The following is a 112,456-nucleotide window of genomic DNA, read 5'->3' on the forward strand; positions in this document are numbered from 1 at the left end:
GATTTCGATGTTTGTCCACAACAGACTCAAGATCACGCGGTGGCCGCCCTGTTCCCGCCGGCCTCAGCCATGATCACGAACGGCGGCTGCCGTACTAGTCGAGCGGTGAGCGGTCCGGGGCGGAGCCGGGGTCGCGCTGGTGTGGGATGGCCGGCTCGGTCAGCTCGGTCGGCGGGCGGACCAGGGTCAGGGTCGCGTGTCCCTCGGCCAGCAGCGCCAGGTCCGTGCCGGCGGCCGGCTGCTGGGCGGTCTGCAGGAAGTCGGTGTGGACGTACCCGTCGCCCGATTCGAGGATCTGGATCTGTACGCGGCCGAAGGCGGCCAGGGTGGCGGGCCGCACCGAGGTGACCGACGGGCGGTTGGGCACGTTGAGGTTGAGGGCGACGCCGGGCGGGGCGGCCGCGGCTCGGTCCAGCAGCGATCGGGCGGTGGCGGCGGCCGTCTGCCAGTGCCGGGTCGCGCCGTGCTCCGCCAGGTAGTCCAGGGACACCGCCATCCCGTGCAGGCCGCGTGCCACGGCGGTCAGGGCCGCGCCCACCGTTCCCGAGTGCAGGACGGCCCGGCCCGCGTTGGCCCCCGGGTTGATGCCCGAGAGCACCAGGTCGGGCGCCGGGCCGAAGGCGCCCAGGGTCGCCAGGATCACGATGTACGCCGGGGCCGCGGGCACGGCGTACCCGAAACCGGTTTGCTTTATCAAGACGCGGCCCTGGGTGGTGACCGCGGCGAGGGCGGCGCTCATGCCGCTGTACTCGGTCGCGGGCGCCGCCACCACCACCTCGTGCCCGGCCTCGCGCGCCGCCGAAGCCAGGGCGGCGAGGCCCGGCGACTCGATGCCGTCGTCGTTGGTGACCAGAATGCGCATTATGCGCCTCGACAAGAGGGGGTGACCAGGATGCGCATCAGGCCGCTCGCCAGGTGAGCGTGGCGGCCTCGATCGGCGGCGCCGGGCGGCCGAAGTGGTAACCCTGCAGCACGTCGAACCCCGCGTCGCGCAGGATGTCCGCCGTCTGCTGGTCCTCCACGCCCTCGGCCACCAGGGTCAGCCGCAGGCCGCGGGCCATCGCCGCGACCGCCTCGACGATCGCCCGCTCGCGTGGGTCGTGGATGCGGTGCACGAACGAACGGTCCAGCTTGAGCTCGTCCAGCGGCAGCTGGGTGAGCAGCGCCAGCGACGTGTAGCCGGTGCCGAAGTCGTCCATCGCGATGCGGACGCCCAGCTCGCGGATCGCCCGCAAGCGGTCGGCGCTGCGCTCGGGGCGGGTCATCACCGCACTCTCGGTGATCTCCACCTTGAGCGAGCCGGCGGGCAGGTCGTACTCGGCGAGCAGGCCGGCGATCACCTCGACGATCCGGTCCTGGGCGAGCACCGGCGCCGGCAGGTTCACCGCCACCGGCACCCGCCAGCCGTCGCGGTGCCAGCGGGCGGTCTGCCGGACGGCGTCGGCCAGGATCCGGTCGGTCATCGCCGTGATCACCTCGGAGCGCTCGGCCTCGGCCAGGAACGCGGCCGGCGTGAGCATCCCGTGCCGCGGATGGTCCCAGCGGACCAGGGCCTCGAGCGAGGCGACCTGGCCGGTACGGGCGTCGACCAGCGGCTGGTAGTAGAGCACCAGCTCGCCCTTCTCGATCGCGGTGCGCAGTTCGGCCAGCAGGCGCAGGTCGGTCGCGCTCTCCGCGGCCAGCTCGGGGCGCCACAGCTCGACGGCCGTGCGGTGCCGTTTGGCCGCGTACATCGCCGTGTCCGCGCCGGCCAGCAGGTCGCCCAGGTCGCGGCGGTCGGGCCGGGTGCAGGCGATGCCGACCGAGGCTTCCACCGTGATCGGCACGCCGGCCACGGTGAACGGCCCCCGGATGTCGCGGAGCAGGCCGCGGCCGAGCGCCTCCAGGTCCTCGCCGGGCTCGGCGAGCAGCACCACGAACTCGTCGCCGCCCAGCCGGTACACCGCGGCCGGGAACGCCTCGGCCAGCACCGTGGCGACCTGGCGCAGCAGCTCGTCGCCGCGGGAGTGGCCGAGCTCGTCGTTGATCTCCTTGAACCGGTCGAGGTCGACCAGCGCCAGCGCGATCGGACGGTCGTCGCGGGCGAGCAGGTCGCCGGCCACCTCGGCGAGCCGGAGGCGGTTGCCCAGGCCGGTGAGCACGTCGTCCTGGGCGAGGCTTTCGTAGCGACGGCTCAGGTGCTCGACCAGCGGGCCGACCGAGGCGATGCCGAGCCGGCCGTCGTCGAAGCTGACCACGACCGGCAGCGACTTGCTGCCGGACGGGCGGTTGAGCACCGCGCGGGCCGCGTCGTCCCAGGCCGTGGCGGCGGGCAGGACCAGCGCCGGGCCGCGCAGGATGGAGCGGGCCGGGCGGCGGAACATCAGCGCGCGGCCGTAGCCGAGCCGTCCGGCGAGGACATTGTCCAGGTACGGCCGGTCCAGCACGTACGGGGTGCCGTCGTCGACCGCGACCAGTCCCAGCGCCTCGGGGTCGGCGCGGATCAACGCCTCGATCTCGCCGACGCCGAGATCCGCATCGATCACGGTCACCGGGGTGGCGAGGTCGCCGAGCACAGGCGCGTGCTGCATTGCGCGGGCACCACCCTCCCCCGTCCGGCGCGGCCCAAGATTCAGCACAGGCCAGTTGGTGCGCAAGAGTACGTCAGGTACCTGGATGATCTCGACGAGCACAGGAAGAATTCACGAACCTGCGACCCGGCCGAGGCCCGTACACCCTGGACCGGTCCATTGCGGACGGCCGGCCCTCGGGCGACGACCAGGCCATGTACGCCCCGACTCGACCGGGGCCCGCCCCCGGGAGATCCGATCCGATCACCTAGAGTCCGGTCATGGCCACACTCCACCAGGCGACGCTCACTCCCACGAAGCTCGAGTTGCTCACGGCCTGGCTCCCGGGCCGCCACTGGTACCCGGAGGAGGCGGTCGCCGGCCTCGAACGGGTGGCCGGCTGCCGCTTCGACGACCCGGAGGGCGAGGTGGGCGTGGAGCTGCTGGTGGTGCGCGCCGGGGAGGACGGGCCCGTGGTGCACGTGCCGATGACCTACCGCGGCGCGCCCCTGGAGGAGGCCGACTTCTTCCTGATCGGCACGATGGAGCACTCGGTGCTGGGCCGCCGCTGGGTCTACGACGCGGTCGGCGACCCGGTCTTCGTCGAGGCGCTGACCGCGGTCATCCGCACCGGCGGGCACCAGGCCGACGAGTTCCTGGAGACCGCCGACGGGCCGCAGCGGCGGGAGCCGTCGCTGACCGTACGAGGGACCGGCACCGCCGACTCGTCGGAACCGGCCGGGCGGCTGGTGCGGGTCGAGGACGGTGACCCGGCCGTGGTGGTGGCCGAGGCGGCCCGGCTGGACGTGCGGCGGGTGCTCAATCCGGTGCCGGCCGAGGGGCCGTTGGCGCTGATCGGGGCCTGGGAGGGGCAGACGCCGACGGTCCTCGCGGATCTCTATTGAGCGAACCTCTGTCGAGCGGACCTCTATTGCGCGGTCGCTTATCTGGCGAGCCCGACCGTGTGGCCGATCGTCTCCGGCCGGCTCAGGCAGGCCAGCATCTGGTCGGCGACGTCGGCGCGGGAGACCGCGAAGCCGCCGCGGACGTTGCGGTCGATCGCCGTACGGTAATGCCTGGTCAGCGGCCCGTCGGTGAGCTTGGGCGGGCGGCTGATCGTCCACTCCAGGCCGCTGCCGCGGACCACGTCCTCCATCCGGGCCAGGTCCTCGTAGTGGGCGTGGAACATGGTCTTGGCGAACGGCGCGCCGAGATGCCGCATGAAGAAGCCGTCGCCCGGGTCGTGCTTGGGCGGCCGCGGGCGCTCGGGCGACGGGAAGGTGCCCATCGGGGCCGCGCTGACCACGATCAGGCGGCGGGTCTTCGTCTCCCAGGCCGCCTGGACCAGGGCTTCCGTGCCGCGCCAGGCGACGCCGGACTCGGCCTTCGTGCGCGCGCCGAGCGCCGACAGGATCGCGTCGGCGTCCCCGATCGCCTCGGTCAGGGCCGGCACGTCGGGGTGGGCGAGGTCCGCGTGGGCGGTGCGGACCGGTTCGGTGATCTTCTCGGGGCTGCGGGCGATCGCGGTCACGTCGTGTCCCGCGTCGAGGGCCTGTCGCAGCAGGTGGCGCCCGATGCCGCCGGTGGCCGCGACGATGATGAGCCGCATGACGTCCTCCCCAGGGTCCGTCGGTCAGTTAATATGGAAACCATATCATCTCCTTTTGAGGTTCGTACCATATGAGTTTCAAATCAACGGTGCAGCGGCGGCTCGCCAACCGGGTCAAGGACGCGCTGCGCGACGTCTCGCTGCAGCTCGCGCTGCTCAACCACCAGGTCGGCGCGCGGCTCAAGCTGCGCGACGTCGACTTCGACTGCCTGAATCTGCTCAACCAGCACGGGCCGCTCGGGCCGGGAGCGCTGGCCAAGCTGGCCGGCCTGCACCCGGCGACGATGACCGGGGTGCTCGACCGGCTGGAGAAGGCCGGGTGGGCCACCCGCGACCGTGACCGGGAGGACCGGCGCGCGGTGGTGGTGCGGGCGGCGCCCGAGCGGGGGCGGGAGATCTTCGAGCTGTACGCGGGGATGAACGGCTCGATGGACGACATCTGCGCCGACTACACGGTCGAGCAGCTCGAGATCATCGAGGAGTTCCTGCGCCGCACCGCCGCCGCCGGCCACGACTCAACCGTGAAGCTGACCGATTAGCTCCCGCTCGCAGAAGGTCAGGAAGCCGTCCGGGTCGGGGCCGGCGTTCATCAGGGCGATGTGGTCGAACCCGGCCTTCTCGTACTTCCCGATCGCGTCCCGGTAGCGCTGCGGGTCCGGGCCGGTGACCAGCTGATCCCGTACGTCGTCGGGACGGACCGTCGCCGACGCGGCCTCGAAGTTGGCCGGGTTGGGCAGCTCGGACATCACCTTCCAGCCCAGCACCGACCAGCGGCTCGTCTCGTGCGCCGCGCGGACCGCGTCCGCCTCGTCCGGCGCCCAAGCGACGGCGAGTTCGGCGTACTTCGGGCCCTTGCCGCCGGCCTCGGTGAACGTCTCGACCAAGTCCGGGCGCGGCTCGGTGGCGAACAGGCCGCTGCCGTGCGTCGCGGCCAGCTCGGCAGCGTTCTTCCCGCCGGCCGCCACCGCGATCGCCGGTAGCTTGTCCGGCAGGTCGAACACCCGGGCGTCCTCCAGCGTCAGATAGGTCCCCTGGTAGGACTGGTAACCCCCGCGCCAGAGCAGCGCGATGATCTCCAGCGCCTCGGCCAGAAGAGCCTGCCGATCCCGTACGCCCGGAAAACCCGCACCCACCACGTGCTCGTTCAATCGCTCGCCGGACCCGACGCCCAGGGTGAACCGATCATCGGAGATGATCGCCAGGGTCGCCGCGGCCTGCGCGATGATCGCCGGGTGGTAGCGCACGGTCGGGCAGGTGACGCCGGTCGCGAGACCCAGGCGGGTGGTGCGGGCCGCGATCGCGCCGAGCACCGACCAGGCAAAAGGCGAATGCCCCTGTACGTCGAGCCACGGGTGGTAGTGGTCGCTGATCTCCACGAAGTCGAAGCCGCACTCCTCGGCGCGGACCGCCTGCCGGATCAGTTCCTTCGGGCCGAACGCCTCCGCGGCCAGTTTGTATCCGATTTCCATGTCTTCCGCGTTCCCCCGGCCGATCCCGCCAAACCGGCCCAGGACCGGCTGTTACCCTCGCGAACCGTGGACCAGGAGCACAGCGTGCGAAAGATCGGCAACCGGAGTTTCGACTTCGCACGGCAGGTCGCGGTGATGGCGATCGTCAACCGGACACCCGACTCGTTCCACGACAAGGGCAGCACGTTCGCGCTCGAGCAGGCGGTGGCGGCGGTCGAGCGGGCGGCCGCGGCCGGGGCCGACTGGATCGACATCGGCGGGGTGCCGTTCGCGCCCGGGCCGGAGGTGAGCGCGGCCGAGGAGCTCGACCGGGTGCTGCCGGTCGTGACGAAGGCCCGCGACCTGGCGGTCGTCTCGGTCGACACGTTCCGGCCCTCGGTCGCCGCCGAGGTGATCAAGGCGGGCGCCGGGGTGATCAACGACACGTCGGGCCTGCGCGACCCGGAGATGGCCGACGCGGTGGCCGGCACCGACGCCCAGCTGGTGCTCACCCACAGCCTGGCGCCGCCGCGGACGGCGTGGCCTCGCCCGCACTACGACGACGTGACTCTCGAGGTCGCCGGGTTCCTGCGGGAACGGGTGAAGGTGGCGCTCGACCGCGGCGTACGGCCGAATCAGATCATCATCGATCCGGGGCACGACCTGAACAAGAACACGCTGCACTCGCTCGAGCTGACCCGCCGGTTGGACGAGATCGCGGCGGTCGGCTATCCGATGCTGGCGGCGGTGAGCAACAAGGACTTCATCGGCGAGACGCTGGACGCGGCGCAGCAGTCGCGGTTGTCCGGGACGCTGGCGACGGTGGTGTTCTGCATCCTGCACGGTGCCCGGATCGTCCGGGTGCACGACGTGCCGGCCACGGTCGACGCGGTCCGGATGACGGAGGCGATCCTGGGGTGGCGGGCGCCGGCCTACACCCGCCACAACATCTAGCGGGTCTTGCGGGCCGGATCCTCCATCGCGTCCTCGCGGTTGGCGTGCAGTTTGTTGATGCCCCGGTTGCTGCTGCCGCTGGCCGGGGTCTTCGAGGTGGGCGGCTCGTCCGTGAGGAAGGTGCCCTCCTCCTCGAGCCCGCTGATGTGCTGATCGGTGCTGCCGCCGGCGACGGTCTGCTCATCCCTGGTCATACGGGCGGGATACCCTCTGCGGCCCGTACGACTCATCCGATGTCATCAAAGGTGCTCAGCAGGTCGGCCATCCACGGCTCGCGGGGCACCGGTTCCGGCCCGAGCACCCGCATCGCGCCCAGGCAGGTGAGCAGCATGCCCATCGCGATGAAGTTGCGGGCCTCCTCGGCGCTCACCCCGGCCAGCTCGCGGACCACCGAGTAGATCCGGCCGAAACAGTCCCGCACCGGCGCGCCGATCGCCGGGTCCGCGCTGGCCGTGAAGCCGTGCAGCAGCAGCGTGATCAGCTCGCGCTCGACCAACAGGTCCTTGTACGCCTCGCCGAGGCTGGCCAGCGACGGCTCCTCGGCGGCCGCCGCCCGGAACCGCTGCTCGATCCGGTCCCCGGCCCGGTTGATCGCCGCGATGAACAGCTCCTGCTTGGTCCGGAAAATCCTGATCACGTACGGCTGGGAGACGCCGGCCAGGCGCGCGACCTGGTCGGTGGTGGTCCCGGCGTATCCGCCCAGGCTGAACGCGGTGACGGCAGCGGTGACGAGCTGCTCGTGCCGCTCCTCGGCGGTGAGGCGGGTGCGAGTGGCGGGGGTCATGGTTGACAGATTATCAGTCGATAACTACCGTCGTCCGCAGAAGTTATCAGTCGATAACAACTTCCTTTGGGGGAAGCAATGACCACCATCGCCGAGCGCCCGGCCCCGCAGACTCAGCGCCGCCGCGCCTCCCGACCCTTGGCCGCCGTGCTGGCCGCGGTCGGGATACCCACGTTCATGGTCACGCTGGACAACCTGGTGGTGAGCACGGCCCTGCCGGTGATCCGCAACGACCTGCACGCGTCGCTGACCCAGTTGCAGTGGTTCGTGAACGCGTACACGCTGCCGTTCGCCGCGTTCCTGCTCACGGCCTCGGCGCTCGGCGACCGGATCGGCCGCCGCCGGATGTTCCTGGCCGGCATCGTCGTCTTCACGCTGGCGTCGGCCGCGGCCGGCATGGCCACCGAGTCGTGGCAGCTCACCGCGGCCCGCGCGATCCAGGGCCTGGGCGGCGCGGCGGTCGCCCCGCTGGCCCTGACCTTGCTGGCCCAGGCGGTCCCCGACAACATGCGCACCCTGGCGGTCGGCGTCTGGGGCGGCTTCAGCGGCCTCGGCGTAGCGGTCGGCCCGGTCGTCGGCGGCGCCGTGGTCGACGGCCTCGACTGGCACTGGATCTTCTGGCTGAACGTCCCCGTCGGCGTCGTGGCGGTGATCCTGGCCGCAACGGTCCTCGACGAGTCCCGCGGCGGCGCCCGCCGGCTCGATCCTCTGGGCCTCGTACTGTCCGCATCGGGAATGTTGCTGCTCATCTGGGGCGTCGTGGACGGACCCGACCACGGCTGGTCCTCGGCCCGCGTGCTCACCATGCTGATCTCCGGCGCCGCCCTGATCGCCGCCTTCATCACCTGGCAGGCCCGCAACAAGCACCCGATGCTGCCCCTGTCGCTGTTCCGCTCCCGCGGCTTCAGCCTGGTCAACGTGGTCACGCTGACCTTCTCGGCCGGCACCTTCGGCGCGGTCTTCCTGCTGGCCCAGTTTTTCCAGGTGGTGCAGGGCGCCAGCCCGCTCGACTCGGGCCTGCGCACCCTCCCCTGGACCATGGCCCCGATGGTGGTCGCCCCGCTGGCCGGCATCTTCGGCGACCGCATCGGCCAGCGCAACCTCATCTTCGCCGGCCAGGTGCTGCTGGCGGGCGCGATCCTCTGGATGGGCCTGACCACCAGCGCGACGGTCAGCTACTCCCACCTGGTAGCCGCCTTCGCCATGGCCGGCGTGGGCATGGGCCTGACCTTCGCCCCGATCAGCACCATGGCCCTGGCCAGCGTGACGGAACAGCAGCGCGGCGTGGCCTCCGGCGCCAACAACACCATCCGCGAACTGGGCGTCGCCGTCGGCGTCGCCGCCCTGGCCTCCATCTTCAGCTCGTACGGCAGCTACCTCACCCACGGCTCCTTCGTAGACGGCCTACGCCCCGCAGTACTGGCCGGCGCCGCCATCGTCGCCGCGGGCGCGGTGGTGGCCCTGTGGCTGCCCCGCCCCAGCCGCTGACCACGCCAAATGGTCAAGGCCCACCGCCCGGGCACCCGGCCGCCGACCCAACTTCCAACCGCCGACCCAGCACTTGGCTCCCGAGCCCGCGGCCGGCTCTCAACCGCAGCCAGCCCAGCCAGCCCGCCCGCAGCCAGCCCGCAGCCCGCCAGCAGCCAGCCCACCAGCAGCCAGCCCACCAGCAGCCAGCCCGCAGCCCGCAGCCCCCAGCCCACCAGCAGCCAGCCCGCAGCCCGCCAGCAGCCAGCCCGCCAGCCAGCCCGCAGCCAGCCCGCCCGCAGCCAGCCCGCCAACCCGCAGCCGAGACGCGACCCAGCGCCCCGATCGCAAGCCAGTAACCTGCCCGCTTCCCTCGCGAGCCCGCGACCAGCACCCGACACAAGCCCGCACCCAGCCTGCGACCCGACTCCCGGCCCGTCGACGACTTCGGCGGGCCGGTTCCTTTCCCGGCGCCTTCGATTGTTCTCGCGCGGTCCGGCTCACGCATCGCACCACGGTCCATAAATCCGCGGCCGATGTTCAGACCGTGGTCCGATGTGCCCGGGGCCTGCCTCTGGCAACCTCGACGGCAGCGGTTCAGAGCCGGAGCTCACCGGGCCGCTTGCCACCACAGGTAGGCAGCCAGGCCCAAGGCGGCCACGGCTATCGCCGCGCGGAGGGGGCGTTCGGGGGTTCGACGAACCAAGGCCGGCCCCAGCCAACTGCCCAGCAGGACGCCGGCGCCCAGGAGGGCGGCTGCGGGCCAGTTGACCGGGGCCACGACGGCATAGATGACGGCGGCGGTCAGGTTGGCGGCGCCCAGCGCGATGCTCTTGACCGCGTTGGTGACGGCATGGGCCTCCGTGGCGGCAACCGAGAGGACGGCCAGCATGAGGACACCTGCGGCGGCGCCGAAATAGCCGCCGTAGATGCCGATCAGGAAGACGGTGCCATGGAGAACGGGAGGTGATGGAGAACGGTGGCCGGCCCAACGGCGGATCGGGTCACGTAGCAGAAGCAGGGCCGCGCCCAGAGCGATCAGGGCGGGGACGATCAGTTCGAACGCCTTCGACGGGGTAGCGAGCAACAGGACGGCGCCCGCCAGACCGCCGGCCGCCGCCACCGCGGAGAGGCGGATCAGGCGGCTCCGATGGCCGCGCAGTTCCTGGCGAGCGCCGGCCGCGGTGCCCGCAGTACTGGAGAGGAGGGCCACGGTGTTGGTGACATTCGCGGCGATCGGAGGGATGCCCACGGCCAGCAGAGCCGGATAGCTGACCAGCGAGGCCAGCCCGGCCATGGAACCGGTCAGCCCGGCCCCGAACCCGCCGACCGCAAGCATGACGGCGTTGCCTGGCTGCACCCGCCCACCCTATCGACGGCGCCCCGACGACCCGCCCGCCGCCAACCACCGGTCCACATCTCGAAACGCCGCGACGGCGTCCGCGCGAGCCGCCAGCGTGCAAGCCGGCGCGAACTCGCGGGTGCCTAGCGGCCGCGATGCGGAGAGCGAGGGCGAAGCTAGGCGGTTGGTGGACGGCGTCAACTGCAGGGCGCGGGGGCACCGCGCCGGAGGACTCGTGGCCGCCGGTCATCACGTGATTGACAGGGGTGAATCTTCCGGTGGATTTCGACGAAAACAGAAACCCGCCAGAACACTGCGCGCGCCCGCAGCAGTGAGGCTGGAAGCGCCGCCCTCGAGGTGACGAGGATGCCGACGGCCGGATGCCAGCGCAGGTCCGCAAGCTGCCCACCCGCCGCCACCGTGCCTGCACCAGGGGTCGAACCTGGGCCTCCGCCATGTGGGGGCCGCGCTCTTCCGCTGAGCTATGCGGGCGTGCCCGGGGCGCGATTCGAACGCGCACTGTCGCCGTCCTGAGCGGCGTGCCTCTTCCTGTTGGGCTACCTGGGCGAGGGTAAGCCGGAGGCGGGACTCGAACCCGCAGCCTGCCGATTACGAGTCGGCTGCATGTGCCATTCGTGCTGCACCGGCGCCGTGCCCTCGGCGCGATTTGAACGCGCACTCGCGACGCTCTCGACGTCGTGCCTCTGCCGTTGGGCTACGAGGGCATGGGTAAAGAAAATACGATGGCAGGGGTAAAGAAAAGAGGGGCAGGGGTAAAGAAAAACCGCCGGTCCCGGGTGGGAGGGCGGCGCGCTTTGCCAGTTTTCTGGACTAGCAGCTCCACCGATCGAGCAGATGCAGAGCCGTAAGCGTGGTCATCGTGATCTCTCCTGCTCCCAGTGAATCGGTGGTGATTTCCAAGATACGGGCCGGTCCGGCGGCCAGCAACGGATTAATGGACGAGAGCCGCTCAGCCCGGCGGTCGCGCCGCGGGCGCGACGGTGCAACCGGCTCGCGCTGCGCGGCGGGGGCGGGCGGTCGTGCGGTTGGGTACGGCCCTCGCCTCGTACGGGCAAAAGCTTTTGAAAGGACCGATGAGAATGGGCGGGCCGCGTCGTACACCCTCCGGAGCGCGCCACCGTGGCGTGCGAACGAGGAGATCGGGATGGACGAGGGTACGCTGCGGGACGCCGTCGTGGCGGAGCGCAGGGAACTGGCCGCGATGCTCGCCGAGCTGACGCCGGAGCAATGGGGCGCGCCGTCGTTGTGCACCGGGTGGCGGGTGCGGGAAGTGCTGGCGCACATGACGATGCCGTTCCGGATGTCGGCCGCGCAATTCGGGCTGGAGATGGCCAAGGCGCGCGGGAATTTCGACCGGATGGCGGATCGGATGGCCCGGCGGGACACCGCGCGGCTGAGCGACACCGAACTGCTGAAGAGTCTCGCCGACAATGTCGAGCATCCCTGGCGGCCGCCGGGCGGCGGAACGGGCGGAGCGCTCTCCCACGACGTCATTCACGGGCTGGACATCTCGGTGGCGCTCGGGCTGGAAAGGCGACCACCGGTGCAGCGGATCGGGCTGATTCTGGGGTCGATGCGGGACAAGAACGTGCGCTATTTCGGGACGGATCTGTCCGGCGTACGGCTCGAGGCGACCGATCTGGATTGGAGCCTCGGCGACGGTGCGCCGCTGCGCGGGAGCGCCCAGGATCTGCTGCTGGTGATCTGCGGGCGGCGCATTCCCCAGCATCTGTTGACCGGTACGCCGGCGTCGCGATACGCGGGCCGAGATGCGGGAGGTGGCCACTTCTCCTAGCGTCGAGGAGGTGCCCGACCAGAAGCCCACCGGCCGCGCGCCCCAGCCACCCCGGGGACGCGCGTCCGTGGGGCGCGCGGTCGCGCTACCGGTGGAGCTACGGCACCATGCAGGCCCTGTGGAAGCACCGCCACGGCCACTTCGGCCGGACCAGGATCACCTTCATCGCCCTCTTCAGCGTGCTGCTCCCGCTGCTCGCCCCGCTGATCGACCTGATGCCGTCTACGGCCTGTTCTTCCTGGACCGGCAGATCACGATCGTCGGCTGGCTGGCGATGCTGCTCGTGCAGACGGTCACCGCGATCCTCGCCTTCCGCCTGGACCGGGAGAGCCTGCGCCCGCTCTGGACCCTCCCCCCGCAGCAGGTCGTCTACCGCCAGGTGATGTACGCCGTGCTGCTCGCCTCCGCCCTCGCCGCGCTGACCGGCCGCAGGCTGGGCTGGCAGAAGATACGCCGGACCGGAGATTTCAGGGCCGCACCGATTGGGTAGAGACCACCGTATGCCCCTCCCTGGACAGGTTCTCGGTGATCGATATCGGCTGGACGACCGGATCGCAGCCGGCGGCATGGGCGAGGTCTGGCGGGCCACCGACACGGTGCTCGGCCGGGACGTCGCCGTGAAGACGCTGCACGCCGGGCGGGCCGAGGACCCGGGCTTCCAGACCCGGTTCCGGCACGAGGCGCGCACGATGGCGGTGCTGCATCATCCGGGCGTCGCCGACGTGTACGACTACGGGCAGAGCGGGCCGGACGCATACATCGTGATGGCCCGCGTCGAGGGCCAGCCGCTGAACGAGCGGATCGCCGAGCGCGGCCGGCTGACCCCGGACGAGACGATGTCGATCGTGGCGCAGGCCGGGCGGGCGCTCGAGGCCGCGCACCAGGCCGGCATCGTGCACCGGGACGTCAAGCCGGGCAACCTGATCATCAAGCCGGACGGGACCGTGGTGCTGGTCGACTTCGGGGTGGCGCGCTCGGCCGAGTCGGCCGCGCTGACCGGGGCGAAGGAGGTCGTGGGCACGGCGCTGTACATCGCACCGGAGCAGGTCTCGAAGGACAAGACCGGGCCTTCGGCTGATGTGTACGCGCTGGGCTGCGTCGCCTATCACTGCCTGACCGGCCACCCCCCGTTCATGGCGGACAGCCCGATCGCGGTCGCCATGCAGCACCTGAGGGAGGAGCCGCCCCCGCTGCCGGGGGACGTGCCGGCACCGGTGCGGGCCGTGGTGGAGACGGCGATGGCGAAGGACCCGGCCCACCGCTTCTCGTCGGCGGCGGCGATGGCGGACGCCGCGGAGCTGGCCTCGGCGGGCCCGGCCACGACGGCGATCCTGGCGGCCACCGCGACGACCCGGCCCGCCTACCCGGCGGGCGCGGCAGGCGCAGGCGTGGGCGGCTCCGGCACGGCCATCCTCCCGGTAGTTACCCCGTCAGGCGATATGCCGGAAAAATCGGGCGGGGCGAAGGGCATGCGCACCCTCCTGCTCACCGCCGCCGCCCTCCTCGTACTGGGCACGGTCGCCACCGTGCTCGCCCTGGCCAATCCCGGCCTCCTCCCCGGATCGAAGACCCCGCCGGCGCCCAGCACGAGCGTTGCCCCGTCCGCCCCGGCCGGCGCCGTACAGCCGACGAAGAAGAAGACCACCAGGCCGACCCAGCAGAACGCCACGACGGCCGGCAACAACGGCGGCGCGACCGGTACCCCCACCCCGAGCCGCCAGCCGACCACGAAGACCACCACCCCGGCACAGACCAAGCCGACGACCCCGGCCACCACCGCGCCGGAGCAGACCACCGCCACCACGAGCGCCGCGGCGAACGGCGGCGGTGGTGGCGGCGACGGCGACAGCCAGGGCGGCCAAGGCGGCCAGGGCTAAAGGCCGATAGAGACCGGAAAATCAGCCGATGTGGATCCAGATGTCGTCCACGCTCCCGTGGAACTGGTCGTTGTCGGCGCCCACACCCTTACCGCCCACACTGAACGGCAGCGACGACGAGACCGCCAGATCGGCCGGCACCGCGACATTCGCCTGCACCTGACCGTCGACCAGGATCGCCAGCGTCGGCCCGGTCCGCCGGCACTCCACCGAGTGCCACGACCCGTCCGCGATCGACTGCCGGCTCCGCGCCAGGTGCAGCCCCTTCTCATTCGCCCCGCTCATCCCGCAGCTGGGCTTGCCGGACACCCCGTCCACCTGCAACTTGTACTGCCCGCCCTTGGTCGAGTACCCCTTCTGCAGCACGTTCTCACCGCTCGACGTCTCGGCCGCGGCGAGGAGCACGTTCGCCCCGTACCGCAACGGTTTGGTTCCGGGGTTGAGGTCCGGGGTGTCCGCCGCCTGCAACACCAGCCGCGCGCAGCCGGCCCCGGTGCACTTGGGCGGGAAGGTCAGCGCCTGCCCGGTCGCGTGCGGCGTCAGCGTGATCTTGCCGCCGTTGCGCATCACCGCGCGCAGCAGGTGCCCGTGCCCCGAGCCGTCGTCGAAGGTGCCGTCCGCGATCGTCGTGTCGAAGTTGTACGACGCCACGTAGTCGCCGGCCACCGTGTCCTTCTCCGGCAGCGTGCTGGGCCCGTCGAACTGCGCGTACCGCTTGCGGCTCAGCCCGCCGACGACGGTGAAGTCACCGACCGCGCTGACCGCGTCCAGGGCCGGGCTGACCGCCAGCGCCCGGGTGCCGGCCACCCCGTTGGCCTGCGGCGACCAGTCGAGCAGGTTGCCCTGGTTGTCGACCGCGGCGAGCTTGCCGCGCGGCACCGAGCCGTCCGTGCAGACGCCCTTGATCCCGTTGTTCGACGTGGTGCACGCCTTGTCGAAGTGCCCGCCGACGTAGGTGGTGCCGTCCAGCTCCGCGATCGCCTGCGCGTCGCCGTCGAAGACCCGGGTCCAGCGGGTGGCGCCGGCCTTCGTGTAGGCGACGGCCCGCCCGCCGAGGCCGCCGAGGGCGGCGTAAACCCCGGAGTCGTCCGCGGCCAGCGCGAACACCTGCGACACCGGCTTGGGCAGAAAACCCTTGTCGGGTACGCCGGAGGCCGGGTCGACCGCGCTCAGCCGCAGCGTCGAGCTCACCCCGTTGATCTTGTGGAAGCGCCCGCCGACGTACACCCGGTCGCCGCTGAACGCCAGCGCGTTGACCGTGTCGTCCGCGGTCGGCGCCCACGCGGTATCGAGCGCGCCGGTGGCCAGCGAGAACGCCGCCAGGTTCGAGCGCGGCGTGCCGTCGACCGAGGTGATCCGGCCGGCCAGGTAGAGGCGGCCGGCGCCGGTGACGATCGCGTCGGGCTGGCCGAGGACGGTGTGCCGCATCGGGGTGGCCTGGCCGCTGGTCGCGTCGATGCCGGCCAGCGCGTCCCGGGTGTCCCCGTTGATCGTCTTGAAATCTCCGGCCGCGTAGACCGTGCCGCCGTCCACGGCGAGCGCCCGCACGTTCGCGTCGGCGTTCGGGGCCCAGGGCAGCAGCGCGCCGGTCTTCGCGTCGAAGGCGGCCAGCCGGGACCGCGCGACGTTCTTGCCCCCGTCGTTGGCGCTGGTGAAGTTGCCGCCGACGTAGACGGCGCCGCCGCGGTACGCGACCGCGTAGATCGGGCCGTTGAACGACGGCGAGGTGACCGGGTGGGGCGAGACCACCTCGGCGAGGGCCACGCCGCCGGCCGCGACCAACACGGTGGAGATGCCGACCATCAGCCCTCGGCGTACGACGGCTCGCCGACTGTCCAGTTTACCGCTTATTGGCATGTTGAGCACATTGCACGTCAACGCCGGCAAAGCCGGGAAAGATGTGTCGCCGAACGGGTGGCAAATCCGACCGAACGTGCTAACTCGGGCAATTGCATCGGGGAGGTTCAATATCACGAGCGCGGGGAAACTATGCTTGCCCGACGCGTACGCCGGAAGCAGAGGGAGAAACGCCGTGCCGCAAAGCCGCCTCGCCGCCCTGCCCCTCGCCCTGCTGGCGACGGCGGCGCTCGCCGCCGGCTGTGCGATCGAGATCTCGCCGGGGTCGAACATTCCGGTGCCGTTCAGCGTGGCGCCGACCCCGTCCGCCTCGGCCGGCGTGCCGAAATACGTGTGCACGGCGGCCTACAAGATCCTCACCGACGGCGCGGTGCAGCTGGCCGAGGGGCTGACCGCCTCCGGCGACCGGCAGCGCCAGCGGCTGCACGACTCGCTCACCGACATGGCCACCAAGCTCAACAAGGAGGCGGCCGGCACCAGCGACGCGCCGCTGCGCGAGGCGCTCAACGACGTGGCGACCGACCTGACCACCGGCGCGCAGCAGGCCGATCCGAAGGCGTATGTGAACGGCGGTTTCCAGACGGTCGGCCAGAAACTGGACCCCACCTGCAAGTTCTGAGCGTGGCCAAGTTCTGAGCGTGATCAGACCACGAGGCTCAGCAGGAAGACGCATATCCCGCCGACCACCGAGATGATCGTCTCCATCACCGACCAGGTCTTGATCGTTTGACCGACGGTCATCCCGAAGTACTCCTTGACCAGCCAGAACCCCGCGTCGTTCACGTGCGAGAAGAAGAGCGACCCGCAGCCGATCGCCAGCGCCAGCAGCGAGACCGTCGGCTTGTCGAGCGTCGTCGCGAGCGGCGCCACGATCCCCGCCGCCGTGATCGTGGCCACGGTCGCCGAGCCGGTGGCCACCCGGATGCCGACCGCGACCAGCCAGCCGAGCAGCAGCGCGTTGAGGTGCGCGTCCTTGGCCGCCTCGGCGACCACGTTGCCCACCCCGGCGTCGACCAGCACCTGCTTGAAGCCGCCGCCCGCGGCCACGATCAGCAGGATGCCGGCGATCGGCGGCAGCGACCCGCCGAGCACGGCGTTGGTCTCCCGGCGGTCCATGCCGGCCCGCTTGCCGAGCGTCCACATCGCCACCAGCACGCCGATCAGCAGCGCCACCGGCGGGTTGCCCAGCACGTCGAGGGCGTTGCGCAGGTGGTTGCCCTTGTCCAGGGTCAGCTCGCCGATGGCCCGGGCCAGCATGAGCACGATCGGCAGCAGCACGGTGAGCACCGCGGGCCAGAACCCCGGAGTCCCCCGATGGGCCTCCGCCTCGGCCCGCTCGCGCCGGCCCGGCGACTCGTAGTCCTCGTCGCCCGGAACCGGAACATCGGCGCCGGGGCGCGCGCCGGGGGCCGCGCCGGGGCCCGCGCCGCCACCTCCGGAGACGGTCGCCGGCTCCAGGAACGCCGGCACCGCCACCGGCACCCGCTTCGCGATGAAGTTCCCGAAGACCGGCCCGGCCACGATCACCGTCGGGATCGCGCAGATCAGGCCGAACAGCAGCGTCAGCCCGAGATCCGCGTTCAGGCTGGAGATGGCGACCAGCGGCCCCGGGTGCGGCGGCACCAGGCCGTGCAGCACCGAGAGGCCGGCCAGCGCCGGGATGCCGATCCGCAACAGGCCGATGTCCGTACGCCGGGCGACCAGCAGCACGATCGGCACCAGCAGCACGACGCCGACCTCGAAGAACAGCGGCAGCCCGACCAGCGCCGCCACCCCGGCCATGGCCCACGGAAGGGCCGACCCGGAGACCCGCTCGACGATCCGGTTGACGATCCCGTCGGCCCCGCCGGACTGGGCCAGCAGCGCGCCGATCATCGAGCCGAGCGCGATCAGCAGGCCGATGCTTCCGGTCGTACTCCCCAGGCCGTTGGTGAACGAGGTGACCGTGGCACCCGGCGAGGCCCCGGCGACCAGGCCGAGCACTCCGGAGCCGATGATCAGGGCGAGGAACGGATGGAACTTCGCCCATGCGATGAGCACGACGACGGCCGCGATGCCGAGCACCGCGGCCAGCACGAGTTGACTTTTCCCGGCATGCGTTATGGCCTCGGCGGCAAAGGGAATCATGCGTGCGCGTTACCCCCTGCGCCGGTCTTTCAATCTAGGGCGCCGCATACGCCCGCCGGACCGCGTCGGCCACCTGGTTGAGGAGCGCCACCAGCGACCACACCCGATCCGCCCCGAGCACCGGCACGTCGACCGGCCAGGAGAACGACTGCGCCGCCTCCCCCGGCGGGGGCTGCCGGATCAGCCGGATCCGCGAGCTCTCCATCCGGAAGACGAGTTCGGCCAGATTGCCGTACGCGATCCGGAAGTCCTCGATCCCGGCGGCGCGCTGCTCGACGCCCGCCGACACGTGCAGCCCCCACGAGCTGAACCCGACCACGATCAGGTCGGCCGGCCCGCCGTGCAGGGTCATCAGCCACAGTGGCCGCTCCCCCGCGACGAGACTCAGCCGCCCGGCCCACTCGGTGCTCGGCTCCCCGGCGACCGCCCCGGGCAGCACCCCGTCGCCGAGCCGCCGGTACAGCTCGTCGACCGCCGCCGCCCGGGCCATCTCCGCCGGGTCGTCCGACCACGCGTTCCACAGCGCCACCCCGCGCGGCGAATCGTGCAGCGGCCGGGCGATCTCGAACCGCCGGGCGTGGTCGTGCACGTCCAGCCGCACCTCACGGACCAGCCGGAGCGCGGCCGCGGTGCTCCCGTCGTAGTCGAGCTCGCGCACCAGGCCCGCCACCACGTCGGCCGGGTGCCGCCGGAGGAAGCAGCGCAGGTACCGGTCGACCAGGTCGGGCCGCCGCCCGCCGGCGCCGCCCGGCTCGGGCGCGACGTGCGAGAGCCGGCCGATCCAGCGGACCGCCCGGGACGGCCGGGCCGCGATCGCGTCCAGGACGGCGGTCACGTGCCGGGCCGCGCCGTCGGTGGCGACCAGCCGGGTCAGCACGGCGACGACGATCCCGGCCGGCTCGCTCATCAGCCGGCCGGCGAGCAGCCGCGGCTCGACGAGCTGCTCCCACGCGGCGAGCGCCCGCCCGGCGTCGCGCGGCCGGCCGGCGTCGGCGAGCGCGCGCCGGGCCCGGGCGAGCAGGGTCATCCGGCCGCGCTCGGCCAGCGCCTCCAGCAACGGGATCGCCGCCGGACCGGGCCGCCGGGCGTTCGCCCGCAGCACCCGGTCGACGTCCTCGGCGGCGCCCTCGGCGTCCAGCGCCTCGACCACCCCGGCCACCTCGGGCGCGGCCCGCCCGCCGCCGATCGCGTCGAGCAGCGCCGCCGCCACGTTCCGGCCGCCGTCCGCCCGCATCTGCGCGACCCGCCTCAGCACCGCACCCGGCGCCAGCCCGGCCGAGGCCTCGCCACCAGGGACATCCACCCGCATGAGGCGATAGATACACGTCCGGGGGACGCGGATGTCACCCTGCGAGTGCGGCCTTCACCTGCCGGGTGAGGTCGTCCGCCAGAATCTCCGGCTCGCCGGCCGCGACCCCGTCCAGCGCGAGCGCCGCCACGATCGCCGGGTCGGTCTTCTGATCGGCCGGCACCGACGCCGCCATGTCGGTGTCCATGTAGGCCACGTGCAGCGCGGACACCTGGATGCCGCGCGGCGAGAGCTCATCGCGTACGGCGTTGGACAGCGCCCAGCCCGCCGCCTTCGACGCGTTGTACGCCCCGAACGCGGCCTGGTGGAACCAGGACAGCACGGACAGCACGTTGAGGATCGCCCCGCCGCCGTTCGCCTCGATGACCGGGACGAACGCCCGGGTCGGCAGCAACGTGCCGTAGAAGTTGGTCTCCATCTCGGCCCGGATCAGGTCGAGGTCGCCGCCGACCAGCGCCTGCCCCGACGCGACACCGGCGTTGTTGATCAGCAGGGTGACGTCGGGGGCGTCCTTGGCGGCGCGCTCGATCGAGGCCGGGTCGGTGACGTCGAACCGCAGCGGGATCGCGCCGGGCAGGTCGACCGTGTCCGGGTTGCGGGCGCCGGCGTACACCTTGGCGCCGCGCTCGAGCAGGTTGGCGGCGAAGGCACGGCCGAGGCCGCGGTTCGCGCCGGTGACGAGGGCTACCGAGTTCATAAGGTCCATGTCGCTTAGATTACGTCGATCATCTAATGCCGGACAAGGGTTAGATGACACACACCATCTATACTCGTACGCATGGGACGGGTGTCGCAGGCGCAGGCGCAACAGAACCGCAAGCGGATCGTCGAGACGGCGGCCCGGCTGTTCCGCGAGCGGGGCGTGGCCGGGGTCAGCGTGGCCGACGTGATGGCCGAGGTGGGGCTCACCCACGGCGGCTTCTACAAGCAGTTCGCCAGCAAGGAGGCGCTGGTCGCGGAGGCGGTCGGGCAGGCCTTCGCGGAGCTCTCGGAAAGGCTTCAAGATCAAGACCGAGACGATTTCGTACGGGGATACCTCTCCCCGGCGCACCGCGACAACCCCGGCCCCGGCTGCCCGGCGGCCGGCTTCGCCGGCGACCTCGCCCACGAGCAGAGCGCCCGGGCCCGCGAGCAGGGCGATCCCGCCCGCGGGCAGAGCGCCCAGGCCCGCGCGCAAGGCGATCCCGCCCACGAGCAGAGCGCCCAGGCCCGCGCGCAGGGCGATCCCGCCCACGAGCAGAGCGCCCAGGCCCGCGCGCAAGGCGATCCCGCCCACGAGCAGAGCGCCCAGGCCCGCGCGCAGCGCGATCCCGCCCACGAGCAAGGCGCCCGGGCGCACGGGCAGGACGCCCACGCGGACCATGCGGCGGGTGCCGCGCTCGGCGCGTACGCGCAAGGAATTGGACTTTATGCTTCTCAGCTGGGCAGCCTCGCGGATGTCGCGACGCTGGTCGGCGCCATGATTCTGGCTCGCGCGACGGCCGGCACCGAGCTTTCCGACCGGATCCTCGACGAGGCACGGGCCAGGCTGGTCAGCGCAGTTTGAACTCGTCCTCCAGCATGTCCAGCGCCTCCTCGACCTCGGAGAAGTCGGCCGGGTCGAACTCGCGGCCGCCCGGCGGGACGATGGCCAGCACCACGCCGACCAGTGCCCCGGCGATCACCCGGGATTTCCGGTCGTCGGGCGGCCGGCCCTCGCGCTCGGCCAGCGCCGCCGCCAGCAGTTCGATCGCGCTGACCGTCTGGTTCATCGCCGCGGCCCGCAACTCGGGGACGCTCTGGTAGATCCGCTGGCGCCGGCGCTCGCTCTCCCACTCCTCGGGCGTGAGGTTGTGGAAGACCTCGCGCATGGCGTTGGCCAGGGCGCGGACCGGCGGCGTGCCGGGTGGCTGCGCCTTGATCGCCGCGACGATCATCGGGTCGTAGTCGTCGGTGAGGATCACGTCTTCCTTGGTCGGGAAGTACCGGAAGAACGTGCTCGGCGAGACCTCGGCCGCCTCCGCGATCTGCTCCACGGTGGTCGCCGCCCACCCCTGCTCCTCGAACAGGCGCATCGCGTGGTCGCGGATGGCGGCCCGGGTCTTCGCCTTCTTACGCTCCCGGAGGCCGGCCGGCAGGGACGAGGTCATAGGCCCGATTCTGCCAGCACCTGGCGTTCTCCCTCCACCGGCGCGGCCGGGGCGCGGCCCGGCAGCAGGAACACCGCGAGGATCGCCCCGGCCCCGGCGATCGCGGCCCCGACCAGCAGGGACACGTCCATGCCGTGGGCGAAGGCCGCCTGCACCGCGTGCAGCAGGCCCGGGTCGTGCGCGGCCGCCGCGACACCGGTCGCCGCGCTCTCCCGCGCCACCGGCGGAGCCGCCGAGGGCAGGTCGTCCCGGTACGCGCCGCTGAGCACCGTGCCCAGCACCGCGACGCCGATCGCGCCGCCGACCTGCCGCATCGCCTGCAGCAGGCCGTTGCCGACGCCGCTGCGCTCCGGGTCGAGCGCGCCGAGCGCCACGTCCATCGACGGCGGCATGGTGAAGCCGAGCCCGATGCCGGCCGCCGTGATCCAGGCGGCGACGAAGCCGTAGCCGCTGTCCGCGCCGGTCCAGGCACCGACGATCATGGCGGCGGTCATCAGGGCGAGGCCGCCGGCCACCACCGGCCGATGGCCGAACCGGGCGGCCAGCCGCGCGGCGGTGCGGGCGCCGACCAGCAGGCCGCCGATCACCGGGAGCAGGCGCAGGCCGGAGCCGAACGCGTCCTGCCCGCCGACCGCGGAGTAGTACTGCGGGAGGGCGAACAGCAGGCCGAGCATCGCGAAGCTGGCCAGGGTGGCGAGCACCGCGCCGCCGGTGAACGCCTTCGACCGGAACAGGTCGAGGTCGACCAGCGGGGTCCGGTTGCGGCGCTGCCAGGCGACGAACGCGATCAGCAGGACCGCGCCGCCGATCATCGTGCTCAGCGAGCGGGCGTCGCCCCAGCCGCGGCCGCCGGCCTCGATGATCCCGTACGTGACGGCGACCAGGCCGGCCGCCGAGAGCAGCACGCCGAGCGGGTCGAAGCGGCGGGTGCGGTCGCCGTGCGACTCGGGCACCCAGAGCGCGACGGCGAGCAGGGCGGCGCCGATCATCGGGACGTTGATCAGGAAGACCGAGCCCCACCAGAAGTTGTCCAGCAGCCAGCCGCCCAGCAGCGGGCCGAGCGGAATGCCGAGCGCGCTCGCGGTGAGCCAGACCGAGAGCGCCTTCGACCGGTCCCGATCGTCGAAGAGCACGGTGAGCACGGCGCCGGAGAGCGGCATGATCACCGCCGCGCCCAGGCCGAGAACCGCGCGAGCGGCGATCAGTTGGCCGGTGTTGTCCGCCCAGGCGCAGGCGGCCGAGGCGGCGCCGAACACGAACAGGGCGCCGAGCAGCAGCTTCTTGCGGCCGTAGCGGTCGCCGAGCATGCCGGCCGGGAGCAGGACGGCGGCGAGGACCAGCAGGTAGGCGTTCGTGAACCACTGCAGGTCGCCGGTGGAGGCGTGCAGGTCCCGGCTCAGCGTGGGCAGGGCGACGCTGAGGATCGTGGTGTCCAGCCCGATGGCGAGGGTGGACAGGGCCAGGGCGGCCAGCGCGTACCAGCGCGATGTGAAAGTAGCCATGTTTTGACAGTAGCTCTCACTTAGTAGCCGCTGTCAAGTTCTATAGTTGACGGATGATCGAGGATCTCTTCGACGTGCACACGCACTTCCTGCCGCCCCGGATGGAGCGGCGGGTCTGGGCGTATTTCGACGCGGCCGGGCCGCTGATCGGCCGCGAGTGGCCGATCCGGTACCGGAAATCGGCCGCCGAGCGCGTCGAGATCCTGCGCGGGCTCGGCGTCCGGCACTTCAGCGCCCTCGCGTACGCCCACAAACCCGGCATGGCCGCCGACCTGAACCGATGGACGCTGGATTTCGCCGCGTCGACGCCCGGCTGCCTGCGCAGCGCGACGTTCTTCCCCGAGCCCAGCGCCGCCAGGGACACCCGGGAGGCGCTCGATGCCGGCGCCCAGATCTTCAAGCTGCACCTGCAGGTCGGCGGCTTCGACCCGGGCACCGCCGAGCTCGACGAGGCGTGGGGGCTGCTCGAGGACGCCGGCACGCCGGTCGTCGTGCATGCCGGATCGGGACCGGTCGCGAACGGCCACACCGGCCCCGGCCCGATCGGCCGGGTTCTCGCCCGTCACCCCCGCCTCGCGATCGTCATCGCGCACCTCGGCGCGCCCGAGTACGAGGGTTTTTTCGCGCTGGCCGAACGCCATCCGAACGTGCGGCTCGACACGACGATGGCGTTCACCGACTTCTTCGAACAGATGGCGCCCTTCCCGCCGCACCTGCGGGCGCGGCTGCGCGACCTCGGGCTGGGCGGAAAGGTCCTGCTGGGGAGTGATTTCCCGACCATCCCGTACGCGTACGAGCATCAGCTCGAGTCGCTGGCGCGGCTGGACCTGGGCGAGCCGTGGTTACGCGCCGTGTGCTGGGGGAATGGTCGTGACCTGTTCGGTATGACGCCGCGCGGGTGAAGCTGCGGTGAGCGCGTGCGCCGACATGCCACGATCATGTAAGCAACGTGACCGGGTCGCGGAAGGGGGCCGGCATGAAGAAGGCAATCGGCTGGATCCTGCTCATCCTCGTCATCTTCTACATCGGCACCAGCCCCGGGCCGGCGGCGGACATCGCCCACAGCATCGGGAACGGGATCGGGCAGGCGTTCCGCGGCGTCGGGACGTTCTTCCACGATCTCGCCACATGACCCGGATCGTCTGCGCCGGACTGGCCACGGTGGATCTGGTCTATCGGGTCGACCGGATTCCCGGAGTGGACGAGAAGGCGCAGGCGACGGGATTCGCCGTGGCCGCGGGCGGGCCGGCCACCAATGCCGCCGTCACGGCCGCCGCGCTGGGCGCGGAGGTCACTCTGGTCACGGCGGTGGGCCGGCATCCGCTCGGGTCGCTGATCCGGGCGGATCTCACCTCGTACGGAGTTCAGATCATCGACGCGGCGGCGGATGCCGGGGCGCCGCCGCCGGTCTCCGCGATCACGGTGCTGGACGCGACCGGGGAGCGGACGATCGTCAGCCGCAACGCCGGCGACCTGGCGCTGGGCGTACCGGATCTGCCCGATGCCGACCTCACCCTGGTCGACGGGCACCACCCGGCGCTGGCGGTCGCGGCGGCCCGCGGCGCGCGCCGGCTGCTGGTCGACGCGGGTACCTGGCGTCCCGTGTTTTCCGAGATCCTGCCGCACGCCGAGACGGTGGCGGCGTCGGCTGCCTTCCGCCATCCGGCCGCCGAATCGTCCGACGACGCCGCGCTGGCGGCGGCTATCGGCGCGCCGCACGTGATCGTGACGCACGGACCGGAGCCGGTGCGCTGGTTCAGCGGCCGGCGGTCCGGCGAGGTCCCGGTGCCCCCGGTCACGGCGGTCGACACGGCCGGCGCGGGCGACGTCTTCCACGGCGCCTTGGCGGTCGCCCTCGCCGACTCGGACAATTCCGATTTACCGGATTGTATCGGCTTTGCGAATCGGGTGGCCGGCCTGCGGGTCACCCACGCGGGGCCGCGAGACTGGCTCGCGGCCCTGCCTGGCTGACCTCAGACGGTTCGGGCGAGCCGATCCGCCAGCAGTTTCGCGAACCGGGCCGGGTCTTCCAGGTCCCCGCCCTCGGCCAGCAGCGCCGTCCCGTACAGCAGCTCCGCGGTCTCCGGCAGCGCCGCGTCCGCCGCGTCCCGCTCGTGGGCCGCGCGCAGCCCGCTCACCAGCGGATGGTTGGGGTTGAGCTCGAGGATCCGCTTGACCCGCGGCCCCTCCTGCCCCATCGCCCGGTACATCTTCTCCAGCGTCGGCGTGATGTCGTCGGTGTCGCTGACCAGGCAGGCCGCGCTCGTGGTGAGCCGGTGCGAGAGCCGCACCTCCTTGACGTTCTCCTCCAGCCGGTCCTTGAGGAAGGTCAGCAGCGGCGCGAAGTCGCCCTCCGGCTCCGGCTTGTCCTCGTCGTCCGGCAGATCCACCGACCCGCGCGCGACCGACTGCAGCTTCTTGCCGTCGTAGTCGGGCACCGCCTCGACCCAGATCTCGTCGACCGGGTCGGTGAGGATCAGCACCTCGTACCCCTGGGCCTGGAACGCCTCCATGTGCGGCGAGTTCTCGACCTGCGACCGGGACTCGCCGGTCAGGTAGTAGATCTCCTCCTGGCCCTCCTTCATCCGCTCCACGTAGGCGGCGAGCGTGGTGGGTTCCGTACCGTACGTGGACGAGAAGGTCGCCACGTCAAGGATCGCCTTCTGGTTGTCCGGGTCGTTGAGCAGGCCCTCCTTGACGGCCTTGCCGAACTCCCGCCAGAACGTCGCGTACTTCTCCGGGTTGTTGGCGAGCAGGTCCTTGATCGTGGAGAGGACCTTCTTGACCAGCCGCCGGCGGATCATCTGGATGTGCCGGTCCTGCTGCAGGATCTCCCGGGAGATGTTCAGCGACAGGTCGGCCGCGTCCACCACGCCCTTGACGAAGCGCAGGTAATCCGGGATCAGCTCCTTGCTGTCGTCCATGATGAAGACGCGCTTGACGTACAGCTGAAGGCCGCGGCGCGCGTCCCGCTGGAACAGGTCGTGCGGCGCGCGGGAGGGCAGGAAGAGCAGCGCCTCGTACTCGAAGGTGCCCTCCGCCCGCATGTTGATGATCTCGAGCGGGTCGCTCCAGTCGTGGCTGATGTGCCGGTAGAACTGGTGGTACTCGTCGTCGGACACCTCCGAGCGCGGCCGCGCCCAGAGCGCCTTCATCGAGTTGAGCGTCTCCTCGCCCTTACGGATCGGGAAGGAGATGAAGTCGGAGTACCGCTTGACGATCTCCTTGATCTTCCACTCGTCCGCGTAGTCGAAGAGCTGATCCTCCTCGTCCTTCGGCCGCAGGTGCACGGTGACACTGGTCCCGACCGGCGCGTCGGGGTCGTCATCGATCGTGTACGTCCCCTCCCCCGTCGACTCCCACCGCGTGCCGTGCCCCTCGGTGCCGGCCTTGCGGGTCACCAGCTCGACCTTGTCCGCCACCATGAAGGTCGAGTAGAACCCGACGCCGAACTGCCCGATCAGCTCGGGCGACTCTTTCGCCTCCTTGAGCTTGGCCAGCAACTCGGCCGTCCCCGACTTGGCGATCGTCCCGATCAGGTCGACCACCTCCTCGCGGGTCATCCCGATCCCGTTGTCCCGCACCGTCAGCGTCCGCGCCTCGGCGTCCGCCTCGATCTCGATGTGCAGGTCGGAGGTGTCCGCCTCAAGCCCGTCCTGAAGCGCCGCAAGCCGCAACTTGTCCAACGCGTCGGAGGCGTTCGAGATCAGCTCCCGCAGGAAGATGTCCTTGTTCGAGTAGATCGAATGGACCATCAACTGCAACAACTGCCGCGCCTCAGCCTGAAACTCCAACGTCTCCATTCCGCACTCCCGTTCGCCGTCTCGCCTACGCCCCGAATGTTATGACCCCAGCGTCACGGCCCGACCACCCTCCCCCTCAAACCAACTTCAACTTCAAACCCATGAGGACGTACGCGCGGCACAAGTCCCCGCTTTGCCGGACCGGCCAGGCGTCCCCTCGAGGCCATCCCCCGCTTCCGGGCTGTCCTGCACCGTTGCGCTCACCCCACCGCCGCGAAGCCCGCCGTGGCCCGGGAGACGTGCCGGGCCAGGACGCGGCGCGCCTCGAAGACGAGCAGCAGCACCGCGGCCAGGGCGAACACCGCGTGGCTGACCACGATCATGGCCGGCGAGGCTTTGATGACCGGCTGCATCAGGAAGCTGTGCCAGGCATAGGTGAGCAGCGCGCCGCCCGCGGTCGCCAAGCGGTGCCGCCCGTCCCAGCCCGGCTTGCGCGACCACCGCACGACCAGGAAGGCAGCACCGGCCAGGGCGACGGCCAGCAGAACAGCGCCCGCCACGGCAGGCAGCGCGTCACCGACGAAGAAGACGAACCCGGCCCCCAGCATGGCGACCAGCACCACCCAGGGCCGCGGCGCCGCCCCGGAGACGTCCGCCCCCGCCGACCGCGCGGTCGCCCCCGCCACCGACCCGGACACGTCCACCCCCGGCGACGCCGCGGTCGCCCCCGCCGCCGACCCGGACACGTCCACCCCCGGCGACGGCGCGGTCGTCCGCGGCAGCCGGAAGGCCGTGACGATCAGCCCCACCGCAACGACGCCCGTGATGGCGAGCTGGGCCGGGCCGGCCATGAAGTGCCCGTCCGCATAGGAGATCGCGAAAGTGAAGACCGCGCCCACGACCGCCAGCACCGCGAAGAAGATCAGGCCCGGCAGGCGCAGCCACGGCGTGGCACGCCGGGTCGTCCACTCCTCGACCAGCGCGATCGGCGTGCTGACGCTCCACACGGTGTGCAGGGCCAGCACGAACAGCGTCCACGGAACCGCGATCCCGAGCGCCGGCACGAACCCGTGGTCGAGCAGATGCGCGTTCAGATAGTGGGGATTGAACAGGGACTGCGTCTCCAGCCCCTCCTCGATCACGCCGTAGGCGAGAGCCAGCAAAATGATCGTCGGCCACCCCCGCCCCGCCCGACGGGTCAGTTCGCGAATGACCACCGCCGCCCCACCGTAAGCGGGCGCCAGCGCAAGCACGAAGCTGAGCTGAGCCAGCGTGAAGTCACCCAGCAGAAACTCAGCCACCAGCGGCGACAGGAAGAACAAGGCGATCGCGGGAGCCACCCGACGCATGGACATATCCCGATGGTCAGCCGACCGCCCGACGATCCTCCGGGCCGGATGTCATGGGTCCCCGATGACATCCGCACCGCCCCAACAATGACTCCCGTCAGCCCGTCCGCACCTCCCCCAGCTCGTCAGCACCTCCCGCAGCCCGTCAGCACCTCCCGCAGCCCGTCAGCACCTCCCGCAGCCCGTCAGCACCTCCCGCAGCCCGTCAGCACCTCCCGCAAGCCCGGCCGCGCCTCCCCCTACCCCGCGGCACTTCCCCCAACCCGCCAGCACTTCCCCAACCCGCCAGCACCTCCCCCCAACCCGACGGTGACTCGGTCAAGCGGGGGCACGGTAGCCCAGGAACGTCGTCACGCTGCTGATCAGCTCCTCCCCGAACTCGAAGACCAGGAGGGCGAACGGTTCGAACTCGCCGTTCGGACCCGTCGGGCGCTCCTGCCACAGGGCCAGGCCGCCGTTGGCCGCCTCGGGGACCAGCCGGCGCCGTGGCACGACCCGTCGGACGCGGCCATAACCGCGGCGACCGTGTCGCGGCCGCGAATCCACCAGGTGAACGGGGGCATGGAGTTGACCACGTCTTCCTGCAGCAGGGCGACCAGGGCGGCCACGTCGTCCCGGTGGAAGGCATCCGCATACCGCTCGACCAGGGAACGCCTGGCCGCGTCGGAAAGCGGGCTCGGCGGGGACAGGTCGGTCTTGCGCAGCGACGCGCGGGCCCGTTGCAGGGCGCTGGTCACCGACGCGACGCTGGTCTCCAGCAGGGTCGCCACCTCGTCGGCCGGCCAGCACAGCACGTCGCGCAGGATCAGGACGGCGCGCTGCCGGGGCGGCAGGTGCTGCAGGGCCGCGACGAAGGCCAGCCGGATCGTCTCGCGCCGGACGGCGACCTCCGCGGGGTCGGCCAGCAGCGGGTCGGCCAGCGACCGATCGAGGATCGGCTGCACCCACGTCGACTCGGGCAGCGGCGCCCCCAGGTCGCCGCCGGGGCTCGCCGTGGAGGCGAAGTCGACCGCGCGGGCGCGACGCCGCGCGGTGCGGAGCATGTCGAGGCAGACATTCGTGGCGATGCGGTAGACCCACGTGCGCATCGAGGCGCGGGCCGCGTCGTAGTCGCCGGCGTGCTTCCACGCCCGCAACAACGTCTCCTGTGCGGCGTCCTCCGCTTCAGATGGTGAGCCGAGCATCCGATACGCGAAGCCCACCAACTCTCCGCGCATTGCCGTGAGCTGTGCCTCCATGCCCGGGAAAGCTACCCGCCCCCTACGACAAATACATCAGACCACGGTACGACATACCAGTCTTGATCTTGCCGAACCGGACGAGCACCGTTTACCCCATGCAATGGACCCCAGACGGCACCATTCGCAACGCGCTGTGGATCGGCGGCGGCCAGTGGGCCGGCAAGACGACCGTCGCCGGCCTGCTGACCGACCGCTACCACCTGGTCCACTATCACTACGACTACCACGACGCCCGCGGGCACGACGACCGCCGGATCGCCGCCCGCCTCCGCCACGCCCGGAAGACCGCGGAAGCCCCGGCGGCCAGCCCTCACACCACGAAGGCGACGTCCCCAGCGGCCAGCCCTCACACCACGAAGGCGACGTCTCCAGCGGCCGGCGCCCACACCACGAAAGCGGCGCCCCCAGCGGCCGGCGCCCACACCACGAAAGCGGCGCCCCCAGCGGCCGGCGCCCACACCACGAAAGCGGCGCCCCCACCGGCCAGCCCTCACACCACGGGGGTGGCGACGACGACGATCGGGCGGCTGATGCGGGAGGTGCTCGAAACCGACTGGGAGGCGGTCTGGATCGGCCCGAGCCCGGCCGAGATGGCCGAACGAGTCCTCGCCGGCTTTCCCGAGCGCTTCGGCTGGGTGCTCGACGACCTGCGCGGCATCGTCACCCCGCACCCGGTGCTCGTCGACGGCTGGGGCCTGCGACCGGAACTGGTCGCCGCGATCACCGACCCCGCCCGGATGGTGGTCCTGGCACCGACCGAGCCCTGGCGCCGTCACCAGGCGGCCGAGCTCCCCCGCGCCCGATATATCGGCCACCCGGTCAGCGACCCCGAACTGGCCGCCCGCAACCGCTTCGAACGCGATCGCCTGATCGCCGAGGACGCCGTCCGCATGGCCCACCGCCACGGCATCCGGGTGATCGAGGTCGACGGCACCCGCCCGGCCGAGACGATCGCCGACGAGGTTGCCGATCACTTCCGACCGTTCCTGCCCTAACGGAAGCCTCCGCCCGGTCGGCTCGGCGCATCGGCCGATCACCCTCGATCGCCCCCAACCGACGGGAGCGTCGCCGATCAGCGAGAAGTGCCGATCCGGCCGATCACCCTCGATCGTCCTCAAGCGGCGGGAACGTCTTCGATCGGCCGGCCTGCCGAAATGGCCGATCACATTCGATCGTCCCTGTCCTAGCGTGAAACCATGGACCGGATCGATGTCCGTCAAGCTACCGCGGTCGACCATTCCCGGATCGTCGACCTGCTGACCCGCTCGTGGGGCAGCACGATCGTCGTCGCGCACGGCGTTGTCTACGACGCCGCGACCCTGCCCGCGCTGCTGGCCGAGCGGCGGGGGCGGTTGGCCGGGCTTCTGACGTACGCCATCGAGGGTGATGCCTTTGAAGTTGTCTCGCTCGACGCGGTGGTGCGCGGCGCCGGGACGGGCACGCTCCTGCTGGACGCCGCCGCCGAGCAGGCCGAACGGGGCGGCCTGCGGCGGCTCTGGCTGGTCACCACGAACGACAACCTGGACGCGCTCCGGTTCTACCAGCGGCGCGGCATGCGACTGGTCGGGGTGGCCGCGGGCGCGGTGGACGAGTCCCGGAAGTTGAAGCCGGGCATCCCGCTGGTCGGCGACTTCGACATCGAGATCCACGACGAGCTCACGCTGGAGTTGCGCCTGCCGCGGCCAGGATCGCGTCCCTGACCGCGCACTGGTGCGGCGATCGGGCCGGGCCGCCGCCGAGCCGATTCGTCAGGTAGGCGACCACCAGCCGCCGCCCGGGATCGGCCCAGCCCATGCACGCGTTCGATCCGTTGTGCCCGAACGCGATCGGATCCGATCGTGCCCCGATGTAGCGCTCGCCCGGCAGCCCACCGAGTTGGAACCCTTCCGACCATCTGATCGGCATCCGCGAGACGCGATCGGTCTCGCCCTCACTGGTCGGCGTCGTGGCCGATCGCCAACTGCCCTCGTCGAGCAGCCATTGATAGAACAGCGCGAGATCCCGCGCGGTGCCGGACATCGTCGCCGCCGGGATCGCCGCGTCCCGCACCGCCCGCCGGTTGAACAACGTTCGCGGCACCAGCGGCCCGTCCCGCAGCGGCACCCGCGCGCCGCCGAGCCGCATCCGCTCCATCCCGGCCGGCTCGAAGACCTGCTCGCGGAACACCTCGGCCAGCGGCGTGCCGGTGACCCGCCGCACGACCTCGCCGAGCAGAAAGCCGTGGCTGATGACGTGATACGCGGGCACCTCGCCGGGCGGCGTGTGCGGCCGGGCCCGCGCCAGGGCGCGCACCGAACGATCCCAGTCGGTCGCGAGCAGGGCGTCCCGGCCGATGCTTTTCGCGTACGGGAGTCCGGAGCGGTGCCGCAACACGTGCCGGATGGTGATGCCGTCCTTGCCGTTCGCGCCGAACTCCGGCCAGAACCGAGCGATCGGATCGTCGAGCGCGAACGCTCCCTGCCCAGCGAGCCGGTGCACGAGCATGGAGGTAAGCGGTTTCCCGGCGGAGAAGAGCAGAAATGACGCCTCCCGCTCGACTCCCCAGGCCCGATCGAGATCGATCCGGCCGTCCCGGATCACGCACAGCTGAGCCGCCGCTCCCCGCTCCGAAACGATCCGGCTCGCCACTTCGAGGTCCACAATCGAAAGTTTGCCCGAAGTAGCACCGGGCGACGCGGAGGAGACAGAACTGTTGCGCCGACGGTTCTTTCGAGGTGTGATACCTCCCGGTGCCTTTGCACACGAGGGCGCAACGACCGGCGTGGTCGTGGAACGGTGACCGCCATCGCCCGCCCACGACCGCGTCGCCCTTTCCCGCGGCCGCGTCACCCTCGTGCCCGGCCGCGTCCCCCAAACCGCGGCTGACGCCTGCCCTGTCGGCACCCTCGTCGTGGCCCGCACGCCTCCGACAGCACGGCGAAGCTCGGCTCCTCCGGCTGGTTCTCAATCCTCACGATGGACGCGACCCACACCGGTGTCGATCCCGCCGAACACATTTGTCGCCGCCAGATTGCGTCGCAGGGCGCGTCTTCGCAGATATTCCGGTTCGAGTTCAACGGCACTGTCCGGTGCGGTCGCGCGGAGCGCCGGGCGGAAACAGGGGTGAATCATGAAGGCCGTGGCTGACGGCTTCACGCGTGCCCCGCGGTCGTAGCAATACATCGGCGCCCACGGGCTGCCGGTCCCGAGGAAACCGATGCCGAACAGGATCTCGATCATCGCCGCTACGTCGAGATATCGCGCGTGCGCCGGGAAATCGTCCCGGGCGCATTCGAGCACCGGTTCGAGCTGCTCGGTCAGCCGGTCCCGGGAGATCAGATAGCCGGAATCCTCGAACGTCGACAGCACGCGAGGCAGGAACGGATAGTTCACGTGGTACTCGTCCGACAGGTCCTGCAGCTTCCAGGCCGAGAACAGCTCGAGGGCCTCGCTGACATCCTGGGGCGCGATCCGGATGTGGTCGTACTGGGCGGCTACATCCCGGCACCGGTTGGCCAGCTGGATCACGTCGCGCGGCCGTTGGAGCGTACGGCGGACGAGGTCGGTGCCGACGCCCTCCTCGAACACGGCGTCCCAGAGTTGCTCGGCCGGGAGACCGGCGGCCAAGCTGGCCCGGATCCGTTGCACGAGCAGGTCGTGCAGCGCCCACGGCGTCCAGTCGATGCGCATCTCCTCGCCCCGTAGTTTGTCGCGCTCAGTGAACTGCAACTGGTCGTAGATGTCGGTGCGCAGGAACACGCAACACCGGACGCCGGGGAACCGCTGCGGCACCTGTTTCGCCGCCATGAGCAGGCCGGTCACCACGTCGTCCGACTCCGAATCGTTGTTCCACACCGACTCGATCTGGTCGATCAGGACCAGTGCGCCGTGCGCGGCAGGGCATTTGAGTACCCCGATCGCCGCGGTGACCCCGTCCTCGACGACCTCGAGGCGGTTGATCGCCTCAATGCCCTCGGACGGACCGCCCACCTCGAGCGCGACCTTGGCGCCGAACGCCTCGAGAGCCAGCGAGGACTTCAATCGCTTGGCGACTTTCCAGAGCTTCTCGTGCAGCCGGAAATCGACCGCCTCGCCGTTCGCGGCCAGGAAACGCCGCAATGCGTCGACCGGTTCCGGTATCTCGCCGTGCTCGTCGCGAGCGTGCGTGACCAGATACTTGGCCAGTTGGACGGCGATCACGTACCGCCAGACGGCCTCCTTGGCCTTCGCCGCGGTCACGCCGTCGAGGTGGAACGCCCGCGCTTCGTGGCCAGAGGTGTCGTCCGGCGTTATCACGCAGCTGGCCGGCACGTTCGCGTGGATCATCGTGCAGATCGCGCTTTTCCCCGCTCCCTTGCGGCCGATGATCAATCGCTTGCGGCCACTCGCCGCGGCCTCGTACGCATCGGTGCGCAGGAAGCCCACGCGCAGCAATCCCTCCGCGGTGGCGTCCAGCTCCGCCTCGTCCCGCCCGAAGTAGAGCCGATCGATCACCGTGGTCACTGGACGGTCCCGGGCGTGCCGTTCAGCGCTCCGGCGACCGACATGATCACTTGCAGGAACGCGAAGAGGAAGCCCAGAGCCCCCAGCGCGATCGCCCACGTCGAGGCGCCGGTGTGCTGGGTGCGCCGGGCCCGGACCCCGAAGTAGATCGCTGCCGGGCCGACCACGAAACCGGCGAAGGGCACGCAGAGCGCGACGACCCCGCAGAGCACGCCGACCGGCACGCTGAGGCTGTCCATGCTGGCTCGCCGCCGGGCCTGCTCGGCCGCCTCGGCCGCGATCCGCGCGCGTTCGGCCTGGGCGATCTGGTCGTTGGTCTGCTGCGCGGCGATCGGCGCGGCCACCATCAGGACCGCGTGTTGGGCCGCCTCGTACTGCGGATCCACCTGCTCGCCGGTCAGCGCGAGGAACCACGGCTGGCGGCGAGCCTGAACGTTCTGGGTCGCCCGCCAAGCCGGTTCGGCGAACGCCGCCTGCTGTCCCTCGTACGCCGCGACGAGCAGCTGCAGCCGCAGCGACTGCAAATCGTTCGGATTCGCTTGTACGTTGACCTGCCGGAGCTTCAGGGTCGCGGTCTCGACGCAGCGATGCCAGCGGTCGTCGAACATGGCGTACCCGGCGCAGCCCGGTGCGTCGTCGCAGATGGTGAGGATGCCGTCCGCGTAGAGCTGATCGATCAGCTGGCGGGCGCCGGCGTCGTTGGCGGTGGCCTGCCGGATCAGCTCGCGCAGGTGCTCGTCGTCCAGCCGGTGGCCGTTGAACTCCGGGGGAGCGTCCGGATCGAGTGCCATGATGACCTGCATCAGGCCACGTTCGGGGCGCTCGTCGACGCCGTTGTCGAGCGCCTGAACCGCCGCCGTACGGTGGTGTTTGGTCATCCAGTCCTTGAGCGCGAGGTACTGCGGGGCCTTGAGCTGCCGCCCGGCCAGCAGGCGACGGCCTTCGCCCCAGTTCTGGCGCAGTGCGGCCGCCAGCCGCACCGGGTCGTTGTAGCCGACGCCGCCGAAGACGAAGATCGCGGTACTCGCCGGGGCCGCGCCGGTCCGGGCGGGCTCCGGCTCGGCCACCGGGGGCTTGCCGCCGTCCCGCCACAGCTTGATCTGCTCCGGTCCCCAGCGCTTCTCGGGCGCCCGGGTGAGCAGGCCACGCAGCAGCAGCCGCCAGTGTTCGTCCGCGACCTCGGAGACGTCGATGTCCCGGCTGATCAGGAACGCGGTGATCATCCGATCGTCCTGCCAGGTGCCGTCCGGCCGCTGGAACGGGTTCAGCCCGGTCAGCAGCTCGAGCAGGATGATGCCGAGGGACCACCAGTCGACCGAGCGGGACGCCTGCCCGCTGATCGCCTCCGGCGGCGCGTACGCCGACGTCCGCGAGGTGGTGCCCATCTGGTGGGTGGCCAGGATGAACTTGGTCAGCCCGAAGTCGGCCAGCACCAGGTCGAGCGGCTGCATGGAGCGGACCAGCACGTTGCCCGGCTTGATGTCGCGGTGCACCATGCCCATCGAGTTCGCGTACGTGACGGCGGCGGCGAGCTGGTCGAAGATGTCCATGACCTGCGCGGACGGCCACGGCGCCGGGTACCGGCGGATCATGTCCTCCAGCGAGCCGTCGCGGGCGTACTCGAGGATCTCCCAGACGTAGCCGTCGCCGCGGCCGTATTCCAGCAGCCCGATCAGGTGCCGGCGATCGGCGGCCCGCAGGCGCCGGAGCTTGTCCTCGTCGAGCGGGAGATCCTGGCGGCGGTAGAGCCGGACGACGCACTGCTGCCCGCTGTCGCGGTCGTTCACCAGCACCAGGTCCGCCTCGCCGCCGGCGCCGAGCTCCCGGTCGACGACGAATCGCTGGGCCAGCGCCGGCGGCAGGTTGACCCGGACGAAACGGTCGCCGTCGGTCCGCGGCGCGGGTACGACGGCATCGCGGGTCGTGCCGGGAGCGCCGTCGCGGGTGGTGCCCGGGGCGCCGTCCCGCACCGTGCCCGGGACCGAGGCGACGCCGCGGGGGATCTCCGGGACCGGGTCGCGTCTGGTGCCGGGGGCCGGGGGCCGGTTGTCGCTCATCGGTCCTCCACCCCCACCGTCGCCAGCACGATCGACACGTTGTCGTGCGCGCCCGCGTCCAGCGTGGCCCGCAGCAGCCCCTCGACCGCGGCCACCGGATCCGCCTCCCGGGCCAGCTCCTCGATGTGTTCCGGGGCCAGCTCGTCGGTGAGGCCGTCGCTGCACAACAGGAATCGGTCGCCCGGCCGGACCTCGCTCTCGTGGACATGCGGCTCCACCTCACCCCGGTCGGACCGGCCGCCGAGGGTCTGCGTCACCACGGTCGCGATGGTGGCCTGGCCCGCCTCCGGCGCCGGCGAGTCGTCGGTGGACAGCTGTACGAGGTGGCCGTCGCGCAGCAGGAAGCACCGGCTGTCGCCGACGTTCACGCAGATCATCCGGTCGCCGGCGACGACCAGGACGACGATCGCCGACCCCATTCCGGTCCAGGCCCGATGGTGCGCCATCTCCTCGTACACCGCGTCGTTCGCCGCCCGCACCGCCTTGACCACGGCGGCGGAGTCGTGGAAGAGCGGTGCGGCGTCGCCGATCGTCGCGGCCGCCACCCGACTGGCCCGGCCGCCCTCGGCGTGACCGCCGAGACCGTCGGCGACCAGGCAGGTCACCGGGCGTACGGAATCGACCGTGAACCGGACCGGCTGGCCCTCGACGACGCCGGACTGGAATCCGGCGACCGACACGGTGTCCTCGTTGTGCCCACGCTCGCGGCCCCGATGGGTCACCGCGACCACATCCATGCATCTCACGCTGACTCTCCTGTCACAGTTGCCTCCAGCCGGGCGGCGAAGCGCACCCGGTCGCCGGTCCTGAGGGGAGTGGCCCTACCGGCGGGCACCCGTTCGTCGTTGACGAAGGTGCCGTTCATCGAGTCCAGGTCGGTCACCGTCAGAGTGGTGCCGTCGCTGCGAATCTCGGCATGCCGCCGGGAGACGTTGCCGTACTGCCCGGCGTCGATCCGACCGGCGATCGGTGACTGTTCGCGGCCGACAATGAGCGGCCGGTCCGGCGGCACCGGGACGGGACCCCACTCGAACCGCAGCGTGGTGGCGGCGGTCCGTCCCGGTAGACCGCAGTGCCGGCATCCGGCGGCGGGCGGCCGGCCGTCGTGCACGCAGTCCGGGTCGCCGCACGCCGACGGGCCGGCCGCCGGTGGGATCGAAGCGGGTGCGGCGGCCGGAACCTCGGCCGGTGGCTCGACCGGTTCGGGCGCCGGCTTCGGCACCGGGGTGAGGAAGCACGACGAGCAGTACTGCACGCCGGCCGGGATGTCGGCCTTGCAGCCCGGGCACATCATTTGCTGCGCCATGACGCCTCCGCATAGCCCAGGCCGCGACGAGCCATCGCCGCCTCCAGCGCGGCCAGATCGCCGGGCGCCGGTACGCCGATGTGGTAGATCCGGTCACCGTCGCTGCCCAGCTGCATCCGGGTCTGCCCGGCGGGCCGGTCGACCTCGGCGTCGTACCGCTCGTGACCGAGTGGCGTCAGCGGGATCAGCTCCTGGTTGGCGGAGCCGCGCCATTTGTTGCCGGGCGCCTCGGCGGCCACGAACGGTCCGGGTATCACCGCGTCCAGCCGCGCGAGCTGCTCGCCGAATCGGGCTCGCAGCGCCGCCATGCTGCGCCCGCTGTAGGCGAGCAGGTCGATCGGCCGGTCGCGGGTCGCGCGCCAGGCGTGCAGCGCGCCGAGCAACGCCAGCAGTGCCGCGGGCTGGTCGAACGGTTCGCCGCCGCTGATGGTGACCCCGTCGACGTCGTCCGGCAGGCCGGCGAGCCAGTCGGCCACGGCCGCCACCTCGACCTCGGTGGCCGGATCGGCGGCCCAGGTATCGCGGGACACGCATCCCGCGCAACCGATTCCGCAGCCCTGAACCCACAGCCCGGCGCGGCGGCCGTACCCGAGGACGACGACCGGATAGTGGACCCGGTTGATCCGGATTCTCATGCCAGGCTCACCTGGTGCATGCCGTCGGCCTCCCGGACGTCGGTCACCGTCACGGTTCGGCCGCTCAGGTCCTCGCGCCGGAACAGTTCCCGGGCCAGCGGGTTGACCAGCGCGCTCTCCAGGTGCGACCCGATACCGCGGCCGCCCATGGCCAGGTTCCTGGTCGCCCCGGCCAGCAGCTGCCGGCGTACCGGCTCGGTGAGCCGAAGGTCGACGCCGTGCTCGGCCCGCAGCCGCTCGCGGACGTGCGCGACCAGGACATCGAAGATCTCGGCCGCCGTCCCGGCGTCGATGAAGTTGAACACCACGATGTTGTCGCCGAGCCGGTTGAGCAGTTCGGGCCGGTTCAGCACGGTCGTGAAGTGGTGCTCGACCGCCCGCCGGACCCGGGTCTCCAACTCCTCGCGGGTGAACGGCGCCTGCAGCGGGTCGGCCTCGCGCTGGATCGCGTACTCCTCGGAGGTCACCCCGAGGTTGGACGTGAAGACCAGAACCGTCTCGGAGAAGTAGACCGTGGATCCACTGGCGTCGGTGAGCCGGCCGTCGTCGAGGATCTGCAGGAACTTGTCGAGGATCCGCGGGTTGGCCTTTTCCACCTCGTCGAACAACAACAGGCTGAACGGCCGCTGGCGTACGGCGTTGGTCAGCTCGCCGCCGGCGTCGTGGCCGACGTACCCCGGTGGCGCGCCGATCAGGCGGTCGGCCGAATGCTCGGCGGAGAACTCGCTCATGTCGAAGCGGGTGTACGCCCGGGCATCCCCGAAGATCTGCTGCGTCAGCTCCTTGGCCAGCTCGGTCTTGCCCACGCCGGTCGGCCCGGCGAAGAACAGCACCCCGCGGGGCCGGGAGACGCTGCCGCCGGCCTGCGCCCCGGACAGCCCGAGGACCGCCCGGACCAGGATGTCGACCGAGCGCTGGACCGCCTCGCGCTGGCCCTTGACCCGCGACGAGATGTTCTCGGCGGCGTGCTGCATGCGGCCGCGCAGGTGGGACGCGCGCCACGGGTTGTCGTGCACGCCGACGCGGTAGCACCGGACGGCCTCGTCGATCTCGCCGATCGGCGTACGCATCCGGGCCGCCAGCCGGGCGATCGCCATCATGCTCCGCAGCGTCATGCCCTGGGTCTGCTCGGCGAGCCGCCGTTCGAGCTCGCGCCGGTCGGCCTCGTCCGCCTCGCGGTAGCCGGTCAGCGCATTGGCGAGCCAGCGGGCGGCGGTCTCGCGGACGCCGAACTCCGGCATCGGCACCGCGATCTTGCGGACGTCGTCGTTGCCGGCGGTCAGCCAGACCGGTAGATCCCGCTCGTTGTTGACCGCCCAGACAACCGGGTTGTAGAGCGGCCGGGGATCGTTCGGCACCGGCTTCGGGTACGCCACCCGCGACAGCCGGTCACACCGGGCGAAGAACGCGTGCTCCGCCGATTCCAGGTGGGCCGGATCCAGGATGAGCCGGGAGGCGAAGTCGATCAGCACGGCGCTCCGTTCGCCGTCGGCCGCGGCGACCCGTTCGATCACGTCGAACAGCGCGCCGAACAGGCCCTCCTTCTCGTTCCACGGACCCCAGGCCGGCCGGTTGTCGCGCTGGATCACCTCGCCCGCCGCCTTGGCGGTTACCGCGTCGGCCGGCAGTACTCCCAGGCCGGCCACGGCGTCGGCCACGACCAGGTGCGGGTAGCCCTCGTCGGCCAGCACGCGGTGCAGACCGGTCTGCAGGTCGCAGGGCTCCCAGCCGTGCGGCGCGGGCAGCAGGAAGACATCGCGGACGTTGCCGTACAGGACGATCTGCGAGTTGATCGACAGGGCGGTACGGACCTCGCGCAGCCAGGCCGGGTATCCGTCGGTCATCGGGGGAGCTCCCGTTCACGCCGGTGGAGCTCGGAGCGGCGCCGGTCACCGCGGCGGCGCCGGTCGAACGGGAACCGGGCCGGATCGACGGGTTGTACCTGGGCTTCGCCCTCCTCGCTGCGGTGGGTGGTGGTGACCCGCAGGCCGCGCGCGGACAGGGCCGGAAGGAGCTGGTCGACGGCCGAGCACCACTGGTGTTCGACCGCGGCCAGGTCGGTCTCCTCCGCGTCGGCCGGAGCGATCATGTTGAAGTAGTAGGCGTTCTCGTCGCCGCGACTGCGGACCCGGACGGCCAGCTCGTCCCAGCCGTTTCGGTGCAGATGCGCCAGCCCGTCGCGGCCGAGCGCGACTTCGAAGTCCTCCTCGACCGCGCAGCCGATCTCCTGGAGCGACTCGCGCAGCGCCTGCCGCGTGTAGTCCCGGACCAGCGGAGCCAGCGTCGCCGTGATCGCGGTGTCGACCGCGCGGGCCAGGCCGTCCAGGTCCGGTTCGGGCTCGACCGCGGCGGCCAGGATCTTCGCCATGGCCTCGTCGATCGCCGCTCCGCTGAATCCGGCGAGCCGGCCGGCCAACTCGCGCAGGGCGGTCCGGCGCCGGTGTGCCTGCTGGTTGGCCTGGTGGACCGAGTACCGCAGGTCGTCGAGCAGCCGGAGCTGGCTCGTCTCGGTGCGGGCCAGGAGCGCGTCGGCGGCCCGTCGCTGCAGGGCCGCCGCCAGTGGGGGCGGCACGCCGCCGTCCAGCCGGGACAGCACCCGTTCGAGGGATTCGGCCACCTGCCGGCTGGGCGTCGGTGCGGCGGCCTGCTCGGGCCGGCCCGGGGTCGGCGTCGGCTTGGGCAGCCGCGCCAGCACGGAAGCGACGTCGGCCATGATCCGGCCGGCCCGGGCCGCGGCCATTTCCGTACGGAACCGCGCATCGGCCGCGGCCAGCATCACGTCGACCTGGCCGGCCCAGGCCTCGGCCCCGTCCAGGTCGGCGCCGACCGAGGGCACCTCACCCAGAGCCGGGACGGCCGTGATCCGCTCCCCGAACTCCGCTCGCCCGCGCTCGATCTGATCACGCAGCAGGCCGTGTTCGGCAACGGCACGTGCCAGCCGATCCGCGGCCGCCCATCTGCGGGACTGGCGCTCGGCCAACCGGTCGCCGGCCGCGCCGGCCAGCGCTCCGACCCCTCGCGCGGCCAGGAATCCGGCACCGGCGGCCAGGCCGACGGCCAGTACCGGCAGCGCGAACACCACACCGACTTCTGCACTCACGGTTCGATCACCCCTGCGGTAGTCGAGCAGGACTGTCCTTGTCTGACGGACAGAACCTTTCGCCGTCGCAGCACGCGGAGAAAGTTCGCGCAGAAGTGACCGAACGAGGGACTAGGCGACCCGGAGGGCCTCGGCGCGGGCGCGCAGGAACCGCCGTTCCGCGTCGTTTCCGGCCTGGTCGGCGGCCAGGTCGTAGGCGTACGCGGCCTCGGCCCCGCGGCCCAACCGGCGCAGCAGGTCGGCCCGGACCACCTGGCGCACGTGGTGCTGGTCGAGACCGGTCAAGCCGTCGACTATCGCCAGCGCGGGCGCCGGCCCGTGCACCTCGGCGAGCGCCACCGCTCGATGCAGGGCGACGATCGGGGTCGGCGTCAGGGCGGCCAAGTGGTCGTACAGGATCAGGATCTGCCGCCAATCGGTCGCATCCGCCCGGGAAGCGTCGGCGTGCACCGCATTGATCGCGGCCTGGACCTGATACGGCCCGGGCTGGTTGCGTCGTAGGCAGGCGCGCAGCAGCGCCTGGCCCTCGCCGATCAGCGCGCGGTCCCACAGCGAGCGGTCCTGATCGGAAAGCAGCACCGGGTCGCCGGCCGGGGTGGTGCGGGCCGGGCGGCGGGCCTCGATCAGGAGCATCAGCGCGAGCAGGCCGCGGGCCTCCGGTTCGTCCGGCATCAACCGCACGAGGGTACGGGTCAACCGGATCGCCTCGGCGGTGAGATCGGGTCGCGTGAGGTTGTCGCCGGCGCCCGCCGCGTACCCCTCGTTGAAGATCAGGTAAAGGACGGCCAGGACCGCACCGAGGCGGACCGGCAGGTCCGCGTCGCGCGGCACGCGATAGGGAATGCCGGCGTCGCGGATCTTGCCCTTGGCGCGGGAGATCCGCTGCGCCATGGTCGCCTCGGTGGTCAGGAACGCTCGCGCGATCTCGCCGGTGGACAGGCCGCCGAGCAGGCGCAGGGTGAGCGCGACGCGGGCGGCGGGGCCGAGCGCCGGATGACAGCACGTGAAGATCAGTCGGAGCATGTCGTCGCCCCATTCGGTGGTATCCGAGACGTCCGGCCCGTCCGATCCAGAAACGCCGGACTCGATCGCCGACGATCCGAACGCGGCCTCGACCCCCGGCCGGGCCGACTCGCGCCGCAACCGATCGATCGCCCGGTTGCGCGCCGTGGTGATGATCCAGCCGGCCGGGCTGGGCGGGATGCCCCCTTCCGGCCAGCGCCGGACGGCCGCGACGAACGCCTCCTGCACCGCCTCCTCGGCCACGTCGAGGTCGCCGAGGTAGCGGGTCAGGACGGCGACGGCGCGGCCGTACTCGGCCCGGAAGATCCGCTCGATCGCGGCGGCGTCCCGCGGATCCGCCCGATCGGCCGCTTCCGCGGGCATCTCGGTCACACCGCCGGCCGGACCTCGATGGCGAGCGGCGGCCGCAGGATCGCCGACATCCGCCGCCCCCACTCCAGGGCCGCGTCCAGATCGGGCACGTTGATCACGGTGAAGCCGCCGAGGTGCTCCTTGCCCTCGGCGAACGGCCCATCCGTCATCACCTGGTCGCGCAGCACGGTCGCGGTGCTGGCCGGGTGCAGCCCGAGCGCGAAGACCCACACGCCGGCGGCGCGCATCTCCTCGTTGAGCCTCCCCAGGTCCGCCATGATCGGGTCGAGGACCTCGGGCGGCGGCGGGTCGCCGTCGGGCTGGTAGACGCTGAGCAGGTATTGCCTCATCGGGTGGCTCCTTTCGAGTGCTCTCATCGTCTACACGATCGGATCCGAGCGTTTTCGACAGACCGTCAGCTCATCATCTCCGCGAGCGCCGCGTGGTGGTGATAGTCGCGCGTCTCCACGATCAGGCCGTCGCGCACCCGCAGCACTTGAATGTTCGGGAGCACCCGGTCGCCGACGGCATAGTCGAACTCGGCCACGATCAGTTCCGGATCGGTCGTCTCGTAGACCCGCACGTCCCGCGGCCGAAGGCTGATCTGACCATCGAAGCGCGCGAAGTGCTCACGGACCTGTTCGCGGCCGTGGATCCGGACCGCGGCCGGCATCATGAACGGGATCGTGACGTCGGCGTTCTCGTCGTACAGCAGGTGCAGCCCGGACCAGTCGCCGCTGCCGATCCCGTCGCTGAGCCGCTGGAAAACTTCCCTGGGTGTGCTCATGGCTTCTCCCCTGGTTAAATAGGAGCCCTCACTCCGCTTCCGAATATACGGAGTACGTACTCCGTTTACCACCCGGGATTCGCATGACCCTGCGCGCCGACGCCCGCCGCAACCGCGCCCGCATCCTCGAAGCCGCCGAGAAGGTGCTGGTCGAGCGGGGTACGACGGTGTCCACCGAGGAGATCGCACGGGCCGCCGGGGTCGGCATCGGCACGCTCTTCCGCCACTTCCCGACCAAGGAGGAGCTGATCCAGGGCGTCTTCGTGGGCCGCCTGCACCGGCTCGCCGACGACGCTTTCCGACTCGCGGAAAGTTCCGACCCGGGGAAAGCCCTCACTTCTTTCCTGCGGCAGGCGGTCGCGCAGGGCGAGGTCAAGAACGCGCTCGCGGCGATGCTCACGTCCGCGGGCGTCGACCTGCACGAGGCCGCCGGCGAGGCGCAGCAGGAGGTCCGGCGCGCACTGGGCACGCTGCTGCACAGCGCTCAGGAGACCGGCGCGGTGCGCCGGGACCTCGAGGTGGCCGATCTGATCGGTTTGCTGGCGGGCACGTCGAGGGCGATCGAGTACGCGGGATCGGACGTGACCGCACGCGATCGGATCCTCGCGGTGATCCTCGACGGCCTGCGCCCGCCGGACGGTCAGCGCACCTCGAACTCCAGCAGGGAGTAGCCGTACTGGGTGCTGCGCTGGGTTCCATACATGCGCACGTACCGGGCCGCGGTCGGGCGGATCGGGATGTCACGTACGCCGGCACTGCCCTTGGCCGTGCGGTAGACGGTCGTCCAGTGCTTGGCGTCGAGCGAGACGTCGACGTGGTAGCTCTTCGCGTACGCGTTCTGCCAGTCGAGCTTGATGTCGGTCACCGACCAGACGTCGGCCAGGTCGACCCGGATCCACTGTGGATCGGAGAAGCCGCTGCTCCACCGCGTGGTGAGGTTGCCGTCGACGGCGGCCGCGGCCGGGAAGCCGGGCTGCTCGTCGCTCAGGCTCTCGGCCTTCTTGTGCAGGGCAAGATTGACTTTGCCCGGATTCGGCCGACCGGGCGGCCCGGCAGGCAGCGACGGCGGGAGCGAAGCGGGAAGCGAGAGCGAGGCCGAGGCGCCCGCGGTGGGAGCCGATGCGATCGGCGCCGCCGCACTGAGCGACGGCGCGGACGAGGGCGCCGGGTCGCCGGCGAGACCGGTATCGGCCGGCTGCGGGTCGGGGGTCTCGCCGGCGCTCGGATCGACCGTCGCGACGCGATGATCGACGGGGAACGGGTTCCCGCGCATCGCCACGTAGGCCGCACCGCCGCCGGCCGCGAGGAGGACGATCACGAACGGCACCAGCCAGAGCCGACGCTTGCGCCGCTTCGGCGGCTCGACCGGCGAGCCGCCGAAATGCCCGCCTCCGCCCGGCGGCTGAGCGGCATCGCCGCGCGCGTCCGGACCGGGCCCGCCTGTCCCGACGAGGCGCCAGCTCCCGGTGATCTCGCCCGGCACCCGGGGCGACCCGTCCGGCGCCTGGCCCGGGCGCGGCGAGGACGCGAACACGGCGCGTAACGAGGCGGCCCGCTCGGCGGCGGCGCGCTCGGCGGCCGTGCGCTGGTTGGGTACGTCAGCCGGATCGGTCGGCGTGCCTTCCACCAACATCTCCTCAGCAGCGGCGGTATCGGACGGGCCGTAGCTTAGCGATCTTCCTGACATCGATGCATCTCGCGGTGCCGCGTGGCGGAAAATGGTCACCCAAGCGCCGCCGCGATCACTCGGCGTAGTCGCGTCCCACCACAGAGGTCAGCGGACGAACAGCAGGAACAGGGCCGCCCACGTACACCCGATCAGGAAGAGCACCACCGGGAACTCATCGGCCAGGACCGCCGGCGCCGGGCGTCCCGGGTCGTCGGCGGGGGCCAGGTCATCGGCGGCCGGCACACCGAGCGCGTGACCGAGCAGGAGCACGACCAGCAGCGCGACCCGGCGAGACCGACGCAGCGTCAGGGAGCGGCGCTGCCGGAGACGGACGAATCCGGCACCGGAACGGAGCGGGCCGGCGGCCGCACGTTGCGGGCAACCAGAACGGTCGCCGCCCCCGTCAAAGACACGTAGGTGAGAAGGCCGGTGACGATGTGGACGTTCCAGCCCACTCCGATCTCGATGTCGGCCACCAGAAACACCGTGCCCCACACCAGCGGCGGCCCGGCCAGCCCGAGCAGCAGCCACGACACCGAGGAGGCGGTCCACAGCAGCGGCCCCACCACCCGGATCACCAACTCCACACCGGCGGCGGCCGCGGCGACCGTCAGCGACAGCCACCACTTCTCGTCGGAGAGGAACATCAGATGCATGGCCAGCGCGGGCACCGCCACCAGCAGCGTGGGCACGCCGATCGGTACCGACCACCGCCGCCCGAGCAGGATGATCGGCAGCAGCAGGAGCACGGTGGTGAACAGATACCCGTGCAGGATCTGGCCGTCGGTGGAGTAGATCCGCACCGGGTTGTTCCCGTGGCCGAAGAACATCGTGCCCAGCACGTTGGCGTGCAGCGAGAAGATGTGCAGCGGCAGCACGGTGAGCAGCGCCGAGATCGTGACCAGCGTCCCGTCGCCCAGGTTCAGCCGCGGCGCGCTGGTCATCAGGGCCGGCCCGACCGCGACCAGCACCATGCCCAGGATGATGAACTGGTGGCTCGGGCTCACGAAGATCTCGAGGCCCTTCTCGATGCCGAAGATGTTGTGCCACAGCGTGTCGACCGCGCCGCCGGCGAGCAGAAACGCCATGCCCAGCAGCGGGATCCGCAACGCGTTCGGCAGCGCCAGCAGGCCGGCGTAGGTGGGGAGCCGCGGCAGCCGCGAGCGCAGCAGCCAGACCAGGGTCAGGCCGGAGGCGGCGATCCCGGAGTACAGCACCGCGTGCCACGGCGTCCAGAAGGTCTCCAGCTGGGGCGTGGTCGCGTGCGCGTAGGCGTCCAGTTGCAGGCCGGTGACGAGCCAGGCGCTCGCCACGAGCATGATCCAGCGCTCACGGGCGGAAAACGTCACGGTCCGCTCCTTCGGGTGCACGACGAGGCCGCTTCAACCGGACAACCTACATTCCCCCGGGTAAATGGATCGTCAACTCCCCAGCCGTTGCCCCGCCCGGGCGACCAGCCACGGCAGCCCCGCCCGGCCGGCCTTGCCGTCGCCGAGCAGCGTGATCACGTGGGTGGTGTCGCCCTGCCGGAAGGCCGCCCGCTCGCCGCTCACGAAGGCTCCGCCGGGCAGTTCCTGGCCGCGCCGGTTCGCCCGCCAGGCCACCCGCCCGGGCAGGCCGGAAAGCGACTGCACCAGCGCGACCGGCCGCCCGCCCGCGGTGAACTGATGCCCGAGCGGCAGCGGCGACGACTCGACCGGCCGCCCGACGACCGAGGCGATCTCCTCGTCGGAGAAGACCGAGGCGGCCGGCGCCGTCGGCGGCATGACCGCGAGCGAGAGCGATCCGGTCTCCTCCTCGGTGACGGTTTCGACCAGGTCGCGCGATCGGCCGTGACCGACCGTCACGATCTTGACGATCCGGCGGGACCAGGGACGCACGGTGATCGTCACGGTGTCGCCGTCGCGGCACTGCCCGGGGAGTTCGGCGGGCAGTCCCCACGCGGTCGTCCGGTCGCTCGTCCCGTCGTCCACCGCGAGGTGGTCGAGCCAGGGGATCGTCTCCTCGTCCCGCCGCCGGCTCTTCCAGAGCGACCGCCACAGCACCTCACCGGTGATCTCCCGCTGCATCGCCAGGTCGAGCAGCGACCGAACGACCCGGTAGACCCCGAGCAGCAGCAGAACGATCCCGGCCACCCGCAGGTACCAGAGGTAGGGCAGAAACTTCAAGAGCAAAGACCCGGTTGCGGCGTACGCGAGACCGCTCACGACCAGGAAGGACAGCGGCCGCCCGTAACGGGGCCAGAAGGCCGGGTAGCGCACCCGGACCCGGTGCCAGGTGCCCCCGAAGGACGACCAGACCAGCCGCTTGTCGCCCATCTCCAGGTCGAGCACGGCACTCGCGAGCCGGCTGGCCCCCACCGCCGCGCCGTAGGCGAGATAGCGATCCCAGACGGCCACCGCGGCCGGCGGCAGTTCGGCGAACTGCTCGTGCGCCCGCAGCCAGTCGCGCACCCCGAGCCAGCGGGCGGCCGCCGCGCGCCCGGCCGGCGTGTCGCGCTCGCCCAGCGATCGCGCGCCGACCGCGCTCAGCACGACGAAGGTCATGATGCCGAAGGCGACCGCCGGCGGCCGGTCGTCCGGTGCCTTGCCGATCCCGAAACGCCACGACGCGACGGAGACGACCACGCCGGCGCCGAAGGCGAGCGCCGCCAGCACCGTGGCGACCGTCTTGCTGATCCGCCGCTGGGACAGTCCGGCCGCGCGGGCCTCGGCGATCACCGCCCGCCGGAGGCGTTTCTGCCAGGCGGCGGATTCGCCGGCGTCCCGGAAGGTGAGCGCGGTGACCGGCACGACCCCGTCGACCGCGAGCCCGCGCACCCGGTCCAGCACCTGCGACTCGTACGGCAGCAGGGTTTTGGAAGCCGGCGGCGAGGCGACCGGATGGAGGGTGGTCTGCATCGGGTCATTGCCCGGCTGGCGCAGCTCGACGAAGCGGCGCGCGGCCAGGTCGAGCAGCGTCGACTCGCCCGCGTCCTCGGTCAGCGCCCACCGGTTGACCAGCAGGCTGACCACCGCCGGCGACTCCGGGCCGAGGTCCATGGTGGCGGGCCCGGCCGGTGGCGACGCCGGGCGGGTGAGCAGGCGGCAGATCGCGTAGGCGACCAGCCAGCACCCCACGGCCGCGACCGCCGCAAGCACCTCGGCCATCGTCAGAAACGGACCTGGACGGGCCCGCGCTCGTCCCCCGACGCCTGGTAGAACTCGCGCGCCCGGAAGCCCGCGACCCCCGCCACCAGGTTGGTCGGCAGCGTCTGCACCGCGTTGTTGTAGGACTGGACCGCGCTGTTGAAGAACTGCCGGGCGTAGGCGATCTTGTCCTCGGTCTTGGCGAGCTCGCCCTGCAGCGCGGCGAAGTTCTGGTTGGCGCGCAGCTCGGGGTACGCCTCGGCGACCGCGAGGAGCCGGCCCAGCGCGCCGGTCAGCTCGCCCTCGGCCTGGGCCCGGCCGGCGAGCCCGGCGGCGCCCTGGGCGGCGGCCATCGCGTTGCCGCGCGCGGCGACCACCGCGTCCAGCGTGCCCCGCTCGTGCGCCGCATAGCCGCGGACGGTCTCGACCAGGTTGGGGATCAGGTCGTAGCGGCGCTTGAGCTGGACGTCGATCTGCGCCCAGGAGGCGTCCGCCTGGTTACGCAGCCGGACGAGCCGGTTGTAGGTGGCCGCCAGCCCGGCGACGACGACGATGAGCAGGACGCAGACGATGCCGCCGGCAACGGCGATGACCGTGGTCATTTCTCTCCACTGTGGGGAGGAGCTGTGGCGGGGACGCCCTGAAGGTAGGGGTGCCGGTCAACCGGATCAACCGCCGATCGTGCTCTGCCGGGGGACCAATCGGTGGGCGACCTTCAGCTCGACCCCGGGCACCGGCCCGCCGCTGCCGATCCGCATGACCAGGCGGTCGACGGCCAGTTGCGCGATGGCCTTCTTGTCCGGCTGGATGGTGCTGATCGTGGGCTGGCTGTACCGGCCGTCCTCGATGTCGTCGTAACCGATGATCGCGACGTCCTCGGGCACCCGCAGGCCGCGGCCGAGCAGGGTGTGGATCGCGCCGGAGGCGACCAGGTCGCTGTAGCAGAACACCGCGTCCGGCGGGTCCTCCCGGTCGAGCAGCGCGGCCATCGCGGTGGCGCCGTCGATCCGGTTGAACCGGGCCGTGCCGATGATCAGCGACTCGTCGACCGGCAGGCCGGCCGCCGCGTGCGCGGCCCGGAACCCGCGGGTACGCAGCTGGGCCGCCTCGCCGGTCGGGTACGGCTGGTCACCGATCGCGGCGATCCGGCGCCGGCCGATCGCGATCAGGTGCGACACCGCCTCGGTCGAGGCCGCCACGTCGTCGATGCCCACGTGGTCGAAGGTGCCGTCCGAGCGGCGCTCGCCGAGGACCACCAGCGGCAGGTCGGGATCGCGTACGGAAAGATCCTCCTGAGCCAGGCCCAGCGGGCTGATGATCATGCCGTCGAAGAGGAAGCGGCGGGAGCCGCGCCCGATCAGCTCCTCCTCGTGCGCCCGGTCGCCGTCGGTCTGGTCGATCAGCACGTTGTAGCCGAGCTTGCGGGCGGCCGGGATGATCGCCTGCAGCAGTTCGGCGAAGTACGGCGTGTCCAGGTAGGGCACGACCACCACGATCTGCCCGGAGCGGCCGGTCGCCAGGTTGCGCGCGAGCACGTTCGGCCGGTAGCCGAGCTCGGCGATCGCCCGCTCGACCTTGGCCCGCGTGCCGTCGGTGACCTTGGCGTAGCCGTTGACCACGTTGGAGACCGTGCGCGGTGAGACGCCGGCCAGCTCGGCGACGTCACGCAGCGTAGTTTCTCGCAAGGGTGGCCTCCCGGATTTGTTGTCCGCCATGACGAAAGTATTTCCGCGGCGTTGCCTCTTGCCAGAGCCGAACGGCCGAGGCATAGTCCTTTGCAGCGCTGCAAACGGAACTTACCTCACACATCTTCGGCGAGTGGCGGGCTCCCCCTCCCCTCGGCATCCACCCAGATAACGCGCCGTCCCCTCACGGTCGGTAATTCTCCGTGCCCTTTTTGCCCGGAGATGTTGGCGCGCAGCTGATCACAGGAGGCCAGGAATGCGCTTCAGAACCACCCTTTCGGTCGTGGCACCCGTCGTCCTCGCGCTCGGCCTGGCCGCCTGCGGCGGCGGGGACGACTCGTCGAGCGGCAGCGGAGGCACGGCGGCCAAGGCCACCAACTGCACCAACAAGATCGTTCACGAGGACGCCAAGAAGGTCCTGGTCTGGGCCTGGTACCCGAACATGGCCAAGGTCGTCGACAACTTCAACAACCAGCACACCGACGTCCAGGCCTGCTGGACCAACGCCGGCCAGGGCCAGCCCGAGTACGCGAAGTTCCAGACCGCGATCTCGGCGAAGAAGGGCGCGCCGGACGTCATCATGCTCGAAGCCGATCAACTGGTCGGCTTCGAGATCCAGGACGCGCTGGTCGACCTCGCCCCGTACGGCGCAAATGATGTTAAAAAGAACTTCAGCGACGGCGCCTGGAAGGACGTCTCGCAGGGCGACAAGGTCTTCGCCGCCCCGGTCGACGGCGGCCCGATGGCGCTGATCTACCGCGCCGACGTCTTCGCGAAGTACGGGATCAAGACCCCGCCGAAGACCTGGGACGAGTACGCGGCGGACGCCAAGAAGGTCAAGGACGCCGGCGGCCCGGTCTTCGGCGACTTCGGCAGCAACGTGCCCGCCGTGACCACCGCGCTGATGATCCAGAAGGGCGCGCAGCCGTTCGTCTACGACCTGGGCGACAAGAAGAACATCACGGTCAAGCTGGACGACCAGAACACCAAGGACGTGCTCGACTACTGGGGCAACCTGTCCAAGCAGGGCCTGGTCGGCAAGGAGGACCAGTTCACCACCGACTACATCGCCGGCATGGTGGGCGGCAAGTACGCCACCTACGTCTCGGCGGCGTGGGCGCCCGGCTACCTGACCGGCGCGGGCGTGGGCAAGGGCGCCGACAAGGGCAAGTTCGCGGTCGCGCCGCTTCCGCAGTGGGACCCGAACAACCCGGTCTCGGTCAACTGGGGCGGCTCGGCCTTCGCGGTCACCTCGCAGACCGCCGACAAGGCCGCCTCGGCCAAGGTCGCGCTCGGTTTGTACGCCGACAACGCCTCCCTCACTGATGGGTGGCAGACGCAGACGATCTTCCCGCTCAACCAGAACGTCCTGAAGTCGGACGACTTCCTGAACGCTAAGATCGACTTCTTCAACGGGCAGACCGTCAACAAGGACATCTACGTGCCGGCCGAGAACGCCTACAAGGGCGCCGTCTACAGCCCGTTCACCGTCTACTACTACGCCCAGCTCCAGGCTCAGATCGCGAAGATCAACCAGGGCCAGACGACCGGCTCGCAGGCGGCCACCGACCTGCAGAACCAGATCGTCACCTACGCGAAGCAGCAGGGCTTCACGGTCCAATGATCCGTCCAGCGATCCACCGGCCGGGCGGCGCGCGCCGCCCGGCTCCCGCCCCGGGGAGCTAGTGCAATGGCAGTCGAGACGCCGGTCAGCGCCGGCACCGCCATACCGGCCGGCCGGGTGGCACGCGGTGGCCGGGTCCGCCGCGGCACCAAGGGCTGGCTGTTCATCCTTCCGTTCCTGCTGGTGTTCGTCGCGTTCCTGGTGGCGCCGCTGGTCTACGCCGGCTACCTGAGCCTGTGGACCAAGGGCCTGGCCACCGGCACCACCTTCGCCGGGATCGACAACTACACCCGCGCGTTCGGCGATCCGTCGTTCCGCAAGGGCCTGTGGTTCGTGCTGAAGTTCAGCGTGGTCGTGATCCCGTTGCAGATCATCGTGGCCCTGGTCGCGGCGCTGCTGCTCGACGAGATCACCGGCCGCCTGGCCAAGTTCTCGCGCTTGATGATCTTCTTGCCGTACGCGATCCCGGTCGTCCTCGGCGCGCTCATGTGGGGCTTCCTGTACAGCCCGACGTTCGGCCCGATCGAGCAGATCGCCTCGTTCTTCGACGTCCGGGCGCCCTTCCTGCTCAGCCAGGGCAACGTGTACTACGGGTTGCTGAATGTCGTCACCTGGCAATGGTCCGGTTACTACATGATCATCATCTACGCGGCGCTCAAGGGCATCGACACCTCGATCTACGAGGCGGCCCGGATCGACGGCGCCGGCGCCCGGCAGATCGCGCTGCGGGTCAAGGTGCCGATGGTCGGCTCGGCGCTCGCGCTGATCCTGGTCTTCTCGCTGATCGGCACCCTGCAGTTCTTCAGCGAGCCGCAGATCCTGCGGCCGATCGCGAACGGCTCGATCACCCCGGACTTCACCCCGAACATCTACGCGTACGAACTGGCGTTCAACTACGCGCAGTTCAACTACGCCTCGGCCATCTCCTTCGCCCTCGGCTTCGTGGTCTTCGTGGCCGTCGCGATCTTCATGTTCATCACCCGCAAGCGAGGGAGTCTCTTCACGTGAACAGACCCCGCCACGTGTGGGCGAAGCTCTTCCTGCTCGCGCTGTGCTGCTACTTCCTCATCCCGGTCTGGTGGGTCGTGGTGGCCAGCACCAAGAACGCCGAGGGCCTGTTCTCGGGCACCGGGGCGCTCTGGTTCCACGGCTTCCACCTCTTCGACAATCTGCATGCGCTGTTCACCTTCAACAACGGCGAATATCTGCGCTGGCTCGGCAATTCGGCGCTGTACGCGTTCGCCGGCGGCCTGGGCTGCACGGTCGTCTCGGTGCTGGCCGGCTACGGCTTCGCGAAATTCAGCTTCCGCGGCCGGAACATCGTCTTCGCCCTGGTGCTGGGCTCGGTGATGGTGCCGCTGACCGCGCTGGTCATCCCCACGTTCGTGATGATGAGCAAGGTCGGCCTGATCGACACCGTCTGGGCGGTGATCCTGCCGTCGCTGCTCAGCCCGTTCGCGGTCTACCTGATGCGGGTGTACGCGGGTGCGTCGATCCCCGACGAGCTGCTCGACGCGGCCCGGATCGACGGGGCCGGCGAGTTGCGTACCTTCTGGAAGGTCGCCCTGCCGCTGATGCGGCCCGGCGTGGTCACCGTGGCGCTGCTGTCGATCGTCGCGACCTGGAACAACTTCTTCCTGCCGCTGACCATGCTGTCCAGCTCGAAGCTCTACCCGCTGACCGTCGGCATCGGCCTCTGGGAACAGCTGGCCAGCTCCAACAACGGCGGCGGACAGTCCCTCTGGAACCTGATCATCGTCGGCTCACTCGTGTCGATCATCCCGCTGGTCATCGCCTTCCTGACCCTGCAGAAGTACTGGCAGGGCGGGTTGTCCGTAGGAAGCCTCAAGTAACAGGGAGTTCCGTGCTGCACGCCTCGTTCCGCCTCGATCCGGCCTTCACCATCGCGCCGGTCAGCCGCCGCACCTTCGGCTCGTTCGTCGAGCACATGGGCCGCTGCGTCTACACCGGCATCTACGAGCCGACCCACCCGACCGCCGACGAGGACGGTTTCCGGCAGGACGTGCTCGCGCTGACCCGCGAGCTGGGCGTGTCGGTCGTGCGCTACCCCGGCGGCAACTTCGTCTCCGGGTACCGCTGGGAGGACGGCATCGGCCCGGTCGCCGACCGCCCGGTGCGGCGCGACCTCGCCTGGCACAGCCTGGAGACCAACGAGGTCGGCATCGACGAGTTCATGCGCTGGGCGGAGAAGGCCGAGGTCGAGGTCATGTACGCGCTCAACCTCGGCACCCGCGGCGTGCAGGAGGCGCTCGACGTCCACGAGTACGTCAACCACCCCTCCGGCACCCGGCTGTCCGACCTGCGCCGGCAGTACGGCTCCGAAAAACCTTACGGAATTCGGATGTTCTGCCTCGGCAACGAGATGGACGGTCCCTGGCAACTAGGACACAAAACCCCGATTGAGTACGGAAGATTGGCGCTCGAAACCGCACGGGCGTTGCGAGCGGCCGACCCGGGCATCGAACTGATCGCGTGCGGCAGCTCCAACTCGTCCATGCCGACCTTCGCCACCTGGGAGGCGCAGGTCCTGGAGATCGCGTACGACGAGGTGGACTACATCTCGGCGCACGCGTACTACGAGCCGCTCGACGAGGACCTGGACAGCTTCCTCGCCTCCGCGGTCGACATGGACCACTTCGTGGACAGCGTGGTCGCCACCGCGGACAGCGTCGGCGCCCGGCTGAAGAGCCGGAAGAAACTGAACATCTCGTTCGACGAGTGGAACGTCTGGTACAACAAGCGCTTCGAGGCCACTCGCGAGACCGTCGAGTGGGCGGTCGCCCCCCGGGTGATCGAGGACTGCTACAACGTCGCCGACGCGGTGGTGGTCGGCAACCTGCTGATCTCCCTGCTCCGGCACAGCGACCGGGTCACCGCCGCCTGCCAGGCCCAGCTGGTCAACGTCATCGCGCCGATCCGCTCCGAGGCCGGCGGCCCGGCCTGGCGGCAGACCATCTTCCACCCGTTCGCCCTGACCTCCCGCCTGGCCAAGGGCGACGTGCTGCGGGTCGAGCTGCGCGGCCCGACCTACGACACGGCCCGCTTCGGCACCGTCCCGGCCCTCGACGCGGTGGCCACCCACGACCCGGAGTCCGGCGACGTCACCGTCTTCGTGGTCAACCGCAGCCAGTCTTCGCCGGCCGACCTGGAAGTCGGGCTGGCCGGCTTCGGCCGCGGCTTCCGCATCGCCGAGTCGTGGACGCTGGCCGACGACGACCTGATGGCGGCCAACACCGAGGACGCCCCGGACCGCGTCCTGCCGAAGCCGAACGAAACGGCCTGGATCGAGGACGGCGAACTGCACGCCTCCCTCCCGCCCGTCTCCTGGACCGCCATCCGCCTCGCCCCGGCCTGACGCGCCCCGTCCCCCGTGCCCCGCCGGTCGCCCCGGCCGGCGGGCTCTCATAGGTCGAGTTATGACAACTCTGCCTATGAGGGAGCGGAACGTGGCTGATCGCCACCCGCCTCTGGCAGCGCGGCCGGCGGCGTTTCGTGGGCAACGTGCTCGGTCCCCATTTCGAGCAGGTGTGCCGGCACTGGACCCGGCACATGGCGCCTCCGGAGCTGTTCGGCGACTATCCCAACGAGGTCGGCAGCGGAACCGTCAACGACGCCGGCAACCGGATCACGCACGAGGTGGACATCCTCGCCTTCGGCCTCGACGACGACGGCCGGCGCCCGTTGCTGGCCCTGGGCGAGGTGAAGTGGGGCGAGACGATGAACCTGAGCCATGTCGACCGGTTGCGGCGCATCCGTGCGCTGCTCACCGCGCAGGGCCGGTACGGCGCCGCCACCGCCAAGCTGGCCTGCTTCAGCGGCGCCGGCTTCGCCGACGAACTGGTCGACGCGGCCGGCCAGGACGGGAGCATCGTTCTGGTGTCGGCGGCCGACCTCTACCGCCGTGGGTGACGCAGGGGCTCAGGGGACCTCCGGGTCCGGGTGGGTGGTCCGGTAGCGGTCGGCCGCCTCCTCGGTGATCTGCTGGTTGTCCAGGAGCCAGTCGACCGCTCGTCGCTCGGCGCGGTTGTCGCGGAACGCGTTCCAGGCCGTGATCAGCTGCCCGTTGTCGCGATCGTGGTAGATCTCGTCGCGGAAGCGGCGGAAGGCGCCGCGCCCGGACATCGTCCGCTCCAGCCGCGCCGCGAGCTGCTTGTCGCTGAGCCGGGCGACGAAGTCGGCCATGTCGCGATACCACACCCGGGACGGCAACGGCTCGATGAACAGGGCCTCCTCGTCGGGCTCGTCGTCGCCTTCCGCGAACCAGCACGACGACTCGCCGCTGAGCGGGTCGAACGTCCACCTGCTTTCGGCGCCCTGGTCGGCGAGGGCGGTGCCCAGCATCTCCAGGTCGACCTTCTCGATCTCCATCTGTTCACCCTCCCACCGGCTGGGGTCACGGCTCGCCTCAGGCCCACCCGATGCTGTGGACCGGTTCGCTGCTTCGTTGCCGGCAAGGTTGCCACGGGCGGGCGGGGAGCGCATCGGACCACGGTATGAGGGACCGTGGTCCGATGCCCGAGCTCGGCCGGCGGGCCACAATCGCAGGCAACAGCGAAGCCGGCACCCGATACAGCAGGCACCGGCAGGAAGGGCACCGGCGAAAGGGCACCGGCGAGAAGGGCACCGGAAAGGAGGGCACCGGAAAGGAGGGCACCATCGGCAGGACTCGGCATCGAGAAAGGGCGGCCGCGAGCCCGACCACCGATCTCAGCCCGGCGGCGGACCGCGGGCTCGAGTTGCAGCGAGCCGGCTGTCAGCGGCGGGTACGGCACGCCTGCGGTTGATGGCCACCGACGCGTACGGGGAATGCTTCTTGTTCTTTGAAAAACCACAGGAAACGAGCCGGCGCCGCCTCCTGCAGGAAGGAGGCGGCGCCGGACGATCGGGAACGCTCAGATCGGGCGGGAGAGGCGGTAGTAGGCCTGGTTCCAGCGGACGCGGTCGGCGAAGTCGTAGGGCGTCGTGCGCTCGTCGATGACCAGGAGTTCGGTGCGCTCCATGTCGGCGAAATCGCGCAGCGTCTCCGAGCCGACCGCCTGGGTCATCACCGTGTGGTGCGGGCCGCCGGCGGTCAGCCAGCACTCGGCGGACGTGGAGAGGGACGGCGCCGGCTTCCAGACCGCGCGGGCGACCGGTAGGGACGGCAGCGGCTCGTCCGGCGGCACGACCTCGATCTCGTTGGCCACCAGGCGGAAGCGGTCGCCCATGTCGGCCAGGCCGATCACCACGCCGGGGCCGGCGGCGGCGTCGAACACCAGGCGGACCGGGTCCTCGCGGTTGCCGATGCCCAGCGGGTGGATCTCGCAGCGCGGGCGCTCGGCGGCGATCGTCGGGCAGACCTCGAGCATGTGGGCGCCGAGGATCTTCGGCTCGCCGGGGCCGAAGTGGTAGGTGTAGTCCTCCATGAAGGAGGTGCCGCGGCCGGTGCCGGTGCCCATCGCCTTCACGGCCGCGAGCAGGGCGGAGGTCTTCCAGTCGCCCTCGCCGCCGAAGCCGTAGCCGTCGGCCATCAGCCGCTGCACGGCCAGGCCGGGGAGCTGCCGCAGGCCGCCGAGGTCCTCGAAGTTGGTCGTGAACGCGCCGAAGCCGCCGGAGACGAGGAATTGGCGCAGGCCGGCCTCGATCCGCGCGGCGTAGCGCAGCGACTCGTGCCGCTCGCCGTCCTTGCGGAGTTCCGGCGCCAGGTCGTAGACGTCGGAATACTCGGCCACCAAAGCGTCGACGTCGGCGTCGAGCACGGCATCAACCACGGAAACCAGATCATTGACGCCGTACGTGTTGACCGAGACCCCGAAGCGCAGTTCGGCCTCGACCTTGTCGCCCTCGGTCACCGCCACGTCGCGCATGTTGTCGCCGAAGCGGGCCAGCCGCAGGGTCCGCAGGTGGGAGTAGCCCGCCGCGGCCCGGAGCCAGGCGTCGATCCGCCGCGCCACCACGGGGTCGGCCGCGTGCCCGGCGATCGTCTTGCGCGGCACGCCCAGCCGGGCCTGGATGAACCCGAACTCGCGGTCGCCGTGCGCCGCCTGGTTGAGGTTCATGAAGTCCATGTCGATGGTGGCCCACGGCAGCGACTGGTTGTGCTGGGTGTGCAAGTGCAGCAGCGGCTTGCGCAGGGCGTCCAGGCCGGTGATCCACATCTTGGCCGGCGAGAACGTGTGCATCCAGGCGATCACGCCGAGCACGTTCGGGTCGGCGTTCGCCTCGAGCATCACCTGGCGGATCGCGCCCGAGTCGGTGAGCACCGGCTTGCCGACGATCTCGGCGCTCAGGCCGGCCTGGGTGAGCAGTCCCTGGATCTCGGCGGATTGCGCCGCCACCTGGTCGAGCGTCTCCGGGCCGTACAGATGCTGGCTGCCGGTCAGGAACCATACCTGGGACTTCATGCGACGGGCTCCTGTCCGTAGACGTTCTGGTAGCGGGCGTAGAGGGAATCGATGTCCGCCTGGCCGATCGGCAGGGGTGTGCCGAGCTGCCGGGCGATGTGCACGGTGCGGGCCACGTCCTCGCACATGACGGCGGCCTTGACCGCGTCACGGGCGGAGCGGCCGATGGTGAAGACGCCGTGGTTGCGCATGAGCACGGCCGGCGAGCGGTGCCCGCGAAGCGTTTCGACGATGCCCCGGCCGATGGAGTCGTCGCCGATCAGGGCGAACGGCCCGACCGGGATCTCGCCGCCGAACTCGTCCGCGATCATCGTGAGCACGCACGGGATCGGCTCGGCGCGGGCGGCCCAGGCCGTCGCGTACGTGGAGTGGGTGTGCACGACGCCCTGGACGTGCGGCATGTGTTTGTACACGTACGCGTGCGCGGCGGTGTCGCTGGACGGTTTGTGCTCGCCCTCGACCAGGTTGCCGTCGAGGTCGGTGACCACCATGTTGTCCGCGCAGATCTCGTCGTAGGAGATGCCGGACGGCTTGATCACCAGCAGGTCCTCGCCGGGCACCCGCGCCGACACGTTGCCGGCGGTCCACACCACCAGGTCGTTGCGGGGCAGTTCGGCGTGCAGGTCGGCGACCATCTTCCTGATGTCGGAGAGGCTCATGCGGCGGCCTTCTTCTGGATCGCCCGCAACTTGCGCATCACCCGGTTCGCGCCCCGCCCGAAGTAGTCGTGCAGCGTGGAGTACTCGGCGTAGATCTCGTCGTAGATCGCGGCCGCTGAAGGATCCGGCAGATAGGCGTCCGGTATGACGCGGCCCATCGCGTCGGCCGCCGCGCGTACGGACGGATACGCGCCGGCGGCCGCCGCCGCATGGATCGCCGAGCCCAGCGCCGGCCCCTGGTCGGAGCCGATCGCCGACAGCGGCATGTTGAGCACGTCCGCGTAGATCTGCATGAGCAGCTTGTTCTTGAGCAGGCCGCCGGCCGCGATGAACTCGCGCACCGGCACGCCGGCCGCGGTGAACGTCTCGACGATCTTGCGGGTGCCGAAGGCGGTCGCCTCGATCAGCGCCCGGTAGATGTCGGCCGGCTTCGTGGCGAGCGTCTCCCCTACCAGCAGGCCGGACAGTTCGGCGTCGACCAGCACCGACCGGTTCCCGCCGTGCCAATCCAGAGCGATCAGACCGTGCTCGCCGGCCCGCTGCTCCGCCGCCAATGAAGTGAGCCGCTCGTGCGTCCACTCCTCGCCGAGATTGTCGACGTAGTGGCCGAAAATGTCGCCGACGCCGCTCTGCCCCGCCTCGTACCCGTAGAGGCCGGCCACGATCCCGCCGTCCACCACCCCACACATCCCGGGGACCTCGCGGATCTCGTCGCCGTTCATCACGTGGCAGGTGGAGGTACCCATGATCGCGACCATCTGGCCGGGGTCGAGGCCCTTGGCTGCGGCGCTGGTCACGTGCGCGTCGACGTTGCCGACCGCGACCGCGATGCCCTCGGGCAGGCCGGTCCACTGCGCCGCCTGCGCGGTCAGCGTGCCGGCCGCGTCGCCCAGCCGGCCGATCGGCTGGTCGAGCTTGTCGGTCACAAAACTTTCGAAGGCCGGATTGAGCTCGGCCAGGAACGCCGGCGACGGGTACCGGCCGTCCTGCAGGATGCCCTTGTAACCGGCGGTGCAGGCGTTGCGCACGTAGCTGCCGGTGAGCTGCCAGACGATCCAGTCGGCCGCCTCGACCCAGCGCGCGGTCGCCGCGTACGCCTCCGGGTCCTCCTCCAGCAGCTGCAGGCCCTTGGCGAACTCCCACTCCGAGGAGATCAGCCCGCCGTAGCGGGCGAGCCACGGCTCGCCGCGCTTGGCGGCGAGCTCGTTGATCCGATCCGCTTGCGGCTGGGCGGCGTGGTGCTTCCAGAGCTTGACGTACGCGTGCGGCCGGCTGCGCCACTCGGGGAGCTCGGACAGCGGCGTGCCGTCGGCGAGCGTGGGCACCATCGTGCAGGCGGTGAAGTCGGTGCCGATGCCGATGACGTGCGCGGGGTCGACCCCGGCGGCGGCGAGCGCGGCGGGCACGGCGGTCTTGAGCACGTCGACATAATCGGAGGGCACCTGCAGGGCCCAGTCGTGGCCGAGCGGGGTGCCGTCCGGGAGCGCGTCGGTGAGGACCGCGTGCGAGTAGTCGTGCACCGCGGAGCCGAGCTCCGCACCGTCGGCGACGCGAACGACGACCGCGCGGCCGGAGAGGGTGCCGTAATCGACACCGACCACGCAGGCCACGGTGGGGTCAACGGGCATGTGGGGCCAACCTCTCACGTTGTGGGGGCGTTTCAGCATTGTTATCGCTAACAACACAGGTGTCAACGCCGGTCGGCGGGAGCAATTGTTATCGCTAACACGACGCAGGTCAGGGCGTTGCGCGGCCAGATTCATCGGCGTCGCCGTGTGTCGCCGCCCTCGGCGACGGGCCGGCCGGGCGCGCGGCGCCTGGCCGATGTTCATGCCGGCGCCCGGCCGGTGTCCATGCCGGCGTCCATGCCGGTGTCCATGCCGGCGTCCATGCCGGCGTCCATGCCGGCGCCCGGCCGGCGTCCATGCCGGCGCCCGGCCGGCGTCCATGCCGGCGCCCGGCCGGCGTCCATGCCGGCGCCCGGCCGGCGTCCCGGCGGAAACGCCGAATCCAGGTCAAACGGCGCGGTACTGACAAGATCCGCCGCAGCCGGGCGCAAACGGATCCGGTCAGATCGCGGCGGGTCGGTGCCGAAGGTACGAGGACTTCTACAGGGAGGCCTCGTGGCTACGTTGCTCTACCGGCTGGGCCGGTACTCGTTCCGCCGGCGCAAACTCGTCGGCCTGCTGTGGGTGCTCGTGCTCGCCCTCTTCGGGGTCGGCGCGGCCACCCTGTCCGGCACGACCAGCGACACGTTCTCGATCCCCGGGACCGAGTCGTTCCGGGCGATGGACGTGCTCGAGAAGAAGTTCGGCGCCGGCGCCGGCGGGGCCTCTGCCCGGGTCGTCTTCACCACCGCCGGGAACGCCAAGCTCACCGGCGCCGCCCAGAACGCCGCCGTCGAAAAGGCGGTCGCCGCGCTCGAGAAGGCTCCGCAGGTCGCCTCGGTCGCCGATCCCTTCGCCGCCAAGACGATTTCCCAGGACCAGCAGACCGCGTACGCCACGGTCACCTACTCCGTCGCCGCCACCGGGATCACCGACGCCGCCCGGACCGCGCTGTTCGCCGCCGGCGACACGGCCAAGTCGGCCGGCCTGGACGTCGAGTACACCGGCGAGGCGACGGCCGGCCAGGGCGGCGGCCAGTCCACCGAGGGGCTCGGCCTGATCATCGCCGCGTTCGTCCTGATCGTCACGTTCGGCGCGCTGATCGCCGCCGGCCTGCCGCTGCTCACCGCGATCCTCGGCGTGGCGCTGGGCATGACCGGCATCCAGATCGCGACCGGCTTCTTCGACCTGTCCTCGTCGACCTCGGCGCTGGCCACGATGCTCGGCCTGGCCGTCGGCATCGACTACGCGCTGTTCATCGTCTCCCGCTTCCGCCACGAGCTGGCCGAGGGCCGCGACGGCGAGGAGGCCGCGGGCCGCGCCACCGGCACCGCCGGCTCGGCCGTGGTGTTCGCCGGCCTCACCGTGATCATCGCGCTGGCGGCGCTGAGCGTCACCGGCATCCCGTTCCTCTCCGCGATGGGCCTGGCCGCCGCGTTCACCGTGGCCATGGCCGTGCTGATCACCCTGACCCTGACGCCGGCCCTGCTCGGCTTCGCTGGCCGCAAGGTGCTTGCCAAGAAGGACCGGGCCGGCTTCCGGGCCCCGAACGGCAAGATGCCCTTCGGCGAGCGGTGGGCCCGACTCGTACTCAAGAATCGGATTGTTGCTCTTGTTCTTGCCCTCGGGGTGATCGGCGCGATCGCGTTGCCGGCCCTGGACCTGCGCCTGGCCCTGCCGGACGACAGCACCGCGTCGCCCGCCTCGACCCAGCGCAAGGCCTATGACCAGCTGTCCGAGGGCTTCGGCGCCGGCTTCAACGGGCCGCTGATCGTGGTCGTCGAGCACGCCTCGAGGACGTCGGCCGCCGCCGCGCAGAAGGCCATCTCCGGTCTGCACGACGTCGTGCTCGTCACCCCGCCGACCCTGAACCCGGCCGGCGACACCGCCATGCTGACGGTCGTCCCGGGCAGCGGCGCCACCGCGGAGGCCACCAAGAAGCTGGTGACCGCGATCCGCGCGCTGCCCGACATCGACGGCGCGTCGCTGGCCGTCACCGGCACCACGGCGATCAACATCGACGTGACCGACAAGATCACCAAGGCGCTCATCCCGTACCTGGCAATTGTCGTGGGTCTTGCTCTTGTCCTGCTCATGCTGGTGTTCCGCAGCGTGCTGGTGCCGCTGAAGGCCACGATCGGCTTCCTGCTGTCGGTGGCCGCCACGTTCGGCGCGGTGGTCTTCGTCTTCCAGCAGGGTCACCTGGCCGGCCTGATCGGCGTCGACGCGACCGGCCCGATCACCAGCCTGATGCCCATCTTCCTGATCGGCATCCTGTTCGGCCTGGCCATGGACTACGAGGTCTTCCTGGTGACGCGCACCCGCGAGGAGTACGTTCACGGCGCCGCCCCGAACGACGCGGTGGTGACCGGAATGCGGCACGGCTCGCGCGTGGTCACCGCGGCCGCGCTCATCATGATGAGCGTCTTCGCCGGCTTCATCCTGGCCGACGAGACCATCATCAAGACGCTGGGCTTCGCGTTCGCGTTCGGCGTGGCGGTGGACGCGTTCCTGGTCCGCATGACGATCGTCCCGGCGGTGTTGTCGCTGTTCGGCAGGGCGGCGTGGTGGCTGCCGAAGTGGCTGGACCGCGTCGTGCCGAACGTCGACGTCGAGGGCGAGGGGCTGACCAAGCAGCTCGCCGCTTCGGCGGAGCAGGAGCCGGAGGAGCGCGAGCTCATCGGCGTCGCGGCCTGACGTGCGCGGGGCGGCCGGCGCTCGGCCGGCCGCCCGCGCACAACCGATCAGAATCAGTCGTCGATCTCGAACAGGTGCAGCGACTCCTCCTTGTCGCGGCAGTGGGCCTGCTGCGAGTCGCGCTTGCTGCGATCGGAAACGACCACCACGGTCGACGGCCCGAGCCAGCACACCCCCTCGACCGTGCAGTAGCCGTGCGGAAACCGATACGTTCGGCCGAGGCCGGTCGCCGCCCACTTGTCCGGTGCGAGCTCGCCCACCCACAGGGCCGCCGACTGCTGCGAGATCAGCGCCATCCGATCGCCGTCGATCGAGATCCCGCTGTAGTCGGCCAGCCCCAGGCCGCCCGGCAGCTCGACGGTCGCGACGTGTTTCCAGTTCCGCCGCCCCGGCCGGAAAACCAGCAGACCCCCGGATTCATGCAAACCAAGCAGGTGTACGCCGTTGTCCCGCCGCACCAGTTCGAGGCCCTCGATGCCCTTGTTCGCCCGCGCGATCGGGTACTCGAGCCAGCCCGACGCGACCGGGTTCAGGCCGGCGTCGTACTCCTCGACCCGCGCCTGGAAGCCGCCGTCCCGCCGCTCGGATTCGATCAGCAGGAACAGGTGCCCGGTGCTCGGATCGTGCGCGATGTCCTCGTATCCCGGCGACTCTCCGGCCGGCGGCGTCCACGTCACGTCGTTGGCCGCCGTCCGGGAGAGGTCGGCGTCGATCCGGGCGACCGCTCGCAAGTTGTCGAAGATGACCAGATGGCGACCGTCGACGAACACCACGCCGCTCGCCTCCAGCCGGCCGGGCGAGCCGGCCGGCAGCAGGTCACGGATGCGGGCCTCGCCGATCAGTCGCATCAGAACCGAGCGCCGCTCGCCCCGGCCGGATACCGGTCGCGCAGCGCGGCCAACTGCTCGCGGGCGCTGTCGCATCGCATCCGGGTGTAGTGATAGATCCCGAGCGCGAACTCGTTGGCGTGCCGCAGCTCGAACTGCTCGTGCCCGGCCCGGTAGACCTCGTCGTTGGTGAACTGGCGGCCGGTGAACGGCGCCGAGTTCGGCGAGGTCGCCTCGTAGTACGCCGACGGGATCACTCGTGGCCACAACGCGGTCATCCGGTCGGTCAGCGCCGCCGGGGTGAAGTCGGTGTCCAGCAGGTGCCCGAGGTGGTCCAGGTAGTACTGGGCGAAGTCGTGGTTGGCCAGCAGGTTCGTGACCAGCGGTATCCGGGAGAGGCCCGTTCCCTGGTGGTACGCCTTGGTGTTGGCCGGCCAGTCGAGCAGGTCGGTGTACTGCCACGCGGTGCCGAAGTAGTCGATCCCGAGGCAGTTGTCGTAGTCCCACGGGAGGAAGGTGAAGTACGGCTTGTCGAGGAAGTCCTTGCCGGCGCCCGGCCGGCCGCCGTTGTAGAGGTAGTAGTTCGCCGGGGTCGCGAAGTAGTTGTCCCAGCTGCCGAGCAGAACGTTCAGACTTGCCCAGCGCAGAAATCTCCGTACGTCGAAAACTTCTTCTACCGCCGCGCGGAACTTGTCGGAACCGGAAGAGCCCGCGTTGATGACCCGCGCGAGGTCGGCCAGATCGTCGTATCCGTTGAGATCGGCGTCGTCCTCGTTGGTCTTCAGCCGATAGGTCAGGTCCGGGTGGTCGTGCCGGGTGAAGTACTGCCGGCCGCTGTCGTCGCCATCCGGTCCGACCCGATGCTCGAGCGTCGCGCAGCCGACGTCGCCGCAGTAGGCCTTGTACAGGTTGCCGTGACCGTTCGCGCCGAAGTGGTCGCGAAGGAAGCCCTTGTCGATCTGTTCGATCAGCGAGTAGAGCCCCTGATAGCCACCGTTGATCGCGACCCGGGCGTAGGTGTGCCGCGCGGCCGGCACGTTCGCCCGCCCGAGCAGCGCCCAGGCGATCGCCTCGCGCATCTGCGACGGATCGTTGTACATCGACTTGAGGTTCAGCCGCGGCATCCCGACGATCTTGTCGTCGTCGTCCCCCGGGTCGACGTCCACCTTCCACGACCGCTTCGGCGCGAACTTGGTCTTGTTCCCGCTGTTCACGAGCGAAAATGTCTGCGTCGTGAACAGCACCCCGGCGTCGTCCGGCGACGGGATCACCCGCTGGTCGCCGGGCTCGGCGCGCCACAGGGCGATCCGCGCGTTCCCGCTCGCGACGACCGGTTCCTCGGGCCGCATGTCGGCGGCGGGCCAGTCGGTGATCGCCACCTGATACATCGGCCGCGCGAAAAACTCCGCTTTCCCCAGAGAGCATTTCGGGTACGTGTCGACCAACTGCTCGGCGCCGGCAGCTTCGATCGCGTCATACAGCGCGCCGAACTCCGCGCGGGTGCGTAGAGTCGCGTCGCCCGGGCCCGCCGGCCGGTTCGCCGAGGCCGCCAGATCCCGGGCGGTCCCGGCCGGCACATCGGCGACCACCAGCGCCCGGTCCTCGAACATCTCGCGAAACTGCTTCTTCTCCATCCCCCGATTCGACGCCCACCGGACACTCGGAAAGCCCCTGAGTCGGGTACCGGTCACCCGTTGGTAACGGTCCGTTCACCATCCGCACACGCCGGGGTCGCGGCCACGCGTCACGCCAGAGCACGGGCGCGGGCGACCATCATGCGGAGCAGCGTGCGGGTGCCGACGATGCCGCGCAGATTCGGCGGGCTGAAGAAGTCGCGGATCGGGACCGTGCCGGTCAGCACGCCGAGGAAGCGGCTCACCTGTGCCGGGTTCTCGGCCAGGATCGGGAACAGCAACTCCCCCGCCCGGTCCGGCCGGAAGGACGCGAACCGTGCGGTCAGGTCGTAGACGGGGCGGCGGGCGGCGTCCCGGCGGCGGTGGTAGTCGCGAAATGCTCGATGGTGATCGGACAGGATCGCTTGGGCCAGGGCGTCCGCGTCGCGCAGGGCGTTGCCGATGCCCTGGCCGGTGATCGGGTCCATGACCAGGCCCGCGTCGCCGGCCAGCGCCCAGCCGGGGCCGTACGGCTTGCGCATCAGGCCGGGCAGGTCGGTGGTGCCGCGCAGGTGCTCGGCCCGGGTGGCGGCGGCCAGGCGCTCGCCGAGATCGGCCACCTCGGACACGGCCGCCCGGAAGCCCGGCTCGTCGCGTACGGCCGGGAAACGCGCAACCGGCACGCCCAGATAGACGATGGTGAGGTTGTCGCCGGTCGGCCAGAGGCCGACCATCCGGTCCGGCCGGGTGTAGACCTCGCCGCCCTTGACCGGCAGGTCGGCGAAGTAGGCGTAGCAGGCCGCCGAGGCCGGCGGACGTGCGCGATAGGAACGGGCGTGCGCGGCGCGGGCGATCGTGGAGTGTTTGCCGTCGGCGCCGATCACCAGGTTCGCGGTGACGGCGCGATCGGTGGTGGCGTTCTTGGCGCGGCCGCGGATGCCGGTGACTCGGTCGTCGCCGATCAGTTCCGACACGATGAAGCCCTCTTCGATCGTGGCGCCGGCCGCTCGGGCCTCGTCGATCAGCAGGGTGTCGAGGAGGGTGCGCCGCGGGCTGTAGACGGCGTCGACCCCGTCGTGCGGCGGATAGTCGCCGCGGAGGACGGCCGAGCCGGTGTCGAACAGGGCGCCGCGAGCGGCCGGGGTGCCACTTTCGATCAGCCGGTCGAGGATCCCCCAGCGGCGCAGCAGCGCTCCGCCGGGAAGCTGCACCTGGTGGGTGGAGAGCGTGTCGCTGGGGAAGCGGGCCCGGTCGACGACCAGCACGCGCAGGCCGGCCCGGGCCAGGAGCATCGCGGTCGCCGAGCCGGCCACCCGGGCGCCGACCACGATGACGTCGTAATCCATGGTTGCCCTCCCGTTCGTCCATTTCGTTACGGCGTAACGTAACAGCGTCCCGGTAGGTTGGGAACCATGGGACGTCCGAAGGAGCACGGAGCGCAAACCCGGGCCGCTCTGCTCACCGCCGCCGCGGAGCTGCTGCACGCCGAGGGGCCCGGGGCGGTGTCGGTCCGCCGGGTCGCCGCCGCGGTCGGCACGTCGACGCGGGCGGTGTACAGCCTCTTCGACGACAAGGACGGCCTGTTGCGAGCGCTTTCGATCGAAGTGGCCGAGACGATGCGCCGGCATCACGAGGCGGTCCCCGCGTCGGACGATCCGATCGCCGAGATAGTCGAGCTGGCGCTGGCGTACCGGGCGGCCGCGCTCGAGAAACCCAAGCTGTACGACCTGTTCTTCGGCACGGTCCGGCCGGGAGCGTCGCAGGCCGATCCGCTGTTCGCGCTCGTTTATCGCAGTTTCGAGCGAGTGCTCTCGGTGGTGCGCCGGGCGATCGCCGAGGGAGTCTTCCCGGGGCGGGCGGAGCTCGAGGTCGGACTCAATTTGTTCGCGCTCGTGCACGGGCTCGCATCGCTGGAGTTGCGCGGTGTGCTCGGAGGCGAGGCGGAGAAAATCTGGCGTCAATCGGTCACCGCGACGCTGACGGGCCTCCGGCAGGCACTCGGCTGAGGGCCGGAAGTAAGTCAAGACTTACTTCTTCGGGAGATCTGCCGACAATGGTGACGGTGAGCGAGCAGGCGCTGGTTTCCCGGATGTACGAAGTACTCGACGCCGAGATGGCCTCGGTCACCGACGAGTTGGCGGCCCGGCCGGCTCCGGATCGCGCGGCGGTGCTGCGCGGGCGGCTCGCGGCGCTGCGCGATGCCGAACATGCGCTTGTTTTCGGCCGGATCGATCGGGCCGACGGGACGACGCTGCACATCGGGCGGCGGGGACTCCGGGTGGATGGTGAGCCGATTCTGATCGATTGGCGGGCGCCGGCCGCCGAGCCGTTCTACGCGGCCACCGCGGCGAACCCGATGGGGTTGCGCCGGCGTCGGCATCTGCGGCTCGACGGCCGCCGGGTGGTGTCGGTCGCCGATGAGCTCCTCGACGGTTCACCGCCCGGCCCGGACGACCGGATCGGGGACGGGCCGCTGGCCGAGGCGCTCGCCGCGCCGCGCACCGGGCGGATGGGCGACGCGGTGGCGACCCTGCAGGCCGAGCAGGATGCGATCGTACGGTCGGCGTACCGCGGGATCACCGTGGTCGAGGGCGGTCCGGGCACCGGGAAGACCGTGGTCGCGCTGCACCGGGCGGCCTACGTGCTGTTCGCGTTCCCGGCGGTGGCCGAGCGCGGGGTGCTGGTGGTCGGGCCGGACGCGCGGTTCCTCTCCTACATCGAGCGGGTGTTGCCGTCGCTGGGCGAGAACGACGCCGTTCTGGTCACGCGCACCGGAATCACCGGGCAGGTCCCGACCGCTACCGAGCCGGTCGACGTGGCGCGGCGCAAGGGCCGGGCCGAGATGACCGATCGGATCCGATCGCTGGTGGCGGCCCGGCGGCCCGCGGTCGCCCCGATCTGGCTGCCACTGGGATCGGAAACGATCGACATCGACGCGGCGGCGGTCGGCGAGGCGATCGCGGCCGCTCGGGACCTGCCGCACAACCCGGGGCGGAAGGTCTTCAAGGAGTATCTGATCGCCGAGCTCGGGCGCATCCGGGCCGCGATGACCGCTGCGACCCTTGACCAGATCGACGCGGACACCGCTGCGGCCACCGGAATCGACCTCGACGCCGCGGTCGCCGCCGACCTGGAATCGCTCGGCTTCGGCGGCAGCGGGCCGGCCCCGACGCCCGAGCTCGACGATGTCGTCGTGGCCGATCCGCGGCTCGACGCGGCGATCGATCAGATCTGGCCACGACTGGCCGCGACCGACGTCATCGGGGCGCAAACGGCCTGGACCGCCGCCGATCTGGCGCTGCTCGACGAGGCCGCCGCGCTCATCGACGGGCCGCCCGAGGCCGTCTACGGGCACGTCGTGGTCGATGAGGCGCAGGAGCTGACCGAGATGGAGTGGCGGGCGGTGCTGCGGCGCTGCCCGTCCCGATCGATGACCGTCGTGGGCGACTTCGCGCAGGCCGGCCAAGGATCGACCGTGACGACCTGGCGGCAGGCGGTCGGCGATCGATTCGAGCGGCACACGCTGACCGTCAACTACCGGACCACGGCCGAGATCCTCGAGTACAACCGCGAGCTGCTGGCCGAGATCGCGCCCGGTCAGCGGCTCAGCCGGTCGCTCCGGCACGGGACGCCACCACTGATCGCACCACCGACGCTGGACATCGGCGAGGACGAGCTCGTCGCCGTGATCGGCCCCGATCACCTGGATGTCCCCGGCGCCCTTCCGGTCTCCGAATGCCGCGGCCTGGAGTTCGACACCGTACTCGTCGTAGCGCCGCACGAATTCACCAAGCGCGACCGCTACGTGGCGCAGACCCGGGCCACCCGGCGGCTGATCATCGTCCCGGCGCCAGACGCGCTTCCAGCCCGGCGATCAGCACGTCCAGATCGAACTCGAACTGCTCGTCGTCCATCCCCTCCCCCGACTCCCTGAGCCGGCGGATCGCGGGCAGGTCGGCCGGGTCGGCCTCGGCCAGCATCCGGTTCAGCTCGGTGATCTGCGGGTGCTCGCCGAGCCGGTGGATCAGGATCGCGTCGCGGGCCGAGGCGTACATGAGCTCGGCGAGCATGCTGAGGGCCCGGCCGGCCACACTGGGCTCGAACCCGGCGTCCAGGAGCGTCCGGAGCAGGTGTTCGGCCGGCTCCATCGCCCGTACGCCGGTGCCCAACGGCAGGCGTACGTGGTCGAAGTGCGCCCCGGTCCGCACCATGCCGGCGCGGGTCTGGCGGGCGAAGGCCCGCAGGACCTCCGGCCAGCTCGCGCCGGCCGGCGGCTCGAAGCCGGCCAGCTCGTCACTGAGCGCTTCGCGCGCGACCAGCTCGAGCAGGCCGTCACGGTCGGTCACGTGGTAGTTGAGCGCCTTGCGGTCGACGCCCAGCCGCTCGGCGACCGCCTGCATGGTGAGTGTCGACGGGTCCATGGTGCGGGCCACGGCCACGATCCGGGCCCGGTCGATTCGCGGCGGACGGCCCCGCCGTCGCGCGTCCGGCATGCCGGGCAGCATATTCCCCGATCGGGAAAAGAACTATTGACCCCCGGCCACCCGGGACCTAGCTTTTCTCCCCACGGGGAAATAGTTGACCCGGCCGAAGTCGGAGGGACCCAGCGTGGCCATCCAGGAAGATGCTGATCGCGCCGCCGCCGCGCCCCAGCGCGTCGAGGATCTGCTCTCCCGCATGCACCTCGAGGACAAGGCCGGCCTGATGTTCCACCAGATCGCGCCGCTCGCCGGGGTGGTGGCCTCGCTGACGGTCAACTTCGGTGCTTCCGCAGAAGCGTACACTCGCGTACTCTTCGGCGAAGCCGCACCTCAGGGGGCGGTTGCCGTTCGACATCCCGGCCTCGATGGCGGCCGTGGAGGCGAGCCGGCCCGACGTGCCCTTCGACACCGACAACCCGACGTTCGGCTTCGGCGACGGCCTCTCCTACGACTGATCCGTCCCCCGCCACCCGCCGGCTCCGCATCGCAGCGGCGGGCGGCGGGCCGTTCGCACCCATGGAGGCTCCGCATGAAGCTGGCCGGGAAAGTCCTCGTCGTCACCGGCGCCGGCAGTGGGATCGGCCAGGCCGTCGCACGCGCGGCGGTGCAGCGCGGGGCCAAGGTGGCCGCCGTCGACCTGAACCCGGACACCCTCGCCGCCACGGCCGGTGAGTCGGCCGTGATGTCCGCGCATCCGCTCAACGTCACCGATCGCGAGGCCGTCGAGGCGTTGCCGGCGCAGGTCCGGGAGCGGTGGGGCGCGGTCGACGGGTACGTGCACTGCGCCGGCATCATCCAGCCGTTCGTACGCCTGAAGGACCTCGACTACGCCACGATCGACCGGGTCTTCGCGGTCAACTGGTCGGGAACGCTCTATCTGGCCAAGGCGTTCCTGCCCACGCTGCTCGATCGCCCCGAGGGGCACATCGTGAACGTGGCGAGCATGGGCGGCTTCCTGCCCGTCCCGGGCCAGACCATCTACGGCGCGTCGAAGGCGGCGGTCAAGCTGCTCACCGAGGGCCTGCACGCCGAGTGCGCCGGCACGAACGTCCACGTCACCGTCGTCTTCCCCGGCGGCGTGGCCACCAACATCACCACCAACTCGGGCGTGGCCATCCCGATCGACCCGGCGACGGCGAGCAAGCAGGCCACGACCGTCACCACGCCCGAGCGTGCCGCCCAGGACATCCTCGACGGCGTGGAGGCAAACGCGTACCGGGTGCTGGTCGGCAAGGACGCCAAGCTGATGGACAAGCTGTACCGGCTCAGCCCGCGCCGCTCGGCCGCCCTGATCGCCGGCAAGATGCAGGACCTGCTCAGCCACTGACCAACCGGCGGCGGACGGCGGCGGCGTCGGGCAGATCCAGCGCCCACGCCACGCTGTCGTCGCCGGCGGTCCGGACGGCCTGCTTCACCAGCGGCACGGCGGCCGGCGTCACACTGAGCTCCGCGACGCCGAGGGCGGTCAGCACCGGCACGGCCGCCTCGTCGGCCGCCAGCTCGCCGCAGACCGTCACCGGGACGCCGGCGTCGCGGCAGACCCGATCGATCAGGCGCAGCACCGCGGGGTCGAGCGCGTCGGCCGGCACGGCCGGGTTCCCGCGCTCGGCCGCGAGCGTGTACTGCGCGAGGTCGTTGGTGCCGATGCTCACGAAGTCGACGTACGGCCGGAACGTAGCGATTTTGAGCGCCGCGGCCGGCACCTCGACCATGATGCCCACCTCGAGGCCGTCCCGGGCGCCGGCCTCGTCGAGCAGCCGGCGCGCCGCGATCAGTTCGGCCACGCCGGTGACCATCGGGAACATGACGGTGACCGGGGTGTGCCGGGCGGCTCGGACGATCGCCTCGAGCTGGTCGCGGAACAGCCCGGGGTGCGCGAGCGAGTGCCGAAGCCCGCGGACGCCGAGGAACGGGTTCTGTTCGGGCGGGCCGGGAGCGTATCGGAGCGGTTTGTCGCCGCCGACGTCGAGCGTGCGCAGAACGATCGGCCGGCCGATCGCCGCACCGATCGATCGGTACGTTGCCACCTGCTCGTCGACGGTCGGCGCCTCGTCCCGATCGAGAAAGAGAAACTCGGTCCGCACCAACCCGGCCAGGTCGGCGCCGTGGGCCGCGGCCGCGCGAGCGTCCTCGATCGATCCGACGTTGGCCCCGACGGCGATCGTCGCGCCGTTCCGGGTCACGGCCGGATCCTGAGCCAGCGCGTCGGCCCGCCGCCGGCGAACGGCGCGTTCCGTCTCCCGGGCCCGGAATTCGGCCAGCGCGCCGTCGCCGGGTGCGATCGCGAACTCGCCGGTGCCGCCGTCGAGCGCGATCGTCGTCCCGGGCGCGACGCCGAGCACGGCGGCGCCCGCGCCGACGACCATCGGGATCTGGCGGCCCCGAGCGAGGATGGCGGCGTGCGCGGTGGGACTGCCGCCCGCGAGCAGCACCCCGGTCACCCGCTCCCGGTCGAGGCCGACGACGTCGGCCGGCGTGAGGTCCGCCGCGACCAGTACGCCGTCGCCGTCGAGGTGAGTCCGCTCCAGGCCGAGCAGATGTCGCACGACCTGCTCGCCGACCGCCCGCACATCGGCGGCCCGGCCCTTGAGGTACGGGTCTGCGAGCGCCTCGAACTCCCGGGCCACCCGATCGGCGGCGTCGTGGACCGCTCGCGGTGCGGCCACCCCACGGTCGATCCGGGCCCGGATGTCGTCGAGAAGGTCCGCATCCTCCAACAGCAGCAGGTGCGCCTCAAAAACGTCCGCCTGTCCCGGCGCGGCGGACGCCCGGACCTGCGAGATCTCCAGCCGCGTCGCCTCGACGGCCGCCTCCACTCGCGGCCATTCCCCCCCGGCGTCTTGTCCGGAGATTTCGGAAATGTCGCCCAGGCTCGCGGCAGACGAGCCGGCGCCCGGGATCCAAGCCGGGCCAATGCCAACACCCGCCGAGGCCGCTAGCGCCCGCCCGCGTCCCCTTTCCGAAATTTCGGAAATGTCCGCCCGCGCGACCAGCAGGCCGGGCGCACCGGCAGCGGTCTGGCCCCTGGCAATGTCCGGGGGTGCGTCCGGCAGGCCGGACGCACCGGCAGCGGTCTGGCCGGCGACAGCCAGGCCAGGCGCACGGGCGGTCTGGCCGCCATCGACGAAGGCCTCATCGAATCCACGCCGCGCGAGAGCAACGAGCCCATCGACGGCCTCCCGCGCCTGCGCCCCGGACGCGCGCACTTCGATTTCCTGCCCCCGAAGAACCCCGAGCGTCGACACCCGGGACAGGCTCCCCGCCGGCACCCACCCCGACCCCGTACTCCGGTTACGAATCTCCACCCTCGCGTCGAATCGCCGCGCCTCGCCGACCAGCCGAGCCGCCGGCCGGGCATGCAACCCATGCGGATTGCTCACGGCGACCACCCCGGACGCGACCTGCCCTCCGCCTTCCGAGGGCGCCACGTCCGATGGAGAGGCCGCCGGCGCCAGATGCGTCGCCTTCGCCTCGAGCGCGGCCGCGGCCTCGGCGGCCACCTCCGACCGCCCGGCCCCCGACGCGGCCGACACCACCGCCGCGGCCAACCCTTCGACCAGCGGCGCCGGGCACAACACGACCCGCTCCGGCGCGGCCACCATCTCCAGGGCCAACTCCGCCGACAGCACCGCACTGCCCAGATCCATCAGCACCACGACGCCGTCCCCCGCGTCCGCCCGATCGATCGCCGAAGCGATCGCCGTCGCGTCCGTACCGAGCGTCGACTCGTCCAGACCGGCGGCCACCTCGATCGGCGGCCGCCCGTCGTGGACCATTTCCACGGCCAACTGCACGGCGGCCACGGCCAACCCCCGGCTGTGGCTCACCACCACCAGTCCGACCATGCGCGAGTCAGACCAGCGAAGTCGCCGCGGCGGCCACCAGGAACGTCACCGAGGTCGCCCCCGGATCCTGGTGCCCCGCACTACGTTCACCCAGGTAACTGGCCCGCCCCTTGCGAGCCACCATCGGAATCGTCTTCGCCCGGCCCTCCTCCGCCGCGCGCACCGCCGCGTCGAGCGCCCGCGCCAGCGGCTCTCCGTCGGCGATCGCCGCTTCGAGCGCCTCGACCGCCGGCCCGAAGGCGTCCAGCATCGTCTTGTCCCCGGGAACCGCTTTCCCGCGCTGCACCACGCCCTCGAGCGCCGCCCGGAGCATCTTCGCGAGGTCGTTGCCGTCCAATTCCTCGGCGTCGCCGACGGTCGCCGACATCCGCAGGAACGCCGTGCCGTAGAGCGGCCCCGACGCCCCGCCGACCGTGCTGACCAGCGTCATCCCCGTACGCTTGAAAAGCTCGGACGGACGGCCCGGACTCTCGCTCTCCAGCGTGGTGACCACCGCGGTCATCCCTCGATGCATGTTGATGCCGTGGTCGGCGTCGCCGATCGCCGAGTCGAGCTCGGTGAGCATCTCCTTGTGCTCGGCGATCAGCCGCGCGAACTCGCGGATCCACCGGTCCAGCGCGGTGAGGTCCACCGTGTCGGCCATGGCCTCAGACTCCCCAGCGCAATGCGGGCGTACGCACCGGCGCGTCCCACAGACGCAGGATCTCGTCGTCCGCCTTGACCAGGGTGACCGAGCAACCGGCCATGTCGAGGCTCGTGATGTACGGCCCGACCAGCGTGCGGGCGACCTGCACACCGGCCTTGGCGAGCAGCGTCGAAACCTCCTGGTACATCACGTACAGCTCGATGAGCGGGGTCGCGCCCATCCCGTTCAGGAAAGCGATTACCCCGTCGCCGCCGGTGAAGTCGTGGTCGGTGAGGATCGGGGTGACGAGCATTTCGGCGATCTCGGCCGCGGTGCCCAGCGGGACGCGGCGGCGACCTGGCTCGCCGTGGATGCCGATGCCCACCTCGATCTGACCGGCGGGCAGGTCGAACGTCGGCTTGCCGGCCGCGGGAACCGTGCACGACGTAAGCGCCACGCCCATGCTGCGACCGTTCGAGTTCACTTTGCGAGCGATTTTGGCCACTTCGGCGAGCGAGCGACCCTCCTCGGCGGCGGCGCCGGCGATCTTCTCGACCAGCACCGTGACGCCGACCCCGCGCCGGCCGGCCGTGTAGAGACTGTCCTCCACGGCGACGTCGTCGTTGGTGACCACCGCGACCACTTCGGTCTCGGCCATCTCGGCGGCCATCTCGAAGTTCATCACGTCGCCGGTGTAGTTCTTGACGATGTGCAACACGCCCGCGCCGCCGTCGACGCCCTTGGTGGCCGCGAGCATCTGATCGGGAACCGGCGAGGTGAAGACCTCACCGGCGCAGGCCGCGTCGAGCATGCCCGGCCCGACGAAACCGGCGTGCAGCGGCTCGTGCCCGGACCCGCCACCGGAGACCAGCCCCACCTTGCCCCGCACCGGCGCGTCGCCGCGGAAGACGACGCGCTGCTCATGATCGACCCTCAGCTCCGGATGTGCGGCCGCCACGCCACGCAGTGCATCCACGACGACCTGCGCCGGATCGTTGATGAGCTTGTTCATACCGACAACCTACGCCGCGTCCGGACCAAGGTGGTGATCATCAACCACCAGATCAAAACCCGTTCTTGCGTACGGGTATCAGCGCGCCGGAGAGCAGCCGCGGCAGTAGGTAGTCGCGCAGTGCCGACAGCGCGTCATTCTCCTCGGCCAGCTGGTCACGCAGCGCGAAGAGGGGCCGAACGCGCTCGGTGAACCCGGCGATCGCCTCGACCGGCGGCAGGCGCACCGGGAGCGCCAGGGCGTGCGCGCGGTTGAGCCCGGGCACCGCCGAGTCCTGATTCATCGTGTCCAACTTCAACCGCGAGAGCAGGAGGTACGCGTACGGGAAACCCAGTTTTTCGTCTTTGAGGCGGACGTAGTAGGTGGTGTCGATCGGGTAGAACGCGGTCGGCGACCAGTACACCGAGCCGGCCGTCCCCTTGCGGCCGACGATCACCCCGGGCCCGTCGACGAGCGGCCGGTCGTGCGTGCCGGAGACGCCGCCGCTGCCGTAGACCGGAACGTCTCCGGGCCGGCGCCGGGCCGCGGGTAAGGCCTTTCCGTAGACCAGATCGAGGACGTCGCCCAGCGCGCACGTCCGCTCATTTTCGGCGCTCACCCGGTCGAATTCGGCCGCCGCCAGGTCCCGGGCGATCCGCGCGGCCCGCTCGTTCCCGGCGATCTTGTCGTCCAGCGCGGACAGCACGTCGGCGATCGCCGTCTGCGCGGCCAGCGGTGGGATCACGATCGGTAGCGAGCCGAGGATGCCGAGGTTGATGTGCGGCACCCCGGTGGTGATGGCGCTGTTGCGGATCGCGTCCACCATGGCCGGGGACCGGAACTGGTAGTACACGAAGCGCGGGTCGGCCCTGGCCGGGTCGACGCGCAGCCGCATCTGGCTCTGCGAGATCACGTAGCGTTCGTGATCGGCCGGGACGATGCCGACCTGGCCGAGCGTCCCGCGCTGGGTGAAGACGACATCGCCGGGCCGCGCCTGATTGTGCGAGAGCGATGCCGCCTTTTCCGGGGTGACGTAGACGAAGGCCGACGCGTCGAATGCGCTCGAGGTGGACAGGTTGCCGCCGCGAATCACCGGGACGCCGTGGCCGACATAGTCCTTGCCGCCCAGCGACGATCCGAACGGCCCACCGACCAGGCCTTTCGGCGCCGCCACATCGCGCAGCGTCCCCGTCGGCCACCCGGTCACGCCGGCCACCGAGTCACCCCCGCCACCCAGTCACCACGGCCACCCAGTCACGTCGGCCACCCAGTCACGTCCGCCACCCAGTCACTTCGGCCGCTCAGTCACCCAGGCGCCCGAGCTGGTCGCGCACGACCGATTCGAGCCGCGCCGACTCCTCGAACTGCGCGTACAGCTCCTTGGTCAGCCGCTCGATCCGATCGGCGACCGGTTCCGTCTCCTCCGCGCACGCCACGGCCCCCACATAGCGGCCCGGTGTGAGCACATGATCCTGCTCGGCGACCTCGTCGATCGACGCCGAGAAGCAAAACCCGGGCACATTTTCGTACGCTTCGCCGCGCCACGCCCGATAGGTGTCCGCGATCCGGGCGATGTCGCTGGTGGTGAGAATCCGCTCGGTGCGGTCGACCATCGTGCCGAGCCCGCGCGCGTCGACGAACAGAATCTGCCCGCGCCGCGCCCCCTTGTCCCGCGCGAGGAACCAGACGCAGGCCGGGATCGCCGTGGTACGAAACAGATTTCCCGGCAGCGCCACCATGCAGGCGACCAGATCGGCCCGCACCAGCGCGGCCCGGATCGCTCCCTCGCCCACCTGCCGCGACGACATCGACCCGTTCGAGAGAACCACGCCCGCGCTTCCATTGTCGGCCAGCTTCGCGGCGATCAGCTGCAGCCAGGCGAAGTTGGCGTTGCTCAGCGGCGGTACCCCGTACCGCCAGCGCGGGTCGCCCGGATCGCGCTGCCAGTCGGACTGGTTGAACGGTGGGTTCGCCAGAATGAAATCGGCCCGCAGCGCCGGGTGCAGATCGTCGGCGAACGTGTCGCCCCACCGATCGCCGAGCCCGCTCGGATCCATGCCGTGAATGGCGAGGTTCATCTTGGCGAGCCGCCACGTGCGCTCGTTGCTCTCCTGACCCCGTACGGCGAGATCGGTTCTGACCTTTGCCGACTGCACGAACATGCCGCCCGACCCGCAGCAGGGGTCGTAGACGACGCCCCGATCGGGTTCGAGCACTTCGACCAGGAGCCGCACCACTCCGGCCGGCGTGTAGAACTCGCCGGCCCGCTTGCCCTCGGCCCGCGCGAACCGCTCGAGAAAGTACTCGTAGGACTCGCCGAGCACGTCCCGCTTGCCGCCACCGAAACGCGCATCTCCGATCAGCGCGACGAGCTCCTTGAGCCGCCTCTGATCGATCCCGCGGAACACTTTCGGCAACACCCCCGCGAGGGCCGGGTTGTCCCGCATGATCGCATCCATCGCCGCGTCGAGTTTCGCGCCGTCGCCGCCGGCCAGGTCGGCCCAGCGGACCCCGAGCGCGCCCACATCGGAGACGTGCTTGAGAAAGACCAGCCCGAGAATGAACTCCTTGTACTGCCCGGCGTCCACCGACCCGCGCAGCTTCTCGGCCGCCCGCCAGAGCAGCTCCTGAATCTCCCGCGTCCGCGACGTCCCGGCACCCACCCGCGCATGCTCCCACGCCACCCGCGCACATCCGCTCACGACGCGCAGGACCGATCGCCTCCGCTCACTACGCTGACCCATAGACCCTCTTCGACAACCGAGGGTTGCGGAGGCCGCGGAGGCCGCGTTCAAGACCGCACAACCCACACGGCGACGACGAAGGCGAGACCAGTTCGTCGCCGGACGAGCGCGGCCACCAACACGGCAGCTCCGAAAACGTCGCGGCCGCCGAGCGGACCGTCTCGGCCACGTTGTCCGAGGGGCGGCCGGCCGAGGCCCGCCCCCCGCCGGCGACATCGGCCGAAGGGCCGCCGGCCGCGAGCACGATTACGCCGTCCGCGCGGGACTTCGTGGACGGCATCGCCGAGAATCCGAAGTCGGTGGCCGGCCGATCCGCGCAGGACATCGCCGACCAGTTCAGCGCCGCCGACCTGGAGGACCTGGCGGCGGAGTATCCGGTGCTGGTCGGCCTGGATTTCACACCCGCCAACATCCGGGAGATCGCCGAGGCGGTGCCCTCGGCGCGCGGACTCGCGCTCACCCTCGCCGAGCGGGCCACCCGCGGCGACGCGCGGTTCCACACATGCGCCGACGCGGTGCGAGCGATCGAGGCGCTCAACAACACGACCTGACGTGGGACCGGCGATCGCAGGCTGCCGGGCGGCGCCGCACTCGGCGCGGCTTGAACGATGACCGGCGAAGGGATGGGGCCCGGCCGGAAGCGGCCGGGCCCCGTGGCCCTCAGCGGGACGTGCAGGTGACGGTCGGCGTGGAAGCCGTGCCGTTCGCGAGGAAGCCGAACTGCGCGGTGCCGTTGGCCGCCAGCGCGCCGTTCCACGACAGGTTGCGCACGGTCGCGGTGGGCGAGGTGGACACCAGCTCGCCGTTCCACAGTTGGGTGATCGACTGGCCGGAGCCGAGCGGCCAGGTGACCGTCCAGCCGGCGATCGCCGACCCGCCGGCCTTGACCGTGACCTGGGCCTGGAAGCCGCCCTGCCACGAGCTGGTGGTCTGATACGTCGCCGAGCAGCCGCCGGTGGAACCGGTTGTGGGCGCGGTGGTCGGGGTCGTGGTGGGGGTCGTGGTGGGGGCGGTCGTGGGCGCCGTCGTGGGCCGGGTCGTCGGCGGGGTGGTGGGCGGATTCGGGGCCGAACTCGCCAAGCTGTACGCCAGATCCGGCTGGAAGGAGCCGGCCGCGTACTTGCACCCATCCGCCTCGCCCGGCGGCTTCACCCACAGGTACGCGTCGATGTTCGCGTCGCCGGTGGCCGTGGTCGGGTACAGCCCGATCCGGCGGTCGGTGTTGTCGTCGCCGCACCAGTCCCCCGATGCGCCGCCGTTGCGGCTCGTGTCGATGACCTGGTGTTTGCCGGTGACGCCCTGGCCGGAAAGGGCGGCGAGGATGCTGCGCCCGTACGCGGCCTCGGAATTTGTGGGGTTGAAGTTGGAGACGTTGCTGTAGAAGCCGTCCGCGTCGGCGACGCCCGCGGCCACCAGACGGCCGGCCTGGTCGGTGGCGCTGTTCCAGGCGGAGTGGCCCGCGTCGAGGTAGACCTTGGCGTTCGGGTTGGCCGCCTTGAGGGTCCGCGTGGCGGTGTGCAGCGCCTGGTCCCGGGCGGCGACGTCGCTCGCGCTCAGGCAGGTCTGCAGGGCGAGCGAGTCGGGTTCGAGCATGACCAGGACGGTCTGGCCGCCGAGGCCGCGGGCGATGTTGCCGATCCAGGTCTGGTACTGGTTGAGGTCGGGGGCGCCGCCGGCCGACGCGCCGCCGCAGTCGCGGTTGGTGATGCCGTAGACGGTGAGCACGGGGATCTGGCCGGCCGCGTTGGCGCCGTTCACGTAGCCGGAGACGTCGGCCTGCACGGTGCCGACATTGAAGTTCGAGAGCCAGTGCGAGGCGGGCTGGCTGGCGATCTTGTCACGGATCACGGCCGTACGGGAGTCGTTGGGGTTGGCGGCGACCCAGCGGGCCACGGCGGTGTCCGGATCGCGGTAGAGGACGCCGCTGACGGTGCCGGCATGTGCGGCACCCGCGGCGAACCAGACGCCGGCCGCAGTGGCGAGGCCGGCGGCTACGGCGGTGGTCAGCCGCCGGGCACGGGGGGATACGGGGAGCGGGGACACGGGCCTTCCTTTCACGGAGAGACATCCGTCTATGGGAGCGCTCCCAACGTAGCCTGCCGGAAATGTCAGGGCAAGACGGTGGACGGCCCGGTCCCGGCTCAGCCGCCGGCGACCAGGAGGTTGACGGTATTCGATCCGATGTCCAGGACAGCCGAACGCATCGTGCGGGCGTACCCGCAAAATCATGGGCTACCCACAGCGGCCGCCGGATGGTAGACATCCGATGTATGAAGCTGAGGATGCCGAAAACGGCTCACGACTCCGTCATCCCTGCGGCAATCATCGGATCACCGGCATGAGCGGGGCGCGGATCACCGCGGTCGAGACGCACGACATCCGGTTTCCGACCTCGTTGCAGCTGGACGGATCGGACGCGATGAACCCGGATCCGGACTACTCGGCGGCGTATCTCGTGCTGCACACCGACGACCCGGACGGGCACCAGGGGCACGGGTTCGCCTTCACCATCGGGCGCGGCAACGACGTGCAGACGGCGGCGATCGCGGCGCTCACCCCGTACGTCGTCGGCCGGCCGGTCGACACGGACCTCGGCGACCTGTGGCGGGAGATGGTGCACGACTCGCAGCTGCGCTGGCTGGGGCCGGAGAAGGGCGTCATGCACATGGCCATCGGGGCCGTGATCAACGCCTTCTGGGACCTGGCGGCGAAGCGGGCCGGCCTGCCGTTGTGGCAGCTCCTGGCCCGGATGTCGCCGGAGGAGATCGTCCAGCTGGTCGACTTCCGGTATCTCAGCGACGCCCTCACCGAGAAGGAGGCCCTCACGATATTACACGAAAAATCTGGACAAAAATCTGCGCGTACGGCAGAGCTCCTCGCGAGCGGCTACCCGGCCTACACCACGTCCCCGGGCTGGCTCGGCTACGACGACGACAAACTGCGCCGGCTCTGCAAGGAGGCCGTCCAGCAGGGCTTCCGCCAGATCAAGCTCAAGGTCGGCGCCGATCTCGACGACGACCGGCGGCGGCTGCGCATCGCCCGCGAGGTCTGCGGCCCCGGCATCCGGATCGCGGTCGACGCCAACCAGCGGTGGGACGTCCCGGTCGCGATCGAGTGGATCCGCGCGCTCGCCCCCTACGACCCGTGGTGGATCGAGGAGCCGACCAGCCCCGACGACATCCTCGGCCATGCCACGATCGCCCGCGCCATCGCGCCGATCAGGGTGGCGACCGGCGAACACGTACAGAATCGGATCGTTTTCAAGCAGTTGCTGCAGGCGCGGGGGCTCGACTATCTGCAGCTCGACGCCGCGCGGGTGGCCGGGGTCAACGAGAACATCGCCATCCTGCTGCTCGCGGCCAAGTTCGGGGTGCCGGTCTGCCCGCACGCCGGTGGCGTCGGCCTGTGCGAGATGGTGCGGCACCTGTCGATGTTCGACTACGTCGCCGTCTCGGGCTCGATGGAAGACCGGATCATCGAGTACGTCGATCACCTGCACGAACATTTCGTCGACCCGGCGGTGGTCCGCGACGGCCGCTACGTCACCCCGACGACCCCCGGTTTCAGCTCGGCCATGCGCCCGGAGACGTTGACCGCCTTCGCGTACTCATCGGATGGATGAAGCGAAATCTCCGGATTAACTCTTGATTTCGGGCATGTAAAGCTGGTAGACCTCCGATCTATCGGCCTCGCTCTTCGAAACACCACACCGCCGTGAATCGAGGAACCACCCATGAGGTACGCCTTCCGCTCGGCGCTCGCCGCCGTCCTGATCATGTCCATGACCGCCTGCGCCAACGACAAGACCTCGTCGGGCAGCAGCAGCGGGAACCCTCCGGTCGGGGTCGACCTCCCCCGCGCCGACTCGGACTTCTGGAACTCGTACGCGAAGTACATCCCCACGTTCGCCACCGACCTGGGCGTCAACATGATGCCGCCGACCAACTCGCAGAACGACGTCTCGAAGCTGGTCGCCAACACCCAGGCCCTGGTCAGCCAGGGCGCCAAGGCGATCGTGATGGCGCCGCAGGACACCGGCGCGATCGCCACCACGCTCACCACCCTGGCCGCGAAGAAGATCCCGGTGGTCTCCGTGGACACCCGCCCCGACAAGGGCAAGGTGTACATGGTGGTGCGCGCCGACAACCGCGCGTACGGGCAGAAGGCCTGCGAGTTCCTCGGCCAGAAGCTGAACGGCCAGGGCAAGGTCATCGAGTTCCAGGGCGCACTGTCGTCCATCAACGGTCGCGATCGATCGGAAGCGTTCGCGGACTGCATGAAGACCAAGTTCCCGGGCATCACCGTCTTCGCCGAGCCGACCGAGTGGGAGGGCGCCAAGGCGGCTGCCGCGCTGCAGACCCGGCTCGCCCAGCACCCCGACATCAAGGGCATCTACATGCAGGCCGGCGGCGTCTTCCTCGCCCCGACGCTGCAGGTGCTCAAGTCGAAGAACCTGCTGGTGCCGCCGAGCGATCCGAAGCACATCTTCGTGGTCTCCAACGACGGCATCCCGCAGGAGTACGACGCGATCCGCAAGGGCGAGATCGACGCGACCGTCTCCCAGCCCGCCGACCTGTACGCCAAGTACGCGCTCTTCTACGCGAAGGCCGCGGTCGACGGCAAGACCTTCCAGCCCGGCCCGACCGATCACAACTCGACCATCGTCGACGTCGGCAACGGCACGCTCGAAGACCAGTTGGCGGCGCCGCTGGTCACCAAGGACAACGTCGACGACAAAACCCTGTGGGGCAACCAGATATGACGGCGGTTGCCGCGGAGCACATCACCAAGCGGTACGGCGCGACGACCGCTCTCGACGACGCGGGCGTCTCCCTCCGGAGCGGGGAGACGCACGCGCTGGTCGGCCGCAACGGCGCCGGCAAGTCGACGCTCGTGTCCATCCTGACCGGCCTGCAGCGGGCCGACTCCGGGCGGGTCACGTTCGATGGCGAGCCGGCGCCGCCGCTCGCCGACCGGGACGCGTGGCGGCAGCGGGTGGCGTGCGTCTACCAGAAGTCGACGATCATCCCGACGCTCACCGTCGGGGAGAACCTGTTCCTCAACCGACAGCAGAGCCGGCGCGGTCTGATCGATTGGCACGGCCTGCGCCGCCGCGCCGGCGAGGTGCTCGGCCGCTACGGCGTCGCGATCGACCCGGGCATGGTCGCCGGTGACCTCACGGTCGAACAGACGCAACTGGTCGAGATCGCTCGCGCGCTCTCCTTCGGCGCGAAGTTCATCATCCTCGACGAGCCGACCGCCCGGCTGGACGCGGCCGCGATCGAGCGCCTCTTCGAGCGGATGCGCGATCTGCGGGCCGCCGGGGTCACCTTCCTCTTCATCTCCCACCACCTCCAGGAGGTGTACGAGGTGTGCCAGCGGGTGACCGTCTTCCGCGACGCCAAGCACGTGCTGACCGCCGGCGTCGACGACCTGCCGCACGACGAGCTGGTGCGGGCGATGACCGGGGACGCGCCGGTCACCGCCGCCGCGGCCCGATCGTCGGCCGGCGACGGGCCGGTGGTGCTCGACGTGCGCGGGCTGACGCTTGCCGATCGGTTCGACGACGTCAGCCTCGAGGTGCGGGCCGGCGAGATGGTCGGGCTGATCGGTTCCGGGTCGAGCGGGAAGAACGCGCTCGCCCAGACGATCGCCGGGCTGCTCAAGGCGGATGCGGGAACGGTGACGATCGCCGGGACCACGCCGAAGCCGGGCAGCGTGCCGGCCGCTCTCGACGCCGGGCTCGGCTACCTGCCGCAGGACCGGCACACCGAGGGCCTCGTCCCGCTGCTGTCGGTGGCCGAGAACGCCACGATGACGATCGGCAAGCGGCTCGGCCCGGCCGGGATAGCGCTGCCGGCCCGCCGGCGCGAGGCCGCGGTCGCCATGATCGAGGAGTACGACATCCGCACCAGCGGGCCGGAGCAGCCGGTCAACGGCCTGTCCGGCGGCAACGCGCAGAAGGTGGTGCTCGCCCGGGCGCTGGCCAGCGACCCGAAGGCGCTGGTGCTGGTCAGCCCGACGGCCGGGGTCGACGTGCGGTCCAAGCAGTCGCTGCTGACCGCGGTCGTGCGCGCCGCGGCCGGCGGCACCGGGGTGCTGATCGTCTCCGACGAACTGGACGACGTGCGCGACTGCGATCGGGTGCTGGTCATGTTCCACGGCCGGGTGGTGCACCACGCCGGGAAGGGCTGGGACGACGCCACGCTGATCGGCGCGGTGGAAGGCGTACGGGAAGAAAAGGGGTTTGCAGAGTGACCGGAACGCCCACCCTGGCCACCGCCAAGGCCGAGCCCCGCCCGCACCCGCGGCTGCGGCTCGCCCGGTTCCGCGACCTCGCGCTGGTGCCCGCGATCCTGGTGCTGGTGCTGGTCGGCGCGCTGATCGACCCGGTGTTCCTGACCCGGGACAACCTGGTCAACGTGCTGCAGCAGCAGACCGAGCTGTCGCTGCTGGTGCTGGCCGAGTCGGTCATCCTGATCGCCGGGAAGTTCGACCTGTCGCTCGAGTCGACGATCGGGCTCGCCCCGGCGCTCGCGCTCGGCCTGGTCATCCCGACCGCCAGCCACGGGCTCGGCACCAACTGGCCGACCGCCCTCGCGATCCCGATCTGCCTGCTCACCGGGGCGGTGATCGGCGCGTTCAACGGGCTGCTGATCCTGCGGTTCAAGCTGTCGGCGTTCATCGTGACCCTCGGCATGCTGATCGTCCTGCGTGGACTGCAGATCGGTTTGACCGGCGGGCAGAACCTGTTCGACATCCCGCCGTCGGTGCTCTACCTGGGCAACGCGACCTGGCTCGGGCTGCCGGCGTCGATCTGGATCTGCGCGGTGCTGTTCGCCGCCGGGATCCTGGCGCTGGGCTTCCTGCGGGCCGGGCGGGCGGTCTACGCGATCGGCGGGAACGTGGACGCGGCCCGGGCGGCCGGCATCCGCACCGACCGGGTGGTCTGGCTCGTGCTCGTCGTCGGCAGCCTGCTGGCCGCGCTGGCCGGGTTGCTGATGACCGGCCGGTTCGGCTCGGTCGCGGCGGCGCAGGGGCAAGGCATGATCTTCACGGTCTTCGCGGCCGCGGTGATCGGCGGGGTCAGCCTCGACGGCGGGAAGGGCACGCTGTTCGGGGCGCTCTGCGGGGTGCTGGTGATCGGCCTGATCAACAACATCCTGACGCTCGGCGGGGTGTCGGCCCAGTGGATCCAGGCCATCTACGGTGGGATCATCCTGGCGGCACTGGTGCTGGCGCGGCTCACCTCCGGAAAGGCGCAGGACTGATGGCTTCGATCGCTCTGCACACCCGGCTGCGGGCCGGGAAAGAGGAAGAGTACGAGGCGGTCCACGCCGTGATCCCCCCGGAGCTGGACGAGGCGCTGCGGGCGGCCGGGGTGCACTCGTGGCGGATCTGGCGGGACGGGCTCGACCTGTTTCACCTGGTCGAGGTCGACGACTATCGGAAGATGCGGGCCTACCTGCGGGACCATCCGGCCAACGTGCCGTGGCAGGCGCGGATGGCGGAGCTGCTCGAGGTGGAGGACGACTACTCCGGCCAGGACGACGGCCTGCACCTGGTCTGGCGGCTCCCGTGACCCGTTTCGGCCTGGGGTGTGCGCAGCTGGGCAACCTCTACTCGGCGATCTCCGACGAGACGGCGTTCGCCACGGTGGAGGCCGCGTGGGGTGCCGGGGTGCGCTTCTTCGACACGGCGCCGCACTACGGGCTCGGGCTCTCCGAGCGGCGGCTGGGGGCGGCGCTGCGGGGGCGGCCGCGGGACTCGTACACGATCAGCACCAAGGTCGGGCGGCTGCTGGTGCCGTCGCCGGACACGGCCGGGGAGCAGGATTCGGCCGGGTTCGTCGTGCCGGCCACCCACCGGCGCGAGTGGGACTTCAGCCGGGACGGCGTGTTGCGATCGCTGGCGGACAGTCTCGACCGGCTCGGACTGGATCGGATCGACCTGCTGCTGATCCACGATCCGGAGGACCACGCCCCGGCGGCGCTCGACGAGGCCTATCCGGCGTTGCACGCCCTGCGGGCCGAGGGCGTGGTGCGAGCGATCGGGGTCGGTTCCACGCAGGCGGCCGTTCTCGATCGGTTCGTGTCGGACACCGACATCGACGCGGTGCTGGTGGCCGGGCGCTACACGCTGCTCGAACAGCCGGCCCTGGATTCGCTGCTGCCCGCCTGCCTGCGGCGGGGCGTGTCGGTGCTGAACGGTGGGGTGTTCAACAGCGGGCTCCTCGCCGTCGACCAGCCCCATGCCGGGCTGCCCTACGAGTACGGCGACGCGCCGGATGCGATCGTCACGCGGGCCCGAGCGATCGCGACCGTTTGCGCGCGCCACGGCGTTTCGCTCCCGCGGGCGGCGCTGGCGTTCGCGGGCGCTCACCCGGCGGTCGCGTCGGTCGTGATCGGGGCACAGAACCCGGACCAGGCCAAGCGGAACTTCGAGCTGGCGGCGGACCCGCCCCCGCCGGCCGGCCTGTGGGCGGACCTGATCGAAAGTGGCCTGCTCCGACCGGATGCGCCCCTTCCCGAACCGGCGGGCGCGTCGTGATCGTCGACGCGCACCACCACCTGTGGCGGATCGATCAGGGGTATTCGTGGCTGGATGCGAGCGGCCTGGAGTCGATCCGGCGCACCTTCTCCCCCGCCGACCTGCGGGCCGAACTGATCGCCAACGGCGTGGACAAGACGGTGCTGGTCGAGGGCGGGCGCTGCGATGTCGACGAGGCGAAGCTGCTCCTCGGCTACCTCCAGGAGATTCCGGAGATCGCCGGGGTGGTGGCGTGGGCCGATCCCTGCTCGCCCTCGCTCGGCGAGATCCTGCGCGGGTATCGGGCGCTGCCGGGCGGCGACCGGCTCGTCGGGATCCGGGAGCAGATCCAGGGCATCGAGGACCCGGGCTATTTCGATCGGGACGAGCTGCGGCACGGGTTGCGCACCATCGGAGCGCAGGGGCTCGCCTTCGACCTGGTGATCCGATCCGATCAGATCGCCGCGGCCGCGCGGCTGGCCGGGGAACTGCCGGAGGTGCGGTTCGTTCTCGACCACCTGGGCAAGCCGGCGATCAGAGATGGTCGCTTCGGGCCGTGGGCGGCCGATCTGGCGCTGCTGGCCGCGTGTCCGAACGTGACCGCGAAGGTGTCCGGCCTGGTCACCGAGGCCGCGTGGGAGTCCTGGAGCGTGGACGACTTGCGACCGTTCGTGGACGAGGCGCTCCGGCTGTTCGGCCCGGATCGGCTCATGTTCGGCTCCGACTGGCCGGTCTCCACGCTGGCCTCGGCGTACGGGAAATGGCTCGAGACCTTGATGTTGATCCTGCCGGTGGACGCACGGGAGCAGGTACTCGGTGGGACGGCGACCCGGACCTACCATCTCTGGCGGGATTAGGGGGCGACCGTGGCTGTCACCGACGAGGCGATCGAGAAGATCAAGGCGATGATCGTCGCGGGTGACCTGCGGCCCGGTGACCGGCTGCCGCGGGAGGCCGATCTCGCCGAGCGCCTCGGGCTGTCCCGCAACTCGCTGCGGGAGGCCGTCAAGGCTCTGTCGCTGATCCGGGTGCTGGACGTGCGGCAGGGCGACGGCACCTACGTGACCAGCCTGGCCCCGCAGCTCCTGCTGGACGCGCTGAGCTTCATCGTCGACTTCCACCGCGACGACACCGTGCTGGAGTTCTTCGAGGTGCGCCGCATTCTCGAGCCGGCCGCCACCGTCCTGGCCGCGCAGCGGATGACCGAGGACGACGTGCGCGAGCTGCGCACGGTGTTCGCCGACCTGAGCGACGACGCCGGTATCGACGAACTGGTCGCGAACGATCTGAGCTTCCACCACCGGATCGCCTCGGGGGCGGGCAACGCGCTGCTCTGCTCGCTCATCGACAGCCTGTCCGGCCCGACCACCCGGGCCCGGATCTGGCGCGGCCTGACCCAGGCGGGCGCGGTCGAGAAGACCCGCGAGCAGCACGCGGCGATCCTCGACGCGATCGCCACCCGCCAGCCGGAGCTGGCCCGTTCGTGGGCGACCGTGCACGTCGCAGGGGTGGAGGACTGGCTGCGGGTCGCCCTCCAGCGCCCGGTTGGTTGATCGACTACGGCTTTTCGGTGGAAGGCCGTGACCGGTTGTTTGCTTAAAGTTCCCGGCCATGGGCTTGCTGAATCGGCTGCGCGGCCGGGTTCGCCGGGATCGGATCCCGACCGAGCTGTTCGTGCCGGCGCCGGCGTTCCCGGCGTATCAGCCGGGCCCGCTCGTGCCGGACTTCATTCCCCAGCCGGTAGCCGCGATGCCGCCCCCGGAGATGGAGTTGCAGGAGCGGGCGTCACAGGAGAGGGCCGCACAGGAGAGGGCGTCGCAAGAACGGGCGTCCCGGGCAAATGGGCGTTTTCCCAGCGTCGCTGCCACTCCGCGGCGGAGAGCTCCCCGGCCGCCTCGGCGAGGGCGTTGAGGGTCGCCGCGAACGCCGGCGGGCGGGTCGGCGACAGGTCGGCCACGAGCGCCGCCACCTCGTCCGACGACCTCATCCTCCGAAGGTGTCACGGCGGGAAGGTTAGTGGCCCGGCCGTGGGCATGATCGACGCGGGGATCGGGTATGACCACGACCATGGCTACTCGTAGGAACGAACTGGACGCCGAGGACCGCAACTCGCTGAGCGAGAGCGCCTTCGCCTTCCCCCGCGAGCGCAAGGAGCCGCTCACCGACGCGAGCCACGTGCGCAACGCCATCGCCCGCTTCGACCAGGTGCGCGACGTGAGCGACGCCGAGCGCGAGGAGGCCTTCCGCCGGATCAAGCGGGCCGCCGCCAAGTACGGCGTGGCCATGACCGAGACCCGCTGGCAGGAGCTGGGCAAGCCGTCGGCCGGCCGCAAGTCCTCGGACAAGGAGAAGACGAAGGCGCAGCTGATGTCCGAGGCCAAGCGGCGCGGCATCGCCGGCCGCTCGCGCATGACCAAGGCCGAGCTGGCCCAGGCCCTCGAGAAATAGCGCAGGCCCTGGAGAACTAGCCCAGGCCCTCGAGAAATAGCTCGGACGTGGTGACCGTGGCCTGCCGGGGGAACACCTTCTCCAGCAGGACGCGGTGCACCTCGGGGTCGTTGTCGAGGCAGCAGTCGGCGAGGACGGTGATCTCGTAGTCGAGGTCGGCCGCCTGCCGCAGGGTGGAGAGCACCACCCCGCTGGTGGCGATGCCGGTCAGCACCAGATGCTCTATGCCCTGCGCCCGCAGCACCATCTCGAGGTCGCTGCCGGCGAACGCGGACACGCGGCGCTTGGTGACCAGGATGTCGCCCGGCTCCGGCGCCACGTCGGGGTGGATCTCGTTGGCCAGGCCGCCCATCCGGATCGTGACCTGCTTGAAGACCTTGTTGCGTGAGCTGATCTCGGGCGCCCCGGGCCGGAAGCCGATGGTCACGTAGATGATCGGCAGGCCCGCGCCGCGCGCCGCGCCGATCGTGGCACTCAGGCGCTTCAGCAGGCCGGGGTCGGGATAGCGGGCGACGATCGTCTCCTGCACATCCATCACCAGCAGAGCTGTTCCGGTCACGGCAATCCTTCCGTACGGGTGGCGGCGGCCCAGCTGGCGAGCAACCGGAGCGCGGTTTCGGACTCGGACCCCGGCTCGGCGGTGCCGGCGGCGATCCGCAGGTGGGGGTCGGTGACGAGGGTCAGTGACTGGAACGTCAGGGTGAGCGGCCCGACGACCGGGTGATGGAACCGCTTGACGCCGCTGCGCCGGGTCCGCACATCGTAGGCCGCCCACATTTCGCGAAATGTCCGGCTCTGGGCGCTCAACTCGGCCACCAGGGCGGCCAGCCGCTCGTCGCCGGGGCTCAGGCCGGCCGAAGCGCGCAGCATCGCCACCGCGTCGTGCGCCAGCTTGCGCCAATCCGGGAAGAAGGCCGCCGCGCCCGGGTCGAGAAAGAGGTAACGCGCCTGATTGACCGGCGAACCGGCGAACAGCGGGGCGAAGAGGGCACGCCCCAGCAGATTGGCCGCGAGAACATCGAGGCAGCCGTTCATCGCATACGCCGGGGCGTCGGTCATCGCATCCAGCAGGCGCTGCACCTCGGCGCCCGGCTGCACCTCGGCGCCCGGCTGGGGATCGCCCGGGCGGACGGACGGCGCGCCGTTCGCCGTGTGCACCAGGTCGAACAGGTGTTGCCGCTCGGCGTCGTCGAGCTGCAGCGCCCGCGCCACGGCGGCCAGCACGCTGTCGGAGATGCCCTGGCAGTGCCCGCGCTCGAGCCGTATGTAGTACTCCACGCTCACCCCGGCGAGCTGGGCCACCTCCTCCCGGCGCAGGCCGGCCACCCGCCGCAGGCCGTGCCCGGGCAGGCCGGCCCGCTCGGGCGTGATGCGCGCCCGGCGGGAAACGAGGAAGTCCCTGATCGCCACGGCCCCCACGGTAGAGCCGCCCGGGCGGCGGTGGGAGGCACTATCTCTCCCTGGCACCGCCGGAGTCGACCACTTCCGCGAGCCAGACCAGCGACGACGCATACGAGATCACGCTGGTCAGCTCCACCGCGCCGCGGGTGAAGTGCAGCAGCTCCCGGCCCCGTACGCTCCACGGCAGCAGGACGTGGCCGGTGGCGTGCGCGGCCCGCACCTCGGGCGTGCACCACTGCGCGACCGCGTGCGGGGCGTTCGTGCGAATCCGGAAGTCGCGGTCGAACGCCGGATCCCCACTGCCGGCGCTCCCCGGCCCGGCCACCTTGTTCTTGAGCTTGGCCAGCCCGCGCCGCGGCTCGACCGTCACCTCCGGCAGCGGCCGCGTCAGCGAGGTCACCACCACCGTGTAGTGATTGGTGTTCGAGGTGGTGCCCCCTTGCGCGTCGAAGGACACATCGGTCACCTCATACGCCGCGACGTGCACCGGCCTTTCCCGTACCGCCCCGGAAAGCATGAACGTGATACCGCGCGGATTCGCCCCCGGCAGCCGCCGCCACCAGTCCACCGGCGGCCGCTCCATGGCCGCCCACCCGTGCTGCTGCGCCCAGCTCTGAACCCGCTCCCACTGCCGGCGGCGGACCCGGCGTCCCCAGAGGACGGCGAGCACGGCCAGGCCCAGCAGCGTCCCGCAGATGACGCCGCCGGCCGCCACCGCATCGGTCATCCCGCCAGTCTGGCCGGACCGGTCAACCAACGGCCGGGAGCGGCGGCAGCGAGGGTGACCCACCGCCCGGGCCGGCCAGCCCGAGTTGCGGCACAGCCCGGATGCGGGCGGGTCCGGCGCCGGGACGGCAGCGAGGCCGCCTTGAAACGCGGGTACTTGTCCGGGCCCGTACGGTAACGGAATTTGAAGTTGGCCCCAGCTAGTAGCGAAATGTCGCGATGACGTGCTGCAGCTGGGTGGAGATCCGGGACAGGTCGGTGGCCGCGTTCTCGGTGGCGTCGGCGGCCTCCCGGGTGCTGGCGGTGACCTGCACGACATCGGCCAGCTGGGTGCTGATGTCGGCGGTGCCGCCGGCCGCGCGGGCCAGGTCGTCGGTCATTCCCTGGGTGGTGGCGCTCTGCTGCTCGACGGCCGAGGCGATGGTGTTCTGGAAGTCGTTGATGGTCCCGATGATCTGGCCGATCCCGGAGATCGAGTCGACCGCCTCCTTGGCGTCGCGCTGGATCGCCTCGATCCGGCGGCTGATCTCCTCGGTCGCCTTCGCGGTCTCCTGGGCCAGGTCCTTCACCTCGCCTGCCACCACCGCGAAGCCCTTGCCGGTCTCCCCCGCCCGGGCCGCCTCGATGGTGGCGTTGAGCGCCAGCAGGTTGGTCTGCTCGGCGATCGCGGTGATCGTCTTGACCACGCTGTCCACCTCGGCCGAGGACGCGTCCAGTTTGGTCATCAGCTTCTCGGCCTCGGCGGCGGTGTCGACCGCGCTGGAGGCGACCTTCGCGGCCTCGCTCGCGCTGACCGCGATCTCCCGGATCGCGGCGCCCATCTGCTCGGCGCCGCCGGCGACCGCCTGCACGCCGGCGGTGACCGCCTCGGCCGCCTGGTCGATCGAGCCGATCCGGCCGGAGGCCTGTTCGACGCTGCCGGCCAGGCTGCGGCTGGCACCCTGCATGTCCTCGGAGCGCTGGGCCAGCCCGGAGCTGGCGTCGGCCAAGGTCTGCATCGCCGACCGCATGTGGTCGACCGCCTCGCCGGCCGAGCGGGACATCCGGCCGATCTCGTCGGCGCCCGGGTCGGCCGGCCGGGCGCGCAGGTCGCCCGACGCCATCGCGGACATCATCTCGGCCAGCGAGGACAGCCGCCGGGTCAGGAGGCGGGCGGAGAGCAGCGCGATCACCCCGGCCAGCAGGATGCCGAGCAGCAGGGTGCCGGTGATCGTCGTACGGGCGTTGCCGGCGGCCCGCTGAGCGGCGGCCGACGCGGCGGCGGCCGACGCCTGCGAGGTCTTCTTCAGGTCGCCGATGTAGCCGACGGCCTGCGCGATCGTCGGATTCAGCTTCTCGACGCGGAACGCGTTCCACTCGGCCGTCTTCCCGGCCTTCTTCAGGGCGACCGCCTGCTGGCGGTACGCCAGGTACTGCTCCCAGGAGGCCTGGATCTGGGCCATCGCCGTCTTCTCGGCCGCGGTCACCTGGAGTTGGCCGTACCCGGAGATCCCCGCGGTCGCCTGGTCCATCAGCTCGGCCGCCTGGTCGTTGTAGGCCTTGGCCTTGGCCGCGTCGTCGGTGGTGGTGCCGGACAGCGACGCCCACCGCGCGTGCCAGATGATCTGCTCGATCTCCTGCACGGCACTGAGCGGAACCAGCGATTTCCGGTAGATCGCGTCGGCCCGGTCGGCGATGACGTTCATGCGCAGGATGCCGACGATCCCGACGACGACCGCGACGACCAGTCCGGTCGCCGCCGCCGCCAGAAGGTTGCTGCGCATGCTCATCGACCGCATGCGCTGTCCGAGGGCCACCATGTTCCTCACGATAGGAGTCCGGCCCGTTTGCCAGTGTTGCTTCCGGTCTACCGGATTCGTCCGACTTCTAGGCGGGCGGTTTGTCCGGCACCCGGATACTGTTGAGCACTGTCTGGCCCTGCTGGTCAACCAACCTGGTGAACAGCTGCTGGGCGTAGCCGAAGACCAGCGCCCACGCCAGGATCTGGGCCGAGGTGTCCAGCGCGCTGAGGCCCGGCACGAACTGGCCGCGCATCAGCAGCAAACCGAGGAACGCGGTGATCGCGCCGGTCGGCAGCTTCAGGGCGGCGAGGGCGACCGGCAGGCCGTAACGCTCGGACGAGCCGCGGATGCGGCGGATGGCGGCCGCGCCCGCGACGGTGGCGGCGGCGAGGCCGACCAGTTCGACGATCAGCAGGTCGCCGGGCTCGGCGGTGGCCGCCACCACGTTGTCGATGTCCTGGCGCGGGGCGTTCGACGAAGGGGCGCCGCCGTCCTGGGATGGGGTGAACCGGTCGGATTGCGCGGTCGGGCAGACCACGACCGCCGTGCCGGACTCCTCGGGGGCGAAGCAGAGCGGGATCAGCGACCGGTCGGCGAACCCCAGCAGCGCCACACCGACCGCCAGCAGGGTCATCACGATCGCCGTGCCCATCACGATGTTGCGGAAGCTGCGCAGCCGGATCCGCTCACGCAGGGCCGCCGCGCTGGCCGCCCGCACCGCCGTGACTATCTTGCCGCGGTCCTGGTCGATGACCTTCAGCCAACCCGCCAGTTCGTCGTCGGCGGCCGCGGTGGTCTCCAGGCCGTTGCCGACCCGGTGCGCGATCCGCTCGAACTCGCGCCGGCCCGGATCGGTGGCCGGCAGGTGGGCCTGGATGTCGCGCAGCAGGCTGGGCATCTGCCCGAGCACGTAGTCGGCCGGCGCGGTGTTGAGGATGTGCGCCTCGGCCGCGGCCAGGTTGCCGGCCGAGCGCTCCATCAGCGGCCCGGTGCGGAAGACCCGCCGCCGGGTCGTCGCCGCCTGCCGGGCCGCGTCCAGATGGGCCTGGATCGCGGCGGCGAGGACCTGATCGCGCGGGTTCTGCGAGCGGCACCAGCCGGCCAGCGCCTCGAGTTCCTTGGCCCGGGTGAGCGTGCCCTCGCGCCAGGCCACCCAGACCGGCCCGCCGACCGGCTCGATTCCGTTGATGTCCATATCCTGCAGAGGCCGCGGGCCCGGGCGGGATACGTCAGGCGGCCGACAGCACCCCGGCGGGGACGGCGACCATGAAGCAGCCGGGCCGGCGGGACACCTCGGTGGCGACGTCGAGCAGGCGGGCCGCGCGGACCAGGACGGCGGCCATCTCCTGCTCGCTCAGCCGGACCGACATCAGGTCGCCGCGCTTGCGGCGGCCGCCGGCCAGCATCGCCGCGCGCCAGGCGGCGTGCGCGAGGGTCACCCGCAGGGTGTGCCGGGGGGACGAGGCGCCGAGCGTCTCGTTGCCGAGCAGTGCCTGCCGGCCCTGCCGCCAGGCCGCCGCGATCATCCGCTCGGTGGCCGCCCGCTTCGCCTCCGGCACGTGCACCCGCTGCAGGTCGTACCGCCGCCGGCCGCCCCCCGTTTGCACCTCGTGCGCCGCCGCAACGCCGAGGCGGGTGAGCAACGAAGTCAGGCGGCCGGCGGCGTCCCCCCGGTCGAACTCGATCACGGCGGGCGGGCGTCCCTGGGCGAACCCGCAGCGGACGAGGCAGGCCGCCTCGAAGGCCGTCGGCAGCGCGGCGGCCGGCACGATGTCCCGGGCCGGATCCTGGTTCATCCCGTTACCGTGACCGATCGGGCCGTTCGGCGGGTACACCGGCGGCGCGGACTTGAGGGAAACTTGCGCCGGTGAGACGACGCGGCTTCCTGACCGGACTGGCCGCCATGACGCTTGCCGGTTGCGTGGGGCGGCCGCCACGGCATCGCGTCGTCCGGATAGCCACCGGCAGCCGCAACGCGGTCTACTACGCGCTGGGCACGGCGCTGGCCCGGATCATCGATCAGGACCTGCCGAACACCGACGCCAGCGTGCTGGTCACCGCCGCGTCCGCGGAGAATGTGCAGCTCGTCGCGTCGGGCCGGGCCGAGGTCGGGTTCACCCAGGCGGACGTCCTGGTCTCCGGGGGCGATTCCGCGCCGTCGATGGTCGCGCTGGCCCGGGTGTACGACGACCTCCTGCACCTCGTCGTGCGGGGCGACGGGACGATCCGTACCCTCGAAGATCTTGAAGGAAAGAAGGTGTCGGTCGGCGCCCAGGGCTCGGGCACGGTGGTGACGGTGCGCCGGCTGCTGACCGTGGCCCGGATGAACGGCCTCGACGAGCGCCAGCTCAGCCTGGACGACTCGGTCGCGGCGCTGACCGCCCGCCAGATCGACGCGTTCTTCTTCTCCGGCGGGCTGCCGGTCGCCGGGATCAAGGAGCTCAGCGCGAAGGTCCCGACGCGCCTGGTCGACCTCTCCAAGTGGGCCGGCGACCTGCGCAAGACCTACAGCGACGTGTACGTCGTCCGGGACGTCCCGCTGTCCGCGTACCAGATGCCGGCCGTCGCCACCGTGGCCGTGCCCAACCTGCTGGTCGTCCGCTCGTCGATGGACGACGACCTGGCCTTCGACCTGACCCGGCTGCTGCTGGAGCGCCGCGAGGTGCTGGCCGCGGCGCACCCGGCGGCGGAACGGCTGGACATCCGGTCGGCGATCGCCACCCTCCCGGTGCCGCTGCACCCGGGCGCGGCCCGCTACTACCGCTCGATCAAACCCTAGTCGGAGGCGTGCGACTTCGCCTTGACCGTCACCGCGATCTCGGCGACGGTGACCTCCTCGTCCCAGCGGTCCGGCAGCCGCGCCGGGCCGACCCGGGTGCGCTCGACCCGGCCGGGAAGCTCGATCCGCATGGTGATCCAGGCCGCCCCGCCGGCCCGATCGTGCCGGGTCACCTCGATCTTCTCGACTTCCCCGCGGGCGTACGTGTGGGTCGAGCCGTTCGCCCGCACCACGGTCAGCTCGCCGCCGCCGAGCCGCATCTCGACCACTTTCCGCCGGTCGCGCAGGAACTCGCCGAGCGCGGCCAGGATCGCGAGCAGCGGCAGCGTGCTGAGCAGCAGGAGAACCGGGAGCGTCCCCTTGCCGGACCCGGCGCAGGTCGCGATGACCACCGGAAGCAGGAAGATCCCGACCAGCGGGCCGCCGCTGGTGCGCAAGGTGTGGAAGCGATCCGCATTGTTGGAGTACCAGGTCACCGGTTCGGCCACGCCCCCATCGTGGCCGATCATCGCAACCGCCGGGCAAAACTGTCCCACCCCCTGGGTAGCGTCCGGGGAGGTGATGGGCAGGGCGTGCGGTGATGGAAAGGTCAGGCACATGAGTGAGGCGAGTGAGCTGGTGCGCCGGCTGCGCGGGGCGGGGATCGCCGACGTGCTCGATGATGCGACCAACCGCTCGATGTATGCGTCCGATGCCTCGCTCTACCGCATCGTGCCGCAGGCGGTGGTGCGGCCCCGGGCGGATGACGAGGTGGCCGCGGCGCTGTCGGTGTGCCGCGAGCTCGGTGTGCCGGTCACCGCTCGCGGGGCCGGGACGTCGGTGGCCGGCAACGCGATCGGCCCGGGCGTGGTGCTCGATTTCAGCCGCCATCTGGGCAGCGTCCTCGAGGTGGACCCGGCGAGCCGCACGGCGCGGGTGCAGGCCGGCACGGTGCAGGCCGTGCTGCAGGCGGCCGCCAAGCCACACGGGCTGCGGTTCGGGCCCGACCCGTCGACGCACACCCGGTGCACGATCGGCGGGATGATCGGGAACAACTCGTGCGGGTCGCGGACGCTGGGCTACGGGCGCACCTCGGACAATGTGGTGGGGTGGAGCGCGCTCACGATCGACGGCTCGCGGCTGGTCGCGCGCGGCACGGTCACCGACGGCGCGGAGAAGATCACCAGTACGTTGCAGGACGTGATCGGCCGAAATCTTGCGGTCGGGCGCACCGAATTCGGGCGATTCGGGCGACAGGTCTCCGGCTACGCGGTCGAGCATCTGCTGCCGGAGCACGGCTTCAATCTCACCGAATTCCTGGTCGGCAGCGAGGGCACGCTCGCGGTGGTCACCGAGGCGACCGTCCGTCTCGTCGCAGATCCGAAATATCGGATACTGGTGGTGCTGGGCTATCCGGACTTCGGCACCGCCGGCGACGCGGTGCCGGAAATCCTGGAGTTCAAGCCGACCGCCTGCGAGGGCATCGACTCACGGATCTGCGACATCGTGCGCGCTCGCCGCGGGCCGGGGGCGGTGCCTCCGCTGCCGGGCGGGCAGGCGTGGCTGATGGTCGAGATCGCCGGGGACGATCTGGGCGAGGCCCGGGAACAGGCTTCGCGGCTCGTGGCATCGGCGGGGGCGGTCGACACCCTGATCGTCGAAGACCCGGTTCAGGCGGCGCCGCTGTGGCGTATCCGTGAGGACGGGGCAGGGCTCGCCGGGCGGGCGCCCTCGGGGCTCCCCGCGCACGGCGGCTGGGAGGACGCGGCCGTCCCGCCCGCGAAGATCGGGGCGTACCTGCGGGACTTCGACGCGCTCTGCGTGCAGCACGGGCTGAGCAACATGCCGTACGGGCATCTCGGCGACGGGTGTGTGCACGTCCGGCTCGACTTCCCGCTCGACAAGCCCGGCGGCACCGGGAAGTTCCGGGCGTTCCTCGAGGACGCCGCCGATCTGGTGGTGAGCTACGGCGGGTCGCTCTCCGGCGAGCACGGCGACGGCCGGGCCCGCAGCGAGCTGCTGAGCCGGATGTATTCGCCGGCCGCGATCGGCCTGTTCCGGGAGATCAAGGGCACCTTCGACCCGGGCAACCTGCTCAACCCGGGCACCATCGTCGACCCCGACCCGGTCGACGCGAACATCCGGGTGGCCCAGGCCCGGCCGGTGCGTACGAAGCTGGCGCTGGCGTACCACGCCGATCACGGGGACTTCAACCAAGCCGTGCACCGGTGCACCGGGGTCGGCAAGTGCCGGGCCGATACCTCCGTGCTCGGCGGCGTGATGTGCCCGTCCTACCTCGCGACCAGGAACGAGAAGGACTCGACCCGGGGCCGGGCGCGGGTGCTGCAGGAGATGCTCGACGGTGATCTTGCGCCCGGCTGGCGGGCGGAGGCCGTACACGATGCTCTCGATCTTTGTTTGTCCTGCAAGGGATGCGCGAGCGACTGCCCGACCGGGATCGACATGGCGGCCTACAAGGCCGAGGTGCTGCATCAGAGCTACAAGCGGCGGGTGCGGCCGCGATCGCACTACTCGCTCGGGTGGCTGCCTCGGTGGTCGCGGTTGGCGGCCAAGATGCCGCGTCTCGCCAATCTCACGGTCAGCTTGCCAGGGCTTCGCCGTTTTGCCCTCTTTGCGGCTGGTGTCGACTCCCGCCGGGGGATTCCGAAGTTCGCGAGTCAGACATTTCGCCAGTGGTTCGGCGATCGCGCCGCGGAAACCGGCAAACCGGTCATTCTTTTCGTGGACAGCTTCACCGATCACTTCGATCCGGAGATCGCGAAGGCCGCCGTCGAGCTGCTCACCGACGCCGGGTACGCGCCCCGGATCACCAGCAAGGCGGCGTGCTGCGGGCTGACCTGGATCTCGACCGGGCAGCTGGACGCGGCGAAGCGGATCCTCGGCCGGACCGTCGACGAGTTGAGCGAGGCGGCCGCGAGCGGAATCCCGATCGTCGGGCTCGAGCCGTCGTGCACCGGCGTGCTCCGCGGTGATCTGCCGGAACTGCTCGACGGCGAAGGGGCGCGCCAGGTCAGCGCCGCGACCGTGACCGTCGCCGAGTTGCTGGCCCGCACCGAGGGCTGGACGCCGCCGTCGCTCGCCGGCCGGACGGTGATCGCCCAGCCGCACTGCCACCACCACGCGGTGATGGGCTGGGAGGCCGACGCCAAGCTGCTGAAGGCGGCCGGCGCCGAGGTGGTGCGGCTCGGCGGGTGCTGCGGGCTGGCCGGCAACTTCGGGGTCGAGCGCGGGCACTACGAGGTGTCGGTGCGGGTCGCCGAGCAGCAACTGCTGCCGGCGCTGCGGCGGTCGGAACCCGGGGACGTCTTCCTCGCCGACGGGTTCTCCTGCCGGACCCAGTCGGCGGATCTCGCCGGCGTGCCCGGCACCCACCTCGTGCAACTGCTGGCCCGGGCCAGGGAGGGAATGAAGTAAATTCGCCGCGTGCGGATACTGCTGGTGGAGGACGACCGCCGGGTCAGCGCGGTCATGGTCTCGATGCTGCAGCGCCGCGGCTACGAGGTCGAGCACGCCGCGACCGCCACTGCGGCGCTCGAGGCCGCCCCGTGCGACCTGGTGCTGCTCGACATGAACCTGCCCGACGGCGACGGGCTGGACGTGTGCCGCGCGCTGCGGGCCCGCAACGATCAGGTCGGCATCATCGCGGTCACCGCCCGCGGCGAGGAGCGCGACCGGATCACCGGCCTGCGCGTGGGGGCCGACGACTACGTGGTCAAGCCGTTCTCGATGGCCGAGCTGGAGGCCCGGATCGAGGCGCTGCTGCGGCGCAGCGTCCGGCAGCCGCCGCCGGCCCGGCAGGTCGCCGAGATCGGCCCGCTGCGGATCGATCACGCCGCCCGCACCGTGCACGTCGGCGACGAGCCGGTCACGCTGACCCGCAAGGAGTTCGACGTGCTCGCCTCGCTGGCCCGGCAGCCCGGCGTCGCGCTGTCCCGGGAGCGCATCCTGCTCGACGTCTGGCAGACCACCTGGTCGGGCAAGCACACGCTGGAGGTGCACGTCGCCTCGCTGCGCGCGAAGCTCGGCCGCCCCGATCTGGTGGAGACGGTCCGCGGCGTCGGCTACCGCCTGCGGGCTTAGGGTCTGTGTCGAAGTGGGGGCCGGAGCGAGGCGAGGTCCAGGCGTCGTCTGGGCCACGCCGCAGCCCGTCTCCCACTTCGACACAGACCCTACCGGGGAGGTGCCGTGCGCAACCGGCTGGTCGGCACCTACGTGCTGCTGCTGTTCATGGTGCTGGTCGCGCTCGAGGTGCCGTTCGCGATCGCGCTGAGCAACCGGGAGACCGAGCGGGTGGCCGCCGACCGGCTCGCCGACGCCACCCGGTTCGCCTCGCTGGCCGCGCCGGCCCTGCGCAGCGGCGAGCTCGAGTCGCTCAAGGACGAGCTGCGCAGCTACTACACCCTGTACGGGATCGCCACCATGGTGGTCAACCAGGACCAGCAGGTGCTCAGCGTCTACGGCGCCCCGGTGGCCGATTTTGACACCGTGGCCCGGGGCGCGCTCGCCGGTCGGCAGGTCAGCACCCCGTCGACCCTGTGGCCGTGGCAGTCGCAGCGGCTGATCGTCGCGGTGCCGGTCAGCGACGGCGGCGCGGTGCTCGGCAGCATCCTGCTCGCCTCCCCCACCGGGCACGGCCGCCGCTCGGTGGTGGTCTCCTGGCTGGCCCTGGGCATCGGCGGGCTGCTCGCCGTGGTGGCTTGCGTGGTCACCGCCCACTGGCTGGCCGGCTGGGTGCTGCGGCCGGTGACCAGGCTGGACGCGGCGGCGCACGAGATCACCGCCGGGGACAGCGCGGCCCGGGTGCAGCCCGGCCTGGGGCCGCCGGAACTGCGCCGGCTGTCGGCCAGCTTCAACGAGATGGCCGACGCGATGGCCGAGTCGATGGAGCGGCAGCGGTCGTTCGTCGCGCACGCCTCGCATCAGCTGCGGAACCCGCTGACCGTGCTGCGGCTGCGGATCGAGGACCTGGGCGACTCCACCGACCCGGACGACCACAGCGCCCTTCTGGCCGAAACCGATCGCTTCGCCGACGTGCTGGACGGCTTGCTCGCGCTGGCCCGCGCCGAGCGGGGTCGCCCCTCGGTGATCGCCGTCGACGCCGCCGCGGTGACCCGGAAGCGCGTCGAGGCGTGGCAACCGCTGGCCGACCGGCGAAAGATCGAGCTGGTCACCGCGGTGCCGTCCGGGCCGCTGCCGGCCTGCTTCGTCGCCACCGGGCTCGACCAGGCGCTGGACGCGCTGATCGACAACGCCCTCAAGTTCACGCCGGCCGGCGGGCGGGTCGAGGTGGCCGCCGGGGCCTCCGACGGCGGGGTGCTGATCTCCGTACGGGACACCGGGCCGGGCCTGACGTCGTCGCATCTCGCGCTGGCCACCGAGCGGTTCTGGCGCGCGCCGGACGCCCAGAACGTCGACGGCGCCGGCCTGGGCCTCTCCATCGTCACCGTGCTGATCGAGGCCTCCGGCGGCCGCTTCACCCTGGAGCCCGCGGACGGCGGCGGCCTGCTCGCCAGGATCTGGGCGCCCGGCGAGGGCACTACTTGACAATCTCAAGTACCTGCCTTTGTATAGGAGTGTGACCGAGACACACGACCCCCAACTGCTGAAGGGGGTGCTGTCCCTGCTGCTGATGCACCTGCTGGCCGAGCGCGAGTCGTATGGCTACGAGGTGGTTCAGCGGCTCCAGGCGGCCGGCTTCGCCGACGTGCTGGAGGGCAGCGTCTACCCCGCGCTGACCCGGCTGCAGCGGGAGGGCCGGGTGGAGACCCGGCTCGTCCCGTCGACGAGCGGCCCGGCCCGCAAGTACTACCGACTGACCCCGGCCGGCCGCGACGCCCTCGCCGCGGGCACGAAGACGTGGGCGCGGCACATCGCCGCCGTCGACGCCGTGCTCTCCCGCCCGCTCCCCTAGAAAGGATCTTCGCCATGCTCGACCGGCTCCGCATCGAACGCCTCGTCTGGTCCCTCGACCAGCGGCTGTACGACCTGCCCCGCGCCCAGCGCATCGCGACCCGCCGCGAGGTGCGCGCCAACCTGATCGAGGCCGCCCGCGACGTCGGCGCCACCGAGGCGCTGCGCCGGATCGGCGGCAGCCGCGAGCTCGCCCGGCAGTACCTGGCGGCCGAGTTCGGCGACCGGCTGCACGCCTCGTGGGTCGGCGCCGCCTACGGCGCCACGCTCACGCCGCTGCTGCTCAACTTCTTCCTCAGCGAGGCCGGCCGGGCCTTCCAGGACGGCGTGACCGCCGGCGTCCCGCACGCCACCGGCACCTACGTCTGGTCCGGCGTGACCTGGCTGCAGTCGGCCACCACGTACACCTTCACCGACGGCACGCCCACCACGAGCGGCGGCGCCTGGACCCCCCTCACCTACGTGCTGTTCCTCGCCATCACGGTCGCCGCCGGCCGGCTGTGGCGCTTCCGCCTCCGGCGGCACCGGGCCGTGGCCGCCACGGTCCGGTGAGACCCAGATCAACAGCAATTTGGCGTACGGGCGCAGTACCGTGACGGCGTGCCACTCAAAGCCGATGTGACCAGTGCCGACCTGAAATCGATCCGGGAGTCCGCCCTGGGCGCCGCCGACCCGCTCGGCATCGCCGCCGACCTGGCGGAAGCGGCCGAGGCCGGGCGGCTGGCCGACCCGGACGACGCGGGGCAGGCGCTCACCCTCGCCGCCGAGATCGCGGAGAGCCGCTCGAAGCTCGACGCCGCCCTCCGGTACGCCTCGCGGGCCGTCGAGGCGTACGGGGACCGGTCGGACGGCGACGTCGTGAACGCCAAGGCGGTCCGCGCGCGGATCCTGTTCCGGGCCGGCCGCGCCGACGAGGCGATGGCCGAGGTCGAGCCGCTCCGGCCGCAGCTCACCGAGTATCCGGACGCGGCCGCGTACGTGAGCGCGGCGCTGGCCGCGGGCGGGCAGCTCAAGGTCGCCGAGGAGTGGCTGACCGAGGCCCTGCGGTCGGCGCTGGCGTCGCGGGGTGAGCCGGCCGAGCCGGAGGGCGTGCTCTTCTTCCTGCTGCAGCAGCGGCACCGGGTGCGGCACGCGCTCGGCCTGCAGCACGATCAGCACGACAACCTCGCCGAGAAGCTGGAGACCCGGCTGGCCAACGCGACGGCCCGCGCGGCCGAGGCTCCGGGGGACGACCTGCTGTTCTTCCCGAAGCCCGAGTTCGAGGCCGCGCTGGCGAAGTGGCCGGCGCTCGCCCCGGCGTACGGCGCGGACTGGGACGAGCACCGGGCCCACCTGGAGCGGGAACTGGTCCGGCTGGCCGGCACCGGACGGGCCGGACTGACCCTGCTGCCGGCGACGGTGGCCGGGCTGACCGCGTTCGCGGGCGGCGACGGCGACGCGACCGACCCGAAGATCCGGGCCGGCTACGCCGAGCGGATCGCCGGCGGCACCGGCCAGATCGCGTGGCCGCCGGAGCGGAACGGGGCCTGCTGGTGCGGCTCCGGCCTCAAGTACAAGAAGTGCTGCCTGCCCCGCTCCCGTTAACGGAGGATCCCGGTGTGGCCGAGGGAGTAGCGGCCGGGCTGGGGCCAGACGCAGAGGCCGTGCGGCTGCTTGCCCACCTTGATGCGGGCGAGCAGCTTCCCGGTGGTGGTGTCGATCGCGTACACCTCGGCGTTGTAGCGGCCGGAGAGCCAGAGGACCTTGCCGTCGGCGGAGACGCCGCCCATGTCGGGGCTGGTGCGGCCGGGCAGCTTCCACTTCTTGACGACCGTACGGGTGGCGAAGCTGATCAGGGAGATGCTGCCCTCGCCGCGGTTGGCGACGTACAGGTACTTCGAGTCGCGGCTCGGGTAGAGGCCGTGCGCGCCGTCGCCGGTGGGCAGGAACGTCGGGGTGGTGAACTTGTCGCCGTCGAGGATCCAGACGCCGCTGGTCTGCATGTCGGCGACGTACCACGTCTTGCCGTCCGGCGAGATCTTGATGTCCTGCGGCATCGGCATCTCGCCGGGCAGGCGCAGCTGGGCGATCACCTTGTGCGCGACCGTGTCGACCTTGATGAGGTCGCCGGAGAACTCGCAGGTCACGATGAAGTACCGGCCGTCGGGCGAGAAGTCGGCGTGGTTGACGCCGGAGCACTTGACCGGGAGCACGTCCTTGACCGCCATGGTGTGCGGGTCCCGGAAGACGATCTCCTTCCGCTGCTCCTCCATCACCACCGCGTACTTGCCGTCCGGGGTGAAATAGAGGTTGTACGGGTCCTCCACCGGGACCGACTTGCCGACCGTGCCGGTGACCGGGTTGATCGGGGTCAGCGCGTTGCCGGTGTCGTCGTTGACCCAGAGCGTCTTGAGGTCCCAGGCCGGCACCACGTGCTGCGGGCCCTTGCCGACCGGGACGGTGCGCAACACCTTGTAGGTACGCGGGTCGAGCACGCTGACGGTGTTGCTGTCCAGGTTGGGCACGTACACGAGCGACTTGTCGTTTCGCACGACCGGGGAGAGAGCGTTGGGCCGGTCCGCGGCGTAGAGGTCGTCGGCGACCAGCGGCGGCGGCATGCCGGGCAGCAGGTGCGCGGCCGTCGCAGTGTCGGCGGACTCCTCCCGGCCGGGCGCGGCCGAGCCGGTCGCCGCCGGCGAGCCCTGGACCCAGGTGTCACCCGGGCGGGTGCTGCCCGCCGCGCGCACGGCGGAACAACCGGCGACCAGCGGCAACGCCAGCAGAGCGGCCGCGCCCAGAGCGGTCCGGACACGTGCACGACTGAGCGAACTGGTCACCGATATCCCCCCGGAGCGGGTCGCCGCAGTGGCCGGCGACCTTCGTGATCGACACCTTAGGACGCCCTGGCAAGGCGGGGAGTACCCACTCTGTGCGAGTGTCATCACATCGGTTGACATCCGTTTCGCGGGGCTACTCACCGTTCAGGCCGCGACCGGGGTCAGCACCTCCGGGTCGGCCGGGCGGCCCAGATGGAAGCCCTGCCCCAGGTCGCAGCCCAGGCGGCGCATCGCGACCAGCTGGGCCTCGGTCTCGATGCCCTCGATCACCGTGCGCAGGCGCAGGGCGCGGGCCAGGTCGACCATCGCCCGGAGCACGGCCAGGTCACCGGCCGTGAGGTAGCCGTGGGCGATGAAGGCCCGGTCGATCTTCAGCTCGTCGACCGGGAGGCGTTGCAGGTAGGACAGCGACGAGTAGCCGGTGCCGAAGTCGTCGACGGCCAGGCCCACGCCGAGCGCCTTCAGGTCGGTGAGGCGGGCGATCGCGGCGGCCGGGTCGCTCATCAGCACCGACTCGGTCAGCTCCAGGGTGAGCGCGGTGGGCGGCAGGCGGAACTCGGCCAGCATCCGCCGCACGTCGCCGGCGAAGGACGGGTCGGTCAGCTGGCGGGCCGCGACGTTGAGGTTCACCCGCAGGCCGGGCCGGCTCCGGCGCCAGCGGGCCAGCTGGGCGCCGGCCGACCGGAGCACCCAGCGGCCGATCTCCATGATCAGGCCGTTCTCCTCGGCCATCGGGACGAAGTCGGCCGGCGCCAGGTAGCGGCCGTCCGGGTGGCGCCAGCGGACCAGCGCCTCGACGCCGGCGGTGGCGCCGTCGGCCAGCCGGACCAGCGGCTGGTACTGCAGGTGGAACTCGCCGTGCTTGAGCGCGTGCTGCAGGTCGCTGGTCAGGGTGAGCCGGGTCAGCGCCTCGGCGTGCATCTGCTGGGCGAAGACGACGACCTTGCCGGGGCCCTCCTTCTTCGCCCTGTACATCGCGACGTCGGCGTTGCCGAGCAGGTCGCCGGGGTCGGCCGGGGCGGCGGCGCTGTGCGTGGCGACGCCGATGCTGGCGCCGATGAACACGTCCCGGCCGAAGATCGGGAACGGGCGGCGGACGGCGTCGATCAGCCGTTCCGCGATCGGGACGGCGTCGTCGGTGGTCGTGTCGTCGAGCAGCACGGCGAACTCGTCGCCGCCGAGCCGGGCGCCGACGTCGTCGGGGCGCAGGCAGTGCCGGATCCGGCCGGCCACGGCGGCGAGCAGTTCGTCGCCCGCGCGGTGGCCGAGACTGTCGTTGACCGCCTTGAACCGGTCCAAGTCGATGAAGAGCACGGTGGTGGGCGTGCCGAGGCGTACCTTCTCCTCGAGTTTTTCCAGGAACAGCACCCGGGTCGGCAGGCCGGTCAGCGAGTCGTGCCGCGCCTCGCGCAGCGACTCCAGCAGGGCCAGCCGCTCGGCGGCCTCGCGCTCACGCTCCTCGCGCAGCCGGCGTTCGGCACTGAGCAGGGTGATGTTGTCCAGGGCCAGGCCGAGGGTCTGCGCCATGGCCTGCAGCAGCTGCCGCTCCTCCGGGCTCAGCGGCTCGCCGGCCCGAGCCACCAACAGGTCGCCGCGGTGCTCCGCGCCGAACCGGGCGGACGCGACGTGCAGCTCGTCCAGCCCGGCCACGTCGATCGTCGCGGCCTCGGCGGCGGCCGACAGCGCGGCGTCCAGGTCGTCGCCCGGCATGCCCCAGGCCACCTCGACCCGGCCGTCGATCAGCACCGCGCCGACCTCGGCCTCCAGCACCTCGCTGGCGCGCTCCATGGCGACCATCGTCGCCGAGCGCTCGTCGCGTGACGAGCCGACCGCGGCGAAGAATTCGGTGAGCTGGTGGGTCGACCAGTGATTCACCGCTCCCCCTCAGGCCAGGGCCAGCGTGACCAACGTGAAGTGGTGCATGCCGAGCGCGCCGCGCACGCGGGCGATCTCGCCGTTGGTGTAGAAGCCGCCGTACGGGACGCCGCCCAGTTCCTTGCCGATGGCGGCCATCTCCTGCCGGAGGCCGTCGTCGCCGAGGACGGTGCGGCGGCCCACGCAGTCGAACGCCAGCAGGCCGATCGCCGACTGGCCGCCGAGCCCGTCGAGGGCCTGGGCAGCGGAGTCGCGGGCGCCGTCGACCAGCGCGTCGTGGTCGGTCTCCATCAGCCAGGTCAGCGCGCCCTGCGGCACGTCGGCCAGGCAGAGCAGCGAGCGGTCCGCGCGGTCGCCGCCATGGATCACCCGGATGTCCTCGCCGGTGCGGCGGGACATCCCGAGCGGGTGCAGGAACACCCGCTCCCGGAAGGTCTCCTCGTCGTCGAGGACCGACTCGTCCAGGCCGAGCCGGCGCAGCAGCACGTCGAGCGCGGGCTCGCCGTCGAGCTCGAAGACCCGCCCGTCCCGGCTGCTGGTGACGACCATCGCGGCGCCCTGCTTGCGCCAGCCGTGCGCGATCCCGATGCCGAGCGGTGCGTCCGAGCCGAGTGCGATGCCGATGCCCGCGTCGGTCATGATCTCCACGCCGTCCCGCCCGCCGTGGAACTGATAGGTGCGGTCGTAGGTGAGGTCGTCGCCGGCGCAGCCGCCGACCAGCGGGGCCGCGGCGCCGACCACCGAGAACGCGCCGCGGACCAGCTCGTGCTGGTTGCCGGTGAGCCCGTCGCAGATCACCAGCAGGGCCCGGTGCGGCCGGTCGATCCCGGCCAGGCAGCCGGCGATCTCGGCGCCGGCCGCGCGCAGGCGAGGGGTGACCTCCCGGGCGACCCGGGCGCGGGCGGAGAAGCCCTCGCCGCCCAGCGCGACCACCGCGACCCCGTACCCGGCGGCCTCGCCGGTCGCCATCTGGCCCGAGGTGGTGCACCCGACGATCACCGTCGCCGGGCCGACCCGGGAGCGGACCTCGTCGAGCATGGCCGGCACGTGGTAGCCGACCGAGCAGAACACGAGCGCGAGGACCGGCTCCCGCCCCGCGAAGGCCGCCTCGGCCGCGGCGGCACCGGCCGCCGCCGGGTCCGACAGGGCGCTCTGTCCGGCGCCAAACCAGCGAATCATGGCCCGTGCATCGGCCGGGACCGGCCGGACTTGAGGGTTCACTGTCTCCGGGCGGGACCATCCGGCAGAATGCCCGATCATGAACGCTGTCGGGTTGATCTTCGCGCTGATCGCGGCCCTCATCCACGTCTACATCTTCGTGCTGGAGAGCGTGCTGTTCCCCCGCCCGTCGGCGCACAAGACCTTCGGGGTGGCCGAGGCGGACCTGCCGGCGGTCCGGCCGTGGGCCTTCAACCAGGGGTTCTACAACCTGTTCCTGGCGGTCATCGCGGTGGTCGGGGTGATCCTGCACGACCCGGCGGGCAAGGCGCTGGTCGGGGCCGCCTGCGGGAGCATGCTGGCGGCGGCGCTGGTGCTGCTGGCCACGAATCGCCGCATGCTCCGCGCCGCCGCCGTGCAGGGGCTCGCCCCGCTGATCGCCCTGGTGTCGCTCTTCTTCTAGGGCCCGGATCACCAAAGGGAGACGGAACATGGCAGGGGATCTGGACGAGGCGGCCGAGGTCTTCACCGAGGCGCGGCCGCGGCTGTTCGGGATCGCCTACCGCATGCTGGGCAGCGCGACCGAGGCCGAGGACCTGGTGCAGGACGTCTGGCTGCGGTGGCAGGGCTACGACCGCGATTCGGTACGGAACCCGGGCGCGTTCCTCGCCACGACCACCACCCGGCTGGCGATCAACGAGCTGCAGTCGGCCCGCGCCCGGCGGGAGACGTACATCGGGCCGTGGCTGCCCGAGCCGGTGGACACCAGCGCCGACCCGTACCTGGGCGCCGAGCGGGGCGAGGCGCTCGAGTTCGCGGTGCTCCTGCTGATGGAGAAGCTGACCCCGAACGAGCGCGCCGCCTACATCCTGCGGGAGGCGTTCGACTACCCGTACGGGCAGATCGCGGACATCCTGCAGTCGACCGAGCCGGCCGTACGGCAACTGGTCAGCCGGGCCCGCAAGCACGTGGCCGGCGAGCGCAAGGTCCCGGTCTCCGAGGAGATGCAGCGCGAGCTGCTGGCCACCTTCCTCGAGGCGGCCCGCTCCGGCGACCTGGCCGCGCTGGAGAGGCTGTTCGCCGCCGACGTGGCGAGCATCGCCGACGGCAACGGCGCGCGGCAGATCTCCCGCAAGATAGTGGCCGGCGCGACCCGGGTCGCCACCTTCGTCGCGGCGTTCTCGAGCTGGTACTGGGCGGGCGTCGAGGTCCGCCACGTCACCATGAACGGGCGGCCCGGCGCGGTCATGAGCAAGGACGGCAGGCTGCTCGGCGCCGTCACGCTGACCGCGTCGGCGGACGGCATCGAGCAGCTGCTGTGGATGATGAACCCGGAAAAGCTCAGCTCGCTCTAGCGGCGAGCCACTCCCGGAACGTCGTGCTCGCGAGCACCGCGCCGGGCGGCGCGATGAGCACGTCGCCCTTGACCGCGGCGAACATCCCGGCGGTGTGGTCGAGCACGACCGTACGCTTGTCGCCCTTGGCCGCCAGCGCCACCCGGCCCAGCTCGTCGAGCGTGAAGACCTCCGGCCCGCCGACGTTCCGGATGCCGTTCAGCGGCTCCCCCATGCTGACCTCGGCGACCGCCGCGGAGACGTCCGCGGAGGCCATCGGCTGCACCGGCGTGTCCGGCAGGCGCACGGTGTTCTCGTCCGAGGTCCAGGACAGGACCGCGTCGACGAACTCGAAGAACTGGGTGGCCCGGACGATCGAGTACGGCACCGGCCCGGCCTCGAGGATCTTCTCCTGCAACGTCTTGGCCTGGTAGTAGACCAGCTCGGGCACCTGGTCGACGCCGACGATCGAGAGGATCACCGCGTGCCCGACCTCCTCCCGCGCGGCGGCGGCCAGCAGGTTGTCCATGCTGGTCCGGAAGAACGCCGGCGAGGCGTCGTCGAAGGTCGGCGAGTTGGTCAGGTTGACCACCACCTCGGCGCCCTTGAGCGCCGTGTCCAGCCCCTCCCCGGTGATCAGGTTGACCCCGTTGGTCAGGGAGTACGGCACGGCCTCGTGCCCGGCCCCGTTCAGGATCGTGACGACCTGCGACCCGATGAGCCCGGTTCCGCCCATAACGGCGATCTTCATGCTTCTCACACCCTCCGCTTGCTGCCTGTTGCCAGTACTGACAAGACAGGCCGCGGGGTTGTGACAGCCCGTTTCCGACAGGCTCAGCGCGGCGCGGTCGCCGGCGCCGGGATCACCGCCGGCTCGTTCGGCAGCCGGCGCAGCGCCCGCACCACCGGCAGCGTCGCGACCAGGCCGAGCACCGGGATGAGGAACGCCGTCCGCAACCCGATCGGCTCGGACAGCGCGCCCAGCAGCACCGCACCGACCAGCGCGCCGCCGTAGTTGAACAGGTTGACCCGGGCGATCACCTCGTCGCTGTTGCCCGGCGCCGCGTGCCCGGCCGCGCTGAACGCCAGCGGCACCAGGATGCCCACCCCGACGCCGGAGAGCGCGAACCCGATGATCGCCGGGACGATCAGCGGCATGGCCACCACGATCGCCAGCCCGGCCGCACAGGCCAGCAGGCAGCCGATCGCGGCCACCGCCCGCCCGACCCGGGGCACCACGTGGTCGCCGGCCAGCCGGGAGACCAGCACCGTCGCCTGGTACGCGGCGTAGCCGAGCGGCACCACCGCGGCCGTGGCGAGCAGCGAGTCGTGCAGGTACACCGAGCTCCAGGTGCTCACCGCCGAGTCGACCAGGAACGCGGTGAAGATGAACGCGCCGCACACCCACACCACGTGCCGGGTGCCGTCGTGGCGTTTCCCGTCGCCGGTGTGCTCGGGCAGCACGGTCCGGGCCGGCTCGAGCGACCCGAAGCCGAGCGCCACGACCAGCGCGGCGAACACGGCGGCGGCGCCGACCGAGAGGGCCGCTCCCCCGCCCGAGGCCGCGTTGCCGGACATCAGGAGCGCGGCGGTGATCGCGGCGGCGGTGTAGGCGGCGAACAGCCGGCTCATCACGCTGCGCCCGAGCCGGGCCTGCACCAGGACACCCTGCATGCTCAGGCTGGCGTCGACGGCGCCGAGGCCGATCCCGTACCCGATGAGGATGGCGGTGAACAGCGGCGTGGGCGTGGAGAACGTGGTCAGGCCCAGCCCGGCCGCGACCGCGAGCAGGCCGCCGCTGAGCGCGTACCGGCTGCCCCAGCGCGCCGCGATCTTGTCAGCCAGCATCGAACCACCGGCGGCCGCCACACAGACCAAGAGCAAGATCACTGAGACGTACGCGTCGCTGATGTGCTGCCGGGACTTGAACGCCGGCAGCGCGGTCACCACCGCCGCATAGCCGAAGCCCTGTGCGGCATACCCGGCCCCGATCCACGTGACCCGCCGCCGGCCGCTCACCTCATTGCGCATCAACGGATCATCCCGGGTAACCCCGGTCACACAACAGTCCCCGCACCGATTCGCCGCGCAATTCGTTACTGATCAGTAGCGAATTGCCCGGAACGGATCAGCTCGACGACCGGGATCTCGCGGCCGGCCTTCGCCTCGTGGTCGGCGAAGAACGGGTAGGCCGCCTTGATCTCGGCCCACGCCCGCTCACGGTCGGCGCCCGTCAGCGCGGTGGCGGTCGCCCGGTAGGCGTGGTCGCCGACCTCCACCCGCACCTCCGGATGGGCGACCAGATTGCGATACCAGTCCGGGTCGCGCGGCGCGCCCGCGTTCGAGGCGATCACCAGCAGGCGGCCGTCGCCGTCGCGGTGGAACATCATCGGCGTGGTGTGCGGACGGCCGCTCCGGGCGCCCGTCGTGGTGAGCAGCAGCAGCCGCTCGCGGTGCATGCCGTCGATCTCGCCGCCGGCCCGGAACTGCTCGATGACCCGCTTGTTGATCTCGCTGACGTCCATCTGTGCATTATTCCTGGAACCAGGCCGCGGCCTCGCCCGGAAGCCGGCCCTCCGGGGTCAGCGGGGCGCTCGACAACAGCCGGGTGAGGCCGTCGGGGACCGCCGCCGGGTCGGGGCCGGTGTTGACGACACAAACCACATTTCCCGGCGTACGCCGGAAGCAGAGCACCGCCGGGTCCCCGCCGTCGAGCCACTCCAGCCCGCCGTCCCCCAGGTGCTCCCGCCGCAGCGCCAGCGCCGCCCGGTACAGCCACAGCATCGAACCCGGCTCGTGCTGCTCGGCCTCGACCGTCCGATTCGCCCACGAGGCCGGCTGCGGCAGCCACGGGGGCTGGGCCGCGCCGGGCGGGCTGAAGCCGAACGGCGGGGACTGGCCGGACCACGGGATCGGCACGCGGCAGCCGTCGCGGCCGCGCTCGGCCCCACCCGTACGCAAGAAGTTGGGGTCTTGTCGTTTTTCGTCCGGAATATCGAAGACCTCTTCCAGACCGAGCTCCTCGCCCTGGTAGAGGTAGGCGCCGCCGGGCAGGGCGAGCATCAGCAGCGCCGCCGCCCGGGCCCGCCGCCGGCCAACCGCTCCCCCGCCGTAACGGCTCGCGTGCCGGACCACGTCGTGGTTGGACAGCACCCAGGTCGCCGGCGCGCCGACCGCGGACAGGCCCGCGAGGGTGTCGTCGATCGCCTTCCGGAACGCGGCCGCGTCCCACGGGGCGACCAGGAAGGCGAAGTTGAACGCCGTGTGCAGCTCATCGGGCCGCAGGTACAGCCGGAGCCGGTCGAAGTCGTAGACCCACGCCTCGGCCACGGTGACCCGGTCGCCCGCGTACTCGTCGACGACCCGCCGCCAGCCGCGCCAGATCTCGTGCACCTCGTCCTGGTCCCAGAACGGGTGGCCGGGCTGCGCCACGTGCACCGGCAGCTCGGGGTCGAGGTCGTCCGGCAGCTCGCGCAGCGCCGGGTCCTTGCGCAGGCCGTGCGCCACGTCGATGCGGAAGCCGTCCACGCCCCGGTCCAGCCAGAACCGCAGGATGCTCTCGAACTCGGCGACCACCTCGGGATTGGTCCAGTCGAGATCGGGCTGCTCGGCGTCGAAGAGATGCAGGTACCACTGGCCGTCGGCGACCTGGGTCCACGCGGAGCCGCCGAAGACCGACTGCCAGCCGTTGGGCTGGTCGCGGAAGAGGTAGCGGGCCCGCGCCGCCTTGTCGCCGGCCAGAGCCGCCCGGAACCACGGGTGCGCCGACGAGGTGTGGTTGGGCACCAGGTCGACCACCACGCGCAGGCCCAGTTCGTGCGCGCGGGCGAGCAGCGCGTCGGCGTCGGCGAGGGTGCCGAAGAGCGGGTCGACGTCGCGGTGGTCGGCCACGTCGTAGCCGGCGTCGGCCTGCGGCGAGGGGTAGAACGGGTTCAGCCAGATCGCATCGACCCCGAGATCCTTGAGGTACGGCAGGCGGGACAGCACGCCGGGCAGGTCGCCCACGCCGTCGCCGTCCGAGTCGGCGAAGCTGCGCGGGTAGACCTGGTAGATCACGGCGTCCCGCCACCACTGTCCGGTCGTCATCGGTCATACCTCTCGTAGATCGCCGAGCGAGCGCCGTCCGGGTCGAGCCGGTGCAGCACGGCGTCGGCGATCCGGCCGAGCTGCGCCACCTGCTCCGGGGTGAGCGCGTCGATCACGTATTCCCGGACGGTGGCGACGTGCCCCGGCGCGCTCTCCTCCACCTTGGCCCA

106 protein-coding genes and 4 tRNA genes (1 of these 110 cut by a window edge) are annotated in these 112,456 nt (G+C 71.3%); 43 read left to right on the top strand and 67 right to left on the bottom strand.

Translation table 11 applies throughout. The features are described 5' to 3' along the window. Positions 1-94: 94 nt before the first annotated feature. Positions 95-862 (bottom strand): 5'/3'-nucleotidase SurE, encoded by a 768-nt coding sequence (gene surE / locus IH26_RS0121060; protein ID WP_063763721.1) that lies wholly within the window; start codon positions 860-862, stop codon positions 95-97. Positions 863-899: 37 nt separating this feature from the next. Then, on the bottom strand, positions 900-2,570 hold the full coding sequence (locus IH26_RS53755) for a putative bifunctional diguanylate cyclase/phosphodiesterase (RefSeq protein ID WP_034215793.1): 1,671 nt from the start codon (positions 2,568-2,570) through the stop codon (positions 900-902). Between the two features lie 260 nt (positions 2,571-2,830). Here IH26_RS53755 and IH26_RS0121070 point away from each other — a divergent pair, with 260 nt between their 5' ends. Beyond that, positions 2,831-3,454, top strand: a complete 624-nt coding sequence (locus IH26_RS0121070; protein WP_030437944.1) for a CG0192-related protein — start codon at positions 2,831-2,833, stop codon at positions 3,452-3,454. A gap of 38 nt (positions 3,455-3,492) precedes the next feature. Here the strand turns inward: IH26_RS0121070 and IH26_RS0121075 are convergent, their stop codons facing one another. Next, positions 3,493-4,158, bottom strand: a complete 666-nt coding sequence (locus IH26_RS0121075) for an NAD(P)-dependent oxidoreductase (protein ID WP_030437945.1) — start codon at positions 4,156-4,158, stop codon at positions 3,493-3,495. 71 nt (positions 4,159-4,229) lie between these two features. Here IH26_RS0121075 and IH26_RS0121080 point away from each other — a divergent pair, with 71 nt between their 5' ends. After that, positions 4,230-4,697 carry a MarR family transcriptional regulator gene (locus IH26_RS0121080; protein WP_030437946.1) on the top strand — a complete coding sequence of 156 codons (468 nt, stop codon included), beginning with the start codon at positions 4,230-4,232 and terminating at the stop codon, positions 4,695-4,697. Here IH26_RS0121080 and IH26_RS0121085 read toward each other — a convergent pair. Then, positions 4,674-5,627 (bottom strand): TIGR03557 family F420-dependent LLM class oxidoreductase, encoded by a 954-nt coding sequence (locus tag IH26_RS0121085; RefSeq protein ID WP_030437947.1) that lies wholly within the window; start codon positions 5,625-5,627, stop codon positions 4,674-4,676. The genes IH26_RS0121080 and IH26_RS0121085 overlap by 24 nt on opposite strands. Before the next feature lie 66 nt (positions 5,628-5,693). On the opposite strand from IH26_RS0121085, the gene folP reads away from it, so the two are divergent. Then, positions 5,694-6,560, top strand: a complete 867-nt coding sequence (gene folP / locus IH26_RS0121090; protein ID WP_030437948.1) for a dihydropteroate synthase — start codon at positions 5,694-5,696, stop codon at positions 6,558-6,560. Here folP and IH26_RS0121095 read toward each other — a convergent pair. Next, a complete protein-coding gene (locus IH26_RS0121095; RefSeq protein WP_030437949.1) occupies positions 6,557-6,754 on the bottom strand; it encodes a hypothetical protein in 198 nt (65 codons plus the stop codon). The two genes, folP and IH26_RS0121095, sit on opposite strands and share 4 nt — an antisense overlap. A gap of 32 nt (positions 6,755-6,786) precedes the next feature. After that, positions 6,787-7,344, bottom strand: a complete 558-nt coding sequence (locus IH26_RS0121100; RefSeq protein WP_030437950.1) for a TetR/AcrR family transcriptional regulator — start codon at positions 7,342-7,344, stop codon at positions 6,787-6,789. Positions 7,345-7,422: 78 nt separating this feature from the next. Here IH26_RS0121100 and IH26_RS0121105 point away from each other — a divergent pair, with 78 nt between their 5' ends. Next, positions 7,423-8,832 carry a DHA2 family efflux MFS transporter permease subunit gene (locus IH26_RS0121105; protein WP_030437951.1) on the top strand — a complete coding sequence of 470 codons (1,410 nt, stop codon included), beginning with the start codon at positions 7,423-7,425 and terminating at the stop codon, positions 8,830-8,832. 589 nt (positions 8,833-9,421) lie between these two features. Here the strand turns inward: IH26_RS0121105 and IH26_RS0121110 are convergent. The 5 genes from IH26_RS0121110 to IH26_RS59895 form a co-directional block, all read right to left on the bottom strand. Then, positions 9,422-10,171 carry a sulfite exporter TauE/SafE family protein gene (locus IH26_RS0121110; protein WP_211268720.1) on the bottom strand — a complete coding sequence of 250 codons (750 nt, stop codon included), beginning with the start codon at positions 10,169-10,171 and terminating at the stop codon, positions 9,422-9,424. 403 nt (positions 10,172-10,574) lie between these two features. Then, positions 10,575-10,645, bottom strand: a tRNA-Val gene (locus tag IH26_RS0121115). A 1-nt stretch (position 10,646) separates the two neighbouring features. Then, a tRNA-Leu gene (locus IH26_RS0121120) sits at positions 10,647-10,720 on the bottom strand. 7 nt (positions 10,721-10,727) lie between these two features. After that, positions 10,728-10,801, bottom strand: a tRNA-Thr gene (locus IH26_RS0121125). Between the two features lie 4 nt (positions 10,802-10,805). Continuing rightward, positions 10,806-10,878 (bottom strand) — tRNA-Leu (locus IH26_RS59895). A 440-nt stretch (positions 10,879-11,318) separates the two neighbouring features. Here IH26_RS59895 and IH26_RS0121130 point away from each other — a divergent pair. The 3 genes from IH26_RS0121130 (at position 11,319) to IH26_RS0121140 (ending at position 13,846) form a co-directional block, all read left to right on the top strand. Next, on the top strand, positions 11,319-11,969 hold the full coding sequence (locus IH26_RS0121130) for a maleylpyruvate isomerase family mycothiol-dependent enzyme (RefSeq protein ID WP_034215794.1): 651 nt from the start codon (positions 11,319-11,321) through the stop codon (positions 11,967-11,969). A gap of 274 nt (positions 11,970-12,243) precedes the next feature. Then, positions 12,244-12,459, top strand: a complete 216-nt coding sequence (locus IH26_RS62165) for a hypothetical protein (protein WP_030437954.1) — start codon at positions 12,244-12,246, stop codon at positions 12,457-12,459. Between the two features lie 10 nt (positions 12,460-12,469). Further along, entirely contained in the window at positions 12,470-13,846 is a 1,377-nt protein-coding gene (locus IH26_RS0121140; RefSeq protein WP_030437955.1) for a serine/threonine-protein kinase, read from the top strand. A gap of 21 nt (positions 13,847-13,867) precedes the next feature. On the opposite strand, the gene IH26_RS0121145 is transcribed toward IH26_RS0121140, so the two are convergent. Further along, positions 13,868-15,703: a LamG-like jellyroll fold domain-containing protein gene (locus IH26_RS0121145; protein ID WP_030437956.1), complete on the bottom strand. Its 1,836-nt coding sequence runs from the start codon at positions 15,701-15,703 to the stop codon at positions 13,868-13,870. A 175-nt stretch (positions 15,704-15,878) separates the two neighbouring features. Between IH26_RS0121145 and IH26_RS0121150 the strand changes: the two genes are divergently transcribed. Then, the gene (locus IH26_RS0121150; protein ID WP_034215795.1) at positions 15,879-16,322 is read left to right on the top strand and encodes a hypothetical protein; all 444 of its coding nucleotides are present in this window, start codon (positions 15,879-15,881) and stop codon (positions 16,320-16,322) included. A gap of 23 nt (positions 16,323-16,345) precedes the next feature. Here IH26_RS0121150 and IH26_RS0121155 read toward each other — a convergent pair whose 3' ends face one another. The 3 genes from IH26_RS0121155 to IH26_RS0121165 are packed head-to-tail and all read right to left on the bottom strand — an operon-like array spanning position 16,346 to position 19,845. Beyond that, a complete protein-coding gene (locus IH26_RS0121155) occupies positions 16,346-17,830 on the bottom strand; it encodes a GntP family permease (protein ID WP_030437958.1) in 1,485 nt (494 codons plus the stop codon). Between the two features lie 34 nt (positions 17,831-17,864). Beyond that, the gene (locus tag IH26_RS0121160) at positions 17,865-19,139 is read right to left on the bottom strand and encodes a hypothetical protein (protein WP_030437959.1); all 1,275 of its coding nucleotides are present in this window, start codon (positions 19,137-19,139) and stop codon (positions 17,865-17,867) included. A 34-nt stretch (positions 19,140-19,173) separates the two neighbouring features. Further along, positions 19,174-19,845 (bottom strand): SDR family oxidoreductase, encoded by a 672-nt coding sequence (locus IH26_RS0121165; RefSeq protein ID WP_030437960.1) that lies wholly within the window; start codon positions 19,843-19,845, stop codon positions 19,174-19,176. Positions 19,846-19,917: 72 nt separating this feature from the next. On the opposite strand from IH26_RS0121165, the gene IH26_RS62980 reads away from it, so the two are divergent. Then, positions 19,918-20,685 (top strand): TetR/AcrR family transcriptional regulator, encoded by a 768-nt coding sequence (locus IH26_RS62980; protein ID WP_245665347.1) that lies wholly within the window; start codon positions 19,918-19,920, stop codon positions 20,683-20,685. Here the strand turns inward: IH26_RS62980 and IH26_RS0121175 are convergent. After that, positions 20,672-21,268, bottom strand: a complete 597-nt coding sequence (locus IH26_RS0121175) for an acyl-CoA-like ligand-binding transcription factor (protein WP_030437962.1) — start codon at positions 21,266-21,268, stop codon at positions 20,672-20,674. The genes IH26_RS62980 and IH26_RS0121175 overlap by 14 nt on opposite strands. Further along, positions 21,265-22,770 (bottom strand): DHA2 family efflux MFS transporter permease subunit, encoded by a 1,506-nt coding sequence (locus tag IH26_RS0121180; protein WP_030437963.1) that lies wholly within the window; start codon positions 22,768-22,770, stop codon positions 21,265-21,267. Before IH26_RS0121180 ends, IH26_RS0121175 begins: the two co-directional genes overlap by 4 nt. Positions 22,771-22,823: 53 nt before the next feature. On the opposite strand from IH26_RS0121180, the gene IH26_RS0121185 reads away from it, so the two are divergent. The 3 genes from IH26_RS0121185 (at position 22,824) to IH26_RS0121195 (ending at position 24,741) form a co-directional block, all read left to right on the top strand. Continuing rightward, positions 22,824-23,672, top strand: coding sequence for an amidohydrolase family protein (locus tag IH26_RS0121185; RefSeq protein ID WP_051808360.1), 849 nt, complete (start codon positions 22,824-22,826; stop codon positions 23,670-23,672). A 74-nt stretch (positions 23,673-23,746) separates the two neighbouring features. Further along, positions 23,747-23,902: a hypothetical protein gene (locus IH26_RS61345; protein ID WP_169789788.1), complete on the top strand. Its 156-nt coding sequence runs from the start codon at positions 23,747-23,749 to the stop codon at positions 23,900-23,902. Beyond that, positions 23,899-24,741, top strand: coding sequence for a PfkB family carbohydrate kinase (locus IH26_RS0121195; protein ID WP_030437965.1), 843 nt, complete (start codon positions 23,899-23,901; stop codon positions 24,739-24,741). The genes IH26_RS61345 and IH26_RS0121195 overlap by 4 nt, the downstream gene beginning before the upstream one ends. 2 nt (positions 24,742-24,743) lie before the next feature. Here IH26_RS0121195 and htpG read toward each other — a convergent pair whose 3' ends face one another. From htpG to IH26_RS53770, 3 genes are all read right to left on the bottom strand, one after another. Continuing rightward, complete coding sequence (gene htpG / locus IH26_RS0121200; protein ID WP_030437966.1) at positions 24,744-26,573, bottom strand: molecular chaperone HtpG; 1,830 nt, start codon at positions 26,571-26,573, stop codon at positions 24,744-24,746. 200 nt (positions 26,574-26,773) lie between these two features. Beyond that, positions 26,774-27,868 (bottom strand): hypothetical protein, encoded by a 1,095-nt coding sequence (locus IH26_RS0121205; protein ID WP_034215797.1) that lies wholly within the window; start codon positions 27,866-27,868, stop codon positions 26,774-26,776. A gap of 356 nt (positions 27,869-28,224) precedes the next feature. Further along, positions 28,225-29,100 (bottom strand): RNA polymerase subunit sigma-70, encoded by an 876-nt coding sequence (locus IH26_RS53770; RefSeq protein WP_245665349.1) that lies wholly within the window; start codon positions 29,098-29,100, stop codon positions 28,225-28,227. Positions 29,101-29,198: 98 nt separating this feature from the next. Here IH26_RS53770 and IH26_RS62985 point away from each other — a divergent pair, with 98 nt between their 5' ends. Continuing rightward, positions 29,199-30,098 (top strand): hypothetical protein, encoded by a 900-nt coding sequence (locus IH26_RS62985; RefSeq protein WP_051808361.1) that lies wholly within the window; start codon positions 29,199-29,201, stop codon positions 30,096-30,098. 201 nt (positions 30,099-30,299) lie between these two features. Beyond that, on the top strand, positions 30,300-30,803 hold the full coding sequence (locus tag IH26_RS0121220; protein WP_030437969.1) for a GNAT family N-acetyltransferase: 504 nt from the start codon (positions 30,300-30,302) through the stop codon (positions 30,801-30,803). Here IH26_RS0121220 and IH26_RS0121225 read toward each other — a convergent pair. The 11 genes from IH26_RS0121225 to IH26_RS53775 all read right to left on the bottom strand — a co-directional run bounded on the left by IH26_RS0121225 (position 30,760) and on the right by IH26_RS53775 (position 42,844). Beyond that, positions 30,760-31,743 (bottom strand): serine hydrolase domain-containing protein, encoded by a 984-nt coding sequence (locus IH26_RS0121225; protein ID WP_169789789.1) that lies wholly within the window; start codon positions 31,741-31,743, stop codon positions 30,760-30,762. The genes IH26_RS0121220 and IH26_RS0121225 overlap by 44 nt on opposite strands. Before the next feature lie 303 nt (positions 31,744-32,046). Continuing rightward, positions 32,047-33,585, bottom strand: a complete 1,539-nt coding sequence (locus IH26_RS0121230; protein WP_051808362.1) for a P-loop ATPase, Sll1717 family — start codon at positions 33,583-33,585, stop codon at positions 32,047-32,049. Beyond that, a complete protein-coding gene (locus tag IH26_RS0121235) occupies positions 33,582-35,642 on the bottom strand; it encodes a protein kinase domain-containing protein (RefSeq protein ID WP_030437972.1) in 2,061 nt (686 codons plus the stop codon). The genes IH26_RS0121230 and IH26_RS0121235 overlap by 4 nt, the downstream gene beginning before the upstream one ends. Continuing rightward, on the bottom strand, positions 35,639-36,379 hold the full coding sequence (locus IH26_RS0121240) for a PP2C family protein-serine/threonine phosphatase (protein WP_030437973.1): 741 nt from the start codon (positions 36,377-36,379) through the stop codon (positions 35,639-35,641). The genes IH26_RS0121235 and IH26_RS0121240 overlap by 4 nt, the downstream gene beginning before the upstream one ends. 5 nt (positions 36,380-36,384) lie before the next feature. Further along, positions 36,385-36,948 (bottom strand): FHA domain-containing protein, encoded by a 564-nt coding sequence (locus IH26_RS0121245; protein ID WP_030437974.1) that lies wholly within the window; start codon positions 36,946-36,948, stop codon positions 36,385-36,387. Continuing rightward, positions 36,933-37,583: a 4Fe-4S cluster-binding domain-containing protein gene (locus IH26_RS0121250; protein ID WP_034215799.1), complete on the bottom strand. Its 651-nt coding sequence runs from the start codon at positions 37,581-37,583 to the stop codon at positions 36,933-36,935. The genes IH26_RS0121245 and IH26_RS0121250 overlap by 16 nt, the downstream gene beginning before the upstream one ends. Then, the gene (locus tag IH26_RS0121255) at positions 37,580-39,427 is read right to left on the bottom strand and encodes an AAA family ATPase (protein WP_030437975.1); all 1,848 of its coding nucleotides are present in this window, start codon (positions 39,425-39,427) and stop codon (positions 37,580-37,582) included. Before IH26_RS0121255 ends, IH26_RS0121250 begins: the two co-directional genes overlap by 4 nt. Next, positions 39,424-40,683: a hypothetical protein gene (locus IH26_RS0121260; RefSeq protein ID WP_157437298.1), complete on the bottom strand. Its 1,260-nt coding sequence runs from the start codon at positions 40,681-40,683 to the stop codon at positions 39,424-39,426. The genes IH26_RS0121255 and IH26_RS0121260 overlap by 4 nt, the downstream gene beginning before the upstream one ends. A gap of 111 nt (positions 40,684-40,794) precedes the next feature. Beyond that, the gene (locus IH26_RS0121265; RefSeq protein WP_051808374.1) at positions 40,795-42,069 is read right to left on the bottom strand and encodes an RNA polymerase sigma factor; all 1,275 of its coding nucleotides are present in this window, start codon (positions 42,067-42,069) and stop codon (positions 40,795-40,797) included. A 5-nt stretch (positions 42,070-42,074) separates the two neighbouring features. Next, positions 42,075-42,407: a YciI family protein gene (locus tag IH26_RS0121270; RefSeq protein ID WP_030437978.1), complete on the bottom strand. Its 333-nt coding sequence runs from the start codon at positions 42,405-42,407 to the stop codon at positions 42,075-42,077. Between the two features lie 65 nt (positions 42,408-42,472). Continuing rightward, entirely contained in the window at positions 42,473-42,844 is a 372-nt protein-coding gene (locus IH26_RS53775) for a nuclear transport factor 2 family protein (RefSeq protein WP_051808363.1), read from the bottom strand. Positions 42,845-42,927: 83 nt separating this feature from the next. Between IH26_RS53775 and IH26_RS0121280 the strand changes: the two genes are divergently transcribed. Then, on the top strand, positions 42,928-43,515 hold the full coding sequence (locus tag IH26_RS0121280) for a TetR/AcrR family transcriptional regulator (RefSeq protein WP_030437979.1): 588 nt from the start codon (positions 42,928-42,930) through the stop codon (positions 43,513-43,515). Here IH26_RS0121280 and IH26_RS0121285 read toward each other — a convergent pair. From IH26_RS0121285 to IH26_RS0121310, 6 genes are all read right to left on the bottom strand, one after another. Continuing rightward, positions 43,485-44,471, bottom strand: coding sequence for a discoidin domain-containing protein (locus tag IH26_RS0121285; RefSeq protein ID WP_030437980.1), 987 nt, complete (start codon positions 44,469-44,471; stop codon positions 43,485-43,487). The two genes, IH26_RS0121280 and IH26_RS0121285, sit on opposite strands and share 31 nt — an antisense overlap. 147 nt (positions 44,472-44,618) lie before the next feature. Next, positions 44,619-44,783, bottom strand: coding sequence for a hypothetical protein (locus IH26_RS59905; protein ID WP_157437299.1), 165 nt, complete (start codon positions 44,781-44,783; stop codon positions 44,619-44,621). 35 nt (positions 44,784-44,818) lie between these two features. Then, positions 44,819-45,862 carry a hypothetical protein gene (locus tag IH26_RS0121295; RefSeq protein ID WP_030437981.1) on the bottom strand — a complete coding sequence of 348 codons (1,044 nt, stop codon included), beginning with the start codon at positions 45,860-45,862 and terminating at the stop codon, positions 44,819-44,821. A 72-nt stretch (positions 45,863-45,934) separates the two neighbouring features. Further along, a complete protein-coding gene (locus tag IH26_RS0121300) occupies positions 45,935-47,662 on the bottom strand; it encodes a DUF2207 family protein (protein WP_030437982.1) in 1,728 nt (575 codons plus the stop codon). Positions 47,663-47,664: 2 nt separating this feature from the next. After that, entirely contained in the window at positions 47,665-48,243 is a 579-nt protein-coding gene (locus IH26_RS0121305; protein WP_211268721.1) for a LemA family protein, read from the bottom strand. A gap of 66 nt (positions 48,244-48,309) precedes the next feature. Continuing rightward, the gene (locus IH26_RS0121310; protein WP_030437984.1) at positions 48,310-49,326 is read right to left on the bottom strand and encodes a LacI family DNA-binding transcriptional regulator; all 1,017 of its coding nucleotides are present in this window, start codon (positions 49,324-49,326) and stop codon (positions 48,310-48,312) included. A gap of 283 nt (positions 49,327-49,609) precedes the next feature. Between IH26_RS0121310 and IH26_RS0121315 the strand changes: the two genes are divergently transcribed. From IH26_RS0121315 to IH26_RS0121335, 5 genes are all read left to right on the top strand, one after another. Then, complete coding sequence (locus IH26_RS0121315; RefSeq protein WP_084598982.1) at positions 49,610-50,950, top strand: extracellular solute-binding protein; 1,341 nt, start codon at positions 49,610-49,612, stop codon at positions 50,948-50,950. A 66-nt stretch (positions 50,951-51,016) separates the two neighbouring features. Continuing rightward, positions 51,017-51,958, top strand: coding sequence for a carbohydrate ABC transporter permease (locus IH26_RS0121320; RefSeq protein ID WP_030437986.1), 942 nt, complete (start codon positions 51,017-51,019; stop codon positions 51,956-51,958). Then, positions 51,955-52,803: a carbohydrate ABC transporter permease gene (locus IH26_RS0121325; protein WP_030437987.1), complete on the top strand. Its 849-nt coding sequence runs from the start codon at positions 51,955-51,957 to the stop codon at positions 52,801-52,803. Before IH26_RS0121320 ends, IH26_RS0121325 begins: the two co-directional genes overlap by 4 nt. Positions 52,804-52,814: 11 nt before the next feature. Beyond that, positions 52,815-54,326 (top strand): arabinosylfuranosidase ArfA, encoded by a 1,512-nt coding sequence (gene arfA, locus IH26_RS0121330; protein WP_030437988.1) that lies wholly within the window; start codon positions 52,815-52,817, stop codon positions 54,324-54,326. A gap of 146 nt (positions 54,327-54,472) precedes the next feature. Next, a complete protein-coding gene (locus tag IH26_RS0121335; RefSeq protein ID WP_157437300.1) occupies positions 54,473-54,880 on the top strand; it encodes a hypothetical protein in 408 nt (135 codons plus the stop codon). A gap of 9 nt (positions 54,881-54,889) precedes the next feature. Here IH26_RS0121335 and IH26_RS0121340 read toward each other — a convergent pair whose 3' ends face one another. From IH26_RS0121340 to IH26_RS59910, 5 genes are all read right to left on the bottom strand, one after another. After that, positions 54,890-55,339: a UPF0158 family protein gene (locus IH26_RS0121340; protein WP_030437990.1), complete on the bottom strand. Its 450-nt coding sequence runs from the start codon at positions 55,337-55,339 to the stop codon at positions 54,890-54,892. A 524-nt stretch (positions 55,340-55,863) separates the two neighbouring features. Beyond that, positions 55,864-57,354, bottom strand: coding sequence for an L-arabinose isomerase (araA, locus tag IH26_RS0121345; RefSeq protein WP_030437991.1), 1,491 nt, complete (start codon positions 57,352-57,354; stop codon positions 55,864-55,866). Next, positions 57,351-58,013: an L-ribulose-5-phosphate 4-epimerase gene (locus IH26_RS0121350; protein ID WP_030437992.1), complete on the bottom strand. Its 663-nt coding sequence runs from the start codon at positions 58,011-58,013 to the stop codon at positions 57,351-57,353. Before IH26_RS0121350 ends, araA begins: the two co-directional genes overlap by 4 nt. Further along, positions 58,010-59,641 (bottom strand): ribulokinase, encoded by a 1,632-nt coding sequence (gene araB / locus IH26_RS0121355; RefSeq protein WP_030437993.1) that lies wholly within the window; start codon positions 59,639-59,641, stop codon positions 58,010-58,012. The genes IH26_RS0121350 and araB overlap by 4 nt, the downstream gene beginning before the upstream one ends. A gap of 200 nt (positions 59,642-59,841) precedes the next feature. After that, complete coding sequence (locus IH26_RS59910; RefSeq protein ID WP_157437302.1) at positions 59,842-59,985, bottom strand: hypothetical protein; 144 nt, start codon at positions 59,983-59,985, stop codon at positions 59,842-59,844. A 151-nt stretch (positions 59,986-60,136) separates the two neighbouring features. On the opposite strand from IH26_RS59910, the gene IH26_RS0121365 reads away from it, so the two are divergent. After that, a complete protein-coding gene (locus IH26_RS0121365) occupies positions 60,137-62,317 on the top strand; it encodes an MMPL family transporter (protein ID WP_030437994.1) in 2,181 nt (726 codons plus the stop codon). 53 nt (positions 62,318-62,370) lie between these two features. Here the strand turns inward: IH26_RS0121365 and IH26_RS0121370 are convergent, their stop codons facing one another. The 3 genes from IH26_RS0121370 to IH26_RS0121380 form a co-directional block, all read right to left on the bottom strand. Next, positions 62,371-63,165, bottom strand: a complete 795-nt coding sequence (locus IH26_RS0121370; protein WP_030437995.1) for a hypothetical protein — start codon at positions 63,163-63,165, stop codon at positions 62,371-62,373. After that, positions 63,165-64,778: a CotH kinase family protein gene (locus IH26_RS0121375; protein ID WP_030437996.1), complete on the bottom strand. Its 1,614-nt coding sequence runs from the start codon at positions 64,776-64,778 to the stop codon at positions 63,165-63,167. The genes IH26_RS0121370 and IH26_RS0121375 overlap by 1 nt, the downstream gene beginning before the upstream one ends. Positions 64,779-64,888: 110 nt before the next feature. After that, positions 64,889-66,103: an NAD(P)/FAD-dependent oxidoreductase gene (locus tag IH26_RS0121380; RefSeq protein WP_051808365.1), complete on the bottom strand. Its 1,215-nt coding sequence runs from the start codon at positions 66,101-66,103 to the stop codon at positions 64,889-64,891. 66 nt (positions 66,104-66,169) lie between these two features. Between IH26_RS0121380 and IH26_RS0121385 the strand changes: the two genes are divergently transcribed. After that, positions 66,170-66,763: a TetR/AcrR family transcriptional regulator gene (locus tag IH26_RS0121385; RefSeq protein WP_030437998.1), complete on the top strand. Its 594-nt coding sequence runs from the start codon at positions 66,170-66,172 to the stop codon at positions 66,761-66,763. A gap of 47 nt (positions 66,764-66,810) precedes the next feature. Beyond that, complete coding sequence (locus IH26_RS0121390; protein ID WP_063763722.1) at positions 66,811-68,691, top strand: HelD family protein; 1,881 nt, start codon at positions 66,811-66,813, stop codon at positions 68,689-68,691. Here the strand turns inward: IH26_RS0121390 and IH26_RS0121395 are convergent. After that, positions 68,594-69,250 (bottom strand): TetR/AcrR family transcriptional regulator C-terminal domain-containing protein, encoded by a 657-nt coding sequence (locus IH26_RS0121395; protein ID WP_030438000.1) that lies wholly within the window; start codon positions 69,248-69,250, stop codon positions 68,594-68,596. The two genes, IH26_RS0121390 and IH26_RS0121395, sit on opposite strands and share 98 nt — an antisense overlap. A gap of 517 nt (positions 69,251-69,767) precedes the next feature. Here IH26_RS0121395 and IH26_RS0121405 point away from each other — a divergent pair. Continuing rightward, positions 69,768-70,565 carry an SDR family NAD(P)-dependent oxidoreductase gene (locus tag IH26_RS0121405; protein WP_030438001.1) on the top strand — a complete coding sequence of 266 codons (798 nt, stop codon included), beginning with the start codon at positions 69,768-69,770 and terminating at the stop codon, positions 70,563-70,565. Here the strand turns inward: IH26_RS0121405 and ptsP are convergent. From ptsP to IH26_RS0121430, 5 genes are all read right to left on the bottom strand, one after another. Next, complete coding sequence (gene ptsP, locus IH26_RS0121410) at positions 70,555-73,083, bottom strand: phosphoenolpyruvate--protein phosphotransferase (protein ID WP_030438002.1); 2,529 nt, start codon at positions 73,081-73,083, stop codon at positions 70,555-70,557. The two genes, IH26_RS0121405 and ptsP, sit on opposite strands and share 11 nt — an antisense overlap. Positions 73,084-73,090: 7 nt before the next feature. Beyond that, entirely contained in the window at positions 73,091-73,726 is a 636-nt protein-coding gene (gene dhaL, locus IH26_RS0121415) for a dihydroxyacetone kinase subunit DhaL (RefSeq protein ID WP_030438003.1), read from the bottom strand. Between the two features lie 4 nt (positions 73,727-73,730). After that, complete coding sequence (gene dhaK, locus IH26_RS0121420; RefSeq protein ID WP_030438004.1) at positions 73,731-74,720, bottom strand: dihydroxyacetone kinase subunit DhaK; 990 nt, start codon at positions 74,718-74,720, stop codon at positions 73,731-73,733. Between the two features lie 52 nt (positions 74,721-74,772). Beyond that, on the bottom strand, positions 74,773-75,906 hold the full coding sequence (locus IH26_RS0121425; protein WP_030438005.1) for a restriction endonuclease subunit S: 1,134 nt from the start codon (positions 75,904-75,906) through the stop codon (positions 74,773-74,775). Between the two features lie 94 nt (positions 75,907-76,000). Beyond that, complete coding sequence (locus tag IH26_RS0121430; protein ID WP_245665351.1) at positions 76,001-77,362, bottom strand: type I restriction-modification system subunit M; 1,362 nt, start codon at positions 77,360-77,362, stop codon at positions 76,001-76,003. A 104-nt stretch (positions 77,363-77,466) separates the two neighbouring features. Between IH26_RS0121430 and IH26_RS0121435 the strand changes: the two genes are divergently transcribed. Further along, a complete protein-coding gene (locus IH26_RS0121435; RefSeq protein ID WP_030438007.1) occupies positions 77,467-77,994 on the top strand; it encodes a hypothetical protein in 528 nt (175 codons plus the stop codon). 109 nt (positions 77,995-78,103) lie between these two features. Here the strand turns inward: IH26_RS0121435 and IH26_RS0121440 are convergent, their stop codons facing one another. After that, entirely contained in the window at positions 78,104-79,486 is a 1,383-nt protein-coding gene (locus tag IH26_RS0121440; protein WP_030438008.1) for a glycoside hydrolase family 6 protein, read from the bottom strand. Between the two features lie 295 nt (positions 79,487-79,781). Here IH26_RS0121440 and IH26_RS0121445 point away from each other — a divergent pair, with 295 nt between their 5' ends. The 9 genes from IH26_RS0121445 (at position 79,782) to IH26_RS53780 (ending at position 88,420) form a co-directional block, all read left to right on the top strand. Next, complete coding sequence (locus IH26_RS0121445; protein WP_030438009.1) at positions 79,782-81,065, top strand: enolase C-terminal domain-like protein; 1,284 nt, start codon at positions 79,782-79,784, stop codon at positions 81,063-81,065. 111 nt (positions 81,066-81,176) lie between these two features. Further along, the gene (locus IH26_RS0121450; protein ID WP_030438010.1) at positions 81,177-82,205 is read left to right on the top strand and encodes a sugar ABC transporter substrate-binding protein; all 1,029 of its coding nucleotides are present in this window, start codon (positions 81,177-81,179) and stop codon (positions 82,203-82,205) included. Further along, complete coding sequence (locus IH26_RS0121455; protein ID WP_034215800.1) at positions 82,202-83,701, top strand: sugar ABC transporter ATP-binding protein; 1,500 nt, start codon at positions 82,202-82,204, stop codon at positions 83,699-83,701. The genes IH26_RS0121450 and IH26_RS0121455 overlap by 4 nt, the downstream gene beginning before the upstream one ends. After that, positions 83,698-84,714 carry an ABC transporter permease gene (locus tag IH26_RS0121460; RefSeq protein ID WP_030438012.1) on the top strand — a complete coding sequence of 339 codons (1,017 nt, stop codon included), beginning with the start codon at positions 83,698-83,700 and terminating at the stop codon, positions 84,712-84,714. The genes IH26_RS0121455 and IH26_RS0121460 overlap by 4 nt, the downstream gene beginning before the upstream one ends. Then, on the top strand, positions 84,714-85,025 hold the full coding sequence (locus IH26_RS0121465; protein WP_030438013.1) for an L-rhamnose mutarotase: 312 nt from the start codon (positions 84,714-84,716) through the stop codon (positions 85,023-85,025). The genes IH26_RS0121460 and IH26_RS0121465 overlap by 1 nt, the downstream gene beginning before the upstream one ends. Continuing rightward, the gene (locus IH26_RS0121470; protein WP_211268722.1) at positions 85,022-85,993 is read left to right on the top strand and encodes an aldo/keto reductase; all 972 of its coding nucleotides are present in this window, start codon (positions 85,022-85,024) and stop codon (positions 85,991-85,993) included. The genes IH26_RS0121465 and IH26_RS0121470 overlap by 4 nt, the downstream gene beginning before the upstream one ends. Further along, positions 85,990-86,829 carry an amidohydrolase family protein gene (locus IH26_RS0121475; protein ID WP_030438015.1) on the top strand — a complete coding sequence of 280 codons (840 nt, stop codon included), beginning with the start codon at positions 85,990-85,992 and terminating at the stop codon, positions 86,827-86,829. The genes IH26_RS0121470 and IH26_RS0121475 overlap by 4 nt, the downstream gene beginning before the upstream one ends. Before the next feature lie 9 nt (positions 86,830-86,838). Further along, a complete protein-coding gene (locus IH26_RS0121480; protein WP_030438016.1) occupies positions 86,839-87,525 on the top strand; it encodes a FadR/GntR family transcriptional regulator in 687 nt (228 codons plus the stop codon). A 514-nt stretch (positions 87,526-88,039) separates the two neighbouring features. Then, on the top strand, positions 88,040-88,420 hold the full coding sequence (locus IH26_RS53780) for a DUF6582 domain-containing protein (protein WP_034215801.1): 381 nt from the start codon (positions 88,040-88,042) through the stop codon (positions 88,418-88,420). 16 nt (positions 88,421-88,436) lie between these two features. On the opposite strand, the gene IH26_RS0121490 is transcribed toward IH26_RS53780, so the two are convergent. The 6 genes from IH26_RS0121490 to IH26_RS0121515 form a co-directional block, all read right to left on the bottom strand. Continuing rightward, complete coding sequence (locus IH26_RS0121490) at positions 88,437-88,979, bottom strand: cysteine hydrolase family protein (protein WP_030438018.1); 543 nt, start codon at positions 88,977-88,979, stop codon at positions 88,437-88,439. Beyond that, on the bottom strand, positions 88,976-89,830 hold the full coding sequence (locus IH26_RS0121495; RefSeq protein WP_051808375.1) for a helix-turn-helix domain-containing protein: 855 nt from the start codon (positions 89,828-89,830) through the stop codon (positions 88,976-88,978). The genes IH26_RS0121490 and IH26_RS0121495 overlap by 4 nt, the downstream gene beginning before the upstream one ends. Before the next feature lie 40 nt (positions 89,831-89,870). After that, positions 89,871-90,548 carry a hypothetical protein gene (locus tag IH26_RS0121500; protein ID WP_030438020.1) on the bottom strand — a complete coding sequence of 226 codons (678 nt, stop codon included), beginning with the start codon at positions 90,546-90,548 and terminating at the stop codon, positions 89,871-89,873. 199 nt (positions 90,549-90,747) lie between these two features. Continuing rightward, entirely contained in the window at positions 90,748-92,346 is a 1,599-nt protein-coding gene (locus IH26_RS0121505; protein WP_030438021.1) for a methyl-accepting chemotaxis protein, read from the bottom strand. A 67-nt stretch (positions 92,347-92,413) separates the two neighbouring features. Continuing rightward, positions 92,414-93,523 carry a hypothetical protein gene (locus IH26_RS0121510; protein WP_051808368.1) on the bottom strand — a complete coding sequence of 370 codons (1,110 nt, stop codon included), beginning with the start codon at positions 93,521-93,523 and terminating at the stop codon, positions 92,414-92,416. 34 nt (positions 93,524-93,557) lie between these two features. Beyond that, the gene (locus IH26_RS0121515; RefSeq protein WP_051808369.1) at positions 93,558-94,124 is read right to left on the bottom strand and encodes a hypothetical protein; all 567 of its coding nucleotides are present in this window, start codon (positions 94,122-94,124) and stop codon (positions 93,558-93,560) included. A gap of 71 nt (positions 94,125-94,195) precedes the next feature. Here IH26_RS0121515 and IH26_RS0121520 point away from each other — a divergent pair, with 71 nt between their 5' ends. Beyond that, complete coding sequence (locus tag IH26_RS0121520) at positions 94,196-95,107, top strand: TAXI family TRAP transporter solute-binding subunit (protein WP_030438024.1); 912 nt, start codon at positions 94,196-94,198, stop codon at positions 95,105-95,107. On the opposite strand, the gene IH26_RS0121525 is transcribed toward IH26_RS0121520, so the two are convergent. Further along, on the bottom strand, positions 95,104-95,595 hold the full coding sequence (locus tag IH26_RS0121525) for a hypothetical protein (protein ID WP_157437304.1): 492 nt from the start codon (positions 95,593-95,595) through the stop codon (positions 95,104-95,106). The two genes, IH26_RS0121520 and IH26_RS0121525, sit on opposite strands and share 4 nt — an antisense overlap. Positions 95,596-95,704: 109 nt before the next feature. On the opposite strand from IH26_RS0121525, the gene IH26_RS0121530 reads away from it, so the two are divergent. The 6 genes from IH26_RS0121530 (at position 95,705) to IH26_RS0121555 (ending at position 102,601) form a co-directional block, all read left to right on the top strand. Further along, a complete protein-coding gene (locus IH26_RS0121530; protein WP_030438026.1) occupies positions 95,705-98,521 on the top strand; it encodes an FAD-binding and (Fe-S)-binding domain-containing protein in 2,817 nt (938 codons plus the stop codon). Between the two features lie 9 nt (positions 98,522-98,530). Beyond that, entirely contained in the window at positions 98,531-99,187 is a 657-nt protein-coding gene (locus IH26_RS0121535; protein ID WP_030438027.1) for a response regulator transcription factor, read from the top strand. A gap of 105 nt (positions 99,188-99,292) precedes the next feature. Beyond that, positions 99,293-100,651, top strand: coding sequence for a sensor histidine kinase (locus tag IH26_RS0121540; RefSeq protein WP_030438028.1), 1,359 nt, complete (start codon positions 99,293-99,295; stop codon positions 100,649-100,651). Positions 100,652-100,682: 31 nt separating this feature from the next. Further along, positions 100,683-101,018, top strand: a complete 336-nt coding sequence (locus tag IH26_RS0121545; protein WP_211268723.1) for a PadR family transcriptional regulator — start codon at positions 100,683-100,685, stop codon at positions 101,016-101,018. Positions 101,019-101,032: 14 nt separating this feature from the next. Then, positions 101,033-101,569, top strand: coding sequence for a hypothetical protein (locus IH26_RS0121550; protein WP_030438030.1), 537 nt, complete (start codon positions 101,033-101,035; stop codon positions 101,567-101,569). 48 nt (positions 101,570-101,617) lie between these two features. Further along, the gene (locus IH26_RS0121555) at positions 101,618-102,601 is read left to right on the top strand and encodes an SEC-C domain-containing protein (RefSeq protein ID WP_030438031.1); all 984 of its coding nucleotides are present in this window, start codon (positions 101,618-101,620) and stop codon (positions 102,599-102,601) included. Here the strand turns inward: IH26_RS0121555 and IH26_RS0121560 are convergent. From IH26_RS0121560 to IH26_RS0121570, 3 genes are all read right to left on the bottom strand, one after another. Beyond that, positions 102,598-103,833, bottom strand: coding sequence for a YncE family protein (locus tag IH26_RS0121560; protein WP_030438032.1), 1,236 nt, complete (start codon positions 103,831-103,833; stop codon positions 102,598-102,600). The genes IH26_RS0121555 and IH26_RS0121560 overlap by 4 nt on opposite strands. A 144-nt stretch (positions 103,834-103,977) precedes the next feature. Then, positions 103,978-105,708, bottom strand: a complete 1,731-nt coding sequence (locus IH26_RS0121565) for a putative bifunctional diguanylate cyclase/phosphodiesterase (protein ID WP_030438033.1) — start codon at positions 105,706-105,708, stop codon at positions 103,978-103,980. Positions 105,709-105,717: 9 nt separating this feature from the next. Beyond that, positions 105,718-106,887, bottom strand: coding sequence for an FIST signal transduction protein (locus IH26_RS0121570; RefSeq protein WP_030438034.1), 1,170 nt, complete (start codon positions 106,885-106,887; stop codon positions 105,718-105,720). A gap of 79 nt (positions 106,888-106,966) precedes the next feature. Here IH26_RS0121570 and IH26_RS0121575 point away from each other — a divergent pair, with 79 nt between their 5' ends. After that, positions 106,967-107,329 carry a DUF1304 domain-containing protein gene (locus IH26_RS0121575; protein ID WP_030438035.1) on the top strand — a complete coding sequence of 121 codons (363 nt, stop codon included), beginning with the start codon at positions 106,967-106,969 and terminating at the stop codon, positions 107,327-107,329. A gap of 28 nt (positions 107,330-107,357) precedes the next feature. Then, the gene (locus IH26_RS0121580) at positions 107,358-108,221 is read left to right on the top strand and encodes an RNA polymerase sigma-70 factor (protein ID WP_030438036.1); all 864 of its coding nucleotides are present in this window, start codon (positions 107,358-107,360) and stop codon (positions 108,219-108,221) included. Here the strand turns inward: IH26_RS0121580 and IH26_RS0121585 are convergent. The 5 genes from IH26_RS0121585 to IH26_RS0121605 all read right to left on the bottom strand — a co-directional run. After that, a complete protein-coding gene (locus IH26_RS0121585; protein WP_030438037.1) occupies positions 108,208-108,951 on the bottom strand; it encodes an SDR family oxidoreductase in 744 nt (247 codons plus the stop codon). The genes IH26_RS0121580 and IH26_RS0121585 overlap by 14 nt on opposite strands. Before the next feature lie 83 nt (positions 108,952-109,034). Next, complete coding sequence (locus IH26_RS0121590) at positions 109,035-110,231, bottom strand: MFS transporter (protein WP_034215803.1); 1,197 nt, start codon at positions 110,229-110,231, stop codon at positions 109,035-109,037. Between the two features lie 65 nt (positions 110,232-110,296). Beyond that, complete coding sequence (locus tag IH26_RS0121595; protein ID WP_030438039.1) at positions 110,297-110,725, bottom strand: nitroreductase/quinone reductase family protein; 429 nt, start codon at positions 110,723-110,725, stop codon at positions 110,297-110,299. A 7-nt stretch (positions 110,726-110,732) separates the two neighbouring features. Beyond that, on the bottom strand, positions 110,733-112,286 hold the full coding sequence (locus IH26_RS0121600) for a glycoside hydrolase family 13 protein (protein ID WP_030438040.1): 1,554 nt from the start codon (positions 112,284-112,286) through the stop codon (positions 110,733-110,735). Then, positions 112,283-112,456, bottom strand: the 3' portion of a protein-coding gene (locus IH26_RS0121605) for a MarR family transcriptional regulator (protein ID WP_030438041.1). The gene runs 318 nt beyond the window's last position; 174 of the gene's 492 nt are visible here — the last part of the coding sequence; its start codon lies beyond the right edge, outside the window; it ends in the stop codon at positions 112,283-112,285. Before IH26_RS0121605 ends, IH26_RS0121600 begins: the two co-directional genes overlap by 4 nt.

The sequence above is a fragment of the Actinoplanes subtropicus genome (assembly GCF_000721705.1).
GTDB lineage: Bacteria > Actinomycetota > Actinomycetes > Mycobacteriales > Micromonosporaceae > Actinoplanes > Actinoplanes subtropicus.

What these genes read in the sequence shown, in the direction of transcription:
- surE (WP_063763721.1), bottom strand. Translation starts at nt 862, where the DNA reads ATGCGCATTCTGGTCACCAACGACGACGGCATCGAGTCGCCGGGCCTC.
- IH26_RS0121405 (WP_030438001.1), top strand. Translation starts at nt 69,768, where the DNA reads ATGAAGCTGGCCGGGAAAGTCCTCGTCGTCACCGGCGCCGGCAGTGGG.
- IH26_RS0121265 (WP_051808374.1), bottom strand. Translation starts at nt 42,069, where the DNA reads ATGCCCGCGGAAGCGGCCGATCGGGCGGATCCGCGGGACGCCGCCGCG.
- IH26_RS0121145 (WP_030437956.1), bottom strand. Translation starts at nt 15,703, where the DNA reads ATGCCAATAAGCGGTAAACTGGACAGTCGGCGAGCCGTCGTACGCCGA.
- IH26_RS0121340 (WP_030437990.1), bottom strand. Translation starts at nt 55,339, where the DNA reads ATGGAGATCGAGAAGGTCGACCTGGAGATGCTGGGCACCGCCCTCGCC.
- IH26_RS0121160 (WP_030437959.1), bottom strand. Translation starts at nt 19,139, where the DNA reads ATGCGGGTGGATGTCCCTGGTGGCGAGGCCTCGGCCGGGCTGGCGCCG.
- araA (WP_030437991.1), bottom strand. Translation starts at nt 57,354, where the DNA reads ATGAAGTCCCAGGTATGGTTCCTGACCGGCAGCCAGCATCTGTACGGC.
- IH26_RS0121510 (WP_051808368.1), bottom strand. Translation starts at nt 93,523, where the DNA reads ATGGACATCAACGGAATCGAGCCGGTCGGCGGGCCGGTCTGGGTGGCC.
- IH26_RS0121205 (WP_034215797.1), bottom strand. Translation starts at nt 27,868, where the DNA reads ATGTCCATGCGTCGGGTGGCTCCCGCGATCGCCTTGTTCTTCCTGTCG.
- IH26_RS61345 (WP_169789788.1), top strand. Translation starts at nt 23,747, where the DNA reads ATGAAGAAGGCAATCGGCTGGATCCTGCTCATCCTCGTCATCTTCTAC.
- IH26_RS0121070 (WP_030437944.1), top strand. Translation starts at nt 2,831, where the DNA reads ATGGCCACACTCCACCAGGCGACGCTCACTCCCACGAAGCTCGAGTTG.
- IH26_RS53770 (WP_245665349.1), bottom strand. Translation starts at nt 29,100, where the DNA reads ATGGAGGCACAGCTCACGGCAATGCGCGGAGAGTTGGTGGGCTTCGCG.
- IH26_RS59910 (WP_157437302.1), bottom strand. Translation starts at nt 59,985, where the DNA reads ATGGACGCCGGCCGGGCGCCGGCATGGACGCCGGCCGGGCGCCGGCAT.
- IH26_RS0121130 (WP_034215794.1), top strand. Translation starts at nt 11,319, where the DNA reads ATGGACGAGGGTACGCTGCGGGACGCCGTCGTGGCGGAGCGCAGGGAA.
- dhaK (WP_030438004.1), bottom strand. Translation starts at nt 74,720, where the DNA reads ATGAACAAGCTCATCAACGATCCGGCGCAGGTCGTCGTGGATGCACTG.
- IH26_RS0121575 (WP_030438035.1), top strand. Translation starts at nt 106,967, where the DNA reads ATGAACGCTGTCGGGTTGATCTTCGCGCTGATCGCGGCCCTCATCCAC.
- IH26_RS0121305 (WP_211268721.1), bottom strand. Translation starts at nt 48,243, where the DNA reads ATGACCACGGTCATCGCCGTTGCCGGCGGCATCGTCTGCGTCCTGCTC.
- araB (WP_030437993.1), bottom strand. Translation starts at nt 59,641, where the DNA reads ATGCCCGTTGACCCCACCGTGGCCTGCGTGGTCGGTGTCGATTACGGC.
- IH26_RS0121270 (WP_030437978.1), bottom strand. Translation starts at nt 42,407, where the DNA reads ATGAGGCAATACCTGCTCAGCGTCTACCAGCCCGACGGCGACCCGCCG.
- IH26_RS0121185 (WP_051808360.1), top strand. Translation starts at nt 22,824, where the DNA reads ATGATCGAGGATCTCTTCGACGTGCACACGCACTTCCTGCCGCCCCGG.
- IH26_RS0121155 (WP_030437958.1), bottom strand. Translation starts at nt 17,830, where the DNA reads ATGATTCCCTTTGCCGCCGAGGCCATAACGCATGCCGGGAAAAGTCAA.
- IH26_RS0121235 (WP_030437972.1), bottom strand. Translation starts at nt 35,642, where the DNA reads ATGAGCGACAACCGGCCCCCGGCCCCCGGCACCAGACGCGACCCGGTC.
- IH26_RS0121175 (WP_030437962.1), bottom strand. Translation starts at nt 21,268, where the DNA reads ATGACCTCGTCCCTGCCGGCCGGCCTCCGGGAGCGTAAGAAGGCGAAG.
- IH26_RS0121245 (WP_030437974.1), bottom strand. Translation starts at nt 36,948, where the DNA reads ATGGCGCAGCAAATGATGTGCCCGGGCTGCAAGGCCGACATCCCGGCC.
- IH26_RS0121465 (WP_030438013.1), top strand. Translation starts at nt 84,714, where the DNA reads ATGGCTTCGATCGCTCTGCACACCCGGCTGCGGGCCGGGAAAGAGGAA.
- IH26_RS53775 (WP_051808363.1), bottom strand. Translation starts at nt 42,844, where the DNA reads ATGAGCACACCCAGGGAAGTTTTCCAGCGGCTCAGCGACGGGATCGGC.
- IH26_RS0121350 (WP_030437992.1), bottom strand. Translation starts at nt 58,013, where the DNA reads ATGAGCCTCTCCGACATCAGGAAGATGGTCGCCGACCTGCACGCCGAA.
- IH26_RS0121450 (WP_030438010.1), top strand. Translation starts at nt 81,177, where the DNA reads ATGAGGTACGCCTTCCGCTCGGCGCTCGCCGCCGTCCTGATCATGTCC.
- IH26_RS0121095 (WP_030437949.1), bottom strand. Translation starts at nt 6,754, where the DNA reads ATGACCAGGGATGAGCAGACCGTCGCCGGCGGCAGCACCGATCAGCAC.
- IH26_RS0121195 (WP_030437965.1), top strand. Translation starts at nt 23,899, where the DNA reads ATGACCCGGATCGTCTGCGCCGGACTGGCCACGGTGGATCTGGTCTAT.
- IH26_RS0121600 (WP_030438040.1), bottom strand. Translation starts at nt 112,286, where the DNA reads ATGACGACCGGACAGTGGTGGCGGGACGCCGTGATCTACCAGGTCTAC.
- IH26_RS0121585 (WP_030438037.1), bottom strand. Translation starts at nt 108,951, where the DNA reads ATGAAGATCGCCGTTATGGGCGGAACCGGGCTCATCGGGTCGCAGGTC.
- IH26_RS0121280 (WP_030437979.1), top strand. Translation starts at nt 42,928, where the DNA reads ATGACCCTGCGCGCCGACGCCCGCCGCAACCGCGCCCGCATCCTCGAA.
- IH26_RS0121455 (WP_034215800.1), top strand. Translation starts at nt 82,202, where the DNA reads ATGACGGCGGTTGCCGCGGAGCACATCACCAAGCGGTACGGCGCGACG.
- IH26_RS0121180 (WP_030437963.1), bottom strand. Translation starts at nt 22,770, where the DNA reads ATGGCTACTTTCACATCGCGCTGGTACGCGCTGGCCGCCCTGGCCCTG.
- IH26_RS0121595 (WP_030438039.1), bottom strand. Translation starts at nt 110,725, where the DNA reads ATGGACGTCAGCGAGATCAACAAGCGGGTCATCGAGCAGTTCCGGGCC.
- IH26_RS0121250 (WP_034215799.1), bottom strand. Translation starts at nt 37,583, where the DNA reads ATGAGAATCCGGATCAACCGGGTCCACTATCCGGTCGTCGTCCTCGGG.
- htpG (WP_030437966.1), bottom strand. Translation starts at nt 26,573, where the DNA reads ATGGAGACGTTGGAGTTTCAGGCTGAGGCGCGGCAGTTGTTGCAGTTG.
- IH26_RS0121075 (WP_030437945.1), bottom strand. Translation starts at nt 4,158, where the DNA reads ATGCGGCTCATCATCGTCGCGGCCACCGGCGGCATCGGGCGCCACCTG.
- IH26_RS53755 (WP_034215793.1), bottom strand. Translation starts at nt 2,570, where the DNA reads ATGCAGCACGCGCCTGTGCTCGGCGACCTCGCCACCCCGGTGACCGTG.
- IH26_RS0121550 (WP_030438030.1), top strand. Translation starts at nt 101,033, where the DNA reads ATGCTCGACCGGCTCCGCATCGAACGCCTCGTCTGGTCCCTCGACCAG.
- IH26_RS0121590 (WP_034215803.1), bottom strand. Translation starts at nt 110,231, where the DNA reads ATGCGCAATGAGGTGAGCGGCCGGCGGCGGGTCACGTGGATCGGGGCC.
- IH26_RS0121515 (WP_051808369.1), bottom strand. Translation starts at nt 94,124, where the DNA reads ATGAACCAGGATCCGGCCCGGGACATCGTGCCGGCCGCCGCGCTGCCG.
- IH26_RS53780 (WP_034215801.1), top strand. Translation starts at nt 88,040, where the DNA reads ATGGCTACTCGTAGGAACGAACTGGACGCCGAGGACCGCAACTCGCTG.
- IH26_RS0121500 (WP_030438020.1), bottom strand. Translation starts at nt 90,548, where the DNA reads ATGACCGATGCGGTGGCGGCCGGCGGCGTCATCTGCGGGACGCTGCTG.
- IH26_RS0121380 (WP_051808365.1), bottom strand. Translation starts at nt 66,103, where the DNA reads ATGGATTACGACGTCATCGTGGTCGGCGCCCGGGTGGCCGGCTCGGCG.
- IH26_RS0121570 (WP_030438034.1), bottom strand. Translation starts at nt 106,887, where the DNA reads ATGATTCGCTGGTTTGGCGCCGGACAGAGCGCCCTGTCGGACCCGGCG.
- IH26_RS0121220 (WP_030437969.1), top strand. Translation starts at nt 30,300, where the DNA reads ATGGACCGGATCGATGTCCGTCAAGCTACCGCGGTCGACCATTCCCGG.
- IH26_RS0121085 (WP_030437947.1), bottom strand. Translation starts at nt 5,627, where the DNA reads ATGGAAATCGGATACAAACTGGCCGCGGAGGCGTTCGGCCCGAAGGAA.
- IH26_RS0121385 (WP_030437998.1), top strand. Translation starts at nt 66,170, where the DNA reads ATGGGACGTCCGAAGGAGCACGGAGCGCAAACCCGGGCCGCTCTGCTC.
- IH26_RS0121370 (WP_030437995.1), bottom strand. Translation starts at nt 63,165, where the DNA reads ATGCGACTGATCGGCGAGGCCCGCATCCGTGACCTGCTGCCGGCCGGC.
- ptsP (WP_030438002.1), bottom strand. Translation starts at nt 73,083, where the DNA reads ATGGTCGGACTGGTGGTGGTGAGCCACAGCCGGGGGTTGGCCGTGGCC.
- IH26_RS0121505 (WP_030438021.1), bottom strand. Translation starts at nt 92,346, where the DNA reads ATGGTGGCCCTCGGACAGCGCATGCGGTCGATGAGCATGCGCAGCAAC.
- IH26_RS0121390 (WP_063763722.1), top strand. Translation starts at nt 66,811, where the DNA reads ATGGTGACGGTGAGCGAGCAGGCGCTGGTTTCCCGGATGTACGAAGTA.
- IH26_RS0121375 (WP_030437996.1), bottom strand. Translation starts at nt 64,778, where the DNA reads ATGGAGAAGAAGCAGTTTCGCGAGATGTTCGAGGACCGGGCGCTGGTG.
- IH26_RS62985 (WP_051808361.1), top strand. Translation starts at nt 29,199, where the DNA reads ATGCAATGGACCCCAGACGGCACCATTCGCAACGCGCTGTGGATCGGC.
- IH26_RS0121080 (WP_030437946.1), top strand. Translation starts at nt 4,230, where the DNA reads ATGAGTTTCAAATCAACGGTGCAGCGGCGGCTCGCCAACCGGGTCAAG.
- IH26_RS62980 (WP_245665347.1), top strand. Translation starts at nt 19,918, where the DNA reads ATGGGACGGGTGTCGCAGGCGCAGGCGCAACAGAACCGCAAGCGGATC.
- IH26_RS62165 (WP_030437954.1), top strand. Translation starts at nt 12,244, where the DNA reads ATGCTGCTCGTGCAGACGGTCACCGCGATCCTCGCCTTCCGCCTGGAC.
- IH26_RS0121320 (WP_030437986.1), top strand. Translation starts at nt 51,017, where the DNA reads ATGGCAGTCGAGACGCCGGTCAGCGCCGGCACCGCCATACCGGCCGGC.
- IH26_RS0121140 (WP_030437955.1), top strand. Translation starts at nt 12,470, where the DNA reads ATGCCCCTCCCTGGACAGGTTCTCGGTGATCGATATCGGCTGGACGAC.
- IH26_RS0121255 (WP_030437975.1), bottom strand. Translation starts at nt 39,427, where the DNA reads ATGACCGACGGATACCCGGCCTGGCTGCGCGAGGTCCGTACCGCCCTG.
- IH26_RS0121395 (WP_030438000.1), bottom strand. Translation starts at nt 69,250, where the DNA reads ATGCCGGACGCGCGACGGCGGGGCCGTCCGCCGCGAATCGACCGGGCC.
- IH26_RS0121580 (WP_030438036.1), top strand. Translation starts at nt 107,358, where the DNA reads ATGGCAGGGGATCTGGACGAGGCGGCCGAGGTCTTCACCGAGGCGCGG.
- IH26_RS0121105 (WP_030437951.1), top strand. Translation starts at nt 7,423, where the DNA reads ATGACCACCATCGCCGAGCGCCCGGCCCCGCAGACTCAGCGCCGCCGC.
- IH26_RS0121100 (WP_030437950.1), bottom strand. Translation starts at nt 7,344, where the DNA reads ATGACCCCCGCCACTCGCACCCGCCTCACCGCCGAGGAGCGGCACGAG.
- IH26_RS0121530 (WP_030438026.1), top strand. Translation starts at nt 95,705, where the DNA reads ATGAGTGAGGCGAGTGAGCTGGTGCGCCGGCTGCGCGGGGCGGGGATC.
- IH26_RS0121445 (WP_030438009.1), top strand. Translation starts at nt 79,782, where the DNA reads ATGAGCGGGGCGCGGATCACCGCGGTCGAGACGCACGACATCCGGTTT.
- IH26_RS0121165 (WP_030437960.1), bottom strand. Translation starts at nt 19,845, where the DNA reads ATGGACCTTATGAACTCGGTAGCCCTCGTCACCGGCGCGAACCGCGGC.
- IH26_RS0121240 (WP_030437973.1), bottom strand. Translation starts at nt 36,379, where the DNA reads ATGGATGTGGTCGCGGTGACCCATCGGGGCCGCGAGCGTGGGCACAAC.
- IH26_RS0121300 (WP_030437982.1), bottom strand. Translation starts at nt 47,662, where the DNA reads ATGGCCGAGGTGCTTGCGGCGGTCGCGGCCGTGGGGTGCTGGCTGGTC.
- dhaL (WP_030438003.1), bottom strand. Translation starts at nt 73,726, where the DNA reads ATGGCCGACACGGTGGACCTCACCGCGCTGGACCGGTGGATCCGCGAG.